Below are 110,906 nucleotides of genomic sequence, written 5' to 3'. Positions count from 1 at the left end.
TGTTGATGATCAGGTAGCCGCCGGAGCCGTCGGGGACCGACTTGCCCGCGTCGTCGACGACGTCGACGCTCACGCCCGGGATCGCCTTCATCGCGGCGCCGGGCTTGCCCGCGGTCACGCCCGGCAGCGGCGAGATCATGTGCATGCCGGTCTCGGTCTGCCACCAGGTGTCGACGACCGGAGCCTTGCTGCCGCCGATGTTCTCGCGGTACCAGATGTAGGCCTCCGGGTTGATCGGCTCACCGACCGACCCGATCACCCGCAGCGTGGACAGGTCGAACTTCGCCGGGATGTCCGCGCCCCACTTCATGAACGTGCGGATCGCGGTCGGGGCACAGTACAGGATCGAGACCTTGTACTTCTGGACGATCTCCCACCAGCGGCCCTGGTGCGGGGTGTCCGGGGTGCCTTCGTACAGGACGGACGTGGTCGCGTTCGCGAGGGCGCCGTACACGATGTAGCTGTGGCCGGTGACCCAGCCGATGTCGGCCGCGGTCCAGTACACGTCGGTGTCCGGCTTGAGGTCGAAGACGCCCCACTGCGTGTACGACGTACCGACCAGGTAGCCGCCGGTCGTGTGCAGGATGCCCTTCGGCTTGCCCGTGCTGCCGGAGGTGTACATCACGTAGAGCGGGTGCTCCGCGTCGAAAGCCTCAGGTGTGTGGTCCGCGGACTGCTTGCCGACGAAGTCCTCCCACCACAGGTCGCGGTTCTCGACCATGGCGGTGTCCTGGCCGGTCCGCTTCACCACGAGCACGTTGCGTACGTCGGGGCAGTCCACCAGCGCGGCGTCCACCGCGGGCTTCAGCGCCGCCGGTGCGCCCCGGCGGTAGCCGCCGTCGGAGGTGATCACGACGCGCGCGTCGCAGTCCAGGATCCGGTCCTTCAGCGCCTCGGCGGAGAAGCCGCCGAAGATCACCGTGTGCGGGGCACCGATCCGGGCGCAGGCCAGCATCGCGACCACGGTCTCGGGGATCATCGGCATGTAGATGGCGACGATGTCGCCGGGCTGGACGTTCAGCTCGAGCAGCGCGTTGGCGGCCTTGCTGACCTCGTCCTTGAGCTGGGCGTAGGTGATCTCCCGGGTGTCGCCGGGCTCACCCTCGAAGTAGTACGCGACCTTGTCGCCGAGACCGTTCTCGACGTGCCGGTCGACACAGTTGTACGCCGCGTTCAGCTTGCCGTCGGCGTACCACTTCGCGAACGGCGCGTTGCTCCAGTCCAGCGTCTCGGTCGGCTCGGTGGCCCAGGTCAGGCGCTTGGCCTGCTCGGCCCAGAACCCCTCGAAGTCGGCGGCGGCGCGGTCGTAGGCATCGGCCTTGACGTTCGCGTTGGCGGCCAGGTCCGCGGGCGGCTCGAACCTGCGCTCCTCGTGCATCAGGTTCGACAGTGCCTCGGACTGGGGTGACTCTGCATTCGTCACGACGACGACTCCTCCTCGCTGGCTTCGGCGCGCTGGAGCGCCCGGTTACCTTTCTACCAACCGCACACCCCGGCGCGGAACCGGTGTATCGCCAAGCAGTCCCCGATCTGCGCCGAACAGGACCAATTCCGGGCCGGACGGCAGCGGATTCCCGGCCGGGCGGTCGGGCAAGGGCGGTGCGTCACTGGCAGCGGTGGGTCACTGGTGGTGGGACAGGACGCGGGCGAGCAGGGTGGTCAGGCGTTTGCGGTCCGTCGGGGACAGCGCGGCGAAGATCTCGTCCTGGGCCTTCGCGACCAGCGTGGTCAGCCGCTTGTGCTGGCGGCGGCCCGAGGCGGTGATGGTGATGATGTTGCGGCGACCGTCGGCGGGGTCCGGGGTGCGCTCGACGTACCCGTCGTCGACCAGTTCGTTGAGGGCGGCAACCACGTCGCTGCGGTCGATCCCGGTGTGCCGGCCGAGCGTCGCCTGACTGGCCGGGCCGAACTCGACCAGCGTCGCGAGCAGGCGGAAGTGGTACCCGCGCGCCCCGGCCGTCGCGAAGGTCTCCGTCACGATCCGCTGCGCGTGCGCCGCGCTCTGGGTCAGCAACCAACTGGGCGTCTGCAACAACACGCTCGGCGTCTGTTCGTCCACAGCCCGGAGTCTAACGTTGGCCGGTCCTACGACTCCCGGGCGTCCAGTAGCTCGTCCCAGTGCTCCGCGGTCCACTCACACACGGCCTGGATCGGCCCGAGCAGATTCCTGCCGAGATCCGTGAGCTCGTACGTCACCCGTCGGACCGGCTCGTCGTACTCCGTCCGCCGGACGAAGCCGTCGCGCTCCAGCGTCCGCAGCGACTGGGTCAGGACCTTCGGACGATCAGAGGAGGTTGCGGTGAGCAAGATTCTTGTCATCGGGGCTCGTGGCCGGGCCGGGCGTGCCGCGGTGGACGAGGCTCGGCGGCGCGGGCACGAAGTGACGGCGGTCGCGCGGACGGCGGACGGTGGTCTGGTGGGCAGCGACGTGACGGACGCGGGAGCGGCTCGCCGAACTCGCGGTCGGGCTCGCGTCGATCCTGCCCACCGCCGACGGGACCCTGCTGATGGACACCCCCGGCTACCCGCGGGAGTATCGGGCCTTCTTCCTCGCACATCAGGCGGCGGTCGACACCTTCGCGGGATCCGCGCTCGACTGGGTGTCCGTCGCGCCGGCCGGCGACTTCGCCCACGAGGACCCGAGGCGCGCCGGGAGCTACCGCGTCGCGCCGGCCGATGCCGCCGCACGGATCTCGTACGCCGACCTCGCGATCGCGCTGGTGGACGAGGTGGACCAACCGGCGCACCATCGGCAGGTGATCGGTGTGATGGTCTAGTCGGAGTGCTCGTCGGGGTGTTGACGACCCGGTAGGTTCGGCGGCATGGCCGGGGCTGAGGAGTACATGGAGAAGGCGTTGGATGTCGCGCGGCGGGCGGCGGAGACGCAGGTCGGGGCGATTCGGGTCGCGGCCGGTCTGGTGGTCGAGGCGATGCTCGCGGGGCGGGTGTTCTGGGTGTTCGGGACCGGGCACAGCCACCTGATCGCCGAGGAGGTGTACGGGCGGGCCGGCGGGCTGGCCGATGTTCGGGCGGTGCTCGAGCCGGGGCTGATGCTGCACGAGGGGTTGCAGAAGAGTTCGCTGCTCGAGCGGCTTCCCGGGCTGGCCGACGTGCTGCTGGAGATCAACGAGATCGCCGCGGGTGATGTCGTACTGATCGCGTCGAACTCGGGGCGGAACGCCGTACCGGTGGAGTTCGCGCTCGGAGTGCGGAAGCGTGGTGCGCTGGTGATCGCGCTCACGTCGATGGCCCACAGTACGTCGACGACGTCGCGAGCGCCGGGCGGTCAACGGCTGTTCGAGACCGCGGACGTGGTGATCGACAACGGCGGCATCCCCGGGGACGCGCTGATCGAAATACCAGGCAGCCCGGAACGGACCGGCGCCACCTCGACGATGGTCGGCGCGATGCTCGCGCAGGCGCTGACCGTGGAAATCGTCACCAAGCTCACCGCCGCCGGCCAGACCCCGAACATCCTCCGCAGTCAGAACGTCTAGCAGACCATGAGCGACGCCAGGCGGTTTCTCCTGCAGATGTCGGGCGTTCCCGGGTCCGGCAAATCCACGATCGCGCGACACGTCGGGGCCCGGTACGGCGCGATCGTCGTGGATCTCGATGTCATCAGGAGCGCCGTACTGGATGGCGGCGTGCCGGGCGAAGCGAGCGGCAGGGCCGCCTACCCAGTCATGTACGCGTTGACTCGAAGCTTCATGGATCAGGGGTTCAGCGTGGTGATCGACAGCCCGTGCCAGTACGACGAAATCGTCGCGACTGGTCGGGAGATCGCCGACGAGCGAGGTATCGCCTACAAGTACGTGGAATCCTGTACGGACGATCTCGCGGTGATCGACCATCGGCTGAGAGCGCGAACGCCGATCCGAAGTCAGCGTCGCGGCGTCAGCGTGCCGCCGGTCGATCTGGGCGAGGCCGACGCGACCGGCGAGCAGGCGTTTCGAGGGTGGCTGCAGGCGACGAAGCGGCCGGCGCAGGGATATCTACAGGTGGACGCGACGAAGCCGATGGACGTGATCCTCAAAGAGGTCGAGACCTACCTCGAGCTCGATCAGGTGGCGCGGTAGGCCACCGTGATGTCGTAGCGGTCCGAGCGGTAGACCGAGCGGCCGAATTCGATCACCTGGTCGTTCGCGGTCCGCGGGGCCGAGGTGATGATCAGGCACGGCGTGGTCGAGTCGATCTCGAGCAACTGGGCGTCGATCGGGTCCGGTGGGGCCGCGACGATCGACGCGGACACCATCCCGAGCGCGACACCCCAGCGGGACGACAGCTCGCCGTACAGCGACTTCTCGGCGAAGTCGACCTCGTCGAGGCCAGGCCACCGCCGCAACGACAGGGCCGTGCGCTCGACGGCCATCGGCTCGCCGTCCGCGGTCCGCAGCCGGACCAGGTGCAGCACCGGAGTGCCGACCGGCTCCTCCAGCTCGCGGGCCAGATCCTCGTCGGCCGCGCCGACGCGATGCTCGAGCACCTTGGCGCCAGGCGTGATGCCGCGGTCGATCATGTCCTGGCTGAACGACGACGCGAGGATCCGCGTCGGCCGCGGCTCGGCAACGAAGGTGCCGCCGCCGGGACGACGGGCGGCCAGACCTTCGGCCACCACCCGGTCGACTTCCTGGCGCACCGTCATCCGGGCCACGCCGAACCGCTCCGCCAGCACGCGCTCGGACGGCAGTACCGTACCGACGGCGAGCGAGCGGGTGAGTTTCTCCAGAATCTCGCGAATCTGGTCACCCTTCGGGCGATCGGTCCGAAGCTCCGTGGGGAGTTCGGCGAGATCGCCGGGGTTGTTCCGTGGGCGGGCCATGAGCTCAGTATCCCTGCGAATGTGCCCGGCAAACCGGTTGCCGGGGGGCGCGTGCCGCGGTCGTGGTCCTGATCGTTCGAGTTGCTCCGGCCGACCGCGACAGCGCTGTCCCGGACGACCTTGTCAGCCAGACTGTAACGTCAGTTACCGGCTCACGGCCAGTGAGCGTCCGCGCCCGGGCGATTCGGCCGGCGGGGGGTAGTTTTACCGTTATGAGCCCCGCACAGTTCGTGAAGGAAAGCTCAGTACCCGGCGAATGGAAGCGCCAGGGCAACCGATTCACCGGCCGGATCGCACGCGATTCCACCGCCGGTCCGGGCGAGGGTCCCGACGAGCAGGATCGCTGGCCGGTCGAGCCGGGTAGGTACCGGCTGGTGGTCAGCCTGGCGTGTCCGTGGGCGCACCGGTCGGTGATCGTGCGCAAGCTGCTCGGCCTCGAGGATGCGATCAGCCTGGCGATCGTCGACCCGATCCGGGATGAGCGCGGCTGGCGGTTCACTCTCGATCCGGACGGGCGTGATCCGGTGCTCGGTATCGAGTTCCTGGCCGACGCGTACCGGCGGACCGACCCGACGTACGAGGGTCGCGTCACGGTGCCGTCGATCATCGACACCGTCACCGGGCTCGTCGTCACCAACGACTACCCGCAGATCACGCTCGACCTGTCGACCGAGTGGCCCGACCACCATCGCGAGGGTGCGCCGCAACTGATCCCCGCGGACCGCGCCGAGATGGACGAGCTGATCGAGGACATCTACCGGGACGTGAACAACGGCGTCTACCGCTGCGGCTTCGCGAGCACGCAGGAGGCGTACGAGGCGGCGTACGACGCTCTGTTCGCACGGCTCGACGTACTCGAGCAGCGGCTGGCGGATCGGCCGTACCTGCTCGGCGACACGCTGCGCGAGGTCGACATCCGGCTGTTCACCACGCTGGTCCGCTTCGATGCGGTCTATCACGGTCACTTCAAGGCCAACCGCAACAAGCTGATCGAGTTCCCCAACCTCTGGGCGTACGCCCGCCGCCTGTACCAACTCCCGGCCTTCGGCGACACGGTCGACTTCGACCAGATCAAGCGCCATTACTACCTGACCCACGAAAACCTCGACCCGACCGGCATCGTCCCGAAGGGCCCCGATCCCCGCGTCTGGACGCGATGATGATCGACGTACTGCTGCTCGACGTCAACGAGACGCTGTCCGATCTGGAGCCGCTTCGGGACAGGTTCGTCGCGGCTGGACTGCCCGCGCACAGCCTGGACGCGTGGTTCGCTGCCACGCTGCGGGACGGCTTCGCGCTGACCGCGGCCGGGGCGTACGCGGATTTCCGCGCGATCGGAGGTGACGTGCTGGCGGCGCAGTTGGCCGACGCCGGCATCGAGCCGACCGGGGAGCGGATCGACGGCGTACTGTCCGGATTCACCCGGCTCGCCTTGCATCCCGATGTGGAGCCCGCGCTGCGGCGGCTGCACGAGCGTGGCCTGCGGATTGTCACGCTGACCAACGGTTCGGTGGCGATGTCCGAGCGGATGTTCGCCGACGGCGGGATCCTGCCACTGCTCGAGCATCGGCTGGACGTCAGCGCACCGCAGCGCTGGAAACCACACCCGGACGCCTATCGGTACGCCGCCGAGGTGTGCGGCGTACCCGTCGAACGGATGGGCCTTGCCGCGGTGCATCCGTGGGACGTCGACGGTGCCCGGCGAGCCGGGTTGCAGGGGTACTACATCGACCGGCGCAGGACGCCGTACCCGAAGGCCTTCCTCCCACCCGACCTCGCGGTAGCGGACTTCGAAGGGCTCGCGGATGCCCTTCAGGCGAAGGCGAAGTAGCGCAGCCAGAGGTACGGCGCCGCGACGGCGATAGTGATCGCGGTGATCACCAGGCCCTTGCGGGTGAAGTCCCAGAAGCTGATCGGATGGCCGGCCCGCAGCGCCAGTCCGATCACGACGACGTTCGCGCTCGCCCCCACCGCGGTGGCATTCCCGCCGAAGTCGGCGCCGATCGCGAGCGCCCACCACAGTGCGTTCGCCTGCGCCGGATCGGCGACGCCGTGGGTGAGCTGGAGCACGACCGGACTCATGGTCGCGACGTATGGAATGTTGTCGATGATGCCGGACAGCACCGCGGAGACGACCAGGACCAGCATCGTCGTGAGCAGGGTGTGCCCTTGGGTTGCCGAGCCGAGCCATCCGGCCAGATCCGAGATCACGCCGGTCTTCACCAGCGCACCCACCATCACGAACAGACCGGCGAAGAACAGCAGCGTCTGCCACTCGACGCTCGCCATGTAGTACCGCGTCGGGACCTTCGAGATCAGCACCAGTACACCGGCGCCGAGCAGCGCGACCACGGACGGCTCGATGTGGAACAGCGAGTGCCCCACGAAGCCGACGAAGACCAGCAGCAGGACCGCACCGCTCTTCAGCAGCAGGGCCCGGTCCTCGATCGCCTCGCGCTCGTTCAACCGCAGCACGTCACCGACCCGCTCCGGGTCGACCGCGAAGGATCCCTTGAACAGCCAGGGCAGCACGAGCGTGAACACGACCAACTCGATCACCACCAGCGGCGTCATGTGGATCAGGAAGTCGTTGAAGGTCAGCCCCGAGCGGCTCGCGATGATGATGTTCGGCGGATCACCGATCAGGGTCGCGGCGCCGCCGATGTTCGACGCCATCACCTCGGCGATCAGGAACGGGACCGGATCGATGCCGAGCCGGTCGCAGACCAGCAGCGTGACCGGCGCGATCAGCAGCACCGTGGTCACGTTGTCGAGGAAGGCGGACGCGGTCGCGGTGATCAGGGTCAGCAGGATCATCACCCGCAGCGGCGAGCCCTTGGCCCGTTTCGCCGCCCAGATCGCGACGTACTCGAACACACCGGTCCGGCGCAGGATGCCGACGATCACCATCATCCCGAACAGCAGGAAGACGACGTCCCAGTCGATCCCGGTGTCGGGCGAGTAGAACGCGTGGTCGGAGTCCGTCACACCGAGCGCGAGCAGGACGCCGGCGCCGCCGAGCGTGGCCAGCAGTCGGTGCGTCCACTCGGTCGCGATCAGCACGTACGCGACGACGAACACCACGATCGCGATCACCGTCATCGCGGCGTCCCGGCGTACGACCAGAGCCCCGGCCGACCGGGACGGGTCAGTGCGGGGTGATGGCCAGCTCGAGCAGGCGGGACGCGGTGATCGCGCCGATGATGTGGCGATCGCGGACGACGGCGACCAGCGGACAGCGCAGACGGGCCATGATCGCGGCGATCTCGAGGATCGTGTCGTCGTGATTGACCACGGGGATCTCCCGCGGTTCGTCCGGCAGCAGCCTGCGCACCGGCACCCCGGCCAGCTTGTCCGCGACCCGGTCCGCCAGCGGCTCGTCGATCACCCGGGCCAGCGACGGGTCGTCCTGGACGTAGCTCGGCACCAGGAAACGCACCACCTGCGAGGCCGGGAGGACGGCGTACGGGCTGCCGTCGGGCCGTGTCACGATCAGGCCTGGCAGTCGCCGGCGGGCCAGCAGCTCGACCGCATGCCGGGCGTCGTCGTCCAGACTGACCACCGGGAAGTCCTCGGCCATCTGCTCTCCGTGCACGCTTGCAGCGTACGCCGGGAGCACGGTGCGCAGTGACGTCTCTCACACGGCTCTGACGGGCAGTGCGCACTCGACCTCCCGGGGCAACGGCGACCAGCCCGCGCCCGGCGTGGACACGGGTCTGCCGACCAGACTTCCCGGCGCACCGGTGCCAACCCTGCCCCAATCCACCTACCGAGGCAAACACCAACAGTTAGAATCAGGGGTCGGATTCGCCGGCCGACGGACCCGGCGACTCGATTTCACGGTGTGCCGGGAAGTCTGGTCGGCAGCGTCCGAACGACCCCGAAACAAAGGGCCTCGAGCATGAGCCAGACTCCGCGGATCCGGCAGAAGAAGCGCGCTTTTCCCAGGATCCTGGGACGAGAACGTGCTTTCCTGGCCGACACGCTCCGTGCCGAGACGACGGGTGGGCTGCTGCTGCTCGGCGCGGCCGTGATCGCCCTGGTCTGGGCCAACTCTCCCTGGCAGGACGCCTACCATCAGCTGCTCGAATTCGACCTCGGTCCGCTCACCGTCGAGGCCTGGGCCTCTGACGGGGCTCTCACGCTGTTCTTCTATCTGGCCGGCGTCGAGCTGAAGCGTGAGTTCGTGGTCGGCACGCTGTCGCGGGTCAGCGAGGCGGTGGTTCCGGTGGCCGCGGCGCTGGCCGGAATGGTGCTCCCGGCAATCATCTACCTCGCGATCAACCTGACCGCCGAAGACGGACGGCCGCACGGCTGGGCGGTGCCGACGGCAACGGATATCGCGTTCGCGCTCGCCGTACTGGCGATCGTCGGCTCGTCGCTGCCGAGCGCACTGCGAGCCTTCCTGCTCACGCTTGCGGTGGTGGACGACTTCGGCGCCATCCTGGTGATCGCCGTGTTCTTCTCGCACGGTTTCCACCTGCTCTCGCTGCTCGCCTCGGCTGCTCTGATCGCGGTCTGGTATGTGCTCCAGCGTCGCCGCGTCCGTACGCCGTTCCTGTACGTCCCGATCGCGGTCGGGGCCTGGTGGTTCATGCACGAGTCGGGGATCCACGCAACGATCGCCGGCGTCGCACTCGGCCTGGTCACGCGCGTCGTCCCCGATCCGGGTGAGGAGCATGCGCCCGCCGAGCGGATCGAGCACCGGCTCCGCCCGTGGTCCGCGGGTGTCGCCGTACCGGTGTTCGCGCTGTTCGCCGCCGGGGTGACGTTGAGCGGGAACGCCGTCCGCGAGCTGCTCACCGATCCGGTCGCGATCGGGGTGGTCGCCGGGCTGCTGTTCGGCAAGATGATCGGCGTGTTCGGCGGGTCGTGGATGACCGCTCGCTTCACCCGGGCCGAGCTGAACTCCGACCTGTCCTGGCGGGACGTCGGTGCGGTGTCGGTGCTGGCCGGCATCGGGTTCACCGTCGCTCTGCTGATCGCCGGGCTGGCATTCGGCGACGACATCGCGCAGGTCGAACGGGCCAAGGCCGCCGTACTGGTCGCCTCGGTGTTGTCCGCCCTGATCGCCGCGGGGTTGCTGTTCCGCCGCAACCGCGCGTACGCCGACTGAGCCGGGCTCCGCCAGATGCATGGGGTTGGGTAACGGCGGCGGTAGTGTCGGGGCCACGGACCGGTGGAAGGAGTGCCATGTCGATGGGGCAGAACGGGGACGAGCCCACGGTCGGCCAGCTCGTCGCGAACGCCAGCAAGGACCTGTCCAACCTGGTCCGCGGTGAGATCGAGCTGGCGAAGACCGAGCTGAAGAAGTCCGCGGTCAAGGCCGGCACCGGCGCGGGCCTGTTCGCCGGCGCGGCCTTCCTGGCGCTGCTGGCGATCGTCCTGCTGTCCATCGCGTTGGCGTACGCGTTCAACGCGCTCGGCCTGCACCCGGCGCTCGCCTTCCTGGTCACCGCCGGGATCTACCTGGTGATCGCCGCCGTGCTGGTGCTGATCGGCAGGCGGTCCCTCGGCAGCGCGAAGGGTCCGGAGCGCACGATCCAGACGTCGAAGGAGTCGGTCGAGGCACTCAAGGCGATCGGCAAGGGCGACGAGGCGAACCTCCCCACCGCCCGTCCTGAGCCCGGCGGACGGCGCTGAGTCCGGCGGGAGTCGTCGACCTGCTGGTCGACGGGCCATGGTCGCACTCGCTGGTGGCGGCCAACGGAGCACGGTTCCACGTCGCCGAGTGTGGAGCGGCCGACGATCCACTGGTCCTGTTCCTGCACGGCTTTCCCGAGTTCTGGTGGGCCTGGCGTCATCAGCTCCCGGTAGTTGCCGCGGCCGGCTACCGCGCCGTCGCGATGGACCTGCGTGGGTACGGCGCCAGCGACAAGACCCCACGCGGTTACGACCCCTACACCGCTGCCGCTGATGTCTCCGGTGTGATCCGCTCGCTGGGTTCCACCGATGCCGTCGTTGTCGGTCACGGCTGGGGTGGCTTCATCGGCTGGTCGGCCGCCGTACTCGCGCCGCGTCAGGTCCGGGCGCTGGCCGCGGTCTCGGCACCACACCCGCTGTTGCTGGCCCGGTCCGGTCAGCCGAAGGCGTTGACGCGCACCGCGTGGTTCCAGCTGCCGATCCTGCCCGAGCGTCGCCTGCTCGCCCAGGACGGCATGCACATCGAACAGCTCCTCCGCGCGTGGGCGGCGCCTGGCGGCAGCTTCCCGGACGCCGAGGCGTCCCGCCGCTATCGCGCCGCCTTGCAGGTCTGGCCGGCACCGCACTGTGCACTCGAGTACCACCGCTGGTTCGTCCGGTCGCGGCTGCGCCCTGACGGTCGCAAGTACTCGGCCAGGATGCGTACGCCGATCGCCGTGCCCGTGCTGCAGATCTATGGGGCACAGGACGCGGCGGTGTCGCCGACGGCTGTCACCCCTCCGCGCCTGATCACGGCACCGCTGCGCCACGATCTGCTCACCCCGTCGGGCCACTTCCCGCACGAGGAAGCGCCGGACCTGTTCAACACCCAACTCGTGGACTGGCTGGCGTCCCTCCGGGGGTCGAGCACCGGACGGACGCCTGCCGCCCGGTGAGTTCCAGGAGCGCCCCCGCACCCGAGCGGTTGACGCGCCGTCGAACTTCCGACCCAGGACACTTCAAGTGCAGGTTTGGGTGGAGACTTCCTGGGTGGCGTTGGCGCCGTCTCGGGCGTCGTCGGCGACCTGTTCGGCGGTCAGGACGTAGCCGGTCCGGTTGTCCTCGACCGATGCCGCGAACACCACGCCGTACACGGTGCCCTTGGACGACAGCAGCGGGCCGCCGGAGTTGCCCGGCCGGACCGAGGCCCAGATCGAGAAGGCCTGCCGGGTGACCGTGCGGTCGCCGTAGATGTCCGGACCGCGGAGCCGCTCCTCGGACCGGATCCGGGCCGGCTCGGAGTCGAACGGGCCGTTCTCCGGGTAGCCGAGCACGACCGCCGGGTCGTCCGCCTTGCCGTTCAGGTCGAAGTTCAGCGGCGCCATGTCCAGCTTGGGCACGTACAGCACCGCGATGTCGACCTCGGGGTCGAACAGTACGACGGTCGCCTCGTACGACTTCCCGTTCACCTCGACCTGCGGCGACCCGACACCGGCGACGACGTGTGCGTTGGTCATCACCCGCTGCGGCGCGTACACGAACCCGCTGCCCTCGAGGCCGCGCGAGCAACTCGCGACCCCGGTGACCTTGGCGATCCGGGTGTAGGCCTGCCGGACCTGCGGCTGCCGGGCGATCGCGGAGTCCGGCGGTTGTGTCTCGCGGATCCGCTCCGGCACGAACGGGTCGAGGAAGCGCGGGAACAGGTCGGTGTTGACGACGTCGTTGAACGCCTGCAGAGCCTGGTCGGCGCGGCTCGGCAGCACCTGGTCGACCTTCGCCAGGACCTGCGAGCCGCGGACGGCGGACGTCACGCTCGGGATCCGCGCGCCGCTCACCGCGACACCGAGCACCCACGAGACGATCAGCACCGACACCGCCGCCAGCGCGGCACCACCGAGCGCATCGACGGCCTTGACCGGCCGCCAGGTCATCTTGTTTCTGAGTCTGGACCCCAGGAGCGCACCTATCGTCCGCCCGATCGACGCGAGCACGACGACCAGCACCAGCGCGGCGAACGAGACCGAGACGCTCGGCGAGAAGTTGTCCAGCACCCGCGGTACGCCCCAGACGCCGACCGCGGCACCGGCGAGCAGGCCGATCGTGGCGCAGGCACCGAGGACGAATCCCTCGATGTACCCCGAGATCGCCACCAGCGCGGTGATGATCAGCAGCGCGTAGTCGAGCTTGCTCACTCCACACCTTCCGACTCGTCACCGTCCGGCCGGCCGAGGTCGTGCTCGATGGCGGTCAGCCGCCGCACGTCCTCCGGTCGTCGACCCTCACTCCGCCAGGCCGCTTCGACCAGTCGGTCGGGCAACGGTACGACGACCGAGGGGTCCCAGTCGCGCGCCCAGCCTCCCAGCACCAGCAATTTGTCCAGCAGCCCGGCGGTGAAACCCCAGATGTAGAGATCGCCGACGGTGAACGCCGGCCCGGTGAATCCGGACGGGTGCAGGCAGCTGATCCGGTTCGCCGGATCGACCAGCGCGCTGACGGGCACGGTGTGCACTGACGCGACCTCGGCCGGGTCGACCACTGCGACCGGCGACGGCTCCCGCCACCAGGCAAGCACCGGCGACACCCCGAAGTTGCTCACCGGCACCCAGAGCGCGGGCCAGATCGCGAACGGCACGACGCCGGCCGGGTCCAGGCCGGTCTCCTCCTCAGCCTCCCGCAAGGCGGTCCGCACCAGACCCTCGTCACCGGTGCCGTCCTCCGGATCGACGCCGCCACCCGGGAACGCCATCTGCCCGGCGTGCCGGCGCAACGTCCAGGCCCGCTCGGTCAGCAGCACCTCCGGCCCGTCGTTGCCATCGGCAAGCAAGATCAGAACGGCGGACTGCCGCACGGACGGATCGTCCGGCGGCAGGAAGCGGGACAACAGCTTCGGGTCGACCTCCTCGGACGCCTTCGCCAGCGGCTGCAGCCAGTCCGGGATCTCCACACCGTCGAACGTCACAGCGTGACCCCCAGCTTCTCCAGCAGCAGGTCATCCAGCTGCTGCTGGGAGGTGAAGGGGCCGTGGTGGACGTAGGCGATCGCGCCGTCGGAGTCGACGAAGACGCTGATCGGTGGCCCGCCGATCTTGAACGGCCCGCGCAGATGCTTGTCCGCATCGACCAGGTGCGGATAGCTGAGCTGGTGATCGGCGGCGAACTTCACCGCCAGCTCGGCCCGCGGATCGTCGTAGTCGATCCCGAGCAGCTGCACCTTGCCGGTCGCGCGCCTCGCCAGATCCGACAGGTACGGCGCTTCTTCGCGGCACGGAGTGCACCACTGGGCCCAGACGTTGATGACGAGCGGGCCGCGGAGGTCCGCGAGCCTGATGTCGGGCCCGCTGCCCAGGCAGGGCAGGCTGACGTCCGGAAGTCCGTTGCTGACCGGCGGTTTCGACTCGGTCGACGGGCAGGCCGCCAGCTTGTCGGCGCCGGCGACCGCCGGCCGGGTGGCCGAATCGGTCGCGCTCGACTGGTCGGATCCACACGACGCCAGGAGCAGTCCGGCGACAAGCCAGCCGACCGCCCACAGCGTCGTACGCACTCTCATGCCGGGACCTTCACCAGCTTCGCCGCGGCCTCGGGGTTGGTCGGGCCGGTGCCGTACGACGGGCACCACTGGGCCACCGGGCAGGCGCCACAGGCCGGCTTCTTGGCGTGGCAACGACGGCGGCCGTGGAAGATCAGCCGGTGCGAGAGCATCGTCCAGTCCTTCTTCGGGAACAGGTCGCCGATGATGTGCTCGACCTTGACCGGGTCCTGCTCGGTGGTCCAGCCGAACCGGCGTACCAATCGGCCGAAGTGGGTGTCGACGGTGATCCCGGGGATGTTGAAAGCGTTGCCGAGCACCACGTTCGCCGTCTTGCGGCCGGTGCCGGGCAGCTTCACCAGCTCGGACAGCTTGTTCGGTACGACGCCGTCGTAGTCGTCGACCAGGGCCTGGCCGAGCTTCATCACGCTGTTGGTCTTGGCCCGGAAGAAGCCGGTCGGCTTGAGGATCGCCTCCAGCTCCTCCCGGTCCGCCTCCGCATAGGCCTGGGCGTTCGGGTACTTCGCGAACAGGCCCGGGGTCACCTTGTTCACCAGTACGTCGGTGGTCTGGGCCGACAGGATGGTGGCCACCAGCAACTCGAGCGGGGTGGTGAAGTCCAGCTCGCAGTGAGCGTCCGGATACGTCTCGGTGAGCACCTTGTGCATCTTCCGGGCCCGGCGGACCAGCTGGGTGTGCGTCTCGTCGACGAAGACCGGCGCCTTGCGAGGCAGCTTCAGAGGTACTGTCGGCAGCGGCCCTGGGACCGGAGCCGCGACACGCGGGGATGGCATGCAGGACAGCCTACGTGGCGGGTCCGACACCCGAGGGGCTACGGTTTTGGGGCAACCGGGTGTGCACGACCCGGTGCCGGGCGGGGTCGAACCCCCACCCGCAAGTCGTGGTCGAAGGTCCTAGGAGGCCCAAAGTGGATGCCGCAGTGCTCCGACAGGCACCGCTGTTCAGTCAGCTCGACGACGAGGCGGCCGACGCCCTGGCCGCCTCGATGACCGAGAACCGGCTGCGCCGCGGCCAGGTGCTGTTCCACGAGGGCGACTCCGGCGACAGGCTGTTCGTGGTCGTCGAGGGCAAGGTCAAGCTGGGCCGGACCTCGGCCGACGGCCGGGAGAACCTGATCGCGGTCCTCGGCCCGGGTCAGATGTTCGGCGAGCTGTCCCTGTTCGACCCGGGACCGCGCTCTGCGACGGTCACCGCGGTCACTGACGCCTCACTGATGTCGCTGACCCACGACGAGCTGCTGCGGTGGCTGGCCGGCCGCCCCGAGGTTGCCCGCGGCCTGCTGCTCCAGCTGGCCTCCCGGCTGCGCAAGGTCTCCGACGTGGTCGCCGACCTGGTGTTCTCCGACGTACCGGGCCGGGTCGCGAAGGCCCTGCTCGACCTGGCCAGCCGCTTCGGACGCACCGCCGACGACGGCGTACACGTCCACCACGACCTCACCCAGGAGGAACTGGCCCAACTCGTCGGCGCCTCCCGCGAGACCGTCAACAAGGCCCTCGCCGACTTCGCCTCCCGAGGCTGGGTCCGCCTGGAGCCCCGCTCCGTCGTACTCCTCGACGTAGACCGCCTCCAACGCCGAGCCCGCTAACCGTTCAGAGCCCCGACCACGCGAGGGGATATCCCGCCGAGCTGTGGGTCCTCTGCTCGTATGCGAGGGGAGAACCCGCAGGTCGCGGGGATATCTCCTGGTACGTGGATATCCCCGCGTACGTCGGGTGGCCTTAGGCGGCGCGCTTCTCGCGGGTGAGCGCTTGCCGGACCGTCGCCATCAGGTGTGCAGGACGGCTGAGGTCCGACCAGTCGGTTCGTACGACGTGGAGGCCGAGCGCCCGCAGCCGGTCCTCCCGGCGCTTCTCCCGGATCAGCACGCCGGACCCCGCACCGTCGTACTTCAGTTGACCGTCGAACTCCACCACCGTGTCGTACTCGGGGAAATGGAAGTCGACCCGGCCAACGAATCCATCGGCGTCGTGGAATTCTGCCTGCAGCGAGGGCTCGGGGAGTCCGTGCTCGCGCAGCAGGACACGCAGTCGCGACTCACCGACCGACTCGGAGAGCCTGTTGCCGAACCGCAGCGCCGCCCGCGCGGTTGGACCACCGGGCCAGAACTCGGATACCCGCAGCAGGTTCTGAACGGCTTCGTCGCCGATGTCGTGCTCACGCAGGGCTGCGTCGATGCTCACGACACCCACCTCGAAGGACGTCGTACAGGCCGATTCGACCATCGCGCGAGGAACGGTGGTGACCAAGCGGCCCTCGACCTCCGTCAGATCTGCATCCGTCAGCTTCCCGAGGTGATGCTGTACGCCGGCCACGAGGCCACCGGACTGCCCGTCCAGGCTGTTGACATGGACTCGGCTGAGATCCAGTCCCCACAGCGGTAGGCCATGGAGCACGAGAGCCGACTGATGGCTCACGGCAACCGAGCCGGCTCGCAGGCAATTCATCACAGCATGCAGCCGGCGGCGATGCTCCCACCGCACCCGGTCCCAGGACCTCGTGGCCGACAGGTCCACCGGTTCGGCGTACTGGCCACGCCGGATCCGCTCCCAGCGGCCTTCGGCCAGGTAGCGGACGATCTGGTCGGGTGTGCAGCCGCTGTCCAGGGCTTGCCGGCGACTGAAGACGCCGCCCTGCTGCGCGGCGATCAGCCTGAGCATCGCGTTCACCCGTCAAGCGTCGGCCAACGCGCCTTCGTGTGGCGTGCATCGCCCAGATCTGTGGATAACCCCGCGAGGGGATATCCACTCCAGTTGTGGGTTCTCTGCTCTTATACGAGGGGAGAACCCACGACGCGAAGGGTTATCCGTTCAAATAGTCCAGTTGGGCGCGGACTGAGCGCTCGGCTGCGGGCCATAGGCTGCGGTCTACGTCGGTGTAGACGTGTTCGACGACTGCTGCTGGGGTGGTGTGGCCTGCGGCTATCGCCGCGCGGACCTGGTCCAGGCGTTCGTGGCGGTGGTCCAGGTAGTAGGTGAGGACGGCCGTGGGGTCGTCGATGACTGGGCCGTGGCCGGGGAGTAGGCGGTCTACGTCGGCTGGGGAGTTCGCGAAGGCGCGGAGGCGCTCGAGGGAGTCGAGATAGGGGCCTAGGGCACCGTCTGGGTGGGCCACGACGGAGGTGCCGCGGCCCAGGACGGTGTCTCCGGTGAGGAGTGAGCCGTCTTGCGGGAGCCAGAAGCAGACCGAGTCGAGCGTGTGGCCGGGCGTCGGGAGAACCTCGATGCGGAGGCCGCCGGCCGTGATCACGTCGCCTTCAGCGAGGCCGTGCGCGTGGTCGGTGGGGATCCGGAACGCAGGATCGACCGAGCGCACCCCGCAGTTCGCCCGGTTCGCGAACCAGGCCGCGCCCTCGGAGTGGTCCGGGTGTTTGTGAGTGAGCAGTACGACGGCCACGTCGCCGGCGGCATCGAGCACAGCCTGCAGGTGCTCCTCCAGCAGCGGACCGGGATCGACCACGACAGACCGATCCGCGTCAGGCGCTCGCAGGATCCACGTGTTGGTGCCGTCCAGCGTCATCGGTCCCGGGTTCGCGGCCAGCACGCGGGCGGCGTACGGCGTCACCTGCTCGACTGTCATGTGGTCTCCAAATAGGCCTGGTCGCCCTCGACGCGTACGGCGGGCAGCACCGGCCGGATCTCGCGGTCACCTGCCGCGGCCAGGATCGTCGCCACGTCGTCGTACGGCGTGAGGTCCCGGCAGCAGACGTACGTCGGAGGCAGCATCAGCAGCTCACCCGCGTGCACCGCGGCGACGGCGTCGGCCGGGCGCATCCAGGCGACCTGGTCGGACTCGCTTGTCACGTCCCGGGTGATCTGGCCGATCGGGAGTGCTGCGACGAAGAAGCGGGTGTCGTACCGCCGTGGCTCGAACTCGGGGGTGATCCAGTGCGCCCACGCGCCGAGCAGATCAGCCCGCAGCACCAGCCCGCGCCGGTGCAGGAAGTCGGCGAACCCCAGCTCGCGCGACTCCAGCGCGACCCGGTCGGCCTCCCAGCCGTCGCCGGTGGTGTCGTCGACGACCGACTCACTCGACGGCCCAGCTAGGAGTACGCCGGACTCCTCGAACGTCTCGCGTACAGCGGCCGCGACAAAGGCAGCCGCGGCTTCGGCTGAGCACCCCATCCGGGCCGCGAACCACTCCGGCGGCGGACCGGACCACGAGTCGGCGACGGTGGAGTCGGTCGGATCGACCCGCCCGCCGGGGAAGACGGTCATCCCGGCCGCGAACGCCATCGACTGCTGCCGCCGGAGGAGGTAGACCTCCGGTCCGGCGGCAGTGTCGCGCAGCAGGATCACCGTCGACGCCGGCCGCGGGTCGACCGGCGTACGGGCCTCACGGACGTAGGCGAGGGCAGCCTCCGCCATCCGTCCGGACAGCAGTTCAGAATCCAGATCGCGGACCATGCCGAGCCGTCAGGCGACCTCGACGATCAGCTCGACCTCGACCGGCGCGTCCAGCGGCAGCACCGGCACGCCGACGGCGCTCCGCGCGTGCTGGCCGGCCTCGCCGAAGACCTGGCCGATGAGCTCGGACGCACCGTTGGCGACCTGCGGCTGACCGGTGAAGTCGGGCGTTGAGGCGATGAACGCGACCACCTTGACGACGCGGGCCACGTTGGTCAGGTCACCGATCTGCGCCTTGACCGCGGCCAGCGCGTTCAGAGCGCACTGCTGGGCGCAGTCGCTCGCGACCTCGGCGCTCACCTCGCCGCCGACCTTGCCGGTGGCGATCAGCGTGCCGTCACGCAGCGGCAGCTGGCCGGAGGTGTAGACGAGGTTGCCGGTCCGAACGGCCGGCACGTACGCCGCCACCGGCTTGGCCACGTCGGGCAGCTTGAGGCCGAGCTCGGTCAGCTTCTCCTCGGGGTGGCTCATTTGTCCTCGATCTCCCGCTTGAAGTAGGCGACCAGGTTCTCCGGGTTCAGGCCCGGGACGACCTGGACCAACTCCCAGCCGTCCTGGCCGAAGTTGTCCAGGATCTCCTTGGTCGAGTGGACCAGCAGCGGTGCGGTGAAGTACTCGAACTTCTTCATGAGGTGGACTCTAACGGGCGCCTCCCCCGGTGTGGTGTGGCCCACGTCCTACCCTGGAGACCATGGCGAGGCTGCACGTGGTGACCGGCAAGGGCGGCACCGGGAAGACGACCGTTGCGGCTGCCATGGCACTCGCGCTGGCCGAGCAGGGCAAGCGGATCCTGCTGGTCGAGGTGGAAGGCAGGCAAGGGCTTGCCCAGCTCTTCGACATCCCGCCACTGCCGTACGTCGAGACCCGGATCGCGCAAGGTCCGGGCGGCGGCGAGGTGTTCGCGCTGGCCGTCGACGCCGAGGCCGCGCTGCTGGAGTACCTCGACATGTACTACCACCTGGGCCGGGCCGGGAAGGCGCTCGACAAGGTGGGCGCGATCGACTTCGTCACCACGATCGCCCCTGGCCTGCGCGACGTACTGCTGACCGGCAAGGTCTACGAGGCGACCCGGCGCAAGTCGCACGGGCGCCTCGCGTACGACGCCGTCGTACTGGACGCACCGCCGACCGGGCGGATCGCCCGGTTCCTGAACGTGAACCACGAGGTCGCCGATCTGGCCAAGGTCGGGCCGATCCGCAACCAGGCCGACGCGATCATGGGCATGCTGCGCTCGGACGTGACCCGGATCCACCTGGTCACGCTGCTGGAGGAGATGCCGGTCCAGGAGACGCTGGACGCAGTCGAGCACCTGGAGGAGCTGGACCTGCGGATCGGTTCGATCGTCGTGAACATGGTCCGCAACAGCCCACTCGACGACGAGGCGATCGCCCTTGCGGTGAAGGAGAAACTGCCCGCGGCCGAGATCTCCCGGGGACTGCGTGCCGCCGGTGTTGCCGTCAGTAAGCAGCTGGTCGACACCCTGGTCGCGGAGGCACACGACCACGCCGTCCGAATCGGCCTGGAACGCGAGAATCGCGACCGGATCGATGCCCTCGGCAAGCACGTGACCGAGCTGGAACTGCAGCCGGAGGGAATCGACCACGGCACCCTGATCGACCTGGCCGAGGAGTTTCGCCGATGAAGGAGCGGAGCGAGTTCATCATTAGGCACAGCACGAAGCCGTCATCCGCGCCCGCAGCGAAGCGAGGACGCGGATGACTGAGCTGGATCTGGATGCACTGATCGACGACCCGGGGACGCGCATCGTGGTCACCTGTGGCTCCGGTGGGGTCGGCAAGACGACCACGGCCGCGGCGCTCGGGCTGCGGGCCGCCGAACGCGGGCGGAAGGTCGTCGTACTGACGATCGACCCGGCCCGGCGGCTGGCGCAGTCGCTCGGGCTGACCGAGCTGGACAACACCCCGCGCGGGGTGGCCGGCGTCCACCCGGCGAACGGCGGCCGGCTGGACGCGATGATGCTGGACATGAAGCGGACCTTCGACGAGGTCGTGCTCGCCCACGCGACACCGGAGAAGGCCGAGCAGATCCTGGCGAATCCCTTCTACGTCGCGCTGTCGTCGTCGTTCGCGGGGACGCAGGAGTACATGGCGATGGAGAAGCTCGGCCAGTTGCACAAGCAGGCGGAGCAGTCCGGCGACTGGGACCTGATCGTCGTCGACACCCCGCCGTCGCGATCGGCGCTGGATTTCCTGGACGCACCGGAGCGGTTGGCTTCGCTGCTGGAGGGACGGTTCCTGCGGTTGCTGCTGGCACCTGCACGCGGACCGTTCCGGCTGATGTCGGCCGGGGTGAACATGGCCATGTCGGTGCTGAACAAGGTGCTCGGTGCGCAGGTGCTGACCGACGTACAGACGTTCGTTGCGGCGTTCGACACACTGTTCGGCGGCTTCCGGCAGCGGGCCGAGCGGACGGTGGCGCTGCTGCGTGAGCCGCACACGGCGTTCCTGGTGGTTGCGGCTCCGCAGAACGACGCGCTGCGGGAGGCGTCGTACTTCACGGAGCGGTTGCGCGAGGAGAGCATGCCGCTCGCCGGCGTCGTACTGAACCGCGTGACCAACACCCATGTGCCGGATCTGTCGGCCGAGCGGTCACTGGGCGCGGCAGAGCGGCTGGAGGAGGCGGACAAGTCGCCGCTGACCGCCGCCGTACTGCGGTTGCACGCCGACAAGATGCAGCAGGTCGTCGGGGACCACAAGCGGGCCGACCGATTCCGCCGCGGCCACCGCGCTATCCCGACGGTGGAGGTTCCGGCCCTCGCCGACGACGTCCACGACCTCACCGGCCTGCGCCTGATCGGCGACCTGCTCACCGCCTGAGACCGGGGCGCTACACCCGGTACGCCGGTTTTCACTGTCAGCGAACGCCGGAAGCGGCGGGAATGACCAGGTGAGGGCCATGGTTGAGCCTGTCAGACTCAATCTTTCGTAAGGGTGTGACAGCGTGACCGATACGTTGAATCTTCCTGTTCTGCCGCTGGACGACGTCGTGGTCCTGCCGGGAATGGTCGTGCCGGTCCGACTGGCCGACCCGGAGGCACGGGCGGCGATCGACGCCGCGCAGGCCTCTGGCCAGGACCAGGTGTTGCTGGTACCGCGGCTGGACGGGAAATATGCCAAGGCCGGGACGCTCGGTGAGATCGAGCAGATCGGCCGGCTGCCGGGCGGTGCCCAGGCGGCCGTGATCCGTGGGACCTCGCGGGTCCTGATCGGCGCCGGGACCACCGGTCCGGGTGCCGCGCTGTGGGTCGGCGCAACCGAGCTGCACGAGATCACCGACTCCAGGTCGGCCGAGCTCGCCCGCGAGTACAAGACCCTGATGACCTCGGTGCTGCAGCGTCGCGGCGCCTACCAGGTCATCGACTCCGTGAAGCAGGTGAACGACCCGGCGGAGCTGTCCGACCTGGCCGGCTACGCGTCGTACCTGACCAACGAGCAGAAGTCCTGGCTGGTGGAGAACGCGAACGTCTCCGAGCGGCTGGAGAAGCTGATCGGCTGGGTGAAGGACCACCTGGCCGAGCTCGAGGTCTCCGAGACGATCCAGAAGGACGTCCAGGAGGGTATGGAGAAGCAGCAGCGGGAGTTCCTGCTGCGCCAGCAGATGGCCGCGATCCGCAAGGAACTGGCCGAGCTGGACGGCAAGGCCGAGTCCGAGGAAGAGGACTACCGGGCCCGCGTCGAGGCTGCCGACCTGCCAGAGCACGTCCGCAAGGCCGCGCTCGCCGAGGTCGACAAGCTGGAGCGGACCGCAGAGCAGTCCCCCGAGGTCGGCTGGATCCGGACCTGGCTGGACACCGTTCTCGAGCTGCCGTGGAACGAGCGGACCGAGGACAGCTACGACATCCGCGACGCGCGGGCCGTGCTGGACGCGGACCACTCCGGTCTGGACGACGTCAAGGAGCGCATCACCGAGTACCTGGCCGTACGGCGCCGCCGCGCGGACCGTGGCCTCGGCGTGGTCGGTGGACGCCGCAGTGGCGCCGTACTGGCCCTGGTCGGTCCGCCTGGTGTGGGTAAGACCTCGCTGGGTGAGTCCGTGGCGCGGGCGATGGGCCGCAAGTTCGTCCGGGTCGCCCTGGGCGGCGTGCGGGACGAGGCCGAGATCCGCGGTCACCGGCGGACGTACGTCGGTGCGCTGCCGGGCCGGATCGTCCGGGCCATCACCGAAGCCGGGTCGATGAACCCGGTGGTGCTGCTGGACGAGATCGACAAGGTGGGTGCGGACTACCGGGGTGACCCGACGGCCGCTCTGCTGGAGGTCCTCGACCCGGCGCAGAACCACACCTTCCGGGACCACTACCTGGAGGTCGAGCTGGACCTGTCCGACGTGGTCTTCCTGGCCACGGCGAATGTGCTGGACTCCATCCCGGCGCCGCTGCTGGACCGGATGGAACTGGTGCAGCTGGACGGGTACACCGAGGACGAGAAGGTCGTCATCGCCCGTGACCACCTGCTCCCGCGTCAGCTGGAGCGGGCGGGCCTGACGGCGGACGAGGTGACCATCGAGGACTCGGCGCTGCGACTGCTGGCCGGTGAGTACACACGCGAGGCCGGCGTACGCCAGCTGGAGCGGGGAATCTCGCGGGTCCTGCGCAAGGTGACGGCCAAGCTCGCCCTGGGCGAAGACGTCGGCAACCTGACCATCGGCTCCGGGGACCTGAAGCAGTACCTGGGTTCGCCGAAGTTCACTCCGGAGTCGGTCGAGCGTACGGCGCTTCCGGGTGTGGCTACCGGACTGGCGGTGACCGGTGCGGGTGGTGACGTGCTCTTCGTCGAGGCGTCGCTGGCCGACAAGGAGACCGGCCCGACCGGAGTCACGCTGACCGGACAACTCGGTGACGTGATGAAGGAGTCGGCGCAGATCGCCCTGTCGTACCTGCGCTCGCACGGCGCGGAGCTGGGGCTGCCGGTCGGCGATCTGGCCGAGCGGAACGCCCACATCCACGTCCCGGCCGGTGCCGTCCCGAAGGACGGACCGTCGGCGGGTGTCACGATGACGACCGCACTGGCGTCGCTGCTGTCCGGGCGGCCGGTCCGCTCGGAGGTCGCGATGACCGGTGAGGTGTCACTGACCGGACGGGTCCTCCCGATCGGTGGGGTGAAGCAGAAGCTGCTCGCCGCACACCGGGCCGGGCTGACCACGATCCTGATCCCGAAGCGGAACGAGCCGGACCTGGAAGACGTACCGGAGTCCGTGCTCGCGGAGCTGACCGTCCACCCGGTCAGCGACGTCCGCGAGGTGCTCGACCTGGCCCTCGAACCGGCCCAGGTGAACGCACACCAGTACGCCGCCTGACCGGCGTACGACCGGAGGGCCCGAGCACTTCGCTCGGGCCCTCCTCCTTTCGGATGAAACCTTTCCGACACGCCCCGCGCGGCGTGATTGAACTCACATTCACCCCGGTAACCCAACCAGGCGATCCCGTAGTCTCTATAACCATGCGCGTCAGGGAAAAGGGCGACCGGGGAGTCGTCCAATCTGTGGTTCTGTTCCTCGGGGTGAGCGTGCTGTCGGGGGCCTTGGCCGCCGGTCTTGCCATCCCGTTCGCCGGCCTGGCCGGGTTCACCACCGAGAAGACCACACAGACCCTGCAGGACCTGCCGCAGCAGTTCGACGAGGTCCCGCTCAAGCAGAAGAGCACCATCCTGGCCGCCGACGGTTCGCTGATCGCCACGCTGGCCGAGCAGAACCGGGTGCCGATCTCGCTCAACAAGGTCGCGCCGATCATGCAGAAGGCGATCGTCGCGATCGAGGACGACCGGTTCTACGAGCACGGCGCGCTGGATGCCAAGGGCACGCTGCGCGCTCTGCTGCAGAACCACTCCGAGGGCACGGTCCAGCAGGGCGGTTCCAGCATCACCCAGCAGTACGTGAAGATCAGCCTGGTCGAGAAGGCGAACACGCCCGAGGAGGTCGCGGCCGCCACCGCCGACACCTACCAGCGCAAGGTCGCCGAACTGCGCTACGCGATCGCGGTCGAGAAGCAGTACTCGAAGAACGAGATCCTGGAGAAGTACCTCAACCTCGCGAACTTCGGTGATGGTGCCTGGGGCATCGAGGCGGCCTCGCTGCACTACTTCTCCGTGCACGCCTCCCAGCTGACGCTGCCGCAGGCCGCGCTGCTGGCCGGCCTGGTGAAGAACCCGACGGGCTACGACCCGACGAACAACATGAAGCGGGCCAAGGACCGCCGCGACGTCGTCATCCGCCGGATGCTCGAGCTGAAGGTGATCTCGCTCGCCCAGGCGAACGCGGCGCTGAGGACCCCGGTGATCAACCCGGCCAAGGTCCGGCCGAACAAGCTCGGCTGCGCGAACGGTCCGTACCCGTTCTACTGCGAGTACATCGTCTCCCAGCTCGAGGACAACAAGGCCTTCGGCAAGGACCGGACCAGCGCCGCCAACTACCTGAAGACCGCCGGTCTCACCATCCGCACCTCCCTGGACCCGAAGATGCAGAAGGCCGCGCAGAAGTCGATCGACCAGCACACCAAGAAGGGTGACCAGGCGATCGCCGCGATCACCATCGTCGAGCCCGGCACCGGGCTGGTGAAGGCGATGGTGCAGAGCAAGCCGTACGGCAGCAAGAAGGGCCAGACGTCGTACAACTACAACGTCGAGAAGTCCTACGCCGGTGGGTACGGCGGCTTCCAGAACGGTTCGACGATGAAGGCCTTCACGATCGCGGCCGCGATCCAGAAGGGCTTCCCGCTCACCTACAAGATCAACTCGCCGAACAGCCTCCCGCTGGGCGGCAAGAAGTGGACCACCTGCACCGGGCACGTCACCGCCGAGAAGGGGTACACCCCGGGCAACTCGACCACGAACGTGGCCGATCCGACCATGATCCAGGCGGCGCAGAGGTCGACCAACACCTACTTCCTGCAGCTGTCGCAGCAGGTCGGACTGTGCCCGATCGCAACGATCGCGTCGAAGCTCGGTATGTACGACGCCCAGTCGGGCGACCCGCTCGGCCAGTACCCGTCGATGACGCTTGGCGTCGGCTACGTGACCCCGCTACAGCTGTCGAACGCGTACGCCGCCTTCGCGGCGCGGGGCATGTACTGCAAGCCGTGGCTGGTCACCTCGGTGAAGGACGCGGCCGGCAAGGCGATGAGTACGCCCGGCGCGGACTGCAAGCAGGTGCTGGCCCCGGAGGTCGCCGACGGCGTCAACGAGGTCCTGCACATGGTGATGGAGCCGGGCGGTACAGGCCAGCACCTGAAGTTCGGCAACAGCGATCTGGCCGGCAAGACCGGAACGATCCAGGACGCCAAGGCGGTCTGGTACGCCGGTTACTCGTCCAAGCTCGCCTCCGCCGCGGTCGTGGCCGACGCGTCGCCGCCGTACAAGCGGCTCGTCGGCCAGACGCTGGACGGCCACGACATCGGCGAGGCCTCTGGCTCCGGGACCGCGGGTCCGCTGTGGGAGACCGCTCTGCAGGGCGCGCTCCAGGGCCTCCCGACCACCCACTTCACCAAGCCGTCCGACAAGACCATGCGCGGCGACGTGAAGGACCTGCCCTTCGTCAACGGGATGAACCCGGACGACGCCGCCAACAAGCTGCGTCAGGCCGGCTTCGACGTGGAGATCGCGTCCGGCACAGTCAACTCCGAGGAGACCGCGGGCACGGTCGCCTACACCAGCCCGCGGCAGCGCGACGGTGCGCCGGAGGGCTCGAAGGTGACGATCTTCGTCTCCAACGGCAGCAAGAAGAACGAGCCCCAGAACTCTCCGAAGCCGCCGCAGAACACGACCAAGCCCCCCGGCGGACCGATCACGATCGACCCCAACTGCCCGCCGTGGAACCCGAAGTACCCGAAGTGCGGTGGCGGAGGCCACGGCCCGGGATAAGCCCTCAGGCGCCGAGCTGGCGCTTCACCTCGGCGGAGACGACGGCGCCGTCGGCCTTGCCCTTGACCTTGGGCTGCAGGGCACCCATCACCTTGCCGATGCCGCGCGGGCCGAGCTCGGCGGCGCCGGTGGCGGCGACGGCCTCGGTGACCAGGGCAACGATCTCTTCCTGGCTGAGCTGCTCCGGCAGGTACTCGGCCAGGATGTCCGCCTCGGCCTGTTCCTTGTCGGCGAGCTCGTCCCGACCGGCGTCGCGGTACGCGACCACCGACTCGCGGCGCTTCTTCGCCTCCGAGCTCAGGACGTCGACGACCTCGGCGTCGGACAGCTCGCGGGCCTCCTTGCCGGCCACCTCCGCCTTGGTGACTGCCGTGAGCGCCATCCGCAGGGTCGACTTGCGGATCTCGTCGCGCGCCTTCAGGGCGGCGGTCATGTCGTCGTGCAGGCGCTGCTTCATTCCGGAGTTGGACATGACCAGCATTGTGGCAGGCTGGTGGAATGAGTTTGCGCGGGCTTGCCACCACCACCCTCAAGACCACGGCGGTCGTCGGCGCCGTGGGAGCGGCCTGCGTCGCGTACGCGGCCGCCGTCGAGGTGCGCTGGTTCACACTGCGCAGAGTGACGGTCCCGGTGCTGCCCGAGGGCTCTGAGCCGCTGAAGGTGCTGCACCTGTCCGACCTGCATCTGATGCCGGCCCAGGAGCGCAAGATCAACTGGGTCAACGACCTCGCCACGCTCGAGCCCGACCTGATCGTGAACACCGGCGACAACATCTCCCACGAGGCCTCGGTGCGGCCGCTGATCCGGGCGTACGGCGACCTGCTCGACGTACCTGGGGTGTTCGTGTTCGGCTCCAACGACTACTGGAAGCCGCACTTCAAGAACCCGGGGAAGTACCTGCTGCCCGCGAACAAGCAGCGGCACAAGCCGCACGGCCCGGACCTCCCGTACGAGGAGATGAGGCGTGCGTTCACCGGCGCCGGCTGGACCGACCTGAACAACGCGAAGGCGACGCTCAAGGTCAACGGCCTGCGGCTGGACTTCGCCGGCACCGACGACCCGCACATCAAGCGCGACCGGTACGACGAGGTCGCGGGCGAGGTGGATCCAACGGCCGACCTGTCGATCGGCGTCACGCACGCGCCGTACCAGCGTGTGCTGAACGGGTTCGTCAGCGACGGCTATCCGCTGGTGCTGGCCGGCCACACCCACGGCGGACAGCTGGCAGTGCCGCTGTACGGCGCTCTCGTGACCAACTGCGATCTGGACACGTCTCGGGTGAAGGGCCTGTCCACATGGGGCGCGGGCGGCCGTCAGGCGGCCCTGCACGTGTCCGCCGGCCTGGGTACGTCGCCGTACGCGCCGATCCGATTCGCGTGCCGGCCGGAGGCGACACTGCTGACCCTGGTGCCGCGGATAAACCCGATTTCGTCCGCAGGGTCGGCGCATGTAAGCTAACGGCGACTTCGGGCTGTGGCGCAGCTTGGTAGCGCGCTTCGTTCGGGACGAAGAGGTCGCAGGTTCAAATCCTGTCAGCCCGACCACGTGGAAGAGGTCCCTCAGTGAGGGGCCTCTTCGCGTTTTGAGGGGCACTCTTTTCGTTGTCAGTCCTCCGCGGCCTCGGCGATCGACCGGGGCGGCCGCACCTTGACGAACTGCAGGTTGCCGGCGGGCATCATCCAGGTCATGACGTCGACCGCGAGCCGCCCGGCCAGTACTGCGGGATCGGCTTCCACCTGCGCGCGGGCGGTCGCAGCGTCCACCGACCAGATCGAGAAGCCGCGGTAGCGCTCGTCGTCCTGGTCGGTGAGCGGCCCGCGGGCGAGGATCAGCCCGCGCTCCTGCAGGTCGGCGCCGTGCGCGAGGTGCCGGTCCTGCAGCGCAGCCGCCTCGTCGTCCGTCATCACCGGCGCGTCCGGTCGCAACGTCAGCAGGGTCACGGTGTAGCGGTCGAATCGCATACGTCGAAACGTACGCTGAAAGACCTGCAGCGGTGCCTGTTCGCCTATTCCTCCACCTGCTGGGCCGTGGCTCGCGGGTCCGGACCGGCGGCCCGGTCGCTCGAGGGCGAACTCGACTCGACCAACTCCGGCTCCGGCTCGGCGGCGTACCGGGTCAGGTTGTCCCCGGTGGCTGGGTCGAAGACGTGAATCCGTGCGTTGTCGAACCACAGGTCCGTCACGGTGCCGTCGGTGACCTTGCTCTGGGCACCCAGGACGACGACCAGTTGGGTGCGCATCTGCTCGCTGTCCAGCTCGCGCTGGAGCTCCTTCAACTGCAGGGTGACATCCTTCGGAGCGTCGTAGGGGATGTAGGCATAGAGCTCGTTGCCGAGCCACTCGGTCACGTCCACGTTGGCTGTGAACGTCTCCCCGCCGGCCCGGGCCGAAGCGTCCACGCCGGCGGCGTCCTCGAAGTCCTGCGGGCGAACGCCGACGATGACCAGATCATGTCCGTCAGTCCCTGCGAGCCGGTCGGTGACGCCTATGTCGCCGAACGGGGTCTCGATCGCGCCGTCTTTCACCCGGCCCGGGATGAAGTTCATCGGCGGCGACCCGATGAACCCAGCGACGAACAGGTTCGCGGGGGTGTCGTACAGCTGGTGCGGAGTCCCGATCTGCTGCAGGACGCCCTTGCGCAGGACGGCGATCCGGTCCCCCAGTGTCATCGCCTCGGTCTGATCGTGGGTGACGTACACGGTCGTGGTTCCGAGCCGGCGCTGCATCCGGGAGATCTCGGTCCGCATCTGGCCGCGCAGCTTGGCGTCCAGGTTGGACAGCGGCTCGTCGAACAGGAACGCGTCGGCCTTGCGGACGATCGCCCGGCCCATCGCGACCCGCTGCCGCTGGCCGCCGGACAGGTTGGCCGGCTTGCGCTTCAGGTGCTCGGTCAGCTCGAGCACGTCGGCGGCCTCTTCGACCCGTTGGGTCACGTCGGCGTCCGGCATGTTCTTCAGTCGCAGCGGGAACGCGATGTTCTCGAACACGTTCAGGTGCGGGTAGAGCGCGTAGTTCTGGAACACCATCGCCAGGTTCCGGTCCCGGGGCGCCTTCTCGTTGACCCGTTCGCCGTTGATGAGCATGTCGCCTTCGGTGATGTCCTCCAGGCCGACGATCATCCGCAGCAGGGTCGACTTGCCGCAGCCGGACGGCCCGACCAGGATGATGAACTCCCCGTCGGCCACCTCGATGCTGATGTCGTCGACAGCCAGGAATCCGTCCGGATACCGCTTGACGATGTTCTTCATACTGATGGTTGCCACAGTCGGACATCTCCTTCCTGAGCGGGCGATCAGCCCTTGACGGCGCCCGCGGTCAGACCGGCGACGATCCGGCGCTGGAAGAGCAGCACCAGGATGACGACGGGGATGGTGACGACCACCGAGGCCGCCATGATCGCGGTGACCGGCGACTGGAACTGCGAGGCGCCGGTGAAGAACGACAACGCCGCCGGGACGGTCCGGGCCCGGTCGGTCGAGGTGAGCGAGATCGCGAGCAGGAATTCGTTCCAGCAGAAGAAGAACGTCAGGATCGTGGTCGTGAACACGCCGGGTGCGGCCAGCGGCACGATGACCTTACGGAACGCCTGCCAGGCGGTCGCGCCGTCCACCTGCGCGGCCTGCTCCATCTCCCACGGGATCTGCCGGAAGAACGCCGACATGGTCCAGATCGACAGCGGCAGGGCGAAGGTGAGGTAGGGGATGATCAGGCCGGCCCAGGTGTCGTAGATGCCGAGGTTGCGCCACATGTTGAACAGCGGCCCGACCAGCGCGGCCTGTGGGAACATGGCGATCGCCAGTGCCATCGACAGCAGGAGTTTCTTACCCGGGAACTCCAGCCGGGCGATCGCGTACGCGGCGAACATCGCGACGATCACCGACAGCAGGGTCGCGATGAAGGCGACGCCCACCGAGTTGCGCAACGCGCTGGTGAAGAGGCTGTCGCTGAACACGGTGTCGTAGTTCGTCCACACCCACTTCTCGGGGAAGAACGTCGGCTTCGCGCTGCGGAACGTGGCCGGGTCCTTGAACGACAACGACACCATCCACAACATCGGGAACAGTGCCCAGACCAGGATGAGCAGGCCCCAGCCGGTCCACCAGTACTTCGCGTTCCGCTTCATCACTTGTCACCCCTCACCTGCGAGAGGTCGGTCTTGAAGCCCTTGACGAACAGGAACGCGATGATCACCACGCTGAAGAACAGCAGCACCGAGATGGCCGACCCGACGCCGAGGTTCAGCAGCGTCACGTTCTGCCGGTAGGCCAGGAAGGATAACGTCTCGGTCTTGTTCGCGCCGGCCGTCATGATGAACGGGTTGTCGAAGATGCGCCAGGCGTCCAGGGTGCGGAAGAGCAGTGCCACCATGATGGCCGCCTTCATGTTCGGCAGCGTCACGCGCATCAGCCGCTGCCGGGCGGTGGCGCCGTCGACGGACGCCGCCTCCTGCAGGTCCCACGGCACCTGGACCAGGCCGGCGAGCAGCAGCAGCGAGATGAACGGCGTCGTCTTCCAGATCTCGGAGAAGATGATGACGAACAACGAGGACCAGCGCTGGCCGAACCAGTTGTAGTCGCCGAGGCCGAACCACTGGTTGATGAAGCCCGAGTCCAGCTGGAACGCGTACCGCCAGATGTACGCCGAGACCACGGTGATGATCCCGTACGGGAGCAGGATCCCGGTGCGCACCAGCGAGCGGCCGCGCAGGATCCGGTACATCACGAACGCGAACGCGAAGCCGAGGACGAGTTCGACCCCGACGCTGACCGCCGTGATGATGAAGGTGGTCAGGAAGTCGCTCCACCAGACCGGGTCGGTCAGCACGGTTCCGTAGTTCGACAGGCCGACGAAGGAGCGCCCCGCCGGGTCGGTCAGCCGGTAGCTGTACAGCGACAGGACGACCGCGTACACCAGCGGGTAGGCGGTCACCACGATCATCACGACGAAGGCGGGCGCGGACAGCCACAGCCCGAGCCGTCGTTCGTGCCGCGTGCGGTCCGACATCCGCGCCGGAACCGGTGCGGCCGACGGCGTCGTGGCCGGGAGCGTCGCCGTGCCCTGTTCCTCGTTGACGGCCATCGTTCCCTCCCTAGGACGATTCGGGTCGGCTCAGAGCAGCCGATCTCCGCTCAGGACCTCACTCATGAACTTGTCGGTGTCCTCCGGTGTCGCCGGAGCACGGACGTCGGTCCCCGGGTGCCAGGTGATCTGCACCGACGTGGAGACGTCGTTGTAGTACGGCGTGATCGGCCGCGGACCCGCGTCGTTGATCGAATCCCGGATCAGCGGTGCCATCGGGAACGCCTTGCGCACCTGGGGATCGTCGTACGCCGCTGCCTTCGCGGCCGGGTTCCCCGCGTCGACCATGTACTGGATGCTGCTCTGCAGCGAGGTGAGGCACTTGACCAGGGCCAGCGCCTGGTCGGGGTACTTGGTGTACGCGCCGATGGCCAGGTTGATCCCACCGAGCGGCGGCTTGCTCGGCATCCCCTCGACGACCCGCGGGTACCGTGCCCAGCCGATGTCGTCGACCACGGCCTGCGTGGTCGCGCCGGCCTTCACGTCGCCCTGCGCCGCGCCGTACACGTACGGCCAGTTGACCATGAACCCGCCGCGGTCGCTCTGGAAGGCCGAGCGAGCCTCTTCCTCGGTCGCGGTGGACATCGCCGGCGGTGCCGCGGAGGACCGGGCCAGGTTGCCGACGACCTCGGCGGCCGCGTCACCGGCCGGTGAGGCCATCGACGGCGTCGCGTGCTTGCCCGCCTGCACATTGGTGACGATCTGGCCACCGGCCGAGACGACCAGCGCGTTGACCCAGACCATGTAGCCCTCGTACCGGTTGGCCTGGACGGCGATCACCTTGTTCTCGGCCTCCGCCGCCTTGATCATCTGGTCCCAGGTGAAGCCCGGGGCGGTCGGGTCGACCCCGGCCGCGGCGGCGGCCGACTTGCGGTACCACAGCAGTTGCGTGTTCGCCCAGAACGGCGCCGCGACCAGCTGGCCGTTCCAGTACGCCGTCTTGATCGGTGCGGCCAGGACGCCGTCGGTGAACGTCGCCTCGTCCTGCTTGCTGAACGTCTTCAGGAACCCGGCGTTCGCGAACTCGGCCACGAACGGCGGGTCCAGACTCATCAGGTCGATCGAGCTGTCCTTCGCAGCCAGCCTCCGGACCAGTTGCTCGCGCTGCTGGGACGCGTCGTTCGGTAGCGTCTGGATGTCCACCTTGTACGGGCCGCCCGCCGGCGCGCACTTCTCGGCCAGCCGTGCCTGTCCACCGTTGTCAGGATTGATATACCAGTTGAGCGTGGGCGTACTGCTCTCCTGCCCACACGCAACCAGGAGTTGCAGGGCCAGCGCGGTCACGGCCACATAGACCAATCTGCGCCGGAGTCTTCCTGAGACTTGGGTCCGGATCACCCGCCGACCACACATGTCATCGCCCCCTCCGAGCAGCGATGTGGTCTCTTTCTGATAATCCACCCGGTCGCTCACCTGCGCCAGACCGGAAGTGGACCCGATCGGCTGTTCGGGTCACCGGCCTAGGCTGGACCGCATGCAGCGGATCGATCTGGGCGAAGTGGACTACGAGGTCGCCGCGAAGGAGATGCGCGACTGGGTCGAGGAGCGGGTGGAGGGCAAGGCCGAGGACCGGCTGTTCCTGCTCAGTCATCCGCCGGTGATCACCTACGGGCCGCGGACCTCGCTGGACGACCTGCCCGCGGAGGCGGCCGCGATCCCGTCGGTGGCGGTCGACCGCGGCGGCTTCGCGACGTACCACGGGCCTGGGCAACTGGTCGGGTACCTGGTGATCGATCTCAAGCAGCGTGGGCCGGTGGACATCGTGCGCTGGCTCGAGAACGGGCTGATCGAGGCGCTCGGCTCGCTCGGGTTCCCGCTGGTACGGCGGGAGACGCCGAAGGGCGCGAGCAGCCTGGTCGGCGTCTGGACCGAGGACCATCGCAAGCTCTGCTCGATCGGGATGCGGATCCGCCGGGGCGTCACCAGCCACGGTTTCTCGGTCAACGTGGATCCCGCCATGGACGTGTTTCACACGTTCACGAGTTGCGGGCTGCACGACGTCACGATGGTCTCGCTGGCCGAGCTGGCAGCCGAGCGCGGCGTACCCACCCCGACGGATGCCGCGGTGCGGGATGCGATCGCCGACTCCCTGGGCGCTGTCTGATCCCGATAGCCTGCCGCAATGAGCCAGGAAGACGACGCCCCGCCGTTGCCGCCGCTGCTGATCGTCGCGGTCGTCGGGCTGCTGTGCGGGTTCGCGACCGTCGGCCTCGTGTGGGTGAGTGAGCGCGGCTGCGAACGATTCCGCGACACCTCGAACTGCGGCCCGCTGGGTTTCCCGCTGCTGGTGCTGATCGTGGTGGTGACCATCGTCCTCGGCGGTCTCGCCCTCAGCCGGCTCGCGCTGCCGCACGCCCGGCTGATCGCGTTCCTCGGGGTCGCGTTCATGCTGATCGTCGTGATCGCGTTCCTGTCCGGGAACCTGTCCTCGCCGTGGACCCTGGCCATCGTCCCGGCACTCACCACGATCACCTTCTTGCTCGCCAATCTCGTCGCCCGACTGCTGGAGCGTGCTGATGCCTGACCTGCCCGTCTACGACTGCCCACGGACCCCGGCCGCGCCGAACCTCGACGGCACCCTGACCGATCCCGCCTGGGACGTCGCGCCGTGGACCACCGACTTCGTGCCGATCACCGGATCCGGCCCGGCGCCGCGCTACCAGTCCCGGGCCAAGCTGATGTACGACGACGAGTACCTGTACGTCGGCGGGCTGCTCGAGGAGCCGCACGTGTGGTCGACGCTGCGGGAGAAGAACACCAAGCTCTTCCACGAGAACAACTTCGAACTGTTCCTCGACCCTGACGGCGACGGACAGAACTACTACGAGTTCGAGATCAACCCGCTCGGCACGATCTGGGAGCTGACCCTGCCGAAGCCGTACGTCGACGGCGGCGTACCGGTGGACCCGACCAACCTGCCCGGCCTACGTACGGCGATCCACGTCGACGGCACGGTCAACGACCCGTCCGACACCGACACCGGGTGGTCGGTGGAACTCGCCGTACCGTGGGCCGACCTGGCGTCGTACAACGCCGGCCGCGCCACGCCGCCGAACGCGGGCGACGAGTGGCGGATGAACCTGATGCGCTGCCAGTGGCCGCACGAGGTGGTCGACGGGACCTACGTGAAGGGCACCGACCTGGAGTTCTGGGTCTGGTCACCGCAGTACGTCGAGGACATGCACCTGCCGAAGCACTGGGGAGTTCTTCGCTTCTAGGTCGTGGCCGGTGATCCCACGCCGTAGCGAGCAGGTGCTCGGTGCGGTAGCTCGGCGTGCTGGAGCGGAGGTCTCGATGCGGAGCATCGTGGCCTTCGGGCCAGTGCGGCGAGATGCCGTGCCGAGTGCCGCGCAGTAGGCGTGGGATCACCGGCCACGACCTGCCCCGGTGACGTGGGGTTACCACGCCCGGGGGACAATGAGGTACGTGAACTCAGGGGGCTCAGGCGGCCTGCACAGCCTTGAGGCGGATCAGGTCGTCAGCGCGATCGAGCGCGCTTGCGAGAGCGACCTGCGTACGGCCCTCCGGCTGGTCGCCCGGTACTCGGCCTATTGGTGGTCGCGCGGGCTCCAGGACGAGGCTGCCGCGGCCGCGGAGCGAGTGCTCAGCATGCTCGGACGCACTGTCCCGGTCGGGCTGGACGAGGAGTACCTGCTGGCTGTGCTGCACGGTGCTGCGTCGGCCGAGCAGGAGCAACTGGAGCTGGCGCAGCAGATCGTGGCCGCGACGACCGGGCCCTTCCGGTACTCCGTGACCGTGCTGCTGTGGTCACTGGTGTTCGGACCGTTCGAGTCGGCCGAGCTGGTCGAGGACGTGCTGGAGCGGAACGAGGGCGGTGACGCCTGGGCCCGGGCTGCCGTCGAGCTCTGCCGCGGGTACCCGGGTCTGACGGCAGTGACACCGGATGAGGCGGCTCAGGCGCTGCGTACGGCGCTGGGGCGGTTCCGGATGCTCGACGACGCCTGGGGGATGTTCCTGGCGGTCGGCGCGCTCCGGCAGACCGTGGACGAGCCTCTGGACCTGACCACGGAGTCTCTGGCTCTGGCGGAGCAGCTCGGCTTGGACGAGGAGGTCGGCGTACTGCTGTGTCAGCGCGGTGACCTCTATCGGAGGCTCGGCAAGCTGGAGGACGCGCGGGACGACTACTGCCAGGCCCTGGACGTCAGTGAGCGTGCTGACCTCCCCGAGACTGCCGCTGCGGCCCGCATCGGCCTGGCCCGGACGGCACGCCTGTGCGGCAACCTCCCGGCCGCCCGTACGCACCTGTCGGCCGTCCTCGTGTTCCCGGAGCTGGAGGACGCCCACTTCGAGGCGCTGCACGAGCTCGCCGTACTGAACGCGTCCGAGGCCTCCGCATAGCACCCGACCACATGTCCGAGTGGTACGGCGGCACATCTGTGGTCGCGGCCACATCGCGGGAGTCCTGCCCTGCTGGTTAGAGTCGGGAACGACCCAGCTCAGACATGCAACGGAGCAGCCTGATGGACAAGACGTACGACTCACCGCAGGCCGCGGTCGACGACATCGGCGACGGCGCGAGCCTCGCGGTCGGCGGCTTCGGGCTGTGCGGCAACCCGATGGAGCTGATCACCGCCCTGCACGACAAGGGGGTGAGCGGGCTCAGCGTGGTCTCGAACAACTGCGGCGTGGACGACTGGGGCCTCGGGATCCTGCTCGCGGACAAGCGGATCGCCAAGATGACATCGTCGTACGTCGGGGAGAACAAGGAGTTCGCCCGGCAGTTCCTGACCGGTGAGCTCGAGGTCGAGCTGACCCCGCAGGGCACGCTGGCCGAGAAGCTGCGGGCCGGCGGCTGCGGGATCGCCGCGTTCTACACGCTGGCCGGCGTCGGCACCCAGGTCGCCGACGGCGGGCTGCCGCAGAAGTACAACCCCGACGGCTCGGTCGCCAAGGCCTCGGAGCCGAAGGAGACCCGCGAGATCGACGGTACGACGTACGTGCTGGAGAACTCGATCACCACCGACTTCGGGCTGGTGCACGCGCTGAAGGGTGACACCCACGGCAACCTGGTCTTCGACCGCAGCGCGCGCAACTTCAACCCGCTGGCCGCGATGGCCGGCCGGGTCACCATCGCGCAGGTGGAGGAGCTGGTCCAGCCTGGTGAGCTGGACCCCGACTCCATTCATCTGCCCGGTGTCTACGTGCAGCGAGTGGTTGCTGTCGGCAAGAACACCGAGAAGCGGATCGAGAAGCGGACCGTTCAACCCCGCGAGGCGTACGAGGCCGCGCGCGAGAAGCTGGAGGCCTGAGATGCCACTCACCCGTGAGCAGATGGCCGCCCGCGCCGCCTCCGAGCTCGAGGACGGCTCGTACGTGAACCTCGGCATCGGGCTGCCGACGCTGGTCCCGAATTACATCCCGGACGGCGTCACCGTCGTACTGCAGAGCGAGAACGGCATCCTCGGCGTCGGCCCGTACCCGGTCGAGGGCGACGAGGACCCGGATCTGATCAACGCCGGCAAGGAAACCGTCACCACGCTGCCGGGCGCCTCGTTCTTCGACTCGTCGCTGTCGTTCGGGATGATCCGCGGCGGCGCGATCGACGCGGCCATCCTCGGTGCCATGCAGGTCTCGGCCAAGGGCGACCTGTCCAACTGGATGATCCCCGGCAAGATGGTCAAGGGCATGGGCGGCGCGATGGACCTGGTGCACGGAGCCAAGAAGGTGATCGTGCTGATGGAGCACGTCGCCAAGGACGGCTCGCACAAGATCCTCGAGGAGTGCGACCTGCCCTACACCGGCCGCGGCGTGGTCAACCGGATCATCACCGACCTCGCCGTACTGGACATCACCGAGGACGGACTGCGGCTGGTCGAGCTCGCCGACGGCGTGACCTTCGACGAACTCCAGGCGAAGACGGGCGCGCCGATCAAGCAATGAGTGTGTTCAGCTCCTGAAAGACACCTGTGATCGTGGGCGAAAGTCGGGTATACGGGACAGGTGGAGCTGGATGTCTTTGTGATCGGCGGGGTCGGGATCGACACGATCGTTCGCGTGCCCGGGTTGCCCCTGGACGACGTGGAGACGATTCACGTCGAGCCGGTCGAGTCGTACGTCGGCCACACCGGTCACGGCGTCGCGCTCGGCTGCCACCTGCTCGGGCTGCGGACCGGGCTCGCGGATGTGATTGGCGACGACGAAGAGGGCTACCGGATCCGCAAGCTGTACGACGACCTCCGGCTGCCACTGCACGTCGCGTTCCACCCCAGCGGCACCCGGCGTTCGGTCAACCTGGTCACCCCCGACGGGCGGCGCCTGGCGCTGTACGACGGACGCCACCCGGCCGGGCTGCAGGTCGACCCGGACCTCTGGCGGACGAGCTGCGCGCAGGCCGAGCACGTTCACGTGTCGATCATGGACTTCGCCCGGCAGGCGCTGCCCGACGCGCTCGCCTGGGGCTGCTCGATCTCGACCGACCTGCACGACTGGGACGGCCGCAACGACTACCACAAGGATTTCGCCACCGCCGCGGACATCGTCTTCGTCTCGACCAGCGCGCTCACGCTGGATGCGGTCGACTGGATCCTCGCGAAGGGCCGCGCCCGGCTCGTGGTCGCGATGGCCGGAGCCGACGGCAGCTACCTCCATTTCACCGACCGGCCGCCGCAGCACATCCCGGCGATCGAGCTCCCCGACCGGCCGGTGGTCGACACCAACGGCGCCGGCGACGCCTACGTCGCGGCGTTCCTGGCCCGCTGGCTCGACGGCGTCAGCTGGTACGACGCCGCCGTCGCCGGATCGATCGCGGGCGCCTGGGCCTGCGGCTCCCGCGGCACCCACACGGACTTGATCACAGCTGAGGAGCTAGCTGCTCGAAGTAGAACGCTCGGATGAAGCAGTCGCGCGACTGACCGACGGCGAACATCACGCAGTCGACCACGGACTGCGCGGTCAGGGTCGCACCGGCCTCCCGCGGTCCGTCCTGCACGAAGTCCGGGGGGAACAGCGAGATCACTCGGATCCCCTCGGGCCGCAATCGCTCGGACAGGATCTCGGCGTACCCGGCCTGGGCATGCTTGGCGGCGTAGTACGCGGCATGGGCGGCCGAGCGGTGCTGTCCGGGCTCCCCCGCGGCGGAGACCAGGTTGACGATGTTCGCGCGATCGGAGGCTCGCAGCAGCGGCAGCATCCGCTCGGTGAGCAGCACGGTCCCGGTCGCCACCCCGGCGATCGTGTCGGCGATGTCGGCCGGGCTCGCCAGTGCACCCAGGTAGCGGGCTCCGCTGTTCACCAGGATGTCGAGCCGATCGATGCGAAGGGCATCGATCGACGCCGGGTCGGCGAGATCGAGTACGGCGGACGTCGCCGTACCACCGGCGGCCCGAATGAGGTCGACAGTCTCATCCGCCGCAGCCTTGGTCCGAGCGGTCGCGACCACCTCGGCCCCGCCCGCCGCGAACGCGAGAGCGAGCCTCCGCCCGGTGTCACGCCCGGCCCCAGTGACAAGAACGTGCTGTCCGCCAAAAGTCATGGCCCGACACAACCACCTCAACCCAACTCGAGGTCAACCGCGAACAGTTGCGGGTGAAGTATTTCCCGTGCTGTTTACGGGAAGTGACGACTCGGGTGGGATCTGTGGTCAGAATGGGTGTTCACCTACCGCCCTAGGGGAGACACGTATGCGCAGAACTCGGTTCCGGACCGGGATGACCCAGCTGGTCGCCGCCGTGGTCGCACCGGCCGCCTCGCTGACCGCGATCGCCGGGCCCACCGCCGTACCGGCCAAGCCGTTCGTCCAAGGCACCACCACGGTCGCCGCCTACGACTACGACAACGCGATCCGCGAGCGGGTCGCGGTCGACGTACCGAAGCTCGACGGGGACGCCAACGGGGTCACCGACCAGATCACCGTCGACATCATCCGGCCGGGCGGGGCGGCCCAGGCCGGCATCGACGTCCCGATCATCATCCAGGCGTCGCCGTACTACGCCCAGGACCCGGCCAATTACTTCGACTCCAGCGGCGTCCGGCAGGTCTACGGCAGCTGGCTGGACAACTACTTCGTGCCGCGTGGGTACGCCGTCGCGTTCGTCGACATGCCCGGCACGTTCCGGTCCACCGGCTGCAGTGACGTCGGCGCGGACCTGGAGGTGAACGGCACCAAGGCCGTCATCGACTGGCTGAACAACCGGACCGCCGGGCACAAGCCCGACGGCAGTACGGCGAAGGCCGACTGGTCCACCGGGAAGGCCGGCATGATCGGCGTCTCCTGGAACGGCACCATCGCCAACTCCGTCGCCAGCACCGGCGTCAAGGGTCTGGAGACGATCGTCCCGATCGCCGCGATCTCCAGCTGGTACGACTACACCCGTGGCTTCGGCGTGCCGTTCTACGACGAGTACATGGGCTTCCTGCACGACTACGTCAGCAACGACGCGTCACCGCGCTGTGTCCAGCTCACGGACGAGATCGAGCAGGACTCCGACACCCGCACCGGCGGCTACAGCCCATGGTGGGATCCGCGGAACTACCGGCTGGACGCGCGCAACGTTCATGCCAGTGTGTACGTCGTTCATGGCCTCGGCGACGAGAACGTGAAGACCCGCCAGTTCGGCGAGTGGTGGGACGAGCTCGCCAAGCGCAACGTGCCGCGGAAGATCTTCCTGCACCAGGGCGTCCACCTGGACGGCTTCAGCTTCCGCGACGAGTGGGTGAACAAGCTGCACCCGTGGTTCGACTACTGGCTGCAGGGCTTGCAGAACGGCGTCATGCAGACCCCGCAGGCGACCGTCCAGCGTGAGGACGGCAGCTTCGTGGACGAGGCGCGCTGGCCGGCGACCGGCGCGACGCAGACCAAGCTGAACCTGAGCAAGGCGTCGGACGCCAAGACCGGTGGTCTGTCGATCGCGGCCGCGAGCAGCGACCCGGTCAGCTTCACCGGTACGTCGGAGCCGTCCGAGGACAGCGTCGTACTCGACCCGACGACGGCGCGGCCGGATCGGGCGGTGTTCCTGAGCGACGAGCTGGACAAGGCCGTCCGGGTCAGCGGCACCGGGAAGGTGTCGGTCCGGGTCAAGGTCAACAAGGTTGCCTCAGGCATCGAAGCGCGGCTGGTGGACTACGGTACGGCGACGCGGTACACCAACGTCACGAACGTGCCGAACACCCGGGTGTGCTGGGGTGACGGGAACGCGGCCGACACCGGGTGCTACGCCGACACGCAGATCAACACGGCGGTCTCGGACACGGCCGTGGTGGTGCGGAACATCGCGGATGTCGGGCACTACAGGTCGCTGAACCGCAAGGAGTCGCTGCAGTCGGGCAAGTGGTACGACCTGAGCTTCGAGCTGAACGCGGACGACGTGGTGTTCGCGCCCGGCCACCGTCTCGGCCTCGTGCTCACCGTGGAGCCGGACAACCCGTCCGTCCCGTTCAACGGCGCCACCATCACGCTCGACCCGAGCCGCTCGTCCCTCACCCTCCCCCTCACCGGCTACACCACAGCCCTCACCAACCCGGAGGCCCCGCAGTCCCGGATCCCGTCCACCCGCCTGTCCCAACCCGAACCGGAAAAGAACCCGGTTGAGCTGATGCGCCAGATGGTAGAAGCGTCCCGCTAACCAGAAAAGAATCCCGCCCGTCCCGGCCTTCGGCCGGGACGGGCCGCAAGTAACAGGAGCCTGCGGCGAAAGTCCGCTAGCCGGCTAGCTCGCAGCGGACGGCGGCTGGTTCGCCGCAGGCGGCTGGTTCGCGAGCTCGGCGTACGCGGACACCAAGGTTGCTGAATCTGTTTCCCAGTTGAGGTCCGCGGCTGCTGTGCGGACTCCGTCGGCGTACGTCGCGTAGTTCTCGATCAGGGCGCGGACGGCGGTGGTGAGGGACGCTGGGTTGCCGGGCTCGTAGAGGGTGCCGAGCTTGTGAGCGGTGACCACGGCGCGCATCTCGGGGAGGTCGGCGGCCACCACAGGTACGCCGGCCCGGACCGCATGGAAGAGCTTGTTCGGCAGAGCAAGACGGTGGTTCTCGCAGGTGTTCGTGAGCGTGACCAGCGAGATGCCGTACGACCGGAGCGTGTCGTCGACCTCGTCGATCGAGCGTTCCGCCACGGTCTCCACCGGCCCGAGATCCAAGCGGTAGTTGGGATCCACCGACCCCATCAGCACCGTCCGGAACGGCGCCAACTGACGCGCGGCCGCCACCACGGTCGGCAGATCACGGCCCGCACCGATCCGACCGGCGTACAGCAGGCCCTCCGGCGCGTCCAAAGCCGCCGGTACGTCGTCCGCGCGCGGGAACGTGTTCCGTACGACGCGGACGTCGCTCAACCCACGTTCGCGCAACCGTGCCGCGATCCCGTCCGACACGGTGATGACGAAGGACGCCTTACCAGCAAGGGAAACCTCGAACTTCCGCCCGCGCGCCCGCCACATCGGCGTCGGCCGCCCCGGCAGCGCGCGGTCGAACCACAGCTCATGCGTGTCGTACACCAGCTTCGCAGACCACTGACCGGCGTACTCGGCCGCGAGCTCCAGCGTGTTGAAGTCGTGCGCGTGCACGACCTCGAACGGACCCGCCGCGGCCACTCGCGGGGCCGCGGCGGTACGCCATTGCTTCTCGGTCCGATTGCGGTGCTCCGGCAGCAGCAACCACCGCCCGAACCGCTGGACCAGGACCTTCGGCCCGTTCCGGCCGTGGCCGACCGCGAGGCCGCCGTTGCCGGCCCGCAGTCCGGCCGAGCGGGAGACCGACTCGACCGTGACGCCCGGCGCGACCATGAAGCCGTCCGGGACGTCCCGCCCGATGATGTGGATCGTGTGCCCCGCGCCGGCCAGCGCGGTCGCCTCCCGCAGGATGCGCGAGTCCCCGGCGATCGGGGACTGCGCGATCATCAGAACCCGCATGTCACCTCTCGCCGGTGATGAAGGGCCGCAGCACCTCGACCGACCTGCGGCCGTCGTGCAACTCGCGGACGTACTCCGGCGCGGCGTCGGCGACCTTGCGGGCCGGGTCGCGCTCGGCGACCAGCCGCTCGATCACCTCGGACAGGTCGTCCGGGTTGGCCTCCACGATCGGCAGTCCGGTCGGCAGCAGGTCGCGAACCGGGTCCGCCACATGCCCGACGGTGACCCGCCCGGCCGCCATCGACTCGCAGGCGAAGACGCCGTACGACCCGAGCAGCAGCTGGTCGACCACGATGTCCGCGCTGCGCACCATCTCGGCGAGCTCGGAGTGCGGCAGACCCTGGACCCGCTGGTACTTGATCAGCCCCCGCGCATCCAGATCGGTGAGCACCGGGTCGACGTACGCCGATCCCTTCAGCGCACTGGCCGACGGCGCGTGCAGCACCACCGGCACCTCCCGGTCCAGCACCGGCTGGGTCGACGCGAACTTGTCGACGTCGACGGCCAGCGGCAGCCAGATGCTGTTGTCGACGAACTCCAGCAGATCCGGAGTGGTGACGTACACCGGACCCTCGTAGACATCCAGCTGGGTCCGCAGCAGGTCGTTCGCCGACTGCAGCCGCTGGCTCAGCTCGTCGTCCGGGTCGCGGAACGGCGAGTACTGGTACTTCGCCCGGTGCAGCGACGGATCGCGGATCTCCGACCCGTGGAAGATCAGGCCGTGCTTGATGCCGGCCTGCTCCAGGATCGGGATGTCGATGTTGAACATCTGCCCGCGCTGCTGCCCGAACATCGGCCGACCGGCCTCGAGCAGCACGTGGGTGACCTCACGCAGCACGTACGCCGTGAGCTCCAGCTGCCAGCGCAGGTCGGACCGGTACTGCCGGTACGAACCGGTGCGATGCACCCGGAAGTCGAACGCGCCACTGCCCGTGGTGAGCGACTCGGCGACGAGCCCCGGCACCTCACGCTCGAGCGCGGTCGCCCACAGCCAGGCCTGTCCGGCACTGTTGACCGGACCGATCAGCAGACGCTTCTGCTTCTTCTCGACCCGGCCACCGGGCTGGACCCGCTCGAGCGTGCGGCCGACCAGCTCGCCGTACAGGCCGCGGAGCTTGTCGGCCTGCCCGGCCCAGGAGACCTCCTGCTGGTAGCCCGAGTCCGCCACCTTCTCGCGGTAGCTGTCCAGGTCACCAAGCACCATCCGCACCTTCGACGCCAGGTCGTGCGCGTCGGCCGCGACGAACACCTCGCCGATCCGGGTCCGGTCGACGAACTCCTTCATGCTCGGCATGTCGCTGACCACCACCGGCAGGCCGGCAAAGGCGTACTCGAACAGCTTGTTCGGCAGCGCCATCTCGTGGCTCGGGTACCGCAGGATCGGAATCAGGCCAACGTCCGCGGTGCGCAGGAACGCGACCACCTCTTCCGGCTCGACCGGATCGAGGCAGTGCAACCGGTCGTCGACACCGAGGTCAGCGGCTTGGGTCTGCAACTCCTTGACCGCGTCGGTCGCGACACCGGGCACGCACACGACGGCCAGGTGCACCTCCGGCAGGTCCACCAGGGCCTGGACGGCGGTCTCGATCCCACGGGCCCGGGTGACACCGCCGCTGTAGACCAGCAGCGGCACCTCCGACGCCAGACCGATCCGGCTGCGGATGTCGGACACCTCGACCGACACGTCCGCCGGGTTCGGCGTGTTCATGATCACCGTCGGCTCGCGGTCGAGGTGGTGATCCTTCTGCAGCGTGCGCGCGATCGCCGGGCTGACCGTGACCACCCGGTCCACGGCGTTGATGTACTCCGCCTCGTGGTTCGCCCAGGCCGCGATCGAGCGACGGGTCCGGGCGCCGTACTGCGACAGCCCGGCCACGTACTCGTGCGCGTCGTAGACGACCTTCAGGTCCTTGCCGCGCAGCTTCGCCCGGCCGGCGGCGCGAGTGGCGACGCCGATCACGTGCATGTCGTGCGCGTGCACCACATCGGGCTCGAGCCGGTCGATCAGGTCACCGAACGCGAGCTCCAGGTCCAGCGCCTCGGGGTGCAGCTTGCGCCACGGTGCCGGCCAGGGCATCCGGTGGATCACGCCGTCGTACGCGCGCCAGCCGAACCTGAACGGCACGTCGACCTTGTTCCCGACGCCCTTGCGGGCCCAGGTCGCCTTCCGCGCCGCCTGCCACCGCGCGCGACGCAGCAGCCGGCCGCCGACGCCGAGCTTGTACTTGATCGGATTGCCCTTGCCCGCCTTGGCCGCGGCGATGGCATGCCCGGAGTCCGCCTTGAGCTCCTGCAGTCCGGCGTCGATCCGCTCGCCGCGAGCGACGTACGTGCCCCGGTACCGGTAGCCGGACAACGGCGGCCGCCAGTCCCGGCGGGCCTTCCGGCTGCGCTTGCGTTCCTCGCGCAGCGTGAACGGAACCGCCACCCGGACGATCAGCGCGCCGTCGAGCATCTCCCTCGACGGCAGGCCGCTGGCCGAGACGCCGAGCACAGTCACCTCTGCTCCGGTCTCGGCCAGCGCTGCGGCCTCCTTGCGGACCCGGCTGTCGTTGGTGACGTCGTTGGCGACGATCATCACGACCCGCAGGTCGGCATGCGTCACTGGCTGACCGACCTTCCGATCACAATCCGGCGCACGCCCGCCCACCGGGCCGGGTCGGTGCGGTCACGACCGTCGACGAGCACCTTGACGCCCGGCAGCTCGGCCGGGCTCAGCTGCGCGTACTCCGGGTGGTCGGCTTGCAGCACCGCCGCGTCCACCGGCGTGCCCAGCGCGTACGGCGTGAAGCCGAGCTTCTGCAGCTCTTCGTCGGTGTACATCGGGTCGTGTACGGAAACCTCCGCGCCGCGGGACTTCAGCGCCTCCACGGCCGGGAAGACCCCGGAGAACGCCGTCTCCTTCACGCCGCCACGGTACGCCGCGCCGAGCACGACGACCTTGGCTCCGGTCAGGTCGCCGTACGCGCCCTCGAGCAGGCCGACGGTGTATTCCGGCATACCGAGGTTCGCCTCGCGGGCGGCCCGGACCACGGTGGCCTCCGGGTCGGTCCACAGGTACAGCCGCGGGTACACCGGGATGCAGTGGCCGCCGACCGCGATACCGGGCCGGTGGATGTGGCTGTAGGGCTGCGAGTTCGACGCCTCGATCACCTGGTGGACGTCGATGCCGTTCTCGCCGGCGAACCGGGCGAACTGGTTCGCCAGGCCGATGTTGACGTCGCGGTACGTGGTCTCGGCCAGCTTCGCCAGCTCGGCCGCCTCGGCCGAGCCCAGGTCCCAGACGCCGTTGCCGCGCGTCAGGTCCGGACGGTCGTCGAAGTCCAGCACGGCCTCGTAGAACGCGGTGGCGCGCTTGGCGCCCTCCTCGGACAGGCCGCCGACCAGCTTCGGGTACTTGCGCAGGTCCGCGAAGACGCGGCCGGTCAGCACCCGCTCCGGCGAGAACACCAGGTGGAAGTCCTGGCCCTCGGTGAGACCGGAGATCTCCTCGATCATCGGCTTCCACCGGTTGCGGGTGGTGCCGACCGGCAGGGTGGTCTCGTAGCTGACCAGGGTGCCGGGGCTGAGTTGCTCCGCCAGCGACCGGGTCGCGTTCTCCATCCAGCCGAACTCGGGCTCGCCCGTCTCCTCGTTGACGAACAGCGGCACGACCACGACGACGGCGTCGCTGCCGGGGATGGCGTCGGCGTAGTCCGTCGTCGCCCGCAGGCGGCCGTCGGCCACGGTCTCGGCCAGCAGCTCGGCCAGGTGGGCCTCACCCGGGAACGGCTCTTGGCCGGCGTTGACCAGCTCGACGAACTTCTCGTTGATGTCGACACCGACGACCTGATGACCCTTGGCCGCGAACTGGACCGCCAACGGCAGTCCGATCTTGCCTAAGGCAACAACACTGACACGCACAGGAACTCCACTAGGTAGTGATTCTTCATCGGGGGCCTCGTAGCTTCCGCTCCAGCGGGTGCTCGACGAACTTGTACATCAGCCACGAGGCGAGGATCGAGACGGCGCAGACACCGGCGTACCAGATCAGGTTGGACCAGCCGACGTGGCCGACCGGACCGTGGATCTCCAGGATCGCGTACAGGATGGTGGCGTGGATCAAGTAGAAGGAGTAGGACCACTGGCCGAGCGCGACCAGCGGCTTGCTGCGGAGCCAGGACCTGCCGCCACGGGTGTCGCGGATCGCGGCGGCGAAGATCAGGAAGCCGTACAGCAGGGTGAGGATCTCCTTCTGGGTCAGGCCGATGGTGATGCCGAAGGGGACCTTGGCCGGGTGCTCGCCGGAGTAGTACAAGGTGAACAGGCCGAACCCGACGACCAGGAACCCGAACCAGACCGGGATCCGCGGCCGCCACCCGGACCGCAGCGTGATCGCCAGCCCGATGCCGAACAGGAACGACACCGAGTGCAGCACGGGTTGCGGGAAGACCGGGACGACATCAGGGAAATGGAACAGCGACAGCCGGTACGCACCGGAGATCGCGAGGGTGGCCACGCAGAAGATCAGGCCGCCGGTCGTCTTCAACTTGGCCGTGGCGCGCTGGACGAACGGGTGGTACGCGTAGAAGAACGCCTCCACCGACAGCGTCCAGGACGCCGGGTTGCCGCCGTACAGGATGGTCGGGTCGTTGGTCCAGCCGTGCAGCAGCAGCACCGACAGCAGCAGCACGGTGAGCGAGATCGGCTTGATCCAGGGCATGTCGGCCGGCGGATCGATCCGGTAGAACACGAAGAAGGCCGCGATCAGCGCGACCATGTGGGCCGGCCAGATCCGGGCGAACCGGCGTCGGTAGAAGGTGCGGATCTTCGTCCCCGGCTGGGCCGACCAGGTCAGCACGAAACCGGACAGCACGAAGAAGAACGTCACCCCCGACGTACCCCACTTGAGGAAGTCGAGGATCGGCAGCGGCGCCAGGTTGGACATGTGGTGGCAGAACACGAAGAAGGCCGCCCACCACCGCAGGCCGGTCAGCGACTCCACCCTGGGCAGTCGCTTGGGTGGCGCCTCCGGACCGGAGGTGCCTGGTCCAGCCGTGACGTCGGCAACGGCCGACGCCGGGGACGTGGTCCCCGGCGCTGGCAGTTGGCTCTGGTCTTCCTCGGCGGCCTTCGTCATGTGTCTACTCCGCGAGAGCGGAAACGACCCGGCCTGCGGCGTGGCCGTCTCCGTAGGGCATGGGGCGGTTTGATGCCGGCACCGGCCGCGCGGCCAGTCCGGGCAACTTGCCCACATCGGAGGTCAGGACGTTCCAGCCGTCGTCCAGGGTCTCCACCCACTCGGTCTCGGTGCGCAACGTGGTGCACACCCGGCCGAGCAGGAACGCCTCCTTCTGGAGACCACCGGAGTCGGTCACCACACCGGCCGAGCCGAGCACGGCCGCGACCATCTCCGGGTAGGCCAGCGGCTCCCGGACGTGCAGCGAACCGTCCGGACGGTCGAGCTTGATGCCGTACTCCGCGCAGCGCGCGACCAGCCGCGGATGCGCTAGCAGCAGCACCGGCGCGCCGGCGGCCGCGAGACCGTCGATGATCGCGGCCAGCCGCGCCGGGTCGTCGGTGTTCTCGGCCCGGTGGATGGTCGAGACGACGTACTCGCCGCGCTGGAACGGCAGGTCCAGCGGCTTGTCCTGGACCGCGTCGCGGACCCGGAAGCACACGTCCGTCATCACGTCGCCGACCAGCCGCGCCTTGTCCGTCAGCCCCTCGTTGGCCAGGTGGTCCATCGCCACCTGGGTCGGGGCCAGCAGGATGTCGGCCGCGTGATCGGTCAGGACGCGGTTGTGCTCCTCCGGCATCCGCCGGTTGAACGACCGCAGGCCGGCCTCCAGGTGCGCCACCGGCAGGTGCATCTTCACCGCCGACAACGTCCCGGCCAGCGTCGAGTTCGTGTCGCCGTACACGAGAACCCAGTCCGGCTGGTGCTCGTCCAGTACGGCGTCCATCGCGGCCAGCATCGCGCCGGTCTGGACACCGTGACTGCCGGACCCGACGCCCAGGTGGACGTCCGGGTCCGGGATGCGCAGGTCGGCGAAGAACACGTCGGACATGTTCTTGTCGTAGTGCTGCCCGGTGTGCACGATCACATGCTGGTGCTCGGTGGCGGCGAATGCCTCCGCCACCGGCGCCAGCTTGACGAACTGTGGTCGTGCCCCGACGACACTCAGGACCTTCATGACTGCGCGGGCTCCAGGGCGACCCTGATGGTGCGGTCCTCGGCGGCCGACTGGATCACGGCCTCGGCGACGACGACAGTCTGCAGACCCTGCGCCAGCGTGACGATGTCGGCCTCCTTGCCCAGCACCGCGTCCCGGAACGCCTCGTGCTCCGTGCGCAGCGGCTCGGGCTTGCTGATCGCGTAGCGGATCATGTCGCCCTCGCTGACACCGCGGAAGTGCGCGACGTCGTCCCACGCGGTGGCGACCGTGCCGTTGGCGTGGAAGGACAGGTCGGCCAGCAGCGTGTCGGCGATGAACGCGCCCTTCTCACCGGTGACGACGGTGAGCCGCTCCTTCATCGGGGACAGCCAGTTGACCAGGTGGCTGGTCACGGTGCCGTCGGCAAGCTTGCCGGTCACCGCGATCAGGTCCTCGTACTGCCGGCCGGACTTGTGCGCGCTCTGGGCGGACACCGTGACGAACGGCGACTGCGTCACCCAGGCGGTCAGGTCGATGTCGTGGGTGGCCAGGTCGAGCACCACGCCGACGTCGGCGATCCGGGCCGGGAACGGGCCCTGGCGGCGGGTGGTGATCTGGTAGATGTCGCCCAGCTCGCCGGCCTCCAGCCGCACCCGCAGCGCCTGCAGCGCCGGGTTGTACCGCTCGATGTGACCGACCGCGCCGATCACGCCGGCCGCCTCGAACGCCTTGGCGATCTCGGTCGCCTCGGCCGCGGATCCGGCCAGCGGCTTCTCGATCATCGCGTGGACGCCGGCCTCGGCCAGCGCCTTCGCGATCTCCGAGTGGTACTGCGTCGGGACCGCGACCATGCAGTAGTCGATGCCCTCGGCGATCAACTGCTCGATGGTCTCGTACACCGGGCGACCGCCGGCCACGCCGAACTTGTCACCACCCGGGTCGGCGACGGCGACCAGGTCGACGCCCTCGAGGGAGGCCAGCACGCGGGCGTGGTGACGCCCCATCATGCCCAGGCCGATCAGTCCGGCTCGCAGGTTCGCCATCTCACGCACCAGCCTTCGCCACGGTGTTCACCGCGGAAACGATCCGGTTCAGGTCTTCCTCGGACAGCGAGGGGTGGACCGGCAGCGAGAGCACCTGCGCCGCGGCCTTCTCGGTCTCCGGCAGGTCCAGCTCGCGCTTGAACGAGGGGAGCCGGTGGTTCGGGATCGGGTAGTAGACGCCGCAGCCGACGCCGTACTCGGTGCGCAGCGCGTTCGCGAAGCCGTCGCGGTCCTCAGTGACCCGGATCGTGTACTGGTGGTACACGTGCGTCGCCTCGGCGGCCACGGCCGGTACGGCGACACCCTGCAGGTTCGCGTCCAGGAACGCCGCGTTCTCCTGCCGCTGCTTGGTCCAGCCGCCGACCTTGGTCAGCTGCACGCGGCCGATCGCGGCGTGCAGGTCGGTCATCCGGTTGTTCAGGCCGACGACCTCGTTCTCGTACTGCTTGAGCATGCCCTGGTTGCGGAAGAGCCGCATCCGGCGCTCGAGGTCGGCGTTCGCGACCGAGTTCATACCGCCCTCACCGGACGTCATGTTCTTGGTCGGGTACAGGCTGAACATCGCGAACTCGCCGAAGGTGCCGACCGGCGCGTCGTCCCAGGTCGCGCCGTGCGCCTGCGCGGCGTCCTCGTAGATCTGGATGCCGTGCTTGTCCGCGATCGCCTGCAGGGCGGTCATGTTCGCCGGGTGGCCGAACAGGTGCACCGGCATGACGGCCTTCGTCTTCTCGGTGATCGCGGCCTCGACCGCAGCCGGGTCCAGGCAGAAGTACGTCGGCTCGATGTCGGCGAACACCGGGGTGGCGCCGGTCAGCGCGACGCTGTTCGCGGTCGCGGCGAAGGTGAAGGACGGGACGATGACCTCGTCACCCGGTCCGACGCCCGCGGCCAGCAGGCCGAGGTGGAGACCCGACGTGCCCGAGTTCGTCGCGACGCAGGCTCGGCCGGAGACGAGCGCTGTGCCGAACTCCTGCTCGAACGCCGCCACCTCGGGGCCCTGGGCCAGCATGCCGGACTGCATGACCCGGTCGACTGCCTCGCGCTCCTCCTTCCCGATGATCGGCTTCGCGGCCGGAATCGGCTGCACCATCAGTTCTCCTCCATGTCTTCACCGGCCGGCCGCAGCCGTCCGTCGGTTTCGATGTACGTCTCGCCCGTGTTCGGGCACTTCCACTCGCCGTTCCCGACGTCGAGCAGCGGAACCCCGGCCTTGCCGACCCACTTGATCCGGCGGGCCGGAACCCCGGCGACCAGCGCGAAGTCTGGCACGTCCTTCGTTACCACCGCACCCGCGGCGACCGTGGCCCAGCGGCCGATGGTGACCGGCGCCACGCAGACGCTGCGCGCACCGAGTGAGCAGCCTTCCTTCATCGTGACGCCGACCGGTTCCCAGTCGTGCCCGCTCTTCAGCGAGCCGTCCGGGTTCACCGCGCGCGGGAAGTAGTCGTTGGTCAGCACCACGGCCGGACCGATGAACACGCCGTCCTCGAGCGAGGCCGGTTCGTAGACCAGGGCGTTGTTCTGGATCTTGCAGTTCTTGCCCATCCGAACCCCGGTCCCGACGTAGGCACCGCGGCCGACGATGCAGTTCTCGCCCAGCACCGCGTTCTCGCGGATCTGGGCCAGGTGCCAGATCGACGAACCGTCGCCGATCACGGCGCTGTCGTCGACATCGGCGGTGGGCGCGATGCGGGACGTCACAGGGTCTCCTTCGAAGTGAGCCAGGTGGTGAGAGCAGCGGCTGAGCGGCTTCCGTCGTGCAACTCCGCCACGTAGCCAGGGCCGGCGCCTGCACGCTCGGCGGCGGCGGCACGATCGGCGATCAGGCCCGTGACGACGTCACCCAGGGTGTCTGGATCCGCCTCCACGATCGGCACCTCTCGCCCGGTCAGACTACGCATCCGGTGGCGCACGGCGTCACCGACGTACGACACCACGATCCGCCCGGCAGCCAGTGCTTCGGCGGCGGCCACGCCGTACAGGCCGATGCGAAGTTGGTCGACAACGATGTCGGCGTCACCGATGACGCTCGGCATCCGGTCGTGCGGTACGCCGGTGATGCGCCGGTACTCGATCGCGCCGGACTCGTGCAGCCGGGTCAGGACGGCGTCGATCTGCTCGGTGCCCTTGAGTTTCGCGTTCGACGGGACGTGCGCGACGACGGGCCGTTCGCCGGTGAACAGCGGGCGGGCCGCCTGCTGCCAGCGCGAGGCGTCGATCGCCACCGGCAACCATTGCGCGTCCGGTACGTCGTCCAGCAGGTCGACCGTGGACACGAACACCGGCAGGCCGAGGCTCTCGACCAGCTCGGCGTGCCGGCAGGCCTGCGTCTCCAGGCGCTCGGTCAGCTCGTCACCGGCGACGAACGGCGACCAGCGCTCGCGCTTCGCGTGCCGGCTGGGCAGGCGGATGTCGGAACCGTGGAAGAGCAGGGAAACGTTGATGCCGGCATCGACCATGGTGGCGATGTCGGGCGACGCGTCCGGGAAGCCGCGGGCACCGAAGATCGGGCGCAGCGACTCCACCATCACATGCGTGTACGAACCGGCGATGTGCTGCTCCTGGGCCCGCTGCCAACGTGGCTGGCCGAACCAGGCGAGCGGTACGCCGTAGTCGTGGACGAACTGGAACTGTGCCTTGCGCTGCAGGGTGAACGAGACGGCGCTGACCCCGGGGATCGTCTGGGCGGCTTGGGTCCAGGCGTGCCCCTGACCGGCGGAGTTGGTCGGTCCGACCAGCATCCGCACGGGGGTCGTGGCCACCGGCGGGAACGCCGGCAGTTGCGCGAACGAGTACCGCACACCACGCAGGCGCCGCCGGACCGCTCCAGCGGTCCGGGCCAGTGGCGCCGGCAGGTGCTCGCGGATCGAACGCGTCACCGTCATCGTGTCACCCATTACCTGCCGGGACTTTCAGCTGATCCAGCTCGCGGCGGGCGGCCGGGAGACCGAGGACGACGGGGACGCTGCCGCGGCGCTGGCCGAGGTTCCAGCCGGCCCAGATCGCACCGGCGTCGAGGGCGATGACGACATCCGCCTTCTCGATCGTCGTCAGTACATCGCGACGGCTCTCGATCCGGCCCCAGTACGTCTTGCCCAGATCCTTGCTGGCCCGGTTCCCGCGCAGGAACTTCACCGGCCCCGACGTCTTGATTGCCTTAGGCAACACCTTGCCCGCAACCTTCCGAACCCGCCGATACCGCCACCCCAAAGCCTTCCGAACCCGCTTGATCCCCGTAGGCCGCGGCTTCGCCGCCGGCCGAGTCGTGGGCGCAGCGCCCGCCGGGGTTGCGGTGGGTTGGGGGGAACCGGCTGTGGACTGCACATCCTCGGCGGAAGCGGCGGATGTGGCAGCCTCGCCTTCCGCCGCATCGGCAGGAACCTCAGCCGCAGCGGGTGCGACATCCGACTCACCAACCACGGACTCCGGCCCGGCAACCGCCTCAGGAGCGATGACCGCATCCGGTGCTTCCTCAGTCGGATCCGCCTCGACGACCACTTCAACCGGAGGTGCAACCGGCATGCGGCCTGGGCCGATCAGGGTGAAGGTGTGGACCTTGTCGGCGACATAACCAGACGGGGGCATCCAGGCGATGACGTCGAGGGAGAGCTCCTGGTTGCCGAGGTCTTCGCGGACTGTGTCGAAGTACGTCGGTGGGAGGCGCCGGGTGCTCAGCAGGACCACGGTCTTCACGCCGCCACCCCCTGCACGGACGCGGCCAGCGACTCGATCCGCGGATCCAGCTGCAGATCCCGCCGGTACGACGCACCGAACTCACGCGCCTTCTCCCGGATCCCCTCGTCCGCAGTACGAGCCGCGTGCGCCGCCTCGATCAGCGCGGCCCCGATCGCCTCCGGCGTCACGTCCGTCACCGGGAACCACAACGGATGACCACGCAGTACGTCGGACGCCGCGTTCTCCGGGTCGTGCACGGACACGATCGGCAACCCGGTCGCGAGGTACTCGAACACCTTGCCGCTGGTCACGTACCGCCCCTTGCCCAGCATCAGCAGCTGGACGTCGAACTCGTCGTACGCCCGGGCGATCTCCGCCTTGCCGACGGGACCCTCGTAGCTGACCCCGTCGTCGGTGGCTTTGTTGATCGTGGCAAGCATGTCGGCCCGCGGCTGGGCGTAGTACCCGAGGTAGCCGTAGATCTTGGCCTTCGCACCGTCCATCTCTTCGGACTGCGAGCGGGCCAACTGCCAGCCCTCGACGAACTCGGTCAGCGGGACCTTCGGCGACACGGTGCCGACGTACCCGAAGGTCAGCGGCCGATCGCCGGCCGGGCCGCGGTCGGTGGTGTCCGGCACCAGATCGGCGTCGAAGCCGTTGGAGACCGTGTGCATCTTGTGCGCGTGCGCCGGGTAGAGCTTCTCGTGCCAGTCGCGGATCGGGTCGTTCACGAACCAGATCTCGCGCGCGGAGTCGACCAGTTTCTTCTCCCAGCGGGCCGCGCGGCTCTTCGGCTCGTGCAGCCGGTCACCGGTGAACACATCCAGCAGCCACGCGTCGCGGTAGTCCATCACGTACGGCACGCCGTACTTCTTGTGCAGCAGGTACGCCGGGGTGAACGCGACGTTCGGGTTCGCGGTGGCGACCGTCAGGTCGACCTTGTGCGCCTTGTGGATCCGGTCCGCGGCCTTCTCGATGACCGAGCGCCACGGCCCGTACCCGGTCTCCGGGAACGGGACGTGGTCCTGCTTGGTCCGCCACTTGCTCCAGACCTTCGGGTTGAGGGCGCGGCGCTTGGACCACCGGCGCAGGTCGGCCTCGAGGATCGGCCAGTCGAACGGCACCCGGACCACCTCGATGGACGGGTCGACCCGCTCCTCCAGGGTCAGGTCGGCGCCGGTGAACCGGTGGAACGTCTCGCGGTCGGCCGTCAGCACGGTCACCTTCCAGCCGAGCGCGGCGAACCGGTTGGCCGTGGCCAGGGCCCGGTAGACACCGCCTCCTCGGCAGGGCGGGAAGCCCCAGGCGACGTACAGCATGTGTGGGCGGTCCTTCATGCACTTCCTCTTAGCAGGTTGAGAATCGCGTCGGCCAGTTCGTCGTACGGCGTGGTCGCGGGCAGATTGTCGGCCGCCCACTGAAGCGCGTGGTCGCGCAGTTTCTCCAGCTCACCGGGATCAGCGGACCAGCGCAGCAGGATCTCGGACGCCTCCGCCACCGAGTCCACCAGGACCCCGCCACCGGACTCCTCGATCACCTTGGTCTGCCGGGGCAGCCGGGTGGACAGGACGGGAAGGCCGCTGGCGAGGTACTCGTAGATCTTGGACGGCATCGCTTCCACGAACGCCGGTGTCGGCTGCAGCATGGCCAGGCTGGCCCAGGCGCCTTGCGCCAGCCGCCACGCGTCGGCCGGTGGCTGCCGCCCGTGCAGCCGGACCCGGCCGGCCAGATCGGACTGCTCGATCCGGGCCTGAAGCTGGTCCCAGTCCGACGACGCCACCGGGCCGACCAGGTCGAGTGACCAGTCCGGTGCCGCGGCGACGGTCTCGACCATGTCGAACAGGCCACGGCTGGCCCGCAGGTCCCCGATGTACACCGCCCGCGGCGGGCCCGAAGGCGGCGTCGGCCACAGGAACGGCACGTAGGGAAAGTTCTGGACGACCAGCCGCCGCTTCGCCTCGTGCGGGGCCAGATGCGAGTCGGCGACGACGGTCAGGTCGGCGCCGGCGGCCAGCTTGGAACCCGCCCGGACGATCAGCCGGGCCGGAAGGCCGGCCGGTCCCCTCGCCCAGGCCCGGTCGGCGAGCAGCAGGTCGTAGTCCTCGTGAACGTCGGCAACCATCTTGCGACGGCGCAGGGTGGTGACGAGACGGGTGACCGGGATCATGTCCGGATCGACCGTCAACACCACCTTCGCGTTGGTCCGCCACGGCAGCACCGCGGTCCGGGCCATCCGCTGGACCAGGTTGCCCCGGGGACCGGCATGGACGACCGCGCCGACCGGCCCGCCTTCGGCCTCACCCAGACCCCACAGCTCGACGCTCAGGCCCCGGTGGTGCAGGGCCGCGGTGATCTTGTGCAGGCGCGCGTCGGCGACGTCGTGACCGGTCGTGATGATCCCCACGTCCGGCGCCGTATTGCGTGACCCGGCGTGGGGCCCGGTATTGGGCATGGTCAGAGGTCCTCGAGAGAGACGGATTCCTTCTCACCGACCTGGAGGAACTTGGTGTACGCCGTGATCACCTCGTTGGGCTCACCGCGCATCATCACCTTGCCCTTGTGCAGCCAGATGCAGTCGTTGCACAGATCCCGGACGCTGCTCATCGCGTGGCTGACCAGGAACATGGTCCGGCTGTTGGTGACCAGTTCGTTCATCTTGGCCGCGGCCTTGGACTTGAAGGACGCGTCGCCGGCCGACAGGGCCTCGTCGATCAGCAGGATGTCCGGATCCATGTGGACCGCGACCGAGAACGCCAGCCGGCTGAACATGCCGGACGAGTACGTCCGCATCGGCATCTCCATGAAGTCACCGAGCTCGGCGAACTCCGCGATCTCCTCGTACCGCTCCTGGATCGCCTTGCGGCTGAGGCCCGCGGCCAGTCCACCGAGTACGACGTTCTCGCGGCCGGACAGGGCCGCGTTGAAGCCGACGCCCAGCGACAGCAGGGTGCTGACCCGGCCGTGCACCTCGATCCGGCCCGAGGTCGGCGGCAGGATGCCGGCGATCGACCGCATCAGCGTCGACTTGCCCGCGCCGTTCGCACCGATGATGCCGATGGTGGTGCCGTGGTCCACGTCGAAGGAGACGTTCTGCACGGCCTTGACCTCGCGGATGGCCCGCTCGCCGCGACCGAACCGCACGATCGCGCTCTTGAACGTCGGCACTCGCTCGAACGTGGTGCGGTAGGTGATGGACACGTCCTGCACCTTGACGGCGGGCATCGCCGACTCGGTCTTCTGCATCGATTTCTTCTCAGCCTCAGAGACGGACAACGAACTCACGCTCCCTCGACATGAAGAACAACGAGCCGACCACGGCGGCGAGGACCGCCCAGAACCCGGCTCCGACCCACATCTTCAACGGCGGGATGTCACCGCGGACGAGCAGGTCGGTCCAGCCGCCGATCAGCGAGTAGAGCGGGTTGTACTGGATGAAGCCCTTGAACCTGGGCGGGGCCTGCTCGGCGAACCACAGCACCGGGGACAGGTACAGCCAGATCCGGACGAAGTACGGCAGGAAGGAGGTCGTGTCCCGGAAGTACACCTGCAGCGCGGCGAAGATCATGCCCATGCCGGCGGCGAAGAACGTCAGCATGACCAGGAACGCCGGCGCGAGCAGCATCGGCCACCGCAGCGGCTGGCCCATGATCAGGTGGATCGCCATGTACACAACCATCGTCGGCAGGAAGCGGAAGAACGCCGTCCGCAACGCCGACAGAGGCAGCAGCATCCGGGGGAACGACATGTTCATCAGCAACTTGCCGCCGCCGACGACGCTGGTTGCTCCGGCCGTCATCGCACTGGAGAAGTAATAGAAGACGAACAGGCCGCCACACATGTGCGCGAACCGCTCCGACCCGTCGGTCTTGCTGGCCCCACCCGCGATGATCTCGGTCAGCAGGTAGTAGACAGCCGCCAGGAGCAACGGGTTCAGCACCAGCCACACCTGTCCGAAGAAGGTGTTGGTGTTGGCGGCCCGGATGTTCGTCCGGGACATCTCGGCCGCGAACTCCCGCCGCTGCCACAGCGCCTTGAAATAGGGACGCAACGGCGGCAGGCCGACCTTGTGCGGTTCGTACACGTGCACCGACGGGTTGAACTCCTCGTCGACGCTAGTCGCGTTCATTCAGGCGACGCCTCTCTCTGCCGGAAGTCGAGTCCGCGCCGCCCGAACTCCTGCCGTTCGCAGCCACGCAGACCGGGAGCAGAGTAGCGGACCTGGCACTTGGCCGACGACACGGTGGTCCTCCATAGTGAGCAACGACGTACAGACGGCTACCAACTTCGCGTCCGATTGGGTGAACCATCTGGAAGATGTCGCCCGTCGCCGATCGTTATGCGGAATATACATTTGACGACCTGCGACGGCCAAAACGCCTTCCAGAGCATCAAAACGGCACGCGGACCATGCTCACCAAGCACTCTCGCGAACACCAGAGAGCAAGATCAAATCGCGGTCAATTCCCCTGTACGACGTCCGGCCGGGTCCCGAAGTTCGCCTCGGCGGCGTGATATGTCGCACCAGGACACCAGTGGTCTGGACCGGTGTCAGCCGGCGGTGGGCCCCAGGCTGTGCTTCCTGGCCGGGGCGAGCCGGACGGGGGACACGATGTCCCCGCGCGCCATGGACAGCCTCACCATCCACGGAGCTCCGCTCGGCACCTCCCGGGGCCCGGGCCGTGTCAGGGGCGACACGGCCGCAACCGGCGATCCGGTGACCCGTCCGCGCTGGGCGGAGACGGGACGGGCGGACACCGGATCGGCAGGCACGATGACCAGGGCGGCGGTCATCGCGCCGTGGGCACGTCCCCGGATCGGCTGCGATCGCCAGCAGGTGCGCGCAGCAGACGTCGAGACGGACCCGAGGCCGGTGACGGAAGACACTGCCCGGCAGCGTGACCCAAGGACGGGGAGCCACGACCGGACACTGGGGACGGCAGCACCACAGCAAGCGGCGGAACGGGGCGGAACCGGTCGCATCGGCGCTTCTCCTCCTCATCGGCCTCACGATGGAGATGCACAGTTTGTACACCCTCCAGCACAGCCGGTGATGGCACGGGAGTGCGAGGGCACCGATGCGCCGGGATCGAGACCCAACCGAAACGGGCTCCGCTGACGGAACAGCGAACTCGGGCCAGAATTGGAACAGCAGCCCGGCGGCGCTCAGGTGGTCCGTCGCCGGGCTGCTGGACCTCAATTCTCGCTCACAACTGCGCGGAAATGGTGGCCAGATGGTGACACGGCACAAGAATGCTGACAGGACAACAAATATCGCTGGGTGCATTCAGGGCGACACGGACAGTGCAACCGGCACTGGATCGACCGTCCTACTCTGGAGGGGCGGTAGCGGACAGTGACAGCACTCGGAAGGGAGGGGAGAGTTGTGAGCCCATTGGACACGGAGCGTTTCGACCATCTGAAGGTGCTCGGACTCAGCAACGACGAGATCAAGGTCTACCAGCACCTGCTGCGGACCGGTCCGTCGTCGATCACCGAACTGGACGAGGCGGTCCCCGACCGCGAGGCCACCATCGACGCCACGCTCGGCGGACTGGTCCAGGCGGGCCTGGCCCGGCGATCCGGTTCCGACCATGCCCGCTTCCTCCCGGTGCCACCCGACGCCGGCCTCGAGGCGATGACGCTGCGCCGCGAGTCCGAGCTGAAGCAGGCCCGGATCGAGGTCCTGAACGCGTACGACGAGTTCCGCCGGACCGTGCACAACGAGTCGACCACGCACCTGATCGAGGTCGTCACCGGCAACGCGATCGTCGAACGCATCCACCAGATCAAGGGCGGTGCGCAGCGGGAGATCCTGGCGATCGACTCCCCGCCGTACTACATCGGCGGACCGAACCAGGAGGAGATCGACCACCTCAAGCGGGGCGTGTCCTACCGGGTCGTCTACTCACCGGAGTCGGTCGAGGTGCCGGGGTACCTGACCGAGAACATCCTGCCCTGCGTGGAGGCCGGCGAGCAGGCGCGGGTGCTGCCCGACGTACCGGCCAAGCTGACGATCATCGACGGTTCGGTCGCGTTCGTGTCGATGTCGGTGCGCGACACCGATGTGAACCGGTCGCTGCTGATCATCCGGCCGAGCAGCCTGCTGACCGCCCTGATCGGGATGTTCGAGCTGTGCTGGCGCAACGCGCTGCCGCTGCACGCATCGGTCGGCGCCGAGGACGACCGGCTCGAGCCGATCGAACGCCGTCTGCTCGCGTTGCTCGCCACGGGTGCCGCGGACGACACGATTGCCCGTACGCTGGGTATCAGCCGACGTACTTTCTTTCGCTACCTGGAGCGCCTGATGAACCGCACCGGCGCCAGCACCCGCTTCCAGCTCGCCCTGCACGCCGCACGGGAGAACTGGCTGTAGAGACACCCGTCGCCTGCTCGCCGGGGCGGGCGGGCAGGCGACGGGCCTTGTTTTGCCGGGGTTCTAGGACGCGGTCGCGGCGAACTCCTTGGCGACGACCTCGGCGATCTGGGCGGTGTTCAGCGCCGCACCCTTGCGCAGGTTGTCGCCGCAGACGAAGAGCTCCAGCGAGTTCGGGTCGTCCAGCGACTTGCGGATCCGGCCGACCCAGGTCGGGTCGGTGCCGACGACGTCGGCCGGGGTCGGGAACTCGCCCTCGGCCGGGTTGTCGAACAGCAGCACGCCCGGGGCATCCCGCAGTACCTCGCGAGCCTCGTCGGCGTCGACCTCCTGCGCGAACCGCGCGTGCACGGACAACGAGTGCGTGGTGACGACCGGCACCCGGACGCAGGTCGCGGACACCTTCAGATCCGGCAGACCGAGGATCTTGCGCGACTCGTTGCGGACCTTCAGCTCCTCCGACGACCAGCCGTCGTCCTTCAGCGACCCGGCCCAGGGAACGACGTTCAGCGCGAGCGGCGCCGGGAACGGGCCGAGGGCGTTGCCGATCACCCGGCGGACATCGCCCGGCGTGGTGCCGAGGTCGCGATTGCCGGCCACCTTCATCAGCTGGTCGTACAGCGCGTCGATGCCTTCCTGCCCGGCACCCGAGGCGGCCTGGTACGACGCGACCACCAGTTGCTCGAGCTCGAAGCGGTGGTGCAGCGCACCCATCGCGACGATCATCGACAGCGTCGTGCAGTTCGGGTTGGAGATGATGCCGCGCGGCCGGTTCCGGGCTGCCTCGGCGTTCACCTCAGGCACCACCAACGGGACGTCCGCGTCCATCCGGAACGCGCCGGAGTTGTCCACCACGACGGCACCCTTGGCGGCCGCGATCGGCGCCCAGTGCGCCGACACCGCATCCGGTACGTCGAACATCGCGACGTCGATGCCGTCGAAGGCCTCCTCGCTGATCGCGACGACCTCGACCTCCTCGCCGCGGACCTTCAAACGTTTGCCCGCAGAGCGCTCGGACGCGATCAGCCGGATCTCTCCCCAGACGTTCTCCCGGGTCGAGAGCAGGGTCAGCATCACCGACCCGACCGCGCCGGTCGCTCCGACCACGGCCAGGGAAGGCAGACCCGTCCGGTCCTCGATCGTGTTCTCCACAGCGCTCACAGGGGTCACCGTCCAGTTCCTCCGTACACGACGGCCTGGGTGTGCTCGTCGTCCAGATCGAATGCGGTGTGCGCCGCGGTCACGGCGGCATCCACCAGGTTCTCGTCCACGACCACCGAGATCCGGATCTCCGAGGTGGAGATCATCTCGATGTTCACGCCGGCGTCGGCGAGCGCGGAGAAGAATTTCGCGGACACGCCCGGGTGCGAGCGCATTCCGACACCGACCACCGACACCTTGCCGATCTGGTCGTCGTAGAGCAACTGCTCGTAGCCCACTTCGTCCTTCATCCGGGCCAGCGCGGACATCGCCCGCGCGCCGTCGACGCGGGGCAGCGTGAAGGAGATGTCGGTGCGGTTGGTGGCGACCGCAGACACGTTCTGCACGATCATGTCGATGTTGGTCTCGGCGCCGGCGACCGTCTCGAAGATCCGGGCCGCCTCACCGGGCTTGTCCGGTACGCCGACCACGGTGATCTTGGCCTCATTGCGGTCCTGGACAACGCCGGAGATGATCGCCTGTTCCATTTGATCCAGTTCCTTCGCATCGACGACCCAGGTGCCTTCCTTCTGCGAGAAGGAGGAACGCACGTGGACGGGGACGTTGTAGCGCCGCGCGTACTCGACGCAGCGCAGGTGCAGCACCTTGGCGCCACAGGCGGCCATCTCGAGCATCTCCTCGTAGGAGATCTTCGGGATCTGCCGGGCGGCCGGCACGATCCGCGGGTCCGCGGTGAAGATGCCGTCCACGTCGGTGTAGATCTCGCAGTAGTCCGCCTCGAGCGCGGCGGCCAGCGCGACCGCGGTGGTGTCGGAGGCGCCGCGGCCCATCGTGGTGATGTCCTTGGTGTCCTGGGCGACGCCCTGGAACCCGGCCACGATCGCGATGTGGCCCTCGGACAGCGCTCCCTCGATCCGACCCGGCGTGATGTCGATGATCCGCGCGTTGCCGTGCGCGGAGGTGGTGATCACACCGGCCTGCGAGCCGGTGAAACTTCGCGCTTCGTACCCGAGGTTGGCGATCGCCATCGCCAGCAGGGCGGCGGAGATCCGCTCGCCCGAGGTGAGCAGCATGTCCAGCTCGCGCGGCGGCGGCAACGGGGACACCTGCTGGGCCAGGTCCATCAGTTCATCGGTGGTGTCGCCCATGGCGGAGATGACCACCACCACGTCGTTCCCGGCCTTCTTCGTCGCGACGATCCGTTGGGCCACACGCTTGATGCAATCGGCGTCGGCGACCGAAGAACCGCCGTACTTGTGCACGACGCGTCCCACAGCTGTGTCTCCTCAAAACCACTGGATGCGGTACGCCGTGCCGCGTTGCACCAGGCGTAGTCGTTCGCGGTCATTCTAGCCGTGACTCGCTCGTTGCCTACCGGCTGACCAGCACCCGGTCGGCTTGTCCGGCCGATCCGGACGGCCCCTGGACGTTCCGCGGCCGCGCTGACGACCGGCCGCAAACCGTCCGGCCCGCGACGCCTCTTGTTCATATAAGTCATCACTGAAATACTTCGATCCGTGCACGCGTTCGACATCCTCGGCGACCCGGTCCGGCGCCGGATCCTGGAACTGCTGGCCGACGGCGAACTGCCGGCCGGCAGCATTGCCACGTCGATCGGCGCGGAGTTCGGCATCAGTCAACCGGCCGTCTCCCAGCATCTGCGGGTACTGCGCGACAACGGCTTCGCCACCGTCACCGTCGACGGCACCCGGCGGCTGTACGCCGTGGACCCCGGACCACTGCGCGAGATCGACAGCTGGCTGGACCGGTACCGGAAGTTCTGGATCAACCGCCTGGATGCCCTGGAGACCGAGATCCATCGCGGCCGCCGGCAGAGTTGACAACATTTCGCTTCTCCCCTGCATCTGACAGGTGAACCGACCTGGAGGGGGCAGTGTCATGCGGACGATCGTCGCCAGACTGTGTATGTCGGAGGACGGGATCGTGGACCAGCCGGAACGCTGGCTGCCCCAGCCCGCCCACGCCGCCGTGATCGACCAACTCGTGACCGGCTCCGAAACCGTCCTGCTCGGCCGCAAAACCTTCGAGCAGTACGCCGGAACGGGGCTTGAGCACGTCCGGACTCTTGTCGTGTCCTCGCAGCCCGTGATCGCGCAGCCGGACACCGAGGTACTGCACGGTGATCCGCGCCGGGTGCTGGCCGCGTTGAAGCGGGTGCCCGGATCCGATCTGCACGTCGTCGGCAGCCTTACGCTGATCCGTTCGCTGCTGCGGTGGCGGTTGATCGACGAGGTGGCTTTGCGGATCTATCCCGTCGCCGCGGGCAGGGGCGCATTCCTGGATCGGCGTACGTTGCGGCTGATCTCGATGTGGGCCGGCGATTCCGGCGTACTGGAGGCTCGGTACCGGATGCTCTACGCCGGGACCGCGAGCTCCTCGATGTCGGACTCGGCGGGCCGGTGGGGTGGGACGCGGATCAGGGACAGGGTCGCCAGCAACCCCAGGACTGCCATCAGGACCCACGCGTAGCGGACGCCGAAGGACTCGACCACCGTGCCCGCGACGGCCGAGCCGACCGCCGAGCCGATCATCCCGCCGCTGAGCATCCAGCCGAAGATCTCGGTCCGCGCCGACCCCGGTGTCATCGCGCCGATCCGCTCGTAGATCGCACCGATCGTCGGCGCGATCAGGCAGCCGGCCGCGAACAGCATCACGGCCAGGGCGACCACCGAGAACGTGGCGAACACGCACCCGGCGGTGAGGACCGTCATGGCGAGCATCCGGCGCCAGACGTATGAGTTCCGGCGGCCGGGCAGGGCCCCGCCGACCAGGCCGCCACTCAGGCTGCCGGCCGCGGCCACCATCTCCAGCACTCCGGCGATCAGGCGGTTGCCGTGCTCGTCGGCGAACGCGACGATGCCCAGCGACATCGATGCGAAGCCGGTGACCATGCAGGCGAAGGCGAACAGCAGTGGCAGCCGGTGCCGATGGAGCAGAAGTTGCAGCGCGGTCGGGCGGGGTCCGTCGGACTCGTCGTGCGGCGTCCGCGGCTGTTGCTTGAGGGCGAACCACCAGATCGCCGCGGCCGCCGTCACCGCACACGCCAGCAGACCGGCGCGTGGACTGGCGAAGCTGACCGCGATGGCACCGAGCATCGGACCGATCAGGAACAACAACTCCTGCGCGGTCGCGTCCAGGGCGTAGACCGCGCGCAGCCGCGCACCCTGCACGAGCTTCGGCCAACTCGCCCGCAACGCCGAGGTGACCGGGGCGACGAACATGCCGGCCAGTGCGGCCGCGACCGGTAGCACCCGGTACCAGCTGTCCGGCAGCAGGGCGAGCACTGCCATCAGCGCACCCCACGCCATCCCGGTGGTGAGCAGGACCCCCCGCGCTCCTCTGCGGTCCGCGAGACGCGACCACACCACGCTGGCGACCGCCATACCGACGGAGTAAGCACCCGCCACCACTCCGGCCCAGCCGAAGTTGCCAGCGGCATCCTTCGCCAGGAACGACAGCGGCACCATCGTCGCCATCACCGGCAGCCTCGCGATCAGTGCCGACGCCAGCAGCGCCATCACTCCGTGGGTCTTCCAGAGATCGCGATATGCGGTCAGGTCCATAAGCAGCATTCTGTCCTGACACCGACGGTGACCGCCTCGGGATTTCTCCCTATCTTCGGCACTGCGAGTATGCGAACATATGTTCGTGGTGGGATCAGGCGGGGCGACCATCCTGCATGCCGACCTGGACGCCTTCTACGCGTCGGTCGAGCAGCGGGACGACCCGCGCCTGCGCGGCCGGCCGGTGATCGTCGGCGCCGGCGTCGTCCTCGCCTGCAGCTACGAGGCCAAGGCGTACGGCGTCCGGACCGCGATGAACGGTGGACAGGCATTGCGCCGCTGCCCCGGCGCGATCGTGGTGGATCCGCGGATGTCGGCGTACTCGGAGGCCAGCAAGGCGGTGTTCAAGGTGTTCGAGGACACCACGCCACTGGTCGAGGGCATCTCGATCGACGAGGCGTTCCTCGATGTCGGCGGGCTGCGGAAGATCGCCGGGACGCCGCTGGAGATCGCCCGGCGGCTGCGGGCCGAGGTGCTGTCGAGGGTCGGGCTCCCGATCACGGTCGGGGTGGCGCGGACGAAGTTCCTGGCGAAGGTCGCCAGCGGGGTGGCGAAGCCGGACGGGTTGCTCGAGGTGCAGCCGGATCGCGAGCTGGAGTTCCTGCATCCGTTGGACGTCGAGCGGTTGTGGGGTGTGGGCGAGGTGACCGCGGAGAAGCTGCGGACCCGGGGGCTCACCAAGGTCGGTGACGTGGCGATGCTGCCCGAGGCAGCGCTGGTCGCGATGCTCGGCCGGGCGTCCGGACGGCATCTGCATGCGCTGGCGCACAACCGCGATCCGCGGCCGATCGAGGTCGGGCGGCGCCGGCGGTCGATCGGTTCGCAACGGGCACTGGGCCGGTCACCAAAGTCACCGGCGACGCTGGACGCCGTGCTGGCCGGACTGGTCGATCGGGTGTCGCGACGGATGCGGACGGCGGGGCGGTCCGGGCGGACAGTGACACTGCGGTTGCGGTTCGACGACTTCAGCCGGGCGACCCGGTCGCATACGTTGCCCCAGGCAACGGATCAGACGCGGGCGATCCTGATCACCGCGCGGGCGTTGCTGTCCGCGGCCCGGCCCTTGATCGCCAGCCAGGGGATCACCATGATCGGCATCTCGGTCGGCAACCTGGAGAACGAGGCGGCGCTGCAGCTCGCCCTCCCCTTCGACAAGGCCGCGAACGACGAACTCGACAGCGCTCTCGACCTGGTCAAGGACAAGTTCGGCACCAACGCCATCACCCGGGGGATCCTGCTGGGCCGCGACCAGGGCCTCACGGTGCCGATGCTGCCGGATTAGGTCGTGTCTGGTAATCCCGCGCCGTAGCGAGCCCGTGCCGAGTGCCGCGCAGTAGGCGGGGGATTGCCAGACACGGCCTAGTCGAGGCGGAGTTCGAGGGTGAGCTCGTCGCGGAGTGGGATCCCGTAGTCGCCGGTCGCCGGGATCCAGGGCTTGACCGCGCGGGCCGCGTCCATCGCATCGGGGGTGACACCAACGATCCGCAGCCCGCGCCGCTGGTAGAACCGCAGACCGTCCAGATTGTCGTTCGTCGTGATCAACCACAGCCGCCGAGCCCGCGCATCCCGCGCGACCCCGATCGCGGCGGTCAGCAAGGCACTGCCCACACCCAGGTGCCTGGCCGGGGCGTCGATCGTGACGACTTCCAGATCGCCATCCGCCAGCGTGTACGTGAGCAGCCCCACGATCCGGCCGTCCTGCTCCGCGACCAGCGCAGACAGAGTCGCGGCGTCGTACACGGTCCCGTGAGCGACCACGACCGACCCACCCCAGGCAGCGGTCAGCAGGTCGACGATCGCCTCATGATCATCGTCCGTGGCTTCCCTGACGCTGAGCTGGCTCATGCGGTGCAAGCCTAGGGTGAGTTGTCGTGGCGGTAGCCGGCGTACCAGTTGAGGGCGGCTCGGAGCTCGTTCAGTTGGTGCATGCGGCGTTTGTGGGTAGCGCCGTGGGCGATCGGGTAGAGGCGGATGCCGCCGTGGTCGTTGCGGCGCGGGGCAGGCAGGGCGGAGTGGAAGAGCGGATCGATCCAGGCGATCAGCCACGGACGGCGGGGGTCGCCGGCGACGCGGAGGCGGGTCACCGCCTGCCAGGGGATGGCGACTTGCTGGGAGCCTTTGATCACGGTCATGCCGTGCGGAGTCAGGCGTAGTTCGACCCGGCGGCGGAGGACGAAGATCCAGTGCCGGATCGCGAACCAGAGGCAGACCAGGTCCAACACAGCGAAGATCAGCGCGGGGCCGGGATAGAGCCGCGTGAACTCAGAGTCTTGCGGGGTGAAGGCGAGGAACAGGATGGTGGCGATCGTCGCAATGATCGACGACCGGGTCCTGCTGGTGGCGAAGGTGGCTCCACCTGGCTGCGCGGGTGGAGGTTGTGGAATGTCCGCGTGAGGTACGCCGGGGTGGTGTTGGACCGGCGGTGGTGGTTCGGGGAGGAGCTTGGTGGGAGGTGGCGGGAGACGGATCGTGTCGGCGGGTGGGGCGAGAAGCCCTGTATTTGCGGGGGATCCGAGGAGGTGGAGCAGGTCCGTGGGGGTCGGGCGTTGAGCGGGGTCTTGGGCGAGGCAGTGGCGTACGGCGTCGTGAAGCGGGCTGGGGAGCGGCGGGATGTGAGGCTGCTCGTGGACGATGCGGTGCAGCAGCGACGCGGGGTTGCCGGTGGCGAACGGACCACGGCCGGACGCCGCGAACACCAGGACCGCGCCCAGCGCGAACACATCGCTGGGCGGGCCGATCGACGTACCCGTGATCTGCTCGGGCGACAGGTAGCCCGGCGTACCGATCACGAGCCCGGTCGCGGTCAGGCTGACCTCCTCGAGCGCGCGGGCGATGCCGAAGTCGATCACCCGCGGGCCGTTGCCGGTCAGCACGATGTTCGACGGCTTGAGATCGCGATGGACCAAACCGCAGCGATGGATCGCCACCAGTGCTTCGGCCAGTCCGCCCGCGAGCGCCTGTACGCCGGCGGGCGTCATCGGTCCGGAGGTCTCGATCGCCCTCTGCAGCGTCGGACCGGGCAGGTACTCCGTGGCCAGCCAGGGATGCTCCGCGTCCGGGTCGGCGTCGACGACGGCGGCCGTGAACGCACCACTCACCCTCCGCGCGGCCTCGATCTCGCGCGCGAACCGGGCCCGGAACCTCGCGTCGTCGGCCAGTTCGTCGCGGACCACCTTGACCGCGACCAGGCGTCCGCCCGGCGAGCGGGCGAGGTACACCGAACCCATCGCGCCGCTGCCGAGCCGGCCCTGGATCGCGAACGACCCGATCGTCGTGGGATCGCCTGCCTGCGTAGTCATCGGACAGTCACGCTAACGCGCTTCAGGAGCGCGGGTAGCCGATCTCGGCGATGCCCTCGGCGAGATCGGTCAGGCGCCGTTGCGGGTTGAGCGACGTGACGACGTACTCGGTCAGTGGCATCAGGGCGTAGACATGGCGGACCGGCTCGAGGTCGAGCGCTGTCTGGTAGTAGTCCTCGGCGAAGGTCAGGTAGGCCTCGGGCCGCCCGTCCGCGATCACCTCGAACAGCCAATCCGCGCCGTCCTTGTCCACACCTTCGACCGGTCCACAACGCCACGCGTCGTCGTCCGTCGTACGCCAGAAGCACACCGTGGCACGCGGCACCATGTCGCGGAACGCCGGCTCGTCCCGCGCGCCGTGGAAGACCTCCGGCACGCCGTCGAGCAGTCCCGGCCAGGTCTGCATGTCGTTCCCGTACGGCGACAGCGGCGACTCATGGTCGAACCCGTAGGCGAACGCGCCGTCCGGCGAGAACACGATCGAGTACTCGTCACCGGACCCGTTGCGCATCAGCGCGGCTTCCTCGGTCTCCGACCACCGCGCGTCGAACGAGAAGTACCGCAAGTGGTCCGGGCTGTCGCTGAGCACCAGATCCAGCACCGCCAACGCGCGACTGACCCGCCGCACCGTCGCCAGATCGGGCAGCTGCTGGATCACCTCGAAGACAGACACCGGGCCATTCAACCGGCCCGCGAGTCCAATGGCACTACCGGCGCTGGACGGCTTCCTCGGCGACCTCGACCAGTTCGCGGTCGGTGGCTTCGGTTTCGGCGTCGTGGGCCGGCTCCAGCCGGTCGTGCGCGATCAGTGACTGGATCGCCCGCAGGACGGCGCTCGCAGCCGCACCCCAGGTGGACACGTAGGAGAACTGCCACCACCACAGCGCCTCGACGATCCGGCCCTCCTCGTAGTGGGCCAGGCCGTGCACGAGGTCGTTGGCGATCGCCGTCAGGTCGTCCGACAACCGGTTGACGGTGATCTCGGGCGGAGCGGCGTACGGGTCGAAGACCTCGGCGTACTCGTCCAGGCCCTCGAACAGCACCGCGAGCCGGTCGCGCATCGCGTCCAGGTCCGGGTCCGGTCCGGCGTCGGACTCGAACCGCTCGTCCGGGACGAAGTCCTCGAACGCGCCGAGCCGGCCGCCGGCGAGCAGCAACTGGCTCACCTCGAGCAGCAGGTACGGCAGCGAGGCGAGGCCCTCGTCGACCCCGTCCTCGTCCGGCTGTGCGGCGATGTCGCGCACCGAGATCAGGAAGCTCTGCACCTGATCGGCGATCTGCTCGGCGAACTCGGAGAGGTCCTCGGAGTCGGTGCCCAGCGCGCGCTCTGCAATATCGGTTGAATCAGTCATCGATCGATCGTCGCCCTTCAAACGCCCGTCCGAGTGTGACCTCATCGGCATACTCGAGGTCACCGCCTACAGGAAGTCCACTAGCCAATCGGGTGACGCGCAAGCCCATGGGCCGCAGCAAGCGGCTCAGGTACGTCGCCGTCGCCTCACCCTCCAGGTTCGGATCGGTGGCCAGAATGATCTCGGTCACCTCTCCGCCGGCCAGCCGCTGCATCAGTTCCTTGATCCGCAACTCGTCCGGCCCGATCCCCTCGATCGGCGAGATCGCGCCGCCGAGGACGTGGTACCGGCCGCGGAATTCGCGGGTCCGCTCGATCGCGACCACGTCCTTGGCCTCTTCGACGACACAGATCAGACTCAGGTCACGGCGCGGGTCACGGCAGATCCGGCACTGCGTCTCCTCCGCGACGTTGCCACAGATCTCGCAGAACTTGACCTTCTCCTTGACCTGCACGAGCACGTGCGCGAGCCGCCGTACGTCGGTCTCGTCGGCGGCGAGCAGGTGGAACGCGATCCGCTGCGCGGACTTCGGACCGACACCGGGCAACCGGCCGAGCTCGTCGATGAGGTCCTGGACGGCCCCCTCGTACACGTCAGCCCGGGTTCTGACCGGGCTGACCGGTCCCGTTACCCGGGTTCACGAACCCGGCACCGCCCGAACTGGGGCCGCCCGTGGATCCACCCTTGCCCGGGTCGTCGTCGGTCTCTTCACCGGACTCGACCGCGGGGGTCGTCGAACCTGGCAGGCTGAAACCGGCCGGCGCTCCGGATCCACCGAGTCCGGGGATCCCCGCGCCGCCGAAGTCGGGCGCGTCCGGCCCGCCGCCGAAGCCCGGGAGGCCGCCGGCCAGCGGGCCCATCGCCCGGGCCGCGACCTCCTTCGCGTTCTCCGAGGCGTCGCGCACCGCGGCAACGACCAGGTCGGCCAGCGTCTCGGTGTCGTCCGGGTCGACGGCCTGCGGCTTGATCGTCAGGCTCAGCAACTCCCCGGTGCCTGACACCAGCGCGGTCACCAGGCCACCGCCTGCCGAGCCCTCGATCTCCTGGCTCTCCAGGTCAGCCTGGGCCTCCATCAGCTGGTTCTGCATCGCCTGCGCCTGCGCGAGCAGGTTGGACATGTCGAAGCCCCCAGCACCGCCACCGTCGAACACTGCGATCTCCTCGTCCCACCGCTGTCTGACTACCCCGAGCCTCAACACTAGCCGGTCCCCCGGACAAGCCCACCCCGCACCAGAAACCGACCAGTCTCCCCAAGTTATCCACAACCCTGTGAACATCCGATTCCACAGGCTGTGAATCCTGTGGAAACAGCCCGGCTGGATCCACACCCCCTGTGGACGGCTACGGCTTCTCCCAACCGGTGGTGACGACGTAGTCGGTGTACCAGGTGGTGAGCTCGATCAGCGGCCGGAGCGCCTTGGCGATCAGGCCGACGTCATCGGTGTCGATCGGCTTCTCGGCATACACGGATCGCCGCCGGAGGAGGTCGGCACGCGGATGGTCGGGCGAGTACTCGCGCGGCATCCGAACCGCGGTCGGCCCAGCGAGCTCGTAGCCGTCCCGGCCGAGCGTTTCGACGATCCCGGCCAGCTCGCGGCCGCTGTCCTCGGCGTCAACCATCGCGCGATACCTCCGTACCTGATCGCTCTCGGGATGCGCCGAGCCACCGCCCAGCGCGAACCCGTCGAGGTCGAAGGTGAACGAGATCCGGATCCGCCGCGCGATCCACGACGTCGCGTTCTGCCGCTGCCAGGCTGCGGCGCGGTCGGACATGCCGCCCAACCAGAACTTGCCGAACTCGCCCGTCTCGTTCAGTTCGTCACACAGCTCCTGCAACGGGCCACGCACGTACCGCTCCAGGGCGTCCCGGTGCGACTCCAACTGAACAGGACTCGGGTCGCCGTCGAGGTCGACCATCACATCGAACGCTGCGTCGCTCCACCCTTGGAACCCCATACACAGCAACCTCCCACGCGGCACCGACAACTTCCGGCCGGTGCGTTGGCGCTGCTGTTAGTTGGGTTCTTCGGTGATGATCTGGGCGCCCAGGGTCTCGCGGAGGAGGTCGGTGTGGGAGCGGGAGTCGTCCTCCAGGACCATGTCGTCCTCGCCGATCGAGTCGGCTTCTTCCTCAGGGGTGAGGGGGACTTCCGGGGTCGCGGGGGCGGCCGCGGCTCGGCGGGCCTGCTCAGCGGCTACCGCTGCTTCCGCGGCACGGCGTTTGCTGGCTGCCTGCTCGCGGCGATCGGGCGCCGGCTGTCTTGGAGCCGCCTGCCCGTCCTCCCACGGATCGGGCTCCGGCGGTACGTCGTACTCCGGGTCCGGCGGCTCCTGTACGGCGATCGCACCACCTGGTCCGTCGGACCACTGCCCGCGAGCCCCGTTCGAGGCACCCCGCGAGCCCCGACCCGACGCCCCCGACCCACCCGCCGGCGCATCCCGAGAAGACCCCTGAGACCCACCACCGGCAGCAGTCCCTGCACCGGGCCCGCTGCCTGCCCCCGCGGCGCCTGAGCCGGTCGGGGTTGTATCTGCTCCGCTGGCTGCGGTCCCATCGGAACCTGATGCGAGACCACCTGCACCTGAGCCACCCGGCCCGCCTACCCCGGCCGCACTAGCCGAGCCGGGTCCACCCGCCGCTCCGTCTGGTCCAGGCCAACCGCCCGAGGCAGAACCACCAGCCGAGGCACTTCCACTGGCCGAGGTGGTTCCATCAGCTGACGCGGGTCCACCAGCTGACCCGGGTCCACCAACTGACGCGGGTCCTCCGGCTGATGCGGGTCCGCCAGCCGAAGTGGGGTCGCCGCTCGGACCGGTTACCGGCGCAGGCCCAGTGCGCGGGCTGCTCGCACCGCCTGCGGGGGTGGTTGCACCGCCGCCAGACTGCGGGCCGCTTGGGCGCGGTGAGGCTGGTTGGTGGCCGCCGCCTGCGCCTGGGTCGGTGGATGGGTCTACTACTGCTTCTATGCGACGGTTCAGGCCGATGGTGTCGATCATCGCTTGGCGGAGGATCTCGTCACTGCCAGACCGCGCGAAGCTCTCACGAGCGCCCGCGTTGACCAGGCCGAGCGTCAGAGTCTGGTCGTCGATGGCGATGACCTGCGCGTTCTGACTCAACATGATCCAGGCGAACCGGCGCTTGGCCTTCACAGCCTCCAGCACCTCAGGCCACAACCGCCGGATGTCGGCGAGACCCACGGCTCCACCTGCCGGCGCACCCGCCGCACTTGCACCCGTCGACGCCGCAGCTGCCGACGCCGAGGCGGCCGGGGCTGAGGTTGCCGGAGCCGAGGCTGCTGGAGCAGAGTTTGCTGGCGCGGACGCCGCCGACGCCGACGCCGAGCTTCCCGACGATGCTGCGAGTTGACCCGCAGACGTTGGCTCTTGTCCCCAGGCACCCTTCCGGCTCGCTGGGTCACCAACTGCCGCATCCGCAGTCGCCCCGCCGGACGGCGTACCACTCGAAGTCTCCCCACCACCCGACGCCGGTCCGCCACCGGCCACGGCTCGGGCTGCCGCACGACTGGCCGACGCATTCGCAGGCGCCTCCGCGGACGCCGGTGACGCCACCGGCGCAGACTGCGTACCCGCCGCACCGGACGGCGCGGGCGTCGCACCGGAGGGCGCGGGTGGAGCGGACTCCGGCGTACCAATAGGCACACCGATCGTCAGGCGGCGTTCCATCCGGTCCAAGCGAGCCTGGATGCCGTTGGTGGAGTCGTCGGCGCCAGGGAGCAGCACCTTCGCGCAGATCAGCTCGAGCTGAAGTCGGGGAGCCGTAGCACCACGCATCTCGAGCAGGCCAGCCGCGACGATGTCAGCCGCCCGGGTGAGCTCGGCCGCGCCGATCCCCGCGGCCTGCGTCTGCAGCCGCTCGCCCTGGTCCTCGGCAGCCTCGATCAGGCCGGAGGCGACCGCGTTCGGCACGGCGGACAGTACGACGAGGTCGCGCAGCCGCCGGAGCAGATCCTCGGCGAACCGCTTCGGGTCCTGCCCGGTCTCGATGACCTTCTCGATCGTCTCGAACACGGCCCTGCTGTCGTGCGCCGCGAACCCATCCACACACGCGTCCAGCAACGAGTCCGGCGTGAACCCGAGCAGCGCAACGGCCAACGCATAAGTCACGCCGTCCGGACCAGCACCACCGATCAACTGGTCAAGCACACTCAGCGAGTCACGCACCGAACCCGCGCCCGCGCGCACGACCAGCGGCAGCGCGGCCGACTCGATCGCCACGCCCTCGGACTCGCACAACAAGGCCATGTAGTCGCCGAGCGCCTTCGGCGGGACCAGTCGGAACGGATAATGGTGGGTCCGGGACCGGATCGTCCCGATCACCTTGTCCGGCTCGGTGGTGGCGAAGATGAACTTGAGGTGCGGCGGCGGCTCCTCGACCAGCTTCAGCAGGGCGTTGAAGCCCTGCGTGGTCACCATGTGCGCCTCGTCGATGATGTAGATCTTGTAGCGGCTCTCGACCGGCGCGAAGAACGCCCGCTCGCGCAGGTCGCGCGCGTCGTCGACACCACCGTGCGACGCGGCGTCGATCTCGATCACGTCGATGCTGCCGGGACCGCCGCGGGCCAGGTCGGTGCAGGACTTGCAGACCCCGCACGGCTCGGCGATCGGGCCCTTCTCGCAGTTGATCGCGCGGGCCAGGATCCGGGCGCTGGTGGTCTTGCCGCAGCCGCGCGGCCCGGAGAACAGGTACGCGTGGTTGACCCGGTTGTTGCTCAGCGCGTTCCGCAGCGGCGCGGTGACATGGTCCTGACCGATCACCTCGGAGAACGTCTCCGGGCGATACCGGCGGTACAACGCAAGGGGTGCTTCCACGCCCGCAACCCTAGCGCCGCCGCCCGACAATTCCTCCCCCACGCCGTGCCGCCGCGAACTTCGGTCCGGCAACGCGCGTCCTACCGCTCACAATCGCACAACCTGGGGGAACCGATGAAGGGACAACGGACAGGGGTCCAGGTGATGAGCGGGCATGTTGTGATCGGATCCGGGCTCTACACGCTCCACTACCCGGTCTTCGACGGCCAGGACCGGCCGTACGAAGTCATCATCGACCGGGTCGGCGGCGGCTGGGACCGCTTCGTCGGTCTCACCAGCTCACGCCCTGTCGCCTCCGAGCCGGCCAACGCGACCCAGCGCCTGTACGGTCTGCGCGACGACGGCACGCTGTACCGCTGGACCATCACGGGTACGACGTACCGCGCGGCGTCGTACCCGGGCTTCGCCGGTGTGAAGGCCATGAAGCTGCTCAGCCGGACGTCGACGTACGACACCACATCCCGCTGACCACACCGATGCGTCCTGTGCTGAAGGTGGTCCGCAGCTCAACCTGGCAGGGATTCGAGACGCTGATGGCCAGCCGCTGCGGTCAGTACGGCACGCTCCTGCTCGGCATCGACAAGGACACCGGGTCCGGTTACCTGTACGCCGTCGGTCACGCGAACGGCACCGCCACTGTGATCCAGAGCATCGGCAAGGTCCCGGGCACCCTGGCCGACACCGTCGCGTTCCGCTGGGCGCAACAGGGCGAGCAGCCGCTCTTCGGTGAGTGAGCCTACGATCCGAAGATGACGACTGGGGACGAGCAGCAGCAGGCGGTCATCAAGCGAGCAGGCACCGAGTTGCCTGCGGACGAACGGATCCTGGCGGTCTACCTGGTCGGAAGCTACGGCACCGGCCAGGCGGACCGCTTCAGCGACGTCGACGTGCACTGCGTCGTCACCGACGAGAGCGTCGGCTGGTTCGAGGACAACTGGCTCGAGCCGATGACCACGCTGGCCGGGCCGACCGTCTGGGCGGATCGCATCCCCGGCCTCGTCGGCGGACTGGGCATCACACCCGACTGGCTGCATGTCGATCTCGTCATCCACCCGCTCGGGTCGTTCGATCGCATGCAGTACGACGGGGTGCGGGTGCTGTTCGACCGGGACGGCACGCTCTTCCCGGACGGCGATATCCCAGCAAAAGAAGGGCGTCCCGGTACGCCGTACTGGCCGACCGGTCCGGTCCACCTCTACTTCTACTTCCTGGGAAACCTGGTCACCGTCCTCGGCCGGGACGAACGCATCGTCGGCAACCAGGGCGTCGGCGCGGTCCGCGATCAGCTGATCAACCTGATGCTGGCCGAGCGCGGAGTACGCCGTACCGGTGGGGCCAAACGCCTCAACGCGTTGCTGTCCGACGAGCAACGCGCCGCGCTGGAGGCGATCCCGCCGGCGGGATCCGATCCTGCCGAGATCATCGCGGCCAACCAGTACATCTGCCGGCAGTTCATCGAGCGCGGCACCGCGCTGGCGAAGGTCACCGGCGAGGACTGGCCGACCGAGTTCGTCGACGCGACCCTGGCGCACCTCCGCAACCACTTCGGCGTCGAGTTCTACTCCTCAAGGTGATAGTCGGCGAAGCGCGTCCTTAGGTCCTTCTTGGAGAACTTGCCGACCGACGTCTTCGGGACCTCGTCGATGAACTCGACCGCGTCCGGGAGCCACCACTTGGCAACCTGCGGGCGAAGGTACTCGAGGATCTCGTCGCCGGTGACGGTGGCGCCTTCCTGCAGGACCACGCAGGCCAGCGGACGTTCGTCCCACTTGGGATGACGTACGCCGATGACCGCCGCCTCCTTGACGTCGGGGTGAGCCATCAGCAGGTTCTCCAGCTCGACCGAGCTGATCCACTCACCGCCCGACTTGACCAGGTCCTTGGTGCGGTCGACCAGACGAACCGAGCCGAACTTGTCGACGGCGGCGACGTCACCGGTCTTCATCCAGCCGTCCTCCGTGGTCAGCTGGACCGGCTCGTCGGGCTGGTAGTACTCGGCGGCGATCCACGGCCCGCGGACCTGCAGCTCGCCGGTGGCCTCGTCGTCCCACGGCAGCGGCGTGATCGACCCCGGCTCGACGATCCGCACCTGGACACCAGGCAGCGGCAGCCCCTGCCGCGAACGCAGATGCGCCTGCTCGTCCTCAGCCAGATCCTTGTTCCGGGCCGGCACGTGCGAGGCCGTCGCCACCGGGCTGGTCTCGGTCATCCCCCACGCCTGCAGAATCGGCCGGCCGAGCTTCTCCCGGAACGCCTCGGACAACGCGAGCGGTACGGCGGACCCACCGCACGGGATCCGGCGGAGCTTGGGAAGCTCGACGCCATCCAGCAACGGCAGCAAGCCCTGCCAGATCGTCGGCACGCCGGCCGACAACGTGACCTCTTGTTCTTGCAGCAACTTGAGGATCCCCTGCGGAGTCATGTCCGGCCCCGGGAAGACCAGGCTCGCCCCGGCCATCGGCGCCGCGTGCGCGAGACCCCACGCGTTCGCGTGGAACATCGGCACGACGGGCATCACCGTGTCCGTCTCATCCAGGCCGATCCCGGCGTTCGTCAGTACGCCGATCGAGTGCAGCCAGGTGGACCGGTGCGAATACACCACGCCCTTCGGATTGCCCGTCGTACCACTCGTGTAACACATCGCGGCGGCCTGGTTCTCGTCCTCGACGTGGAACTCGACCGGCTGGGCCGCGGCCAGCAGCTCCTCGTAGTCGCGGAACCGCGGGTCGTCAGGCACCTCCACTCCGGCCGCGCCGGCGGGCAGATCGTCCATCACCACGACGTGCCGGACCAGCGGCAGGCGGTCGAGGAGCGGCAGGAAGAGCCCGAGCAGGGACCGGTCGACGAACACGACCTCGTCCTCGGCATGGTTCGCGATGTAGACGACCTGGTCGGGGAAGAGCCTGATGTTCAGCGTGTGCAGGACGCGGCCGGTGCAGGGCGCGGCGAAGTACAGCTCGAGGTGACGGCCGGAGTTCCAGGCGAAGGTGCCCACCCGTCCGTCCGCGCTGATGCCGAGCGTGTCGAGGACGCCGCCCAGCCGTCTGGTCCGGTCGGCCCACTCGCCGTACGTGAGCTTCGCCGGCGCCGGACCGCCGGTATAGACGGTCTTGTCCGGGTAGAACTGCTCGGCCCGGAGAAAGATGCTGTCCAAGGACAGCTGGAAGTTCTGCATCAGACCCTTCATGCAGACACTGTGCCAGCGATGCTGTCACCTTGGCCACGATCCTGCGGGTGTTGCGAGACAGTTGACACGACATACATGTCGTGTAATCTATTGCTCGTGACGACAATCGACCGGGTGTCCGTGGTGAGCACAGGCACCGTCAAGATCCGGCCCGAACATGTCGGACCGACGACCAAGAACCTCTATGTCTGGCTCGCGACCTCACGAGAGTGGACGCAGCCCCGGCCCATCAACGCGTACGTCGTGCAGCACGCCGATGGGCTCGTGCTGTTCGACACCGGGCAGGACCGCGCGTCCGTGACCGATCCCGGGTACTTCCCCGGCGGCCTCAACGGCGTGGTGTACGACCGGCTGGCGCAGTTCGAGATCGGTCCGGAGCAGACGCTGACCCGGCAGCTAGCCGCGATCGGGTACGACATCCGCGACGTCCACACCGCGGTCCTGTCCCACCTGCACCAGGACCACATCGGCGGCCTGCCCGAGCTCGCGCACGCCCGTATCGTGATCAGCGAACCCGAGTGGACCTCGATGCGCCGACCGCTCGCCGCCGCCCGCGGTTTCCTCCGCTCCCACATCGAGCTGCCCGGTCTGCGCTGGGACCTAGTCCGGCCCGAACCACTCGGCGACTCCACGATCGAGCCGTTCAGCGTCGGGCACGACCTGTTCGGTGACGGCAGCCTGGTCCTGCTGCCGACGCCCGGTCACACGCCGGGATCCCTTTCCTTGCTGGTCCGTCGCCCCGATGGGCCGTCGCTGTTGATGGTCGGCGATCTCACGTACGACGCCGATCTACTTGCTGCCGGTGAGATCCCCGGAGTCGGGTCCAGGTCCGCGCTCCGGCATACCGTTGCCCAGGTCAACGAATTGCGGGCGCTGCACCCGGACCTCGTCGTACTGGCCGCCCATGACCCGGCGGCGGCCGGGCTGCTCGCGCAGGCTGTTGGGGCAGGGGCGCAGTGAAGGCGGCGGAGGAACTGCGGTACCTGATCCTCGCGATCCAGCGCGAGGGCAACCGACTGCTGGCCGCGGAACTGCGGCCGCTCGGCGTCACCCCTTCACAGGCCGAGGTGCTGCGGGTGCTGCGCGACCACGGGCCGCTCACCCTCAGCGCCCTCGGCGGGCTGTTGGTCTGCGAGACGGGCAACAGTCCGAGCCGCCTGGTGGATCGACTGGTCGCGCAAGGGCTTGTCCAACGCGACACGGATCCGTCGGACCGGCGCTATCTCGCCCTCAGCCTGACCTCCGAGGGTCGCAAGCTCAGCCAACGGATCGTCGCAGCCGAAAACGTTCTACACAAGGCGATCGACGATTTGGTCGCTGATCAACCCGTCTCCGAAACCATCCAAACGCTGCGGGTCCTGGCCGGCGCCTTCCCCGCCGGCGAGGCCCTCGCCCGCCGCCGCGCAGCAGAACAGGACACCTGATGGAACAAGCAACCCTCCCCATCCCAGCCGACCGATCCGCGATCCGCGCCGTCCTCCTGGACGTGCTCGCACTGCCCGCGTGGAACGAGGCGTTCGTCTCCCTCTCCGGCCCATCGGTGCCTGCCGTCGGAACGCCGTACGCGCTTCAGGTGCGCCCCGGGCTCAGCGGCCGACTGCAGTACGCCGCAATCGAGCCGAACCGCATCGAGATCCACTGGCACGTCCCCGGCTTCCGCGAAACCGGCGTCTGGACGATCGGCCCCGACCTGGTCACCCACACCTTCATACAGTCCGGCCCGCTGGCTGCCGTGCTGAAACCCGCCTACCGCGGAATCGCCCAGGTCCGCCTGGACCGCCTGGCAGCTCGTGTCCAGCAACTCCTGACACGGCAGGCTGGTCGAGCCTAATCTTGCGGGCATGCTCATCGAGGTTCGTGGTACCAGGCTGTACGTCGACCGACGCGGCCCCGAGGACGCACCGCCTCTGCTCTTCCTGCACGGCGGTCCGGGCTCCGGCTCCTACGACTTCATGTCGTTCCAGGGTGACCGGCTCGCCGAGCAACTCCACGTCGTCGGCGTCGACCAGCGCGGCGTACAGCAATCCGATCCCCTCACCGGACCGGTCACCGAACACGACCTGATCGCCGACTTCGAGGCACTCCGCGAGACGCTCGGCCTGGAGCAGTGGTCGATCCTCGGGCATTCGTACGGCGGCCGCCTGGCCGTCCGGTACGCGGTCATGCATCCCGAGGTCGTCACCAAGGTCATGTTCGAGAACCCAGGCTGGGCCATGGTCCTTGCCACCGACACCTTGCTGAGGGCTGCGCAGCCTTTGCTCCCCGGCGTAGAGATCCCGCCCCATACCGGACCCGCGACCAAACAGATGTGGGACGAACGCATCGCCCTCCTCGGCGGCCTCGGCGACCGCCGCATGGAGATCTACCTCGGCCCCGACACGAAGACCCTCGCCCTCCCGTCCGAGACCGAACTCCCCGAAGAAATCCAATCCCGCGCCGCCCGCTTCTCCGACGAAATCACCCGTACCGCGGACTTCGCCGAATCACCCCTGCCACTCTTCGCGAAGATCACCCAACCGGCGCTCCTGGTCAAAGGCGAACACGACCCGGCGACCAGCCCCGAAGAGATCGCCCGCTTCCAGTCGGACGTCCCACACAGCACGTATTACTTCGCCTCAGGCGCCGGCCACTTCGTCCACGCAGAACAACCAGAACTCTTCACCAAACTCATCACCAACTTCGTGCTCGCCCCGGTCGACTGATCCCCCATCCACCGGAGCACACCGCACCCACCGCCGGACCCCGATCCACGGCTGCCAGCCACACCACACCTCTCGTCCACCGCGACCACACCCACCCAAGGGGCCCCGATCCACAGCTGCTCGAGGATCCAGCGGCCGGGGTCACCACACCGCAGTCGAACGCGGCGGTAGCTGCAACACACCGGGCGGGTGGGAGCGACCGCGAGCACGCGACGACAGGAGCGCGCGTAGCGGCCGCGTGGGGTCGACCACTTCCCCCGTCGACCACATCCGTTTACACAGCGATCGGCTGAGCCCGTTTGTGCGCAGTACGCCGATGGGTCGCGATGATCGTCGCCGCCGCCTTCTCGTCGATCTCGCGGCCTTCGAGGAAGTCGTCGATCTCGTCGTACGTCACCCCGAGCACCGCCTCATCCGGCAACCCCGGATTGTTGGTCTCGAGGTCCGCCGTCGGCACCTTCCCGGTGATCTCCGGCCCAGCACCGAGCCGCGCCCCAACCTCACGCACCCGCCGCTTAGTCAGCCCAGACAACGGCGTCAAGTCGCAAGCCCCATCGCCGTACTTCGTGAAGAACCCCATCACCGCCTCGGCAGCATGATCGGTCCCCACCACCAAACCACCACGAGCCCCAGCCACGACGTACTGCGCGATCATCCGCTGCCGGGCCTTCACGTTCCCGATGTGGAAGTCCTCGCGATCCCCGAGCCCGGAGTGCCGGACTGAGTCGACCATCGCGTCGGTGGCCGGCTTGATGTTGACCACGAGGGTCTCGTCGGGCTTGATGAACTCGAGCGACCGCTGCGCATCGTCCTCGTCGGCCTGGACGCCGTACGGGAGCCGCATCGCCACGAACGTCGCCTGACCGCCTTCGGCGCGGATGCGCTCGACCGCGAGCTGGGAGAGGCGGCCGCCCACGGCAGAGTCGACGCCGCCGCTGATGGCGAGCACGTACGACGTGGCGCCGGTGAGCCGGAGGCGGTCGGCGAGGAACTCGACCCGGCGCTCGATCTCGGTGTCCGGGTCGAACGACGGGGTCACGCCGAGTTCGGCGATGATCAGTTCCTGCAGGTAGCGGCGTTCGTCGCTCATCGGGCTCCCTCACGGTCAGGTTCGGCCTGACCAGCCTAAAGGGCCCGGACATGAGGATTCCCCGCGCACCCGGAAGAGCTCACTTACCCTTGCTGCCTTCCGGCCCTGGGGGAGTTGGGCGAGATACCGCCACGCGGGGAACCGACCAAGAGTGTACGGGATGCCGACGGCCAACCGGGAATCGGTCCGCACGGGCAACGCTCTGAGCGAACACGGTAGCTACCGGGACCGGGCGAGGATCAAGCTGACTGAGTGACGAATCATCAATTCGGTCCTTTCGGAATCACCACCGGCCTGACCAGCAGCCCGGAGTCGTTGGCGGCGGCGCAGGCTGCCGAGGAGCTCGGGTACCCCGCGATCTGGCTGTCCGGCGGCCCGCTGCCGGGGCTGCAGACCATCGCCGACCTGATCGGCGCAACCCACTCGATCAAGTTCGTCAGCGGGATTCTCTCCGTCGACAAATACAGTGCCGCGGACGTCAGTACGGCGTACGCCTCGCTCGAGAAGTCCGCCCCGGGACGCTTCATCGTCGGGCTCGGAGGTGCGCACGGTCCCAAGCCGCTGGCGAAGATCAACGCGTTCCTCGACGAGGTCGCCGTACCGGAAGATCGTCGGCTGCTCGCAGCACTCGGCCCACGCATGCTCGAGCTGACCCGCGACCGCTCCGCCGGCGCGTACCCGTTCCTGGTCAACGCCGCGTACTCCGCCGAGGCGCGCAAGGTGCTCGGGCCGGAGAAGCTGCTCGCGGTCAGCCACCTCGTCGTTCTGGAGACCGACGCCGACAAGGCCAGGGCGATCGCGCGGAACACGATCAGCTTCTTCCCACAGATCCCCGGGTACGCCGCCTCTCTCAAGCGGCAAGGGTTCAGCGAGAAGGATCAGACCGAGCTGCCCGATCACATGGTCGACGCACTTGCCGCGTGGGGTACGCCGGCGGATATCAAGGCCAAGTTGACCGAGCACCTGGACGCCGGCGCCGACCACGTGACCGTCAACGTCATCACCGGCGTAACCGGTCCGCAGCCGGTGGAGCAATGGAGGACGCTAGCCACCACGCTGCTTGCGTAGCAGAGTCGGGATCCAGTGGTCGCCGTACCTGGCCCGCAGGTCCGGCAGCTTCCAGTCGTCGCCGGTGACGACACCTCGGCACAGCGGTGATCCGCAGCTGCACTGCAGTTCGTACTCCACGCCGGTCGAGGTGCCGTAGTCGCTCGTTACCTCGTCGCCCGCCGCGATGTCCCGGCGGGCCTCGAGCGTGACGGCATCGACCCACCACGTGTTCGGGTCGCAGCTGTGGTTGCCGTACGCAATCACCGGTCGGGGATCGTTGCTCAGCACAAGGTGTTCGTCGTCGTCGATCGTGATGGTGTCGACCGGCGGGTTCTTCAGGAGTTCTCGCAGTTGCGCGGTCGTCACCCGGCGACCGGACAGCTGACCGACAACGGTGCCCTGGGCAATCGGCTTCGTTGCGAACAGCCCCTTTCCGGCGACTGACGAGTCGCGCACCTCCAAGTCAGGGTGCGCCCAGGTCAGCTGCTTCTCGTACAGCCGCGCCGTCGTCTCCAGCTTGTCGTACCGGTACGGCCGCTCCTCACCGGTCGGCTCGAACCCCTGCCGCAGCCAGAACGCGGTCGCGACATGCGCGTTCGTCGCCACGATCGCCAGCCGCAGGGTCCTCACCTCCGGCCAGGACGTCACGACGTACCGCTGGATCAGGTCGTACGTCGCCCTGCCGAGACCGAGCCCCTGATGGTTCCAATGGACCTCGAGGAGGCCGATGTAGGCGGTGTGGTCGTTCGGAAATCCCCTGAGCAGGTCGGCGACGGCGACGAGCCGGCCGTCCTGGAACGTCCCGAGCACGACCTTCGCGTCCTCGGCCAGCCCGTCGGGCCGCATCATCAGCAGACTCTGCGCATCCGCCGGTCCAGGCGGATAGCCCGTGACCCGCTCGGTGTAGCCGGGATCCGATTCGATCAAATCCTGCAGCGCGTCAACGTCCTCGACCGCGATCGGCCGCAGTACCAGGTTCACCGCTCCAACTCCTCGATGCTGCCGGCCATGATCGCCCGGAGGTTCGCCGTGATCCGCTCGACCGGCCAGTCCCACCAGGCGATCGCCAGCAGCCGGGCGACGTCCTCGTCGGAGAACCGGCGTCGGATCAGCTTCGCCGGGTTCCCTCCCACGATCCCGTACGGCGGTACGTCGTCGACCACGACCGCTCCGGACGCGATGATCGCGCCATCGCCGATCGTCACCCCAGGCATCACCAGACTGCGGTATCCGAACCACACGTCGTTGCTGACCACTGTGTCGCCACGACCGGGCAGTCCTGTGATCAGGTCGAAGTGCTCCGCCCAAGCGCCACCCATGATCGGGAACGGGAACGTCGACGGTCCGTCCATCCGGTGGTTGGCGCCGTTCATGATGAAAGTCGTGCCCTCGCCGAGCGCGCAGTACTTGCCGATCCGCAGCCGCTCGGGTCCGTAGTGGTAGAGAACGTTGTTCGTCTCGAACCCGGCCGGATCCCGCGGATCGTCGTAGTACGAGTAGTCGCCCACGTCGATCAGCGGCGACTTCACCACCGCCTTCAGCAGCACGACCCGCTCGGCCTCGGGCATCGGATGTACGACTTTCGGATCCGGTGCATCCATGCTCCCGACCCTAGATGAGGAGCCCCACCACCAGCAGCACAATTAGCACGCCGGCGACCAGCAGGGCCGCTCGTCTGCTGCCGAGATGCTTCATCGCGATCCCCAGTGGACCGATCGGTTTCATCGCTTCTCCCATCGCTTCTTCGTGTGGTGGGTGATGGCGAGGAACAGCAGTGCGAGAACGACGACCGGCGTACCGAGCAGACCGCGGCCGGCCAGGGCGAGGCCGATGGCCAGGACGGCCGCTGATCCGACGGCGATCCAGCCGGCGATCACGCGGTCGCGGGCGAACAGATGCCCGCGCCGGCGCAAGACCTGCGCGGCTCGTGCGATTGTCAGCAATCCGACGATCATCACGGCGGCGAACCCGATATGTGTCCGCACCGGAAGTCCGTCTTCGGTCAGCCAGAGCGTCCCGACCAGCCCGACGACCGCGCTTGCGCCGAAGAGCTGGACCAGCGAGCGGACCCTCCTGCGCAGGGAGAGCGCGTCCTGCAGGCCGGCGATCGTTTCCTCGGCGGAGATCATGAGTCCGCTCCTTCTGTGGCCACTCCACGCAGCAGCCGCCGCGCTCGATGCAGCCGCGACTTCACCGTCCCCATGGGTACGGCGAGGACCTCGGCGCACTCCTCGAGGCTCAGGTCCTCCAGGTGAAACAGCACGAGTACCTCCCGCTCCAGCATCGGGACCCGGTCGACCAGCCTCATCACGTCCACACTTCCGACCACCTGGTCCGCCGGGTCCGGTTCGTCGTACGAGGGTGTCTGCGGCTGGTCGGCGTACTTGTCCCTGAGTTGGTTGACCACGCTGCGGCGGGCGATCGTGAACAGCCACGCAGCGAACCGCTCCGGTTCCTTCAGCCGCGGCAGCCCGCGTACGACGGCCAGCCAGACCTCCTGCGAGACGTCGTCGGCCGCGTCGTCGCGACCGAGCATGCGCCGTACGAACCGCCACATCGACTCATGCCAGCCCCGCACCAGCTCGGCCACCGCGTCCCGCTCCCCCAGCTGAGCCCGCACCACCACCGCCACCCACTGCCGCTCCACCCCCACCTCCTCTCTCACCCGACACAGTCGTCCGGCACCGCCCCAAGGTTCACGCCCCCGATTTTCCGAAACCCTCGCCGCTCGCGTATCCTCTCCGCTTGGAGGATTCGCCTAGAGGCCTAGGGCGCACGCTTGGAAAGCGTGTTGGGGGCAACCCCTCACGAGTTCGAATCTCGTATCCTCCGCCAGTCTCCAGAGTGAAGAAACCGCAGGTCAGAACACGGTTTCGGGCTCTGGAAGGGCAGACAACAGCCGGGGCGGCTCCCGCATCTGGGAGCCGCCCCGGCGTCGTTCCGTCTCGTTCCCTCCATGCCGACGCCAGGACCCCCGCCGCGCCGTCCTCGTCATCGGGGACCACCCATGACTCCCATAGCAGCGCGAGAGGCGCTGGGTAGGATCAACCTGAATTGTGAAGTTCGAAGTCAGATAGTTCCGACGAGCGTTGGAGGTTCTGTGGCAAAGGGCTACTGGGTCAGTGTGTACCGCACCATTTCAGACCCTGAGAAGCTGGCTGCCTACAACGAGCTGGCCGCTCCGGCCGTCCGGGCTGCGGGCGGGCGGACCCTCATCCGTGGCGGGCGGGTCGTCGCGCACGACGCCGGGATCGCCGAGCGCGCTGTCCTGGTCGAGTTCGACAGCTTTGAACAGGCCATCGCGGCACACGCGAGCGAGGCCTACCAGGAGGCGCTGGTCGCCCTGTCTGACGGCGTCGAGCGCGACTTCCGCATCGTCGAAGGCATCGACTGACCGAGGAGCACTGTCACCAGATGCCAGGCCGCATTCCCGCTCAGTTGTTCCTTGGGCGCGCGACCGCCGGTGTGCAGGCAGGCACGGACTGCTAGGTGCCGACGGTGCCGTCTGTTGCTTCGCGCAACAGGTCTAGGTGGCCACAGTGGCGGGCGGTTTCCTCGATCATGTGGATCATTGCGAAGCGCAGGGTGAAGTCCATGTCCTGCCCGCGGGCGGAATCGTCGAGATCGGCGTCCGTGATCGCGCGTCGAGACTTCTCGCACTCTCGGACGTAGTCGTCGACGATCGCAGCCAGAGTGTCGCCGGGCTCGATCCGGAAATTACCGTGCAGATCGTCGTCCGGCCACGGCCACTCCACGTCAAGGTTCGCGAAGTCGATGCTGAACCAGAACCGCTCCGTCCCAGCCAGGTGCTTCACCACGGTCGCCGGCGTCAGGCTCGACGGCGAAACCACGGCTGTGAACGCCTGCTCATCCGTCAGTCCAGCCACCTTGTTGACCACAGTGGCGCGGTAGAAGTCGAGCATGCTCTCCAACATCGCCCGCTCGGACCCACGCGAGATCGGACGATTACGCGCAATCGGAATCACGTCAGCCATACCGCACAGGCTACGCAGCCATCCCGCTCACCCAGCCCATGTGCAGTGATATGAAGACCAGCATGACCATCCCGCCCGAGTCGGCCGCGTACGCAACTGTTCGCGAGGGGATTGCCCTTCGCGAACAGGGACGCTCGCCGGAGGCGAAGGCCCTGATGGAGGCCCTGGTCGCTGAGGTTGACAGCGGAGACGATGCGTTCGCCAAGATCTTCCTGGCTCACTCGCTGGCCGACGTCCAGGAGAACCCCGAAGACGAGCTCGCCTGGGACCTCCGAGCGCTCACTCTGATGGATGAGTTGACCGACCAACGAGCCATCGAGCGAGGTAATCCCGGCGGCAAGAACGCCCTCCTCCCGTCCCTCCATCTGAACCTGGCCGTGGACTATCAACGCCTCGGCGATGAGACCAACGCTCGTCGGCACTTCGAACTCGGCAAAGCGCATCTGGATGCGCTTGCGGACGATGCGTACGGCGACAGCATCCGCAGCGCGTTCGCCGAGGGCATCTGACGCACCTCGGTTCAGCGCAGGCGAGCGCCGGTGCGCGCGGCCCAGTTCAGGTACGCCGTCGAGAACATCGGGACCACCTCAGGCGCCGGATTGTTGACCGCCAACCGCTCGGCGGCGGCGCGGACCAGCGCCAGGGTGTCGCCGAACGACGCCACGCCGAGCCAGGACGGAATGATCGTCTCGTACGCCGGGTTGGACAACGGCCCGCTGCCGTCCACATTCGTGGTGACCGTCGGCCTGCCGTCCGGTCCGATGACCAGGACTCGTTGGCTGAACGTGCGGCACAGCTGAGTCATGTCGTCCCTGGTCACGCCGATGCGCGCCCGGTAGGCGGCCGCAGCCATCGTGATGCTGACATGCGCGTGTGAGACATCCTCCTGCTGGCGCGCGGGTCCGTGTACCGGGAAGTTGTCGGAGAGGTCGTCTGCCCGCGTCCAGCCGGACCACAGCCATCCGTTGGTCCGGTAGTAGTGCCACGTGGCGGTGCCGTCGGTCTGCCGGGTGACGTCGCCGACAAAGTCACGGACCAGCTCGGTCGCCCGCCGGCGGTGCTTGTCCCGGCCGGCCAGCGTCAGCTCGAGGTACGCCCGCGCCGGCGAGGTGGCGTAGTTGTGCGGCAGGTCGACGCCGTCGAAGTTGTTCGGCACGTCGCGCAGGTAGATGTAATAGCCGCCACCCTGACCGGACAGCCGGTACTCCTCATCGTGGACGGCGAGAGCTTGTTCCGCCGCGTCCAAGTATTCCTGAGCTTTGTCCCGGTACCGGCGTACCGATCGCAACCGAGGAGTCGTCGCCACGATGCGCCCGAACCACGCCAGCGGGTACGCCGCCTGGCCGGAGTGCACCGACGAGTGGAAGTACGCCGAGTGCATCGTGTCGACCAGCGGCGCCGGATCACCCGCGGCGTCCGGCGACGGCCGCAGGTCCTTGGCCGTCAGCAGATCGACCCGGCCGTCGAAGGCCGCGTTGATCCGGCGTACGGCGAAGTCCGCCGTGGCGGGGTCCATCGTCAGGTTGTCGTACGTCCGGCCGACGTGCCTGTCACGGTGGTACGTCGTGATCTTGAAAGTGCCCGGATTGGTGCCGGCGGACGCGGTGACGTCGAGGCTCTCCGCGAACGTCCACGCGGTCCGGAGCCGCAGCGACGGCCGGCCCTGCGCGTCGGCGAGCACCAACTCGCCCGCGGAGTACGGCCAGTAGATCCGCCACGCAGGCAGCGACAGGCCGCGCCAGTCGCTCACGCCGCGCACGGAGTCGCGGGTGGCGAGCATGTGATCGGCGTGGTCGATCGTCTTGTCGAGGTAGTACCGGTCCCGGTAGGCCTCCCACATGAGTAGATAGGACTGCAGGACGTACGCCTCGCCCCAGCCGACGGCACCGCGGTCCTCGTTGAGTTCGTCCTTGCGGCCGTTGCCGTTGTTGAAGCCCAGGTCGAGCGCGTCGAACTTGGCTCGGGTCGTCCACTCCTCTGCGTCGGCACTGACGGCGCGCGCAGTGCCGGCCGACAACCTCCAGCCGAGCACTCCGAGTCCGGCGGCGCCGAGCAACGTACGGCGGTGGACCCCAGCAGCGTGATTCTCCATCGGGCAAACCTCCTGATCAGGGCGGTGATCGGATTTCGGTCATGACCGTAATTCAGCAAACAGTATCCTAAAGAAGGCGGCGGCGCGAGAGTTCGGCGTTGTGACAGGCGCCGGCGAGGACTCTTGCGCGCGAGAAGTGACCGCGCGATGCGCGACCATACCGGGATGAGATCGACCTATGGTGTGCTCGCGCTCGGCGGTCTGCTGGTCGTCATCGCGGGACCGGCAATGAGCAATCCCTACCGTTTCGTCGGTCTTGGCGACCTGCTCTGGCTGTGGTGCCTGCTGGCCGTCGCCGGGTTCGTCCTGCTGAGCGTCGCGGGCGCGCGCTTGGCGATCGCCGTACGTGGCATCCGTCGCTGGCTGCTGGCGTTCTGTGCCGGCGGTACGGCGCTGGCGGCCCTCGCGGGCCTTGCCTGGGCCGGCCTCACCGCGCTGTTGGTCGATCAGTCGAATGTGCAGAGAGTCGCGACCGTTTCGCCTGATGGCCGGTTTGCCGTCGTTCTGTACTACGCGGACCGCCGATCAGCCGGCTCGCCCGATCGGCCGGACGGCCTGTACTTGCAGACGACAGAGGGGTTCTTCAGCAAGCGATCGTATGTTGGCTGCTTGCCCGACAGCGGCGTGCATCGGCTGAACTCGGTACGGTTCGCTGATGCGAGCACCATCGTTGTCCGCCAAGAGGGCAGTGAAGGCAGCAGGGAACGATCGGTGTCCTTCGATCCGGTCACTGTCCGCGTCGGCTCGCCCATGGGCGACAGTTGCCCGGGAGCCCTCTACACCGGTTGACGCGACCGAGCTCTCAACCGGCCGCGATGTCAACTCACGCGAGCTCGGTGGTGGGCTTCGGCGATGATGCGGTCGGCGGTCTGGGTGGGCGTGAGCGCTGAGGTGTCGAACCACCAGCCGGTGTCGCCGAACTCGCGGTGCATGTCAGCTTCGAGAGCGTCGTACCCGTCGAAATCAAACCGCTCGGCAGGATCCCTGATCTCGTTGCGATGCCGGCAGACCTCGATGCCCGGCGTGAGGACGATGAACAGAAGCTGGCGAGGCGAGAGCAGGTCCAGGAAGAAGTCGAGCTTCGCGCGGGACGGGATCATCGCGTCGATCAGCGGCGTGAAGCCGGCGTCGACGAAGTTGTTCGCCAGCGCGCACAGGTTGCGATGCAACAGTTCCACCTGGCGCGCGGCCTCGTCGGCAGGCTCACCCAAGGCCCAGACGAACCCGTTCACGATCAGCTGGTTGACCTCATCGCCGCCAAGCCGAGCCGACCGCGGCAACCGCTCGGCAACCAGCCGGGTAACAGTCGACTTCCCAGCGCCAGGCATCCCCGTCACGAGCACCACACCATGCATGCCCGGCATCGTGCCAAAGCCCTACCACCCGAGCAATCTTGTCGGTGGCGGGTGGCAGTGTCGGCACATGGATGGTGGATGGTCGGATGCGCTTCGGGGGCTTGCAGTGCGGCTGGCGGGGACCGATGTGGAGTGGATGCTGGTCGGCAGCGCGGCGACCGCACTCCACGGCGCTGCGATTGAGCCTGGTGACCTCGACGTTGCAGTGTCAACGGCCGTCGGCGTCCGGACGGCGGCGACCGTACTGCCGAGCCGGACAGATCGATCGAGCCCAACTGATCCCATCTGGTTCAGCAGCCTGGCGGAACCGACGCTGTCATTCGTCGACCCTGCTGGTGGCCGATGGACCTTCGGCCGGTGGACACTGGCCAGGTTCAGGGTTGAGTTGGCGCACATCGACAGTCCGGCGCCGACAGATCTGCTGGTCGAAACTCCCGCCGCAGCAGTGTGGGACGAGCGGTTGGTCATCGACTGGAAGGGGACACAGATCCCCGTCGTACCCGTTGAGGTTCAGCTCGCGACCATGATCTTCCGCGACCAACCCGACAGATTGCAGGCAACTCTCGCGGCCGTCGACCCGGCATCGCTGGACGCCGACCTGCTGCGTCGAGCACTCGCAGGTCGAGAGACAGGAGGCACACCTCTCAAAGTCCCGGACGTACTTCGCGAGCGACTAGCAAACTCAGGTGCGGCAGACGCCGGGACGGTGAAGACTTCGAGGCATGGTTGAGCGGGGGTTGAGTTTTGGGGGTGCGGCTGCGGCGTACGAGCGGTTCCGGACGGGGTATCCGGATGAGCTCGTGGACCAGGTGCTGGAGTACGCCGGTTGGCCGGTGAGGACCGCGTTGGAGATCGGGGCAGGGACCGGAAAGGCCACCCGGGTGTTTGCCGCGAAGGGGATCGCGGTGACGGCCACAGAGCCGGATGCGGCGATGCTGGAGGAGTTGCAGAAGCACGTGCCGTCGAGTGTCACCGCGGTGCAGAGCGCGTTCGAGGATCTCCCGCTGACTTCGACGTTCGACCTGGTCTTCGCGGCGGCGTCACTGCATTGGACCGACCCGACCGATCGCTGGACGCGTGTGGCTGCGCTGCTCAACCCTGGCGGGATCTTCGCGTCCTTCAACCAACCGCTCTACCTCGCGGACAGGGATCTCGACGAGGCTGTCCTCGTCGCCAGGTCGGAGTTCGTGGCGGACGACGGCATTCCGTCACGTAGTGGCACCGCGGAGGAGTGGCCGGGGACGGAACTGCTTCGCTCAAACCGATTCACGGACGTACGCCGGACCTCCATCGAACGGCGTACAACGTTGACCGCAGCGGGCTACATCGGCCACCTGTCGACGCTCTCGGCGTACCTGCTGCTCCCCACGACGACCCGGGAGCAGGTCTTCGAGCGGATCGCCGCGGTGCTCCCCGACGAGGTGACCCTGATCTCCGACCTGACGCTCCACCTGGCGAGACGGTCCTAGACGTCGTACTCGTCCGGGACTCGCATGTTGGGTCCGCCGACCTGGAGGCCGAGCGGCTCGGCTCGCCCGGCCGGTTCCTCCCACTCCTCCTGGCGGCCCAGGACGGTGAGGTCGAGGTAGCGGTAGCCGTTGTGGAACTCCTCGATCCCGCGGCCGTACGTCGAATAGGTGTGGAAGACCTCGTCATCAACCCGCAGGAACGCGCTGATGCCCGGCATCTCCATACCGCGCCAGTCCTCGGTCCACGGTCCGTCCGACAGCGGCGCACCTGACTCGGCGATCTCTGCCATCTCGGCTTCGGTGCGGAACTGCAACACCACCGGCGCGATCCGGTCGTCGAGCGTGGTGTGGAAGTCGTAGTTGAAGTCACTGCCGTACGACGAGTACCACGGGAACGACCAGCCCATCCGCTCCCGGTAGGCGGCGAGCTTCGCGTACGGCGCTCGCGAGACCGCAACGAGCGTCGTGTTGCGCACCTGCAACTGCCGCAGCTTGCCGATCCCGTCCGCGGCGGAGGAACAACTCGTGCAGCCCGTGTCCCAGTCCGGATCGAACATGAAGTGGTGCATCACCAACTGCTGCCGGCCCGCGAACAGCTCGAGCAGCCCGACCGTTCCCTCCGGCCCCTCGAACACGTACTTCTTGTCGATCCGGACCATCGGCAACCTGCGGCGATCCGCGTTGAGCCGATCCCGCGCCCGCGTCAGTTCCTTCTCCTTGGCGAGCAGTTCCCGCCGGGCCGCGAACCATTCCTCCGGCGACACGACCTCGGGCAGGTTGCCGATCTTGGTCATCCCGAACCTCCCAACAGATTCCTTCCGGTACCCATCGGGCGGATCTTCAGCGGGATGCGCGGGCCCAGACCGTGGTCACCCGAGTGATGAGCGCCGGATCCACCTTGGCCGGGGCAGGGCTCGGGGCGATGAACTTACCGCCGGTAACCTGCCCGATCCAGGTGATGTCGAAGGTTTCCGGGTCGTCGCTCACCGCCAGGTCGATCGGGTTCGCTGCCGGCAGCTCGGCCATCGCCTTGAGGGTCGTAGCGAGCTCGGCATCGGCGATGTCCCTGGCAATGGTCAGGTTGGCCGACTCCGGTCCGACCTGTACCTCGGTCACGCGGGCGAGATCGGCGACGGCCGCGTGGATGCGGTACTCCGCGCCCGCGTCGAAGAGTGAGCCCCGGAAGACCGGTCGGCCGAGTTTCCCGACGTACTGCGACGGTCTCCTGATCAGCTGGACCGACAGGTACGAGTCCCAGACCTTGCGCAGGCTCGCGATCGCGGCGACGTACCCGGCGCGATCCTTGACGGTGACGGTCTCCGGTTTCGCCACGCCGTCGTCGTCGCGGAGGTCGATCCGTGTGACGCCGGGGATCTTCACCAGCGGCCCGATCAGCGTCCGGATCTGCGGAGTGAACGCCTTGGCGAAGTCCGCCAAAGGCGCCCGGACCAGTCCCCAGCCGAGCTCGAGCCTCTGAAACCGCTCAGCCGTCACGAGCGTCGGCAGGCTCGTGAGCAGCGCGTCCAACTCGATGTCCGCCGCCGCGAAGTAGATGCCGGCCAGCCGGTCCGGTCCCTGGATGTACCCGGTCAGCCCCGGGTACTTCGCCTGAAGGTCGCCGCAGACGCCGGCGCCGTCATGATCAAACCCGACGGTCCGTACGTCGACGCCGTCGCCCGGCCGTCCTTGCGCAGCCAGAGCACCCGCTGCAGATCGGGATCCCGCACCGCCCTCGGCGACGGCGAGAACCGGGCCCGGAAGTCGTCGATGGCCAGCTCGATGCTGTTGTAGTAGTCATCGTCGTGCCGGTCGAACTCACGCTTGACCTTGTCGACCAGCGCGGCGATGTCCTGGTCCGGCCGCCGCTTCGCCGAGGTCAGGACGATCAGCTCGTCGTTGCCGTCGGCCACGACCTCGACCTTCTCCACACCGTCGAGGCCGCGCAGCCACTCGAGCCGATCGGCCGCCGCCTCCTCAGGAGCCTTGGCGCACGCCGTCAGCAGCCCCACTACGGCGCCGCCGGCCAGGGTCCCGAAGGCACGATGGCTGAGACGCATGCCGCGATTCTCTCCGCGGCACGGGTCAACTCACTCGCCGTTCCAGGCGGCCAGGACGCGCATGGAGCCGCTGGTGACCCGGATCTTGCGGTCGCGCAGGGCCTTGAGGCGTTCCACCGGTGGGACCACGCGGGAGACCGGGTTCAGGAGTTCGCGGACGCGGGTGCCGATGAACGGCAGGGCGTAGTACTGGTAGGCGCTGTCGACGCTGCGGACCGTGTAGCCGGTGCGGTTCAGCAGGGTGGTGATCGTGCCCGGGTCGTAGTAGCTGACGTGCTCCGGGATCTTGTACGAGACCCAGCGGGAGCCGGAGACGCGGGACAGCAGGCTCTTGATGTTCGGGGTGACCATGACGACCAGACCGCCGGGGCGGAGCAGCTTGCCGGCTTGGCGGAGGAAGTCGGACGGCTCGGTCAGGTGCTCGATCAGGTGCGACCCGAAGATCACGTCGTACTTCTGGTCCTGGATCTCGGGGACCTCCTCGAGCAGACCGAGGAACACGCGGTCCGGGTGGCGCTTCGCGGCCCACTCGACGGCCATCGGCGAGAGGTCGATCCCGTACGCGTCGTACCCGGCCTCTTCCGCGGCCTGCAGGAAGTAGCCGTACCCGCAGCCGACCTCGAGGATCCGGCCGCTCGGGATGAACTCACCGATCCGGCGGACGTCCTCACGGAACGTCGCCAGGTACTCCTCTTCCTGGTCCTCGTACTCCGAGTAGCCGGTCCCTGCTTCGCCGTCGAAGTACGTGTCGCCCTCGTAGAGCGCCCGCAGGGTCTCGGGCGTCGGCGTGGGCACGAGTTGCACGAGCCCGCAGGCAGGGCACTCCTCGATCCCGTAGCCGCCCTTCTCCCCCCGCCGCTTGAACGGCCCCTTCTCGGCACACAGAATGCAGACGCTCGGTCCGTCGCTCATCAACCAATTCCCCTTAGTCCCAAACCCCAGTGCAGACCGTCGTCAGGTCGAGGCTCCGGGGGCCACCAGACCCGTTTCGTACGCGAGTACGACGGCCTGGGCGCGATCACGGAGTGACAACTTGGCGAAGATCCTGGCGACGTGAGTCTTCACTGTCGCCTCGCTGAGGGTCAACTCGGTGGCGAGCTCGGCGTTGGACAGGCCGTGTCCCATCAGCGTCAGTACTTCGAGCTCCCGCGGCGTGAGCGCGGCCAGGTCACGATGTACGGCGGGTGGCGTCGAGACTGAATCTCCGGTCGCGAACCGCTCGACCAGCCGTCGCGTGATCGAGGGCGCGAGCAGGGCATCGCCGGTGTTGACGAGCCGCACAGCGGCCGCGAGGTGCTCGGGCGTGACGTCCTTCAGTAGGAAGCCGCTGGCTCCCGCGGCCAGAGCGGCGTACACGTAGCGGTCCAGGTCGAACGTGGTCAGGATCAGCACGCGGCAGTCCGGCGACTCGGCGAGGATGCGCCGGGTCGCCTCCAGCCCGTCCATCGACGGCATCCGGATGTCCATCAAGACAACGTCAGGCTGGAGCCGCCGGACCGCATCGATGGCCTCGCCACCGTCGGCCGCCTCACCGGCGACCTCGATGCCCCGCGCGGTCAGGATCATCCGGAACCCGGTCCGCACCAGAGCCTGATCGTCCGCGATCACCACCCGCGGCGCGCTCACGGCCGCTCCAACGGGATCTTGGCCCGCACGCGGAACCCACCACCGAGCCGACGCCGCGCATCGAGGTCGCCGCCGTACACCGCGACCCGCTGGCGCAGTCCGAGCAGCCCACGCCCCTCGCCGTCCGGGCCGGGTGGACGTCCGCCGGAGAGCACGCTCGGCCCGGAGTTCAGGATCTCGATCCGCAGCGCGTGGTCGGCGTACCGGACTGTCACCTGTGCCTGCACTCCGTCGCCGTGCTTGAGCGCGTTCGTCAGCGCCTCCTGGATGATCCGGTACGCCGTGACGTCGACGCCGGCCGGGAGTGGTCGCGGCTCCCCGGAGATCCGTACGTCGACCGGCAGTCCGGCGAACGCGATCCGGTCGATCAAGGGACTTAGGCGGCTCAGACTCGGCTGCGGGGACAGCTTCTCGTCCTCGCCGTCGGCCGACGGCGCGAGCAGACCGAGCAGGTGCCGGAGCTCCTTCATCGTGTCGCGCCCCGCCGCCTCGACCGCCAGTAACGCGGCTTCGGCATCGGCCGGCTCGGTCGCGAGCACATGGCGGGCGGCACCGGCTTGGATCACCATCACGCTCACGTTGTGGCTGACGATGTCGTGCAGGTCCTGGGCGATCCGGGCTCGTTCGGCGTCGACCGCATTCTTTGCTGCCGTCTCCCGCTCGCGTTCGAGCAACCAGCCTCGTTCCTCGAGCGCCCGGGCGTGCGCCCGCTGGGCCCGGACCAGCGCGACCGCGAGTGTTCCGGCAGCGAGCAGCGCCACCGCAACCGCGACTACCAGCCAGAGGATCACGGGACCACTGTCCCAGTGGCGGTCCGGGTTCCGCATCATCCGCAGGCGTACATCTGCAGGATGACCCGCCGCGGACGTTACCTCCGCAGGCTGACGCCCGGCGGGCACCGGTGCTCCTAGCGTGAACCCATGACCGATGACGAAGGCAACGGACAGGCGGTCGTACGGCTCACCGCCGTACGCAAGGAGTACGGCGAATCCGTCGCGCTCGACGGGGTTTCGCTAGAGATCAACTCTGGCGAGGCGGTAGCGGTGATGGGACCGTCCGGCAGCGGCAAGTCCACGCTGCTCAGCATGGTCGCCGGACTCGACCGGCCGACCTCGGGGACCGTCACGGTCCACGGCGAAGACCTGGGCGCGCTGAACGAGAAAGGGCTGGCGCTCTACCGGCGCCGCCGGATCGGCATGATCTTCCAGTTCTTCAACCTGCTCGACGATCTGTCCGCCCTCGACAACGTCGCACTCGCCGCGCAGCTGACCGGGACGTCGGCCTCGCAGGCCCGCAAACGCGCCCTCGAACTCTTCGAGGAACTCGGCATCGGCGGTCGCCGGAACACGTATCCAGCCCAGCTCAGTGGTGGCGAGCGGCAACGGGTCGCCGTCGCCAGGGCGCTGATGAACCGGCCCGCCGTCCTGCTCGCCGACGAACCGACCGGCGCACTCGACACCCGCGCCGGCGAGCAGGTGATGGACCTGCTGCTGGACCTCAACCAGATCGGTCAGACCCTGCTGCTGGTCACCCACGACCAGCAATTGGCGACCCGCTGCGCGAGCCGCGTGATCGAGGTCGTCGACGGGCAGATCGCCGGCGAGCGCGCGTTGGAGCGTACGCCGTGAGCGCCGTCTGGCCGGTGTCGCGAGCAGCGGTACGACGACGGCGGCTGCAGACGATCGTGATCGGCGTGGTTGTCGCATTGTCGACAACGATGATCGTCGTGGCGCTCGGACTCCTCGCGGCGTCAAGTGGTCCGTTCGACCAGGCGTACACCCGGCAGAGCGGTGCCCACCTGACCGCGTCGTACGACCGGACCAAGGTGACGGACTCGCAGCTCACGGAAGCGAGCAAGTCGGCCGAGGCAGTGGCAGGTCCCTTCGCCACGGCGACGGTGGCGCTGGGATCGGGGCAGCAGCCCGGTGAGCCTGACTCGCTTGTGACAGTCGGGCGGGCCGATGCCGGTGGGCCGGTCGACCGGCTGAACGTGTGGAAGGGCCGGTGGGCGGACAAGCCGGGCGAGATCGTGCTGAACCGGAACCCGGTCGAGTCGAGCAACGGCCCCGGAGCCATGACGTTGGACTCCAAGGTCACGGTCGCGAACGGTGGGCCGACGCTGACAGTCGTCGGGTTCGCGTACAGCGTGAGCATGTCGGCCGATGCCTGGGTGGTTCCGGAGCAGATGACGGCGTTGCATCCGACGGCGAGTCAGATGCTGTACCGCTTCGCCCATGCCGCGACGAACGAGCAGATCACCGCCGGCCAGACCGCTGTGACGACCGGACTGCCGTCCGGGGCTCTGCTGGGGACGCAGTCTTACCTTGCTTTGAAGGCACTCGCTACCGGTGAGCCGAACACGTTCGTGCCGTTCCTGATGGTGTTCGGTTGGCTCGGACTGGCGGTGGCCGCGCTGATCGTGGTCAACGTGGTCAGTGGTGCGGTGGTGGCCGGCTTCAAGCACATCGGCGTGCTGAAAGCGCTCGGATTCACGCCCACACAGGTGATGGCGGTCTATCTGGCGATGATCTCGATCCCGGCGATCGTCGGGTGTGCACTCGGGGTCGTCGCGGGCAATCTGCTCGCGGAGTCCTTGCTGACAAGGGCTTTCGAGAACTACGGCGCCGGTGGGGTCGGCGTACCGGTGTGGGTGGACGTGGCTGCGATGGTCGGCGTACCTGTCCTGGTCGCGTTGTCCGCATTCGTTCCCGCACTGCGCGCTCGCAGCCTGTCGGCCGCACAGGCGATCAGCGCGGGAAGTGCGCCGCGTGCCGGTCGCGGTCTGCGTGCGCAGCGCTGGCTGAGCGGAACCCGGCTGCCGCGGTCGGTCAGCCTTGGTCTCGGTCTGCCGTTCGCCCGCCCGGCACGCAGTGCGCTGACGCTGGCTGCCGTCGTACTCGGGGTGACAAGCGTGACGCTGGCGGTGGGGCTCGGGACGTCGCTGACCGACTACCAGACGGCCGCGAGCCGCGTGGGTGCGGTCGACCTGACGATGTTCGCGGGTACGTCGGGACCGCGGCCGCCGTCGGAGGACGGGCCTCCGGTCGCGAAGTTGAGCGATCCGGACGACGAGGCGCTGCTGCGGTCCACGGCGGGAGCGCAGTACGTGACGGCGAGTGCGGACCTCCCGATGCGGCTGACCGGGACGAGTCAGGACCTGCGAGTGTCCTTCTATCGTGGGGATTTCGAGCACCTTGGCTATCGGCTGCTGGAGGGGCAGTGGTTCGACGGACCGGGGCAGGTGGTCGTGTCCGAGCGCTTCCTGCGGCAGCGGGCGCTGGCGGTCGGCGACACGATCACGCTGGACTCGCAGGGCAAGAGCGTGCGGGTGCGGATTGTCGGCAAGGCCCTCTACAACTCGGGCGACGAGGTGCTGTCGAACTGGGCGACGCTGCAACTCGTTGCACCTGAGACGCGGGCGCAGATTTACGAGGTCCAGCTCCAGCCGGGCACTGACCTCGGCACCTACGTCAAGGCCGTGCAGGCCGGCGATCCGGGGCTGCAGCAGACTGACGGTCAGGACGCGGGCACGTTCGTCACGGTGGTCCTGGTGACCGTCATCCTGCTGACCTTGATGCTCGGGACCGTGGCTGCGCTGGGCGTGTTCAACACCGTCGTACTGAACACCCGCGAGCGGCGCCGCGACCTCGGCATGCTGAAGTCGATCGGTATGACGCCGGCCCAGGTGACGTTAATGGTCGTGACGTCGATGGCCGCGCTGGGGGCGATCGGGGGGTTGCTGGGGATCCCGCTGGGGGTTGTTGCTCACCGGCTGGTCGTTCCGGCGATGGCGAACGGCGCGCAGGTCGACGTACCGGACTTCATGCTCGACGTGTATCCGCCGGAACTCCTTGCCCTGCTGGTCCTGGCCGGCATCGTCATCGCCGGCCTCGGCGCGCTGCTCCCGGCTCGCTCGGCTGCCCGGACAACGATCGCCGAGGTGCTGCACAACGAGTAAGAGGGCGTCTGAGAACCCTGCGCCGTCGCGAGGAGGTGCGCGGTCCTCAGACGCCCTCTAACTGTCGGTGGCCGTTGGTAAGAAGTCGGGCATGACTGATCGGGCGCGTGTGGTGGTATCCGTGACAGCGTCGGTGGACGGCCGGGTGACGCTCGGGCGCGATCGGCTGCTGCTGTCCGAGGAGGCCGGGCGCGTATGGCACTCGATGCAGCCGGATGGCGCGGACGCGGTGTATGCGGCGCGGAACGCTTTGCTCGAGGAGTTGTACGCGCCGACCGCAATCCTTGAGGGCAGCGGCACCTTCGTCACCAACGATGCTGCGCCGCTGGAACTGCCACCGGCGGACGACGACGGGCTGTACGAGGACTATCTGCCGCCGGAGGTCGTTGAGCATCCGGATCACCGGAAGTGGTTCACGGTCGTGGACGGTCGAGGTCGAGTGCACTGGGATCAGAAAGGCGGCGCCGGCATTGATCTCCTGCTCCTCGTCGCCCGCGCGACCCCGGCGTCGTACCTCGCCTATCTCCGCCGCGAAACCATCCCCTACCTGGTCGCCGGCGACGACCGCGTCGACCTCGCGCTCGCACTCCACCGCATGCGAGACGCCCTCGGCGTCACCCACGTCATCTCAGAAGCCGGCGGCACCCTGAACGGCACCCTCCTCCGCGCCAGCCTGATCGACGAGCTCCACCTCGTCCTCCTCCCCACCGCCATCGGCGGCCGCGGAGTCCCCACCATCTTCGACGGCCCCGAGCTCACCCTCGACCAATCACCCACCCCACTCCGCCTCCTCACCAGCAACACAACCCCCGAAGGAATCCTCAGCCTGCGCTACGCAATCGACCCGGGCGAGGGCTCAAACGATTGCTGATCGCTTGCAGATGTTGCTGGAGAAACCTTCACGTTCGGTAGTGACGAAAGCAGCTCGCCAGTGCATCCTGTCCGGATGACAGAGTCTGGGGGAGACGAGCGGTCGTCGCTCGTTACATCACCATCAAACGGTTCAGCCGCCTCGCCCGGAGAGCGCGCAATCGCAGCGCTGATCGGATGCGTCACCGCCGCTGCCGGAGCCCTCGCAGTGTTTTGGACAGAGAACGAGGTCGGGTCAGGAGCGCTCCTTCTGATCGGAGCCGCATTCCTGGCGATGGCGACCTTCGGCCTGGTTCCGGTTCGCTTCAAGGTCGGAGACAAGGAGATGGAGGTCGGTCGAGCAGCCCTCAGGACTCTCGAGGACGTCCTTCGGGAGTCAGACGCTGCAACACAAGACAAGGTGATCGATGCCTTTGAAGGCGAGCTGGAAGCACGCGGCGTCACGCGAGAGCCCGGCGATGCCGTGGACGCGATGCTCAGCCGGTTCGAGCGGTACGCCGGATCACGCAACCCGAGAACGGTCCACGACTATCTCTTGGCGTCTGGGTGGCAGCCGTTCACGCCTGGCAAGAGCACGTACATTCGCTGGGTTTACAACGGCAAGGCACACTCGGTCAGCCTGTTTCAGAACAGCGGCACACTGACTGCGGCCTCTGTCCAGGTCCGCGATTACGCGAGGACCCTAGAGGGGGCAGATAGGGGACCCAAGGACGAAGCGCTGTTTGTTTATGCCGTCGACCCGAGTCCCGCGATGGGGGCAGCCGACTCGATCCGGCGGTTCGCCGATACCACTTCCTAGATCGACCACACAAGGGAACCCACTCCTCAGCGCAAATCCGGCTGCAGGTTCGCGACTGTGTGCGGGAGACTCGTCGGATGGATGAGGTGGTGCGGGGTAATCGGGTTGTGTGGGAACGGGCTTCGGGCAAGCATGTTCGGGAGTACGACGAGCTGTTGGCGCAGGCTCGGGATGGTGGGCGATTGTTTGCGCGGGAGGCGGAGTTGTTGGCGCCGTTGCTCGCCGATCGGCCTGTGGTTGTGCACTTTCAGAGCGGGCACGGGCTGGACGACGTCGCACTGGTGAACGGTGGGGCGTCGCGGGTGATCGGGGTGGACTACAGCGCGGTCGCGGCGGGGGCGGCTCAGCGGCGCGCAGTGGAGCTGGGGGTTGCGTGCCGGTACGTCGTTGCCGAGGTTCCCGGCGTACCGGTGAAGGACGGATCTGTCGATCTCGTCTACACGGGCAAGGGCGCGTTGATCTGGATGCGCGACATCGGTGCGTGGGCTCGGGATGTGGCTCGCGTACTACGGCCGGGCGGGAGCCTGTTCGTGTACGAGGCGCACCCGACGGTTCCACTATGGACCTGGGACGAGGACGAACCGCGGATCCGGCCGGACCGCAACTACTTCGCCGAGACCAACATCAACGACACGTTCCCTGGCAACGGCGCCCTCGAATGGCAGTGGAACCTCGGCCACATCGTCACCGCGATCACTGCGGCCGGCCTGCGCCTCGACGTACTCGAGGAGTACGCCGAACCCTTCTGGCGACCCGGCGACGGGACCAAGGCAGCCGCCTGGGCCGGCCGACTCCCCAACTCCTACGCCCTAGTCGCCCACCGACCCGGCTGACTTCCGCCCCTGGATCACGAGGTACTCGGCCGGCAGTACGACGCCAGTCCCGCTCGGACTGCCATCCCGGGTGAACAGCTCGATCAGGTCGGCCCGCAGAGCCGGCCATCGATCACCCAATGCCTGCCGGGCCAGCATGACCGGGCCGAACTTCGTCCCGTAGCAATCAGCCGCGGCCTCCGGCGACTCGTGATGAAGCCCGGCCAGCTCACGGCTGAACTCGAGCTCGATCCCGGTGCCCTCGAACAGCTCCCGGACGTGGTCCTCGTCGCCCCAAGCCAGCGGCGGATCGACGAACTCCGGGGCGGGTGGGACATACGCACCAACCATCCGGAAGAACTCCCCGATCGACCCTTCCGGTGTCCAGGCGCACAGTCCGATCCGGCCACCGGGCCGAAGTACCCGGGCGATCTCGTCGGCGACGACCTCGTGCCGAGGCGCGAACATGCACCCGAACGTGGACAGTACGACGTCGAAGTGCTCAGCCGGAAACGGCAGATCCTCGGCGTCCCCTTCGACCCATTCGATCTCGCGATCCCCGGCACGTTCGCGTGCGGTCGCGAGCATCGCGGGCGTCAGATCCAGCCCGGTGACTCGCGCTCCCGCCGCCGCGGCCGGAATCGTGGCGTTCCCGGTCCCACAGGCCACGTCCAGTACGTCCACACCAGGCCGAACGCCGACCGTCCGCACCAACCGCGCTCCGGCCTCGTACAGCCCCTCTTCCCGCAACATCGCGTCGTAGTCCCCGGTGGACCAAGTGTCCCGCACCGCTTCCTTGTACTGCGCCAGCAGCTCCATGCTCAGCAGCATCGACCAGACAACGCCCCGACCGCTTCACCTGTTCAGGCCATCCCGGCCGGCTACAACAGGCCCAACTGAGTGGCTCGGGACACGGCCGCCGCACGGGTCGAGCAGTCCAGCCGGATGTAGATGTTCGCGACGTGCCGGTGCACGGTGTGCTCGCTGATCACTAGTCGGCCGGCGATCTCGCGATCCCCCAGTCCGCCAGCGATCAGACGCAGTACCTCGACCTGTCGCAAGCTCAGCACCGTCCGCCGCAGCCCCAGTGAGGTCAGCAACTCGGCCTGATCCCGTCTCGGTACGGCGACCGCTTCAAGCGCTGCACGGGCCTCTCGCCGAGCCGCATCGGTGCGGCCGAGAGCCAGCAGACTCCGCGCAAGCTCCAAACGGGCATGTCCGGCCTCGAAGGGAGCCATGCCGTCGAACAGGTCGACCGCATCCTCGAAGCACCTACACGCCTTCGTGTGGTCGCCGACCGCAGCCGCCTGGAGTCCCTCACCGAACCGTGCCGCCGCGCGCAACGGCGGCGTGGCCACTGTCGCGGCGATCGAGCCGAACTCGGCCAAGTGGATCGCCGCCGACTCGTTGTCACCCAAGGCCGTCTCAGCCCGAACGAGAAGCTCGAGCGGCCAGGCGCGAGCAACCGATCCCGCCGGAATCCGCCGCAGCATCCGATTCAGCACGTCCCGCGCCGCGGCCGGCTCGTCTCGGTCGAGGCAGAGCTCGGCCACGCCGCGACGGGCGAGCGGATGCGACGCGACCTCCTCGAACAACGCCGCTGCCTCAGCCGCCCGCCCTTGCCGTCGACGCAGCTCAGCAAGGCGTACGACAGCCTCGGCCCGCCAGAAGGGACGTTTCGCGGTGAGGTCTTCGCGAGCTCCGATCAACTCCAGCTCCGCCTCACTCCACCGACCGTGCCAGCTGAGGATCGCCGCGTAATGCGCCCGGCAGACGCCGGTGACGAACCTAGCCTCCATCCGCCGGCTGAACTCCTCGATCTGCCGGCACCACTGCGCGCCGCGTTCGTAGTCGCGGATCTCCTCACATGCGGACATCAGCCGGCAACACGTCCATGCGGCCGGAGCGAGGTTCTCGTACTCCCCACCCAGCGCGGCCGCCGTCGCCTCGTCCAGACACCGCATCCCCTGCTCAACGGACCCGTCCTCCACCAGCGCAAGGCCCTCGGTGGCCAGGCTGAACATCTCCAGATCCACCGCGCCATGCCTCCGGCCGATCTCGCGTGCTTCACCGGCGAGTTCCCGCGCGCGCTCGGTGTCGTGGCGCCCAAGCGCGGCGTGCGCATCGAAAACCCGGAGCCAGCCGAGCTCCGGACACGACTCCAGCTCGTCGAGTAGGCGCGCGGCCCGGTTGAACCATCCCTCGGCAACCGCGCCAGCCCCGTAGAACTCGTTGTGATCGTCACCGAGCCACAACGCCATCCTGGCCGCACCTCGCGCATCGCCGGCCTGCCGGTACAACCGGTACGCCTGCTCACGCGCCTCCAGGCAAGCCGCCGCATCCTCGAGCCACCAGGTAGCCCAGCTCAGTCCTTCAAAGGCTTCCGGGGTTGCCGAAACCTCGAGAGCTCCTTCGAACTGCGCACGGGCAACCAGCCAGGCCCCCTGCGAAAGCGCAGCCCGGCCAGCCTCCACGGCCTCGGCGTACATGAAGACCTCCTATCCCGCAGTCAACGACAACGCAAGGGTTGACAATGTCTACGTGACTGAGATCCCGTTGCGTGAGCGGCTTGTGCAGGCCGGCGTCGAGTTGCTCGAGGAAGATGGCCTGGCGAACCTTTCGTTGCGCGCGATCACGCGTCGTACGGGCGTCTCCCACGGGGCACCGCGCCGCTACTTCCCGACCCACAACTCGCTGCTCGCGGCCATCGCCGCCACCGGTCTGGCTGACCTCGCGAGTCGACTCCAAACGGTCGACGTACGTCGTGAGTCCCCTGAGGAGCTGTTGGTCGGGGCGGCCGAGCGCTACCTGGAGTTCGCTGCCGAGCGGCCGGGCATGTTCGACCTGCTGTTCAGGCATGACCTGCTGGAAGGCGCCGGCGGGAATCTCCGCCAGCAGTCACTCCCGCTCTTCCAGGTCTTCATCGACCTGGTCGCCCAGGTTCACCCCGACGATGCCCGCGACCGCGCCATCGCCCTGTGGACCAACATCCACGGCCTGGCGATCCTCCGAGCCACCAAGGCCCTGGACCTCCTCGCCACCACCGACCTCACCCCGATGGTCCGCCACGTGGTCCACGCCCACCTCGGCTGATGATTCTCCGTCACGATTCTCACCCAGCGTTATTGCGGTGATGCGGCAGGTGACATTTGGTGGGAATTTGGTAGGGACCTACAGAAATCGTGCGGGGAGTCCACGAAAAAACCGCACGAATGATGTAACGGCGGCCACACTGTGCCGATAAACGGGTGAGCGACCTGGTGGGGGGCCACTTGGGGGAAGCTCCGGTGTTTCTTCGGGACCACCGCATGTGGAGGGGGGCCTCGCAGGTGCTCACCCGGGGCGGGGTGAGCACCTGTTCGAGGGCCCAGGTGCCTTCTAGCCCTTGATGCCCACGTTCGCCATTCCTTCGACGAACCGCTTCTGGGCGAAGACGAACAGCACGATCATCGGCAGCGTCGCCAGCGCCGTGCCGGCCATCAGGTACGGCCACTGGATCTCGGCCGGGTTCTGCGAGAAGATCGCCAGCCCCAGCTGCAGCGGGCGCATCGTGTCCGACGTGGTGATCATCAGCGGCCAGAGGAAACCGTTCCAGGCCGCCTCGATCTGGAACACGCAGATCGTGATCAGGGCCGGCTTGATCAGCGGCGTCATGATCCGCCAGAAGATGCCGAACTCACCGAGCCCGTCCACCCGGGCCGCCTGGGCCAGTTCGTCCGGCAGCGAGACGTAGAACTGCCGGGCCAGGAAGGTGAACAGCGGCGCCGCGCCGAGCGGGATGATCAGGCCCCACCACGAGTTCAGCCAGCCGATGCCGCCCTGGCCGAGGATGTTGTTCCCGCCGAACAGCGGAATCGACTTCACGATCAGGAACAGCGGCACGAGGATGATCTGGAACGGCACCAGCAGCAGCAGGATGAAGTAGTTCAGCAGCATCTTGCCGCCACGCAGCGGCATCTTCGCCAGCGCGTAGCCGGCCGTCGTACAGACCGCGAGGGTGAACGCCGTCTCGCCGACCGCGATGAACAGGCTGTTGCGGAAGTAGCGCAGGAACGGCGCCGTCTGCATCGCCTCGGAGAAGTTGCGCCAGCGCAGTTCCCCGGGCAGCCAGGAGAACTTCATGATCTCCAGGTCGCTCTTGAACGCGGTGAGCACCATCCAGACGAACGGCGTGATCATCAGGATCGCGCCGACGATCAGTACGACGTACAGCACGATCCGGCCCGGCCGGATGGCCGAGGGCTTGGTCGACGGCTTGGCGGATCCGACCGCCGGCAAGGTAGCGCTAGTCATTGGCATCCGCCCTCTGGAGGAAGCGCCCGACGCCGATGAAGAGCGCGATCACGATCATCATGATCACGGTCTCGGCGGACGCATAGCCGAGTTTCAGGTCCTGGAAAGCGTTCTGGTAGATGTCCAGCACCAGCACGCGGGTCTCACTGCCGGGACCGCCGCGGGTCATCACGTAGACCAGGTCGAACACCTGGAAGGTGCCGACGATCGACGTGATCAGGACGAAGAACTGCACCGGTCCCAGCGCCGGCCAGGTCACGTTCCGGAACCGCTGCCAGCGGTTCGCGCCGTCCAGGTCGGCCGACTCCAGCAGATCGCGGGAGACGCCCTGCAGCGCGGCCAGGTAGATGATGATCTTGGTCCCGAGCCCCTGCCAGATCCCGACCACCATCAGCGACGGCAGCGCGGTCGCCGGGTCGGCCAGCCAGCGGTTCGGGGCGAACCCGAACAGGCTGAGGAACCCGTTCGCCAGACCGGAGCCCGGGTTGTAGATCCACAGCCAGATGGTGGCGATGGCGACCGTCGCGGTCACCGTCGGGATGTAGAACGCGGTCCGGAAGAACCCGATCCCCCGGATCTTCTGGTTCAGCCCGATCGCGACGGCCAGCGAGATCGCCATCGAGATCGGGATCACCACGATCGCGTAGAGCACCGTGTGCCACAGCGAGGCCAGGAAGTCGACGTCGCGGAACAGGTCGGCGTAGTTGCCGAACCCGACCCACGACCAGGTGTCACCGAAGCTGTAGTCGGTCAGGCTCAGCACCAGGACGGCGACGACCGGGATGACGATGAAGATGCCGGAGTGCAGCAGCGCCGGCGTCAGCATGGCCCAGCCGGTCCGGACCTGACTGCGGAGCAGCGTGCGGCTGTCCTTGGACGGGGTGACCTTGCGCGGAGTGTCCAGTGCTGGACGTTCAAGAGTTGTGCTCATCGGGACTGTCCTGCCAGGTTGTGCAGCACCTTCGCGGGATCCTTCTGTCCGAGGACCGCCTGGGTGAGCTGGATGTCGAAGTTGCCGCGCATCTCGAGCCAGTTGGACGGCACCTCGTTCTCGTTGGCCGCATAGACCAGGCCGTCGGCGACGAACTTGCTCAACGGGTTCGACTTGGCCTGCGGCGAGTTGCCGGCGTCCTTGTAGGCCGGAATCTTCTTGTTCAGCTTGGCCAGCGCGTCCAGAGTGGTCGGCTTGGTCAGCGACTGGATGAACGCCCAGGCCGCATCCTTGTGCCGGCTGCGCGACCCGATCGAGGCCAGGTCGCCACCGACGTACTCGATCTCCTTGCCGCTGTTGAAGCGGAAGAACTTCAGGTCGTCGCAGTTCTTCTGGCCGATGCCCTTGTCCGAGCAGTCGACCGCACCACCCACGATGCCCATCGCGGCCTCGCCGCTGTACACCAGCGGCTGCTGGGCCGCGTTCGTCTGGCCGTACGGCTGGACGTTGTTGATCATCGACTTGATCCAGTTCAGCGTGTCCAACCCGGCCTGGCTGTCGAAGGTCGGCTCACCCTTGACGTAGAGCTGCGTCCCCGTGGAGGTCAGGAACGTCGTGAACGACTGCCGGAAACCGGTCGCGGAGGCAAGGTCGAAACCGCTGCGGGTGATGTTGCCGTCCTTGTCCCGCTTGGTCAGCTTCTCGGCCGCGGCCTTGATCTCGGTCAGCGACGTCGGCGGCTTGTCCGGATCGAGGCCCGCCTCACGGAACGCGCTCTTGCGCAGCGCGACCGCGCGGGCGTCGGCGACCAGCGGGTAGCCGTACAGCTTGCCGTCGTACGTCGCCGCCGGGATCAGCGCCGCGGCGCTCTTCTCCTTGATCACGTCCGGCGTCACGCCGTAGTTGCCGAGATCCTCGAAGATCCGCTTCGACGCGAACGGCTGGATCCAGCCCACACCCGTGACCATCACGTCGTACGGGATGCCGGCCGCGATCGACGTCGACAACTTCTCGTTCAGGTTGTTGTACGTCGCGAAGTCCGGCTCGACCTTCATCTTCGGATAGGCCTGGTGGAAGTCGTCGACGACCTTCTGGAACTCTTCCCGGCCCTTGGTACTGGGCGGGAAGGACGGAAGCAATATCCGCAGGGTGCCGGTGGCCTCGGCCGGGGGAACCCCGTCCGTGCTCTTGTCGATCACCCCGTTGCCACAACTGCTGACCACGACGCTGAGCGCCGCCGCCAGCAAGGTCAGTCCCACACCACGTCTCACAGGGGAACTCCTTCGCTGCCGAACCTGTTTCGGGCGGGTCCGGAGGGCCGGGCCAGCACCAGGTGCAGCGAAAGTATGGGAAAGGGCTTTCCTCGTCAATACCCTGACGCTCGAATGATCACATTCGATCAGATCCGGAACCGCACCGATCAGTGGATGGCCGGTTGAAGCGCTCCACAGGAGGACCGGATCCGGAGTTCCGGGAGCAGGCTGAGGTGCTGGACCGCGGTCGGACGGGGCGCACCGGACTCGAGGCGGCGGAGCAGCAGCTCGCAGGCGGTCCCGCCGAGGATGAACTTGGCCGGACTGACAGCGGTCAGCGGCACGACGGCCAGGGCGGCGGTCACGTCGTTGTACGCGATCACGGCCAGATCCTCCGGAACCCGCAGCCCGAGCTCCATCGCCCGCTCGACCAGTCGCGCAGCGTGCTCGTCGGAGTGGATCAGGACCGCGTGGGTGCCGAACGACTCGCACTCGGCCAGGAACGCGTCGAGCTGCGCGAGCGTGGCCGCATCCTTGCCTTCCATCGGCAGGTCCACCGGCGACAGGAACACCTCCACACCCAGCGTCGACGCGGCTGCCTCGATCCCGCGCCGCAGCCAGTACGCCGTCACCGTTGCCTGCAGGTTGACCGCGATCCGTCGGTGCCCGAGGGCCGCGAAGTGCCGCAGCGCCAGCATCGCGCCGTACTCGTGGTCGGTCCGGACGTAGTCGTACTCGCGCGCCACCTGCGGGAATCCGAACGCCCGCTCCATCAGCACCAGCGGTACCTCGATGTCGTCCAGGCGCGAACCGACCTTGTCCGCGTCGGCGTCGCCGAGCGCGGTGCTGAGCAGCAGACCAGTCACCCCGGCCCCCAGCACCTTGTCGATCCGCTCCTGCTCGATCGTCGCGTCGTAGCTCGACACTCCGAGCACCAGGCGGGCGCCATGCCGGTCCGCCATCGCCTGGGCGCCGCGGATCACGTCGGAGTAGTACGTCGCCGCACTCGGTACGACGATCCCGATCGTGGGCCGGCCGCCGGCGGTGTGGTCGGCCGAGGTGATGCCGAGAGCGCCTCCGTGGACCCGGCGAAGGAGTCCGGCCGAATCCAGTTCGGCGAGATCCCGGCGTACTGTGATCGCGGAGACGCCGAGCTCGGCGACCAGCTCGGCCACCCGGAGCCGGCCGTGCCGGCGCAGGCTCCGCAGGATCAGCTCGTGGCGCTCCGGTGCAAGCATGCAGTCCCCTGTGCTGTGGCCCAGTCTGGCGCAGTATGTGGCGCGTGATTGTTCGTGATCATACGATCAGGCACGCTCACACGGAACGAGGAGGCAATCGGTGGAAGGCGCCGGCCGGACCAGCACTGTGCTGTCCAAGCTGTCGATCATCGGCGATCTGCTGATGCTGCAGCTGGTGTTCCTGGTGCTCTCGTTCGGCATCGTCACGCTGTTCCCGGCGGCGTTCGCGCTGCAACGGGTGCTGCCGGACGCGATCAGCCAGGACCGGCCGTCGTTGCTGCGGCGGTTCTTCAAGGAGTTCGGCTGGGCGTTCCGGCGGTTCTGGCTGACCGGGATCGGGCTGTATCTCGGCGGGCTGATGCTCGCCTTCGGGATCGCGTTCTGGGCGTACTCCGGCGGTGGAGTACGGGTCTTCGCCCTCGCCGTGCTGATCCCGCTCACCGGGATGATCCTCGGGATCTACCTGAGCGCGCTCGCGCTGCTGCCCGAGGCGGACGACGACACGACCATGAAGACGCTGTTCCGGTCGGCCAACCTCTTCCTGCTCCGCCACTCACTCCCGGTGGCCGGTGGCGTGATCATCCTGCTCACCTGGTTCGCGCTCGCCTCCCAGCTCCCGACGCTGCTGGTGGTCGGTTCCGGCCTGGTTCCCGCCTTGGTCGGGTACTGGTTGTCCCGGGTCGGTCGCACGGGCCCGAAAAAAAGTTCTGAGGACGTGTCAATCTGAGCCCTCCCGGTCCGACGTAAGGGTGTAAAGGCCCTCACAAGGACTCAAGGAGACCCAAGATGTACGCGACGACCGAAACCCTGGCGACTTCGCCGGCCGCGCAGGGCGGCCGCTCGCGCTGGCTGGCCCTCTACACGCTGTGCGCTGGCATGTTGATGATCGTGCTCGACGTCACCGTGGTGAACGTGGCCCTGCCGGCCATCCAGGACGACCTCGGCTTCACCAGTTCCTCGCTGGCGTGGGTGGTGAACGCCTACCTGATCGCTTTCGGCGGCCTGCTCCTGCTGGCCGGCCGGCTCGGCGACCTGCTCGGCCGCCGCAACATCTTCACCGCCGGCCTGGTCGTCTTCACCGCCGCCTCGGTGCTGTGCGGACTGGCCCAGTCCCAGGAGGTGCTCGTCATCGCCAGGTTCATCCAGGGTGTCGGCGGCGCACTGACCTCCGCGGTGATCCTGGGCATGATCGTGACCCTGTTCCCCGAGCCGCGTGAGCAGGCCAAGGCGATCGGCGTTTACGCCTTCGTGGCGTCGGCCGGCGGCTCGATCGGTCTGCTGGCCGGTGGCGTGCTGACCCAGGCGATCAACTGGCACTGGATCTTCTTCGTGAACCTGCCGATCGGCGCGCTGACCGCCGTGCTGGCCGTCAAGCTGATCGACAAGGACAAGGGCCTCGGGCTGGGCCGCGGCACCGACGTACCGGGCGCCGTACTGATCACCGCCGCGCTGATGGTCGGCGTCTTCACCATCGTCAAACCGGCCGCCGAGCTGGGCTGGACCGCACCGCGGACCGTCGTACTGGGCCTGGTGACGCTGACCCTGCTGGCCGCGTTCATCGTCCGTGAGGCGACCGCCGCGAACCCGCTGGTGCCGCTGCGGATCTTCCGCTCCCGCAACCTGACCGGTGCGAACCTGGTCCAGGCGCTGTCCAGCTCGGGAATGTTCGGCATCTTCTTCCTCGGCTCGCTCTACCTGCAGCGGGTGCTCGGGTACTCCGCTCTGGAGATCGGACTGGCGTTCCTGCCGACCACCGTGGTGATGGGGCTGCTGTCGGTGAAGTACTCCGAGAAGCTGGTCATGCGGTTCGGCCCCCGCCGCCCGCTGATCGCCGGACTGACGCTGATCGTTGTCGGTCTGCTGCTCTTCACGCAGGCTCCGGTCGGCGGCAACTACTTCGTCCACGTGCTGCCGGTGCTGGTGCTGCTGGGCCTCGGTGGCGGCGTCTGCTTCCCGGCTCTGATGGGGCTGTCGATGGCTGACGTGAAGCCGGAGGACGCGGGTCTGGCCTCCGGTCTGATCGGCACCACCGCCGAGGTCGGCGCCGCCCTGGGCCTGGCCGTCCTGGCCACGCTCTCCGCCACCCGCACCGAGGCGGTCGCCTCGACCAAGCCGGCGCTGGAGGCTCTGACCTCCGGCTACCACCTGTCCTTCGCCATCGCCGCCGGCATCGTCGCCGCCGCCGTCGCGATCGCCTACACCCTGATGCGCCCCGCCAAGCAGGCCGAGCAGACCGAGACCGACACCGACACCCCCGACCTCGCCCTCGAAGCCGCCTGACCCCACCCCTCGAACTCCCCGCGACCACCCAGGTCGCGGGGAGTTCGCCGTACCCGCCCCACTTTGTGCACCCACCAACCGGATTTCCGGTCCTTGGCCTCAACCGGTTGTTGCACATGATCTTTGTGTGGTGACTGGAGGTAGTGATGCCGGGTAGGCGGTTGGACGTGCGGGAGGGTCAGGTGATTGAG

The 110,906-nt window shown here is 68.3% G+C and carries 113 protein-coding genes, 2 tRNA genes, 1 other RNA gene and 2 pseudogenes (1 of these 118 running past the window's edge); 49 read left to right on the top strand and 69 right to left on the bottom strand.

Annotated elements, in window-relative coordinates; all coding sequences use genetic code 11:
* The 3 genes from acs to E0H73_RS27330 form a co-directional block, all read right to left on the bottom strand.
* On the bottom strand, positions 1-1,378 hold the 5' portion of the coding sequence (gene acs / locus E0H73_RS27340; RefSeq protein WP_131361714.1) for an acetate--CoA ligase. It extends 557 nt beyond the left edge of the window; only the first 1,378 of its 1,935 coding nucleotides appear in the window; the start codon lies at positions 1,376-1,378; the stop codon falls past the left edge of the window.
* A gap of 243 nt (positions 1,379-1,621) precedes the next feature.
* Positions 1,622-2,059: a MarR family winged helix-turn-helix transcriptional regulator gene (locus E0H73_RS27335; RefSeq protein ID WP_131361449.1), complete on the bottom strand. Its 438-nt coding sequence runs from the start codon at positions 2,057-2,059 to the stop codon at positions 1,622-1,624.
* Between the two features lie 26 nt (positions 2,060-2,085).
* Positions 2,086-2,319 (bottom strand): winged helix-turn-helix transcriptional regulator, encoded by a 234-nt coding sequence (locus E0H73_RS27330; RefSeq protein WP_131361448.1) that lies wholly within the window; start codon positions 2,317-2,319, stop codon positions 2,086-2,088.
* Between the two features lie 188 nt (positions 2,320-2,507).
* On the opposite strand from E0H73_RS27330, the gene E0H73_RS47380 reads away from it, so the two are divergent.
* From E0H73_RS47380 to E0H73_RS27315, 3 genes are read left to right on the top strand one after another with little or no spacing between them, the layout of a single operon-like run.
* Entirely contained in the window at positions 2,508-2,777 is a 270-nt protein-coding gene (locus tag E0H73_RS47380) for an NAD(P)-dependent oxidoreductase (protein WP_238164290.1), read from the top strand.
* 45 nt (positions 2,778-2,822) lie between these two features.
* Complete coding sequence (locus E0H73_RS27320; protein WP_131361447.1) at positions 2,823-3,497, top strand: sugar isomerase domain-containing protein; 675 nt, start codon at positions 2,823-2,825, stop codon at positions 3,495-3,497.
* Positions 3,498-3,503: 6 nt separating this feature from the next.
* Complete coding sequence (locus E0H73_RS27315; RefSeq protein WP_131361446.1) at positions 3,504-4,079, top strand: P-loop nucleotide/nucleoside kinase family protein; 576 nt, start codon at positions 3,504-3,506, stop codon at positions 4,077-4,079.
* Here E0H73_RS27315 and E0H73_RS27310 read toward each other — a convergent pair.
* Positions 4,064-4,822, bottom strand: a complete 759-nt coding sequence (locus tag E0H73_RS27310) for a GntR family transcriptional regulator (RefSeq protein ID WP_131361445.1) — start codon at positions 4,820-4,822, stop codon at positions 4,064-4,066. The two genes, E0H73_RS27315 and E0H73_RS27310, sit on opposite strands and share 16 nt — an antisense overlap.
* A gap of 212 nt (positions 4,823-5,034) precedes the next feature.
* On the opposite strand from E0H73_RS27310, the gene E0H73_RS27305 reads away from it, so the two are divergent.
* Together E0H73_RS27305 and E0H73_RS27300 are read left to right on the top strand one after the other, a co-directional pair.
* A complete protein-coding gene (locus tag E0H73_RS27305; RefSeq protein WP_131361444.1) occupies positions 5,035-5,982 on the top strand; it encodes a glutathione S-transferase family protein in 948 nt (315 codons plus the stop codon).
* Entirely contained in the window at positions 5,982-6,653 is a 672-nt protein-coding gene (locus tag E0H73_RS27300; RefSeq protein WP_238164289.1) for a haloacid dehalogenase type II, read from the top strand. Before E0H73_RS27305 ends, E0H73_RS27300 begins: the two co-directional genes overlap by 1 nt.
* Here E0H73_RS27300 and E0H73_RS27295 read toward each other — a convergent pair.
* Positions 6,635-7,924 carry an ArsB/NhaD family transporter gene (locus E0H73_RS27295; protein WP_131361442.1) on the bottom strand — a complete coding sequence of 430 codons (1,290 nt, stop codon included), beginning with the start codon at positions 7,922-7,924 and terminating at the stop codon, positions 6,635-6,637. The genes E0H73_RS27300 and E0H73_RS27295 overlap by 19 nt on opposite strands.
* A gap of 46 nt (positions 7,925-7,970) precedes the next feature.
* The gene (locus tag E0H73_RS27290; RefSeq protein ID WP_238164288.1) at positions 7,971-8,417 is read right to left on the bottom strand and encodes a CBS domain-containing protein; all 447 of its coding nucleotides are present in this window, start codon (positions 8,415-8,417) and stop codon (positions 7,971-7,973) included.
* Between the two features lie 306 nt (positions 8,418-8,723).
* Between E0H73_RS27290 and nhaA the strand changes: the two genes are divergently transcribed.
* From nhaA to E0H73_RS27275, 3 genes are all read left to right on the top strand, one after another.
* Positions 8,724-9,938: a Na+/H+ antiporter NhaA gene (gene nhaA, locus E0H73_RS27285; RefSeq protein ID WP_131361441.1), complete on the top strand. Its 1,215-nt coding sequence runs from the start codon at positions 8,724-8,726 to the stop codon at positions 9,936-9,938.
* Between the two features lie 83 nt (positions 9,939-10,021).
* Positions 10,022-10,465: a phage holin family protein gene (locus E0H73_RS27280; protein WP_238164287.1), complete on the top strand. Its 444-nt coding sequence runs from the start codon at positions 10,022-10,024 to the stop codon at positions 10,463-10,465.
* A 53-nt stretch (positions 10,466-10,518) separates the two neighbouring features.
* Positions 10,519-11,400, top strand: coding sequence for an alpha/beta fold hydrolase (locus E0H73_RS27275; RefSeq protein WP_131361439.1), 882 nt, complete (start codon positions 10,519-10,521; stop codon positions 11,398-11,400).
* A gap of 63 nt (positions 11,401-11,463) precedes the next feature.
* On the opposite strand, the gene E0H73_RS27270 is transcribed toward E0H73_RS27275, so the two are convergent.
* From E0H73_RS27270 to nth, 4 genes are read right to left on the bottom strand one after another with little or no spacing between them, the layout of a single operon-like run.
* A complete protein-coding gene (locus E0H73_RS27270; protein WP_131361438.1) occupies positions 11,464-12,636 on the bottom strand; it encodes a MarP family serine protease in 1,173 nt (390 codons plus the stop codon).
* The gene (locus E0H73_RS27265; protein WP_131361437.1) at positions 12,633-13,403 is read right to left on the bottom strand and encodes an NUDIX hydrolase; all 771 of its coding nucleotides are present in this window, start codon (positions 13,401-13,403) and stop codon (positions 12,633-12,635) included. The genes E0H73_RS27270 and E0H73_RS27265 overlap by 4 nt, the downstream gene beginning before the upstream one ends.
* Entirely contained in the window at positions 13,400-13,990 is a 591-nt protein-coding gene (locus E0H73_RS27260; protein ID WP_131361436.1) for a TlpA family protein disulfide reductase, read from the bottom strand. Before E0H73_RS27260 ends, E0H73_RS27265 begins: the two co-directional genes overlap by 4 nt.
* Positions 13,987-14,763: an endonuclease III gene (gene nth / locus E0H73_RS27255; protein ID WP_131361435.1), complete on the bottom strand. Its 777-nt coding sequence runs from the start codon at positions 14,761-14,763 to the stop codon at positions 13,987-13,989. Before nth ends, E0H73_RS27260 begins: the two co-directional genes overlap by 4 nt.
* 134 nt (positions 14,764-14,897) lie before the next feature.
* On the opposite strand from nth, the gene E0H73_RS27250 reads away from it, so the two are divergent.
* A complete protein-coding gene (locus E0H73_RS27250) occupies positions 14,898-15,575 on the top strand; it encodes a Crp/Fnr family transcriptional regulator (RefSeq protein WP_131361434.1) in 678 nt (225 codons plus the stop codon).
* 133 nt (positions 15,576-15,708) lie between these two features.
* On the opposite strand, the gene E0H73_RS27245 is transcribed toward E0H73_RS27250, so the two are convergent.
* From E0H73_RS27245 to E0H73_RS46025, 5 genes are all read right to left on the bottom strand, one after another.
* On the bottom strand, positions 15,709-16,647 hold the full coding sequence (locus tag E0H73_RS27245) for a type IV toxin-antitoxin system AbiEi family antitoxin domain-containing protein (protein ID WP_238164343.1): 939 nt from the start codon (positions 16,645-16,647) through the stop codon (positions 15,709-15,711).
* A gap of 142 nt (positions 16,648-16,789) precedes the next feature.
* The gene (locus E0H73_RS27240; RefSeq protein WP_131361432.1) at positions 16,790-17,566 is read right to left on the bottom strand and encodes an MBL fold metallo-hydrolase; all 777 of its coding nucleotides are present in this window, start codon (positions 17,564-17,566) and stop codon (positions 16,790-16,792) included.
* Positions 17,563-18,393, bottom strand: coding sequence for an NUDIX hydrolase (locus E0H73_RS27235; protein WP_131361431.1), 831 nt, complete (start codon positions 18,391-18,393; stop codon positions 17,563-17,565). Before E0H73_RS27235 ends, E0H73_RS27240 begins: the two co-directional genes overlap by 4 nt.
* A 9-nt stretch (positions 18,394-18,402) precedes the next feature.
* Complete coding sequence (locus E0H73_RS27230; protein WP_131361430.1) at positions 18,403-18,864, bottom strand: RidA family protein; 462 nt, start codon at positions 18,862-18,864, stop codon at positions 18,403-18,405.
* The gene (locus E0H73_RS46025) at positions 18,861-19,022 is read right to left on the bottom strand and encodes a Sp36 family protein (protein WP_165553378.1); all 162 of its coding nucleotides are present in this window, start codon (positions 19,020-19,022) and stop codon (positions 18,861-18,863) included. Before E0H73_RS46025 ends, E0H73_RS27230 begins: the two co-directional genes overlap by 4 nt.
* A gap of 62 nt (positions 19,023-19,084) precedes the next feature.
* Here E0H73_RS46025 and bagA point away from each other — a divergent pair, with 62 nt between their 5' ends.
* From bagA to E0H73_RS27210, 4 genes are all read left to right on the top strand, one after another.
* Entirely contained in the window at positions 19,085-20,035 is a 951-nt protein-coding gene (gene bagA / locus E0H73_RS27225; RefSeq protein ID WP_131361429.1) for an ATPase BagA, read from the top strand.
* Between the two features lie 73 nt (positions 20,036-20,108).
* Positions 20,109-21,230 (top strand): ArsA family ATPase, encoded by a 1,122-nt coding sequence (gene bagB, locus E0H73_RS27220; RefSeq protein WP_131361428.1) that lies wholly within the window; start codon positions 20,109-20,111, stop codon positions 21,228-21,230.
* A 124-nt stretch (positions 21,231-21,354) separates the two neighbouring features.
* Positions 21,355-23,706, top strand: coding sequence for an endopeptidase La (lon, locus tag E0H73_RS27215; RefSeq protein ID WP_131361427.1), 2,352 nt, complete (start codon positions 21,355-21,357; stop codon positions 23,704-23,706).
* Positions 23,707-23,849: 143 nt separating this feature from the next.
* Positions 23,850-26,264: a penicillin-binding protein gene (locus E0H73_RS27210; protein WP_131361426.1), complete on the top strand. Its 2,415-nt coding sequence runs from the start codon at positions 23,850-23,852 to the stop codon at positions 26,262-26,264.
* Positions 26,265-26,268: 4 nt separating this feature from the next.
* Here E0H73_RS27210 and E0H73_RS27205 read toward each other — a convergent pair whose 3' ends face one another.
* A complete protein-coding gene (locus E0H73_RS27205; RefSeq protein WP_131361425.1) occupies positions 26,269-26,736 on the bottom strand; it encodes a GatB/YqeY domain-containing protein in 468 nt (155 codons plus the stop codon).
* Positions 26,737-26,762: 26 nt separating this feature from the next.
* On the opposite strand from E0H73_RS27205, the gene E0H73_RS27200 reads away from it, so the two are divergent.
* Both E0H73_RS27200 and E0H73_RS27195 read left to right on the top strand, forming a co-directional pair.
* Positions 26,763-27,722, top strand: a complete 960-nt coding sequence (locus tag E0H73_RS27200) for a metallophosphoesterase (protein ID WP_131361424.1) — start codon at positions 26,763-26,765, stop codon at positions 27,720-27,722.
* Positions 27,723-27,731: 9 nt separating this feature from the next.
* A tRNA-Pro gene (locus E0H73_RS27195) sits at positions 27,732-27,808 on the top strand.
* A gap of 60 nt (positions 27,809-27,868) precedes the next feature.
* Here E0H73_RS27195 and E0H73_RS27190 read toward each other — a convergent pair.
* Genes E0H73_RS27190 through E0H73_RS27170 form a run of 5 tightly spaced genes read right to left on the bottom strand, consistent with a single transcriptional unit; the run spans position 27,869 to position 32,632 of the window.
* A complete protein-coding gene (locus E0H73_RS27190) occupies positions 27,869-28,225 on the bottom strand; it encodes a YciI family protein (protein ID WP_131361423.1) in 357 nt (118 codons plus the stop codon).
* Positions 28,226-28,269: 44 nt separating this feature from the next.
* The gene (locus tag E0H73_RS27185) at positions 28,270-29,526 is read right to left on the bottom strand and encodes an ABC transporter ATP-binding protein (protein WP_131361422.1); all 1,257 of its coding nucleotides are present in this window, start codon (positions 29,524-29,526) and stop codon (positions 28,270-28,272) included.
* 29 nt (positions 29,527-29,555) lie between these two features.
* Entirely contained in the window at positions 29,556-30,386 is an 831-nt protein-coding gene (locus tag E0H73_RS27180) for a carbohydrate ABC transporter permease (protein ID WP_131361421.1), read from the bottom strand.
* Positions 30,386-31,342, bottom strand: a complete 957-nt coding sequence (locus tag E0H73_RS27175; RefSeq protein WP_202867585.1) for a carbohydrate ABC transporter permease — start codon at positions 31,340-31,342, stop codon at positions 30,386-30,388. Before E0H73_RS27175 ends, E0H73_RS27180 begins: the two co-directional genes overlap by 1 nt.
* Before the next feature lie 30 nt (positions 31,343-31,372).
* Positions 31,373-32,632 (bottom strand): extracellular solute-binding protein, encoded by a 1,260-nt coding sequence (locus E0H73_RS27170; protein ID WP_202867584.1) that lies wholly within the window; start codon positions 32,630-32,632, stop codon positions 31,373-31,375.
* Positions 32,633-32,816: 184 nt separating this feature from the next.
* Here E0H73_RS27170 and lipB point away from each other — a divergent pair, with 184 nt between their 5' ends.
* From lipB to E0H73_RS27135, 7 genes are all read left to right on the top strand, one after another.
* Entirely contained in the window at positions 32,817-33,446 is a 630-nt protein-coding gene (lipB, locus tag E0H73_RS27165; RefSeq protein WP_238164286.1) for a lipoyl(octanoyl) transferase LipB, read from the top strand.
* A gap of 18 nt (positions 33,447-33,464) precedes the next feature.
* Positions 33,465-33,866, top strand: coding sequence for a hypothetical protein (locus E0H73_RS27160; protein ID WP_202867583.1), 402 nt, complete (start codon positions 33,465-33,467; stop codon positions 33,864-33,866).
* Complete coding sequence (locus E0H73_RS27155) at positions 33,859-34,560, top strand: carbohydrate-binding family 9-like protein (RefSeq protein ID WP_131361419.1); 702 nt, start codon at positions 33,859-33,861, stop codon at positions 34,558-34,560. The genes E0H73_RS27160 and E0H73_RS27155 overlap by 8 nt, the downstream gene beginning before the upstream one ends.
* Before the next feature lie 208 nt (positions 34,561-34,768).
* Entirely contained in the window at positions 34,769-35,701 is a 933-nt protein-coding gene (locus E0H73_RS27150; RefSeq protein ID WP_131361418.1) for a tetratricopeptide repeat protein, read from the top strand.
* A 122-nt stretch (positions 35,702-35,823) separates the two neighbouring features.
* The gene (locus tag E0H73_RS27145) at positions 35,824-36,612 is read left to right on the top strand and encodes a CoA transferase subunit A (protein WP_131361417.1); all 789 of its coding nucleotides are present in this window, start codon (positions 35,824-35,826) and stop codon (positions 36,610-36,612) included.
* A 1-nt stretch (position 36,613) separates the two neighbouring features.
* Entirely contained in the window at positions 36,614-37,243 is a 630-nt protein-coding gene (locus E0H73_RS27140) for a CoA transferase subunit B (protein WP_131361416.1), read from the top strand.
* Positions 37,244-37,303: 60 nt separating this feature from the next.
* Entirely contained in the window at positions 37,304-38,197 is an 894-nt protein-coding gene (locus E0H73_RS27135) for a carbohydrate kinase family protein (RefSeq protein WP_131361415.1), read from the top strand.
* On the opposite strand, the gene E0H73_RS27130 is transcribed toward E0H73_RS27135, so the two are convergent.
* Positions 38,154-38,834: an SDR family NAD(P)-dependent oxidoreductase gene (locus tag E0H73_RS27130; RefSeq protein WP_131361414.1), complete on the bottom strand. Its 681-nt coding sequence runs from the start codon at positions 38,832-38,834 to the stop codon at positions 38,154-38,156. The two genes, E0H73_RS27135 and E0H73_RS27130, sit on opposite strands and share 44 nt — an antisense overlap.
* Before the next feature lie 148 nt (positions 38,835-38,982).
* Between E0H73_RS27130 and E0H73_RS27125 the strand changes: the two genes are divergently transcribed.
* A complete protein-coding gene (locus E0H73_RS27125) occupies positions 38,983-40,923 on the top strand; it encodes a CocE/NonD family hydrolase (RefSeq protein ID WP_131361413.1) in 1,941 nt (646 codons plus the stop codon).
* Positions 40,924-41,007: 84 nt separating this feature from the next.
* Here the strand turns inward: E0H73_RS27125 and E0H73_RS27120 are convergent, their stop codons facing one another.
* The 14 genes from E0H73_RS27120 to E0H73_RS27055 are packed head-to-tail and all read right to left on the bottom strand — an operon-like array spanning position 41,008 to position 57,185.
* The gene (locus E0H73_RS27120) at positions 41,008-42,204 is read right to left on the bottom strand and encodes a glycosyltransferase (RefSeq protein WP_131361412.1); all 1,197 of its coding nucleotides are present in this window, start codon (positions 42,202-42,204) and stop codon (positions 41,008-41,010) included.
* A 1-nt stretch (position 42,205) separates the two neighbouring features.
* Positions 42,206-44,809 carry a glycosyltransferase family 4 protein gene (locus E0H73_RS27115; protein ID WP_131361411.1) on the bottom strand — a complete coding sequence of 868 codons (2,604 nt, stop codon included), beginning with the start codon at positions 44,807-44,809 and terminating at the stop codon, positions 42,206-42,208.
* Positions 44,806-46,107, bottom strand: a complete 1,302-nt coding sequence (locus E0H73_RS27110; protein WP_131361410.1) for a nucleotide sugar dehydrogenase — start codon at positions 46,105-46,107, stop codon at positions 44,806-44,808. Before E0H73_RS27110 ends, E0H73_RS27115 begins: the two co-directional genes overlap by 4 nt.
* A gap of 25 nt (positions 46,108-46,132) precedes the next feature.
* Complete coding sequence (locus E0H73_RS27105; RefSeq protein WP_165555835.1) at positions 46,133-47,323, bottom strand: acyltransferase family protein; 1,191 nt, start codon at positions 47,321-47,323, stop codon at positions 46,133-46,135.
* 4 nt (positions 47,324-47,327) lie between these two features.
* Positions 47,328-48,380 carry a non-hydrolyzing UDP-N-acetylglucosamine 2-epimerase gene (wecB, locus tag E0H73_RS27100; protein WP_131361408.1) on the bottom strand — a complete coding sequence of 351 codons (1,053 nt, stop codon included), beginning with the start codon at positions 48,378-48,380 and terminating at the stop codon, positions 47,328-47,330.
* Complete coding sequence (locus tag E0H73_RS27095) at positions 48,377-49,384, bottom strand: Gfo/Idh/MocA family protein (RefSeq protein WP_131361407.1); 1,008 nt, start codon at positions 49,382-49,384, stop codon at positions 48,377-48,379. Before E0H73_RS27095 ends, wecB begins: the two co-directional genes overlap by 4 nt.
* Position 49,385: 1 nt before the next feature.
* On the bottom strand, positions 49,386-50,477 hold the full coding sequence (locus E0H73_RS27090; RefSeq protein ID WP_131361406.1) for a DegT/DnrJ/EryC1/StrS family aminotransferase: 1,092 nt from the start codon (positions 50,475-50,477) through the stop codon (positions 49,386-49,388).
* The gene (locus tag E0H73_RS27085) at positions 50,474-51,085 is read right to left on the bottom strand and encodes an acyltransferase (protein ID WP_131361405.1); all 612 of its coding nucleotides are present in this window, start codon (positions 51,083-51,085) and stop codon (positions 50,474-50,476) included. The genes E0H73_RS27090 and E0H73_RS27085 overlap by 4 nt, the downstream gene beginning before the upstream one ends.
* Complete coding sequence (locus E0H73_RS27080) at positions 51,082-52,269, bottom strand: hypothetical protein (protein ID WP_131361404.1); 1,188 nt, start codon at positions 52,267-52,269, stop codon at positions 51,082-51,084. Before E0H73_RS27080 ends, E0H73_RS27085 begins: the two co-directional genes overlap by 4 nt.
* Positions 52,270-52,273: 4 nt before the next feature.
* The gene (locus tag E0H73_RS27075) at positions 52,274-53,077 is read right to left on the bottom strand and encodes a hypothetical protein (protein ID WP_131361402.1); all 804 of its coding nucleotides are present in this window, start codon (positions 53,075-53,077) and stop codon (positions 52,274-52,276) included.
* Positions 53,074-54,396, bottom strand: coding sequence for a glycosyltransferase (locus E0H73_RS27070; RefSeq protein WP_238164285.1), 1,323 nt, complete (start codon positions 54,394-54,396; stop codon positions 53,074-53,076). Before E0H73_RS27070 ends, E0H73_RS27075 begins: the two co-directional genes overlap by 4 nt.
* A complete protein-coding gene (locus E0H73_RS27065) occupies positions 54,393-55,463 on the bottom strand; it encodes a glycosyltransferase family 4 protein (RefSeq protein ID WP_131361400.1) in 1,071 nt (356 codons plus the stop codon). Before E0H73_RS27065 ends, E0H73_RS27070 begins: the two co-directional genes overlap by 4 nt.
* Positions 55,464-55,513: 50 nt before the next feature.
* Positions 55,514-56,302 (bottom strand): ABC transporter ATP-binding protein, encoded by a 789-nt coding sequence (locus tag E0H73_RS27060; protein ID WP_238164284.1) that lies wholly within the window; start codon positions 56,300-56,302, stop codon positions 55,514-55,516.
* Positions 56,303-56,318: 16 nt separating this feature from the next.
* A complete protein-coding gene (locus E0H73_RS27055) occupies positions 56,319-57,185 on the bottom strand; it encodes an ABC transporter permease (RefSeq protein ID WP_131361398.1) in 867 nt (288 codons plus the stop codon).
* Between the two features lie 1,257 nt (positions 57,186-58,442).
* Between E0H73_RS27055 and E0H73_RS27050 the strand changes: the two genes are divergently transcribed.
* Positions 58,443-59,432, top strand: coding sequence for a helix-turn-helix domain-containing protein (locus tag E0H73_RS27050; RefSeq protein WP_131361396.1), 990 nt, complete (start codon positions 58,443-58,445; stop codon positions 59,430-59,432).
* Between the two features lie 63 nt (positions 59,433-59,495).
* On the opposite strand, the gene E0H73_RS27045 is transcribed toward E0H73_RS27050, so the two are convergent.
* Positions 59,496-60,602, bottom strand: coding sequence for an aspartate-semialdehyde dehydrogenase (locus E0H73_RS27045; protein ID WP_202867582.1), 1,107 nt, complete (start codon positions 60,600-60,602; stop codon positions 59,496-59,498).
* Entirely contained in the window at positions 60,599-61,867 is a 1,269-nt protein-coding gene (locus tag E0H73_RS27040; RefSeq protein ID WP_131361394.1) for an aspartate kinase, read from the bottom strand. The genes E0H73_RS27045 and E0H73_RS27040 overlap by 4 nt, the downstream gene beginning before the upstream one ends.
* 243 nt (positions 61,868-62,110) lie before the next feature.
* On the opposite strand from E0H73_RS27040, the gene E0H73_RS27035 reads away from it, so the two are divergent.
* Complete coding sequence (locus E0H73_RS27035; protein ID WP_131361392.1) at positions 62,111-62,434, top strand: ArsR/SmtB family transcription factor; 324 nt, start codon at positions 62,111-62,113, stop codon at positions 62,432-62,434.
* Between the two features lie 58 nt (positions 62,435-62,492).
* Positions 62,493-63,083: a dihydrofolate reductase family protein gene (locus E0H73_RS27030; RefSeq protein ID WP_131361391.1), complete on the top strand. Its 591-nt coding sequence runs from the start codon at positions 62,493-62,495 to the stop codon at positions 63,081-63,083.
* Here E0H73_RS27030 and E0H73_RS27025 read toward each other — a convergent pair.
* Positions 62,969-64,177: an MFS transporter gene (locus tag E0H73_RS27025; RefSeq protein WP_238164283.1), complete on the bottom strand. Its 1,209-nt coding sequence runs from the start codon at positions 64,175-64,177 to the stop codon at positions 62,969-62,971. The two genes, E0H73_RS27030 and E0H73_RS27025, sit on opposite strands and share 115 nt — an antisense overlap.
* Positions 64,178-64,262: 85 nt before the next feature.
* Between E0H73_RS27025 and dinB the strand changes: the two genes are divergently transcribed.
* Positions 64,263-65,459 (top strand): DNA polymerase IV, encoded by a 1,197-nt coding sequence (gene dinB, locus E0H73_RS27020; RefSeq protein WP_420323437.1) that lies wholly within the window; start codon positions 64,263-64,265, stop codon positions 65,457-65,459.
* Positions 65,460-65,536: 77 nt separating this feature from the next.
* Here the strand turns inward: dinB and E0H73_RS27015 are convergent, their stop codons facing one another.
* The 8 genes and pseudogenes from E0H73_RS27015 to E0H73_RS26980 form a co-directional block, all read right to left on the bottom strand.
* Entirely contained in the window at positions 65,537-66,022 is a 486-nt protein-coding gene (locus E0H73_RS27015) for a GNAT family N-acetyltransferase (RefSeq protein ID WP_131361386.1), read from the bottom strand.
* Positions 66,023-66,033: 11 nt separating this feature from the next.
* On the bottom strand, positions 66,034-67,476 hold the full coding sequence (locus E0H73_RS27010; protein ID WP_131361384.1) for a serine/threonine-protein kinase: 1,443 nt from the start codon (positions 67,474-67,476) through the stop codon (positions 66,034-66,036).
* A gap of 22 nt (positions 67,477-67,498) precedes the next feature.
* On the bottom strand, positions 67,499-68,149 hold the full coding sequence (locus E0H73_RS27005; protein WP_131361383.1) for a hypothetical protein: 651 nt from the start codon (positions 68,147-68,149) through the stop codon (positions 67,499-67,501).
* Positions 68,150-68,183: 34 nt separating this feature from the next.
* The gene (locus E0H73_RS27000; RefSeq protein ID WP_131361381.1) at positions 68,184-68,828 is read right to left on the bottom strand and encodes a DUF5063 domain-containing protein; all 645 of its coding nucleotides are present in this window, start codon (positions 68,826-68,828) and stop codon (positions 68,184-68,186) included.
* Positions 68,821-69,420, bottom strand: coding sequence for a recombination mediator RecR (gene recR / locus E0H73_RS26995; RefSeq protein WP_131361379.1), 600 nt, complete (start codon positions 69,418-69,420; stop codon positions 68,821-68,823). Before recR ends, E0H73_RS27000 begins: the two co-directional genes overlap by 8 nt.
* Positions 69,421-69,676: 256 nt before the next feature.
* A pseudogene (locus tag E0H73_RS48660) lies at positions 69,677-69,946 on the bottom strand (YbaB/EbfC family nucleoid-associated protein); the annotation flags it as partial.
* 223 nt (positions 69,947-70,169) lie between these two features.
* Positions 70,170-70,784: a DUF2461 family protein gene (locus E0H73_RS26985; protein WP_131361375.1), complete on the bottom strand. Its 615-nt coding sequence runs from the start codon at positions 70,782-70,784 to the stop codon at positions 70,170-70,172.
* A 540-nt stretch (positions 70,785-71,324) separates the two neighbouring features.
* A pseudogene (locus E0H73_RS26980) lies at positions 71,325-73,700 on the bottom strand (DNA polymerase III subunit gamma and tau); the annotation flags it as partial.
* 102 nt (positions 73,701-73,802) lie between these two features.
* Between E0H73_RS26980 and E0H73_RS26975 the strand changes: the two are divergent.
* Genes E0H73_RS26975 through E0H73_RS26965 form a run of 3 tightly spaced genes read left to right on the top strand, consistent with a single transcriptional unit; the run spans position 73,803 to position 75,232 of the window.
* Positions 73,803-74,126: a hypothetical protein gene (locus E0H73_RS26975; RefSeq protein WP_131361372.1), complete on the top strand. Its 324-nt coding sequence runs from the start codon at positions 73,803-73,805 to the stop codon at positions 74,124-74,126.
* An 8-nt stretch (positions 74,127-74,134) separates the two neighbouring features.
* Positions 74,135-74,392, top strand: a complete 258-nt coding sequence (locus E0H73_RS26970) for a hypothetical protein (RefSeq protein WP_131361370.1) — start codon at positions 74,135-74,137, stop codon at positions 74,390-74,392.
* Between the two features lie 15 nt (positions 74,393-74,407).
* The gene (locus E0H73_RS26965; RefSeq protein WP_131361369.1) at positions 74,408-75,232 is read left to right on the top strand and encodes a nucleotidyltransferase domain-containing protein; all 825 of its coding nucleotides are present in this window, start codon (positions 74,408-74,410) and stop codon (positions 75,230-75,232) included.
* Here E0H73_RS26965 and E0H73_RS26960 read toward each other — a convergent pair.
* Positions 75,217-76,845, bottom strand: coding sequence for a long-chain fatty acid--CoA ligase (locus tag E0H73_RS26960; RefSeq protein ID WP_165555833.1), 1,629 nt, complete (start codon positions 76,843-76,845; stop codon positions 75,217-75,219). The two genes, E0H73_RS26965 and E0H73_RS26960, sit on opposite strands and share 16 nt — an antisense overlap.
* 96 nt (positions 76,846-76,941) lie before the next feature.
* On the opposite strand from E0H73_RS26960, the gene E0H73_RS26955 reads away from it, so the two are divergent.
* The 4 genes from E0H73_RS26955 to E0H73_RS26940 are packed head-to-tail and all read left to right on the top strand — an operon-like array spanning position 76,942 to position 79,547.
* Complete coding sequence (locus tag E0H73_RS26955; RefSeq protein WP_238164282.1) at positions 76,942-77,805, top strand: N-acyl homoserine lactonase family protein; 864 nt, start codon at positions 76,942-76,944, stop codon at positions 77,803-77,805.
* Positions 77,802-78,269, top strand: a complete 468-nt coding sequence (locus tag E0H73_RS26950; RefSeq protein ID WP_131361366.1) for a MarR family winged helix-turn-helix transcriptional regulator — start codon at positions 77,802-77,804, stop codon at positions 78,267-78,269. Before E0H73_RS26955 ends, E0H73_RS26950 begins: the two co-directional genes overlap by 4 nt.
* Complete coding sequence (locus E0H73_RS26945; RefSeq protein ID WP_131361364.1) at positions 78,269-78,676, top strand: SRPBCC family protein; 408 nt, start codon at positions 78,269-78,271, stop codon at positions 78,674-78,676. Before E0H73_RS26950 ends, E0H73_RS26945 begins: the two co-directional genes overlap by 1 nt.
* Before the next feature lie 10 nt (positions 78,677-78,686).
* Positions 78,687-79,547, top strand: coding sequence for an alpha/beta fold hydrolase (locus tag E0H73_RS26940; protein ID WP_131361362.1), 861 nt, complete (start codon positions 78,687-78,689; stop codon positions 79,545-79,547).
* A 274-nt stretch (positions 79,548-79,821) separates the two neighbouring features.
* Here the strand turns inward: E0H73_RS26940 and nadE are convergent, their stop codons facing one another.
* Positions 79,822-80,637, bottom strand: a complete 816-nt coding sequence (nadE, locus tag E0H73_RS26935) for an ammonia-dependent NAD(+) synthetase (RefSeq protein ID WP_131361360.1) — start codon at positions 80,635-80,637, stop codon at positions 79,822-79,824.
* 49 nt (positions 80,638-80,686) lie between these two features.
* An RNA gene (ffs, locus tag E0H73_RS26930) (signal recognition particle sRNA small type) lies at positions 80,687-80,783 on the bottom strand.
* 106 nt (positions 80,784-80,889) lie between these two features.
* Here ffs and E0H73_RS26925 point away from each other — a divergent pair.
* Positions 80,890-81,705 (top strand): TIGR03620 family F420-dependent LLM class oxidoreductase, encoded by an 816-nt coding sequence (locus E0H73_RS26925; RefSeq protein ID WP_202867581.1) that lies wholly within the window; start codon positions 80,890-80,892, stop codon positions 81,703-81,705.
* Here the strand turns inward: E0H73_RS26925 and E0H73_RS26920 are convergent.
* The 4 genes from E0H73_RS26920 to E0H73_RS26905 form a co-directional block, all read right to left on the bottom strand.
* Positions 81,682-82,668, bottom strand: coding sequence for a GNAT family N-acetyltransferase (locus E0H73_RS26920; RefSeq protein WP_131361358.1), 987 nt, complete (start codon positions 82,666-82,668; stop codon positions 81,682-81,684). The two genes, E0H73_RS26925 and E0H73_RS26920, sit on opposite strands and share 24 nt — an antisense overlap.
* Positions 82,665-83,288 carry a CatB-related O-acetyltransferase gene (locus tag E0H73_RS26915; protein ID WP_131361356.1) on the bottom strand — a complete coding sequence of 208 codons (624 nt, stop codon included), beginning with the start codon at positions 83,286-83,288 and terminating at the stop codon, positions 82,665-82,667. Before E0H73_RS26915 ends, E0H73_RS26920 begins: the two co-directional genes overlap by 4 nt.
* Before the next feature lie 120 nt (positions 83,289-83,408).
* On the bottom strand, positions 83,409-83,816 hold the full coding sequence (locus E0H73_RS26910) for a hypothetical protein (protein ID WP_131361354.1): 408 nt from the start codon (positions 83,814-83,816) through the stop codon (positions 83,409-83,411).
* Positions 83,813-84,334, bottom strand: coding sequence for an RNA polymerase sigma factor (locus tag E0H73_RS26905; RefSeq protein ID WP_202867580.1), 522 nt, complete (start codon positions 84,332-84,334; stop codon positions 83,813-83,815). Before E0H73_RS26905 ends, E0H73_RS26910 begins: the two co-directional genes overlap by 4 nt.
* Positions 84,335-84,434: 100 nt before the next feature.
* Between E0H73_RS26905 and E0H73_RS26900 the strand changes: the two genes are divergently transcribed.
* Positions 84,435-84,522, top strand: a tRNA-Ser gene (locus E0H73_RS26900).
* A gap of 265 nt (positions 84,523-84,787) precedes the next feature.
* Positions 84,788-85,081, top strand: coding sequence for a DUF1330 domain-containing protein (locus tag E0H73_RS26895; RefSeq protein WP_131361353.1), 294 nt, complete (start codon positions 84,788-84,790; stop codon positions 85,079-85,081).
* A 91-nt stretch (positions 85,082-85,172) separates the two neighbouring features.
* On the opposite strand, the gene E0H73_RS26890 is transcribed toward E0H73_RS26895, so the two are convergent.
* Entirely contained in the window at positions 85,173-85,682 is a 510-nt protein-coding gene (locus tag E0H73_RS26890) for a DinB family protein (RefSeq protein WP_131361351.1), read from the bottom strand.
* A gap of 62 nt (positions 85,683-85,744) precedes the next feature.
* On the opposite strand from E0H73_RS26890, the gene E0H73_RS26885 reads away from it, so the two are divergent.
* Positions 85,745-86,191, top strand: a complete 447-nt coding sequence (locus E0H73_RS26885; RefSeq protein WP_165555832.1) for a tetratricopeptide repeat protein — start codon at positions 85,745-85,747, stop codon at positions 86,189-86,191.
* Between the two features lie 11 nt (positions 86,192-86,202).
* Here the strand turns inward: E0H73_RS26885 and E0H73_RS26880 are convergent, their stop codons facing one another.
* On the bottom strand, positions 86,203-87,774 hold the full coding sequence (locus E0H73_RS26880; protein ID WP_131361347.1) for a hypothetical protein: 1,572 nt from the start codon (positions 87,772-87,774) through the stop codon (positions 86,203-86,205).
* A gap of 165 nt (positions 87,775-87,939) precedes the next feature.
* Between E0H73_RS26880 and E0H73_RS26875 the strand changes: the two genes are divergently transcribed.
* Positions 87,940-88,563 (top strand): hypothetical protein, encoded by a 624-nt coding sequence (locus tag E0H73_RS26875; protein WP_131361346.1) that lies wholly within the window; start codon positions 87,940-87,942, stop codon positions 88,561-88,563.
* A gap of 29 nt (positions 88,564-88,592) precedes the next feature.
* On the opposite strand, the gene E0H73_RS26870 is transcribed toward E0H73_RS26875, so the two are convergent.
* Positions 88,593-89,129 (bottom strand): AAA family ATPase, encoded by a 537-nt coding sequence (locus tag E0H73_RS26870; protein WP_238164281.1) that lies wholly within the window; start codon positions 89,127-89,129, stop codon positions 88,593-88,595.
* On the opposite strand from E0H73_RS26870, the gene E0H73_RS26865 reads away from it, so the two are divergent.
* Positions 89,128-89,859 (top strand): nucleotidyltransferase family protein, encoded by a 732-nt coding sequence (locus E0H73_RS26865; protein ID WP_131361343.1) that lies wholly within the window; start codon positions 89,128-89,130, stop codon positions 89,857-89,859. The genes E0H73_RS26870 and E0H73_RS26865 overlap by 2 nt on opposite strands.
* Complete coding sequence (locus E0H73_RS26860; RefSeq protein ID WP_131361341.1) at positions 89,852-90,598, top strand: class I SAM-dependent methyltransferase; 747 nt, start codon at positions 89,852-89,854, stop codon at positions 90,596-90,598. The genes E0H73_RS26865 and E0H73_RS26860 overlap by 8 nt, the downstream gene beginning before the upstream one ends.
* Here the strand turns inward: E0H73_RS26860 and E0H73_RS26855 are convergent.
* The 6 genes from E0H73_RS26855 to E0H73_RS26830 all read right to left on the bottom strand — a co-directional run bounded on the left by E0H73_RS26855 (position 90,595) and on the right by E0H73_RS26830 (position 95,072).
* Positions 90,595-91,392 carry a DUF899 domain-containing protein gene (locus E0H73_RS26855; protein WP_131361339.1) on the bottom strand — a complete coding sequence of 266 codons (798 nt, stop codon included), beginning with the start codon at positions 91,390-91,392 and terminating at the stop codon, positions 90,595-90,597. The genes E0H73_RS26860 and E0H73_RS26855 overlap by 4 nt on opposite strands.
* 46 nt (positions 91,393-91,438) lie before the next feature.
* Positions 91,439-92,125, bottom strand: a complete 687-nt coding sequence (locus E0H73_RS26850; RefSeq protein WP_131361337.1) for a hypothetical protein — start codon at positions 92,123-92,125, stop codon at positions 91,439-91,441.
* A 62-nt stretch (positions 92,126-92,187) separates the two neighbouring features.
* Entirely contained in the window at positions 92,188-92,655 is a 468-nt protein-coding gene (locus tag E0H73_RS26845) for a hypothetical protein (RefSeq protein WP_131361335.1), read from the bottom strand.
* Between the two features lie 30 nt (positions 92,656-92,685).
* Positions 92,686-93,567 carry a class I SAM-dependent methyltransferase gene (locus E0H73_RS26840; RefSeq protein ID WP_131361333.1) on the bottom strand — a complete coding sequence of 294 codons (882 nt, stop codon included), beginning with the start codon at positions 93,565-93,567 and terminating at the stop codon, positions 92,686-92,688.
* Between the two features lie 42 nt (positions 93,568-93,609).
* Positions 93,610-94,281 (bottom strand): response regulator, encoded by a 672-nt coding sequence (locus E0H73_RS26835; protein WP_131361331.1) that lies wholly within the window; start codon positions 94,279-94,281, stop codon positions 93,610-93,612.
* Positions 94,278-95,072: a sensor histidine kinase gene (locus tag E0H73_RS26830; protein WP_238164280.1), complete on the bottom strand. Its 795-nt coding sequence runs from the start codon at positions 95,070-95,072 to the stop codon at positions 94,278-94,280. The genes E0H73_RS26835 and E0H73_RS26830 overlap by 4 nt, the downstream gene beginning before the upstream one ends.
* 129 nt (positions 95,073-95,201) lie before the next feature.
* On the opposite strand from E0H73_RS26830, the gene E0H73_RS26825 reads away from it, so the two are divergent.
* The 5 genes from E0H73_RS26825 (at position 95,202) to E0H73_RS26805 (ending at position 100,741) form a co-directional block, all read left to right on the top strand.
* Positions 95,202-95,909 carry an ABC transporter ATP-binding protein gene (locus E0H73_RS26825; RefSeq protein WP_131361329.1) on the top strand — a complete coding sequence of 236 codons (708 nt, stop codon included), beginning with the start codon at positions 95,202-95,204 and terminating at the stop codon, positions 95,907-95,909.
* Positions 95,906-98,239, top strand: coding sequence for an ABC transporter permease (locus tag E0H73_RS26820; RefSeq protein ID WP_131361327.1), 2,334 nt, complete (start codon positions 95,906-95,908; stop codon positions 98,237-98,239). The genes E0H73_RS26825 and E0H73_RS26820 overlap by 4 nt, the downstream gene beginning before the upstream one ends.
* A gap of 91 nt (positions 98,240-98,330) precedes the next feature.
* Positions 98,331-99,110, top strand: a complete 780-nt coding sequence (locus tag E0H73_RS26815; RefSeq protein ID WP_131361325.1) for a RibD family protein — start codon at positions 98,331-98,333, stop codon at positions 99,108-99,110.
* A 75-nt stretch (positions 99,111-99,185) separates the two neighbouring features.
* Positions 99,186-99,908, top strand: a complete 723-nt coding sequence (locus tag E0H73_RS26810; protein ID WP_131361323.1) for a hypothetical protein — start codon at positions 99,186-99,188, stop codon at positions 99,906-99,908.
* Positions 99,909-99,985: 77 nt separating this feature from the next.
* Positions 99,986-100,741, top strand: coding sequence for a class I SAM-dependent methyltransferase (locus tag E0H73_RS26805; RefSeq protein ID WP_131361321.1), 756 nt, complete (start codon positions 99,986-99,988; stop codon positions 100,739-100,741).
* Here E0H73_RS26805 and E0H73_RS26800 read toward each other — a convergent pair.
* Complete coding sequence (locus E0H73_RS26800; RefSeq protein ID WP_238164279.1) at positions 100,718-101,539, bottom strand: class I SAM-dependent methyltransferase; 822 nt, start codon at positions 101,537-101,539, stop codon at positions 100,718-100,720. The two genes, E0H73_RS26805 and E0H73_RS26800, sit on opposite strands and share 24 nt — an antisense overlap.
* 62 nt (positions 101,540-101,601) lie before the next feature.
* On the bottom strand, positions 101,602-103,209 hold the full coding sequence (locus E0H73_RS26795; protein WP_131361318.1) for a LuxR C-terminal-related transcriptional regulator: 1,608 nt from the start codon (positions 103,207-103,209) through the stop codon (positions 101,602-101,604).
* 52 nt (positions 103,210-103,261) lie between these two features.
* Between E0H73_RS26795 and E0H73_RS26790 the strand changes: the two genes are divergently transcribed.
* Positions 103,262-103,813, top strand: a complete 552-nt coding sequence (locus E0H73_RS26790; protein WP_238164278.1) for a TetR/AcrR family transcriptional regulator — start codon at positions 103,262-103,264, stop codon at positions 103,811-103,813.
* A gap of 285 nt (positions 103,814-104,098) precedes the next feature.
* Here the strand turns inward: E0H73_RS26790 and E0H73_RS26785 are convergent, their stop codons facing one another.
* The 4 genes from E0H73_RS26785 to E0H73_RS26770 form a co-directional block, all read right to left on the bottom strand.
* Positions 104,099-105,013: a carbohydrate ABC transporter permease gene (locus E0H73_RS26785; protein WP_131361315.1), complete on the bottom strand. Its 915-nt coding sequence runs from the start codon at positions 105,011-105,013 to the stop codon at positions 104,099-104,101.
* A complete protein-coding gene (locus E0H73_RS26780; RefSeq protein WP_131361313.1) occupies positions 105,006-105,944 on the bottom strand; it encodes a carbohydrate ABC transporter permease in 939 nt (312 codons plus the stop codon). Before E0H73_RS26780 ends, E0H73_RS26785 begins: the two co-directional genes overlap by 8 nt.
* Positions 105,941-107,215, bottom strand: a complete 1,275-nt coding sequence (locus E0H73_RS26775) for an extracellular solute-binding protein (protein WP_131361311.1) — start codon at positions 107,213-107,215, stop codon at positions 105,941-105,943. Before E0H73_RS26775 ends, E0H73_RS26780 begins: the two co-directional genes overlap by 4 nt.
* Positions 107,216-107,364: 149 nt before the next feature.
* The gene (locus tag E0H73_RS26770; RefSeq protein WP_131361310.1) at positions 107,365-108,435 is read right to left on the bottom strand and encodes a LacI family DNA-binding transcriptional regulator; all 1,071 of its coding nucleotides are present in this window, start codon (positions 108,433-108,435) and stop codon (positions 107,365-107,367) included.
* Positions 108,436-108,535: 100 nt separating this feature from the next.
* Between E0H73_RS26770 and E0H73_RS26765 the strand changes: the two genes are divergently transcribed.
* Positions 108,536-109,162, top strand: a complete 627-nt coding sequence (locus E0H73_RS26765; protein WP_238164276.1) for a DUF624 domain-containing protein — start codon at positions 108,536-108,538, stop codon at positions 109,160-109,162.
* A 59-nt stretch (positions 109,163-109,221) separates the two neighbouring features.
* Positions 109,222-110,715: a DHA2 family efflux MFS transporter permease subunit gene (locus E0H73_RS26760; RefSeq protein ID WP_131361309.1), complete on the top strand. Its 1,494-nt coding sequence runs from the start codon at positions 109,222-109,224 to the stop codon at positions 110,713-110,715.
* The last annotated feature ends 191 nt before the right edge of the window (positions 110,716-110,906 follow it).

This window comes from Kribbella pittospori, from assembly GCF_004331465.1.
Taxonomy (GTDB): domain Bacteria; phylum Actinomycetota; class Actinomycetes; order Propionibacteriales; family Kribbellaceae; genus Kribbella; species Kribbella pittospori.
The sequence above is the reverse complement of the archived record's forward strand: the minus strand, read 5'-3'. Positions and strand labels throughout refer to the sequence as shown.

Bases quoted from the DNA above. Each gene is read 5' to 3' on its own strand.
- E0H73_RS46025 (WP_165553378.1), bottom strand. From the start codon at position 19,022: ATGAAGAAGTTCGAGTACTTCACCGCACCGCTGCTGGTCCACTCGACC.
- lipB (WP_238164286.1), top strand. From the start codon at position 32,817: ATGCAGCGGATCGATCTGGGCGAAGTGGACTACGAGGTCGCCGCGAAG.
- nth (WP_131361435.1), bottom strand. From the start codon at position 14,763: ATGCCATCCCCGCGTGTCGCGGCTCCGGTCCCAGGGCCGCTGCCGACA.
- E0H73_RS26770 (WP_131361310.1), bottom strand. From the start codon at position 108,435: ATGCTTGCACCGGAGCGCCACGAGCTGATCCTGCGGAGCCTGCGCCGG.
- E0H73_RS26760 (WP_131361309.1), top strand. From the start codon at position 109,222: ATGTACGCGACGACCGAAACCCTGGCGACTTCGCCGGCCGCGCAGGGC.
- E0H73_RS27205 (WP_131361425.1), bottom strand. From the start codon at position 26,736: ATGTCCAACTCCGGAATGAAGCAGCGCCTGCACGACGACATGACCGCC.
- E0H73_RS26890 (WP_131361351.1), bottom strand. From the start codon at position 85,682: ATGGCTGACGTGATTCCGATTGCGCGTAATCGTCCGATCTCGCGTGGG.
- E0H73_RS27030 (WP_131361391.1), top strand. From the start codon at position 62,493: ATGCGGACGATCGTCGCCAGACTGTGTATGTCGGAGGACGGGATCGTG.
- E0H73_RS27260 (WP_131361436.1), bottom strand. From the start codon at position 13,990: ATGAGAGTGCGTACGACGCTGTGGGCGGTCGGCTGGCTTGTCGCCGGA.
- E0H73_RS27140 (WP_131361416.1), top strand. From the start codon at position 36,614: ATGCCACTCACCCGTGAGCAGATGGCCGCCCGCGCCGCCTCCGAGCTC.
- E0H73_RS27000 (WP_131361381.1), bottom strand. From the start codon at position 68,828: ATGACTGATTCAACCGATATTGCAGAGCGCGCGCTGGGCACCGACTCC.
- E0H73_RS27145 (WP_131361417.1), top strand. From the start codon at position 35,824: ATGGACAAGACGTACGACTCACCGCAGGCCGCGGTCGACGACATCGGC.
- E0H73_RS26910 (WP_131361354.1), bottom strand. From the start codon at position 83,816: ATGATCTCCGCCGAGGAAACGATCGCCGGCCTGCAGGACGCGCTCTCC.
- E0H73_RS26945 (WP_131361364.1), top strand. From the start codon at position 78,269: ATGGAACAAGCAACCCTCCCCATCCCAGCCGACCGATCCGCGATCCGC.
- E0H73_RS27025 (WP_238164283.1), bottom strand. From the start codon at position 64,177: ATGGACCTGACCGCATATCGCGATCTCTGGAAGACCCACGGAGTGATG.
- E0H73_RS27120 (WP_131361412.1), bottom strand. From the start codon at position 42,204: ATGCGGGTTCTGATGATCGCGCAGTCCCCGATCGCCGGGGACTCGCGC.
- E0H73_RS26970 (WP_131361370.1), top strand. From the start codon at position 74,135: ATGCGTCCTGTGCTGAAGGTGGTCCGCAGCTCAACCTGGCAGGGATTC.
- nhaA (WP_131361441.1), top strand. From the start codon at position 8,724: ATGAGCCAGACTCCGCGGATCCGGCAGAAGAAGCGCGCTTTTCCCAGG.
- E0H73_RS26800 (WP_238164279.1), bottom strand. From the start codon at position 101,539: ATGGAGCTGCTGGCGCAGTACAAGGAAGCGGTGCGGGACACTTGGTCC.
- E0H73_RS26780 (WP_131361313.1), bottom strand. From the start codon at position 105,944: ATGAGCACAACTCTTGAACGTCCAGCACTGGACACTCCGCGCAAGGTC.
- E0H73_RS27240 (WP_131361432.1), bottom strand. From the start codon at position 17,566: ATGACAGTCGAGCAGGTGACGCCGTACGCCGCCCGCGTGCTGGCCGCG.
- E0H73_RS26985 (WP_131361375.1), bottom strand. From the start codon at position 70,784: ATGGGGTTCCAAGGGTGGAGCGACGCAGCGTTCGATGTGATGGTCGAC.
- E0H73_RS26875 (WP_131361346.1), top strand. From the start codon at position 87,940: ATGAGATCGACCTATGGTGTGCTCGCGCTCGGCGGTCTGCTGGTCGTC.
- E0H73_RS27155 (WP_131361419.1), top strand. From the start codon at position 33,859: ATGCCTGACCTGCCCGTCTACGACTGCCCACGGACCCCGGCCGCGCCG.
- E0H73_RS47380 (WP_238164290.1), top strand. From the start codon at position 2,508: ATGGACACCCCCGGCTACCCGCGGGAGTATCGGGCCTTCTTCCTCGCA.
- E0H73_RS27015 (WP_131361386.1), bottom strand. From the start codon at position 66,022: ATGAGCCAGCTCAGCGTCAGGGAAGCCACGGACGATGATCATGAGGCG.
- E0H73_RS27210 (WP_131361426.1), top strand. From the start codon at position 23,850: ATGCGCGTCAGGGAAAAGGGCGACCGGGGAGTCGTCCAATCTGTGGTT.
- E0H73_RS27190 (WP_131361423.1), bottom strand. From the start codon at position 28,225: ATGCGATTCGACCGCTACACCGTGACCCTGCTGACGTTGCGACCGGAC.
- E0H73_RS26840 (WP_131361333.1), bottom strand. From the start codon at position 93,567: ATGAGCGACGGACCGAGCGTCTGCATTCTGTGTGCCGAGAAGGGGCCG.
- E0H73_RS26870 (WP_238164281.1), bottom strand. From the start codon at position 89,129: ATGCATGGTGTGGTGCTCGTGACGGGGATGCCTGGCGCTGGGAAGTCG.
- E0H73_RS27235 (WP_131361431.1), bottom strand. From the start codon at position 18,393: ATGGTCCGCGATCTGGATTCTGAACTGCTGTCCGGACGGATGGCGGAG.
- bagB (WP_131361428.1), top strand. From the start codon at position 20,109: ATGACTGAGCTGGATCTGGATGCACTGATCGACGACCCGGGGACGCGC.
- E0H73_RS27280 (WP_238164287.1), top strand. From the start codon at position 10,022: ATGGGGCAGAACGGGGACGAGCCCACGGTCGGCCAGCTCGTCGCGAAC.
- E0H73_RS27180 (WP_131361421.1), bottom strand. From the start codon at position 30,386: ATGAAGCGGAACGCGAAGTACTGGTGGACCGGCTGGGGCCTGCTCATC.
- E0H73_RS27130 (WP_131361414.1), bottom strand. From the start codon at position 38,834: ATGACTTTTGGCGGACAGCACGTTCTTGTCACTGGGGCCGGGCGTGAC.
- E0H73_RS27305 (WP_131361444.1), top strand. From the start codon at position 5,035: ATGAGCCCCGCACAGTTCGTGAAGGAAAGCTCAGTACCCGGCGAATGG.
- E0H73_RS26810 (WP_131361323.1), top strand. From the start codon at position 99,186: ATGACAGAGTCTGGGGGAGACGAGCGGTCGTCGCTCGTTACATCACCA.
- E0H73_RS26815 (WP_131361325.1), top strand. From the start codon at position 98,331: ATGACTGATCGGGCGCGTGTGGTGGTATCCGTGACAGCGTCGGTGGAC.
- E0H73_RS26795 (WP_131361318.1), bottom strand. From the start codon at position 103,209: ATGTACGCCGAGGCCGTGGAGGCTGGCCGGGCTGCGCTTTCGCAGGGG.
- E0H73_RS27230 (WP_131361430.1), bottom strand. From the start codon at position 18,864: ATGAGCCACCCCGAGGAGAAGCTGACCGAGCTCGGCCTCAAGCTGCCC.
- E0H73_RS27105 (WP_165555835.1), bottom strand. From the start codon at position 47,323: ATGACGAAGGCCGCCGAGGAAGACCAGAGCCAACTGCCAGCGCCGGGG.
- E0H73_RS27330 (WP_131361448.1), bottom strand. From the start codon at position 2,319: ATGACAAGAATCTTGCTCACCGCAACCTCCTCTGATCGTCCGAAGGTC.
- E0H73_RS27295 (WP_131361442.1), bottom strand. From the start codon at position 7,924: ATGACGGTGATCGCGATCGTGGTGTTCGTCGTCGCGTACGTGCTGATC.
- E0H73_RS27320 (WP_131361447.1), top strand. From the start codon at position 2,823: ATGGCCGGGGCTGAGGAGTACATGGAGAAGGCGTTGGATGTCGCGCGG.
- E0H73_RS26885 (WP_165555832.1), top strand. From the start codon at position 85,745: ATGACCATCCCGCCCGAGTCGGCCGCGTACGCAACTGTTCGCGAGGGG.
- E0H73_RS27095 (WP_131361407.1), bottom strand. From the start codon at position 49,384: ATGGCGAACCTGCGAGCCGGACTGATCGGCCTGGGCATGATGGGGCGT.
- E0H73_RS27070 (WP_238164285.1), bottom strand. From the start codon at position 54,396: ATGAAGGACCGCCCACACATGCTGTACGTCGCCTGGGGCTTCCCGCCC.
- E0H73_RS26825 (WP_131361329.1), top strand. From the start codon at position 95,202: ATGACCGATGACGAAGGCAACGGACAGGCGGTCGTACGGCTCACCGCC.
- E0H73_RS26880 (WP_131361347.1), bottom strand. From the start codon at position 87,774: ATGGAGAATCACGCTGCTGGGGTCCACCGCCGTACGTTGCTCGGCGCC.
- E0H73_RS26865 (WP_131361343.1), top strand. From the start codon at position 89,128: ATGCCCGGCATCGTGCCAAAGCCCTACCACCCGAGCAATCTTGTCGGT.
- E0H73_RS27315 (WP_131361446.1), top strand. From the start codon at position 3,504: ATGAGCGACGCCAGGCGGTTTCTCCTGCAGATGTCGGGCGTTCCCGGG.
- E0H73_RS27160 (WP_202867583.1), top strand. From the start codon at position 33,465: ATGAGCCAGGAAGACGACGCCCCGCCGTTGCCGCCGCTGCTGATCGTC.
- E0H73_RS27200 (WP_131361424.1), top strand. From the start codon at position 26,763: ATGAGTTTGCGCGGGCTTGCCACCACCACCCTCAAGACCACGGCGGTC.
- E0H73_RS26940 (WP_131361362.1), top strand. From the start codon at position 78,687: ATGCTCATCGAGGTTCGTGGTACCAGGCTGTACGTCGACCGACGCGGC.
- E0H73_RS26845 (WP_131361335.1), bottom strand. From the start codon at position 92,655: ATGCGTCTCAGCCATCGTGCCTTCGGGACCCTGGCCGGCGGCGCCGTA.
- E0H73_RS27125 (WP_131361413.1), top strand. From the start codon at position 38,983: ATGCGCAGAACTCGGTTCCGGACCGGGATGACCCAGCTGGTCGCCGCC.
- E0H73_RS27245 (WP_238164343.1), bottom strand. From the start codon at position 16,647: ATGCTCAGGCTGATCGCCGCGCAGCAGGGCGGCGTCTTCAGTCGCCGG.
- E0H73_RS26915 (WP_131361356.1), bottom strand. From the start codon at position 83,288: ATGGATGCACCGGATCCGAAAGTCGTACATCCGATGCCCGAGGCCGAG.
- bagA (WP_131361429.1), top strand. From the start codon at position 19,085: ATGGCGAGGCTGCACGTGGTGACCGGCAAGGGCGGCACCGGGAAGACG.
- E0H73_RS26785 (WP_131361315.1), bottom strand. From the start codon at position 105,013: ATGACTAGCGCTACCTTGCCGGCGGTCGGATCCGCCAAGCCGTCGACC.
- wecB (WP_131361408.1), bottom strand. From the start codon at position 48,380: ATGAAGGTCCTGAGTGTCGTCGGGGCACGACCACAGTTCGTCAAGCTG.
- E0H73_RS27010 (WP_131361384.1), bottom strand. From the start codon at position 67,476: ATGACTACGCAGGCAGGCGATCCCACGACGATCGGGTCGTTCGCGATC.
- E0H73_RS26805 (WP_131361321.1), top strand. From the start codon at position 99,986: ATGGATGAGGTGGTGCGGGGTAATCGGGTTGTGTGGGAACGGGCTTCG.
- E0H73_RS27060 (WP_238164284.1), bottom strand. From the start codon at position 56,302: ATGCAGAAGACCGAGTCGGCGATGCCCGCCGTCAAGGTGCAGGACGTG.
- E0H73_RS27080 (WP_131361404.1), bottom strand. From the start codon at position 52,269: ATGACGGTGACGCGTTCGATCCGCGAGCACCTGCCGGCGCCACTGGCC.
- E0H73_RS26860 (WP_131361341.1), top strand. From the start codon at position 89,852: ATGGTTGAGCGGGGGTTGAGTTTTGGGGGTGCGGCTGCGGCGTACGAG.
- E0H73_RS26960 (WP_165555833.1), bottom strand. From the start codon at position 76,845: ATGAAGGGTCTGATGCAGAACTTCCAGCTGTCCTTGGACAGCATCTTT.
- E0H73_RS27310 (WP_131361445.1), bottom strand. From the start codon at position 4,822: ATGGCCCGCCCACGGAACAACCCCGGCGATCTCGCCGAACTCCCCACG.
- E0H73_RS27300 (WP_238164289.1), top strand. From the start codon at position 5,982: ATGATCGACGTACTGCTGCTCGACGTCAACGAGACGCTGTCCGATCTG.
- E0H73_RS27055 (WP_131361398.1), bottom strand. From the start codon at position 57,185: ATGAACGCGACTAGCGTCGACGAGGAGTTCAACCCGTCGGTGCACGTG.
- E0H73_RS26855 (WP_131361339.1), bottom strand. From the start codon at position 91,392: ATGACCAAGATCGGCAACCTGCCCGAGGTCGTGTCGCCGGAGGAATGG.
- E0H73_RS26975 (WP_131361372.1), top strand. From the start codon at position 73,803: ATGAGCGGGCATGTTGTGATCGGATCCGGGCTCTACACGCTCCACTAC.
- E0H73_RS26965 (WP_131361369.1), top strand. From the start codon at position 74,408: ATGACGACTGGGGACGAGCAGCAGCAGGCGGTCATCAAGCGAGCAGGC.
- nadE (WP_131361360.1), bottom strand. From the start codon at position 80,637: ATGAGCGACGAACGCCGCTACCTGCAGGAACTGATCATCGCCGAACTC.
- E0H73_RS27175 (WP_202867585.1), bottom strand. From the start codon at position 31,342: ATGGCCGTCAACGAGGAACAGGGCACGGCGACGCTCCCGGCCACGACG.